106 protein-coding genes and 3 pseudogenes (1 of these 109 running past the window's edge) are annotated in these 114,212 nt (G+C 53.0%); 42 read left to right on the top strand and 67 right to left on the bottom strand.

The annotated features are described in order from the left end of the window. On the bottom strand, positions 1 to 169 hold the 5' end (the start) of the coding sequence (locus AC6I8E_RS19075) for a type 1 glutamine amidotransferase domain-containing protein (RefSeq protein WP_497824857.1). Its footprint begins 512 nt before the window's first position; the window shows 169 of its 681 coding nt (coding positions 1–169); its start codon is at positions 167 to 169; the stop codon falls past the left edge of the window. 161 nt (positions 170 to 330) lie between these two features. Here AC6I8E_RS19075 and AC6I8E_RS19070 point away from each other — a divergent pair, with 161 nt between their 5' ends. Further along, positions 331 to 1,248 carry a LysR family transcriptional regulator gene (locus AC6I8E_RS19070; protein WP_147788777.1) on the top strand — a complete coding sequence of 306 codons (918 nt, stop codon included), beginning with the start codon at positions 331 to 333 and terminating at the stop codon, positions 1,246 to 1,248. A 110-nt stretch (positions 1,249 to 1,358) separates the two neighbouring features. On the opposite strand, the pseudogene AC6I8E_RS19065 reads toward AC6I8E_RS19070, so the two are convergent. The 5 genes and pseudogenes from AC6I8E_RS19065 to AC6I8E_RS19045 form a co-directional block, all read right to left on the bottom strand. Beyond that, a pseudogene (locus AC6I8E_RS19065) lies at positions 1,359 to 1,905 on the bottom strand (Y-family DNA polymerase); the annotation flags it as partial. Further along, entirely contained in the window at positions 1,905 to 2,144 is a 240-nt protein-coding gene (locus AC6I8E_RS19060) for a DNA polymerase V (protein ID WP_497824856.1), read from the bottom strand. The gene AC6I8E_RS19060 and the pseudogene AC6I8E_RS19065, both read right to left, overlap by 1 nt. 931 nt (positions 2,145 to 3,075) lie before the next feature. Continuing rightward, positions 3,076 to 3,567 carry a flavin reductase gene (locus tag AC6I8E_RS19055; RefSeq protein WP_497824855.1) on the bottom strand — a complete coding sequence of 164 codons (492 nt, stop codon included), beginning with the start codon at positions 3,565 to 3,567 and terminating at the stop codon, positions 3,076 to 3,078. A 103-nt stretch (positions 3,568 to 3,670) separates the two neighbouring features. Next, positions 3,671 to 4,849, bottom strand: coding sequence for an acyl-CoA dehydrogenase family protein (locus tag AC6I8E_RS19050; RefSeq protein ID WP_147789017.1), 1,179 nt, complete (start codon positions 4,847 to 4,849; stop codon positions 3,671 to 3,673). A gap of 542 nt (positions 4,850 to 5,391) precedes the next feature. Beyond that, complete coding sequence (locus AC6I8E_RS19045; RefSeq protein WP_497824854.1) at positions 5,392 to 6,297, bottom strand: LysR family transcriptional regulator; 906 nt, start codon at positions 6,295 to 6,297, stop codon at positions 5,392 to 5,394. Between the two features lie 126 nt (positions 6,298 to 6,423). Here AC6I8E_RS19045 and AC6I8E_RS19040 point away from each other — a divergent pair, with 126 nt between their 5' ends. The 5 genes from AC6I8E_RS19040 to AC6I8E_RS19020 all read left to right on the top strand — a co-directional run bounded on the left by AC6I8E_RS19040 (position 6,424) and on the right by AC6I8E_RS19020 (position 12,759). Then, entirely contained in the window at positions 6,424 to 7,803 is a 1,380-nt protein-coding gene (locus AC6I8E_RS19040; RefSeq protein ID WP_147788774.1) for an MFS transporter, read from the top strand. Beyond that, positions 7,800 to 8,198 (top strand): DUF4440 domain-containing protein, encoded by a 399-nt coding sequence (locus tag AC6I8E_RS19035; protein WP_147788773.1) that lies wholly within the window; start codon positions 7,800 to 7,802, stop codon positions 8,196 to 8,198. The genes AC6I8E_RS19040 and AC6I8E_RS19035 overlap by 4 nt, the downstream gene beginning before the upstream one ends. 250 nt (positions 8,199 to 8,448) lie before the next feature. After that, positions 8,449 to 10,143 (top strand): NAD(P)/FAD-dependent oxidoreductase, encoded by a 1,695-nt coding sequence (locus AC6I8E_RS19030; RefSeq protein WP_497824853.1) that lies wholly within the window; start codon positions 8,449 to 8,451, stop codon positions 10,141 to 10,143. A 12-nt stretch (positions 10,144 to 10,155) separates the two neighbouring features. Next, positions 10,156 to 11,493 (top strand): amidase family protein, encoded by a 1,338-nt coding sequence (locus tag AC6I8E_RS19025; protein ID WP_201251399.1) that lies wholly within the window; start codon positions 10,156 to 10,158, stop codon positions 11,491 to 11,493. Positions 11,494 to 11,514: 21 nt separating this feature from the next. Next, positions 11,515 to 12,759, top strand: a complete 1,245-nt coding sequence (locus AC6I8E_RS19020) for an aromatic amino acid transporter (protein ID WP_147788770.1) — start codon at positions 11,515 to 11,517, stop codon at positions 12,757 to 12,759. A 652-nt stretch (positions 12,760 to 13,411) separates the two neighbouring features. Here the strand turns inward: AC6I8E_RS19020 and AC6I8E_RS19015 are convergent. Next, positions 13,412 to 13,561, bottom strand: a pseudogene (locus AC6I8E_RS19015) (Arm DNA-binding domain-containing protein); the annotation flags it as partial. A gap of 264 nt (positions 13,562 to 13,825) precedes the next feature. Between AC6I8E_RS19015 and AC6I8E_RS19010 the strand changes: the two are divergent. Further along, positions 13,826 to 14,041, top strand: a complete 216-nt coding sequence (locus AC6I8E_RS19010) for a YdgH/BhsA/McbA-like domain containing protein (RefSeq protein ID WP_147788769.1) — start codon at positions 13,826 to 13,828, stop codon at positions 14,039 to 14,041. Between the two features lie 63 nt (positions 14,042 to 14,104). Here AC6I8E_RS19010 and AC6I8E_RS19005 read toward each other — a convergent pair whose 3' ends face one another. The 4 genes from AC6I8E_RS19005 to pdxR all read right to left on the bottom strand — a co-directional run bounded on the left by AC6I8E_RS19005 (position 14,105) and on the right by pdxR (position 19,252). Further along, on the bottom strand, positions 14,105 to 15,307 hold the full coding sequence (locus AC6I8E_RS19005; protein ID WP_147788768.1) for an MFS transporter: 1,203 nt from the start codon (positions 15,305 to 15,307) through the stop codon (positions 14,105 to 14,107). A gap of 165 nt (positions 15,308 to 15,472) precedes the next feature. Continuing rightward, positions 15,473 to 16,213, bottom strand: coding sequence for a nitroreductase family protein (locus tag AC6I8E_RS19000; RefSeq protein WP_013196422.1), 741 nt, complete (start codon positions 16,211 to 16,213; stop codon positions 15,473 to 15,475). Positions 16,214 to 16,294: 81 nt separating this feature from the next. After that, positions 16,295 to 17,671 carry a glycoside hydrolase family 10-like protein gene (locus tag AC6I8E_RS18995; protein ID WP_179291202.1) on the bottom strand — a complete coding sequence of 459 codons (1,377 nt, stop codon included), beginning with the start codon at positions 17,669 to 17,671 and terminating at the stop codon, positions 16,295 to 16,297. Positions 17,672 to 17,761: 90 nt separating this feature from the next. Next, complete coding sequence (pdxR, locus tag AC6I8E_RS18990; protein WP_497824852.1) at positions 17,762 to 19,252, bottom strand: MocR-like pyridoxine biosynthesis transcription factor PdxR; 1,491 nt, start codon at positions 19,250 to 19,252, stop codon at positions 17,762 to 17,764. Between the two features lie 110 nt (positions 19,253 to 19,362). Between pdxR and gabT the strand changes: the two genes are divergently transcribed. Together gabT and gabP are read left to right on the top strand one after the other, a co-directional pair. After that, the gene (gene gabT, locus AC6I8E_RS18985; protein ID WP_497824851.1) at positions 19,363 to 20,649 is read left to right on the top strand and encodes a 4-aminobutyrate--2-oxoglutarate transaminase; all 1,287 of its coding nucleotides are present in this window, start codon (positions 19,363 to 19,365) and stop codon (positions 20,647 to 20,649) included. Between the two features lie 76 nt (positions 20,650 to 20,725). Then, positions 20,726 to 22,144 carry a GABA permease gene (gene gabP, locus AC6I8E_RS18980; protein ID WP_013196426.1) on the top strand — a complete coding sequence of 473 codons (1,419 nt, stop codon included), beginning with the start codon at positions 20,726 to 20,728 and terminating at the stop codon, positions 22,142 to 22,144. A gap of 198 nt (positions 22,145 to 22,342) precedes the next feature. On the opposite strand, the gene AC6I8E_RS18975 is transcribed toward gabP, so the two are convergent. The 3 genes from AC6I8E_RS18975 to AC6I8E_RS18965 all read right to left on the bottom strand — a co-directional run bounded on the left by AC6I8E_RS18975 (position 22,343) and on the right by AC6I8E_RS18965 (position 24,446). After that, positions 22,343 to 22,645, bottom strand: coding sequence for a YmdA family protein (locus tag AC6I8E_RS18975; RefSeq protein ID WP_013196427.1), 303 nt, complete (start codon positions 22,643 to 22,645; stop codon positions 22,343 to 22,345). Positions 22,646 to 23,109: 464 nt separating this feature from the next. After that, a complete protein-coding gene (locus tag AC6I8E_RS18970) occupies positions 23,110 to 23,529 on the bottom strand; it encodes a bleomycin resistance protein (protein ID WP_312216069.1) in 420 nt (139 codons plus the stop codon). 20 nt (positions 23,530 to 23,549) lie between these two features. Beyond that, positions 23,550 to 24,446, bottom strand: coding sequence for a LysR family transcriptional regulator (locus AC6I8E_RS18965; protein ID WP_110332142.1), 897 nt, complete (start codon positions 24,444 to 24,446; stop codon positions 23,550 to 23,552). Positions 24,447 to 24,592: 146 nt separating this feature from the next. Between AC6I8E_RS18965 and AC6I8E_RS18960 the strand changes: the two genes are divergently transcribed. Next, positions 24,593 to 25,444, top strand: coding sequence for a Vmh family MBL fold metallo-hydrolase (locus AC6I8E_RS18960; protein WP_497824850.1), 852 nt, complete (start codon positions 24,593 to 24,595; stop codon positions 25,442 to 25,444). A gap of 91 nt (positions 25,445 to 25,535) precedes the next feature. Here the strand turns inward: AC6I8E_RS18960 and AC6I8E_RS18955 are convergent, their stop codons facing one another. Next, a complete protein-coding gene (locus AC6I8E_RS18955) occupies positions 25,536 to 26,207 on the bottom strand; it encodes a hypothetical protein (RefSeq protein ID WP_013196431.1) in 672 nt (223 codons plus the stop codon). 214 nt (positions 26,208 to 26,421) lie between these two features. After that, positions 26,422 to 26,736, bottom strand: coding sequence for a helix-turn-helix domain-containing protein (locus AC6I8E_RS18950; RefSeq protein ID WP_013196432.1), 315 nt, complete (start codon positions 26,734 to 26,736; stop codon positions 26,422 to 26,424). On the opposite strand from AC6I8E_RS18950, the gene AC6I8E_RS18945 reads away from it, so the two are divergent. Continuing rightward, positions 26,735 to 26,920, top strand: coding sequence for a hypothetical protein (locus AC6I8E_RS18945; protein ID WP_041456533.1), 186 nt, complete (start codon positions 26,735 to 26,737; stop codon positions 26,918 to 26,920). The two genes, AC6I8E_RS18950 and AC6I8E_RS18945, sit on opposite strands and share 2 nt — an antisense overlap. Here AC6I8E_RS18945 and AC6I8E_RS18940 read toward each other — a convergent pair. Beyond that, a complete protein-coding gene (locus tag AC6I8E_RS18940; RefSeq protein ID WP_013196433.1) occupies positions 26,913 to 27,818 on the bottom strand; it encodes a LysR family transcriptional regulator in 906 nt (301 codons plus the stop codon). The genes AC6I8E_RS18945 and AC6I8E_RS18940 overlap by 8 nt on opposite strands. Positions 27,819 to 27,915: 97 nt before the next feature. Between AC6I8E_RS18940 and AC6I8E_RS18935 the strand changes: the two genes are divergently transcribed. Then, entirely contained in the window at positions 27,916 to 28,974 is a 1,059-nt protein-coding gene (locus tag AC6I8E_RS18935; RefSeq protein WP_497824849.1) for an SDR family oxidoreductase, read from the top strand. 54 nt (positions 28,975 to 29,028) lie between these two features. Here AC6I8E_RS18935 and rluF read toward each other — a convergent pair whose 3' ends face one another. Both rluF and AC6I8E_RS18925 read right to left on the bottom strand, forming a co-directional pair. Next, positions 29,029 to 29,907: a 23S rRNA pseudouridine(2604) synthase RluF gene (gene rluF, locus AC6I8E_RS18930; protein ID WP_013196435.1), complete on the bottom strand. Its 879-nt coding sequence runs from the start codon at positions 29,905 to 29,907 to the stop codon at positions 29,029 to 29,031. A 103-nt stretch (positions 29,908 to 30,010) separates the two neighbouring features. Then, positions 30,011 to 30,481 carry a GNAT family N-acetyltransferase gene (locus AC6I8E_RS18925; protein ID WP_013196436.1) on the bottom strand — a complete coding sequence of 157 codons (471 nt, stop codon included), beginning with the start codon at positions 30,479 to 30,481 and terminating at the stop codon, positions 30,011 to 30,013. A gap of 322 nt (positions 30,482 to 30,803) precedes the next feature. On the opposite strand from AC6I8E_RS18925, the gene sfnG reads away from it, so the two are divergent. Then, positions 30,804 to 31,892, top strand: a complete 1,089-nt coding sequence (sfnG, locus tag AC6I8E_RS18920) for a dimethylsulfone monooxygenase SfnG (RefSeq protein WP_497824848.1) — start codon at positions 30,804 to 30,806, stop codon at positions 31,890 to 31,892. 129 nt (positions 31,893 to 32,021) lie between these two features. Here the strand turns inward: sfnG and AC6I8E_RS18915 are convergent, their stop codons facing one another. Continuing rightward, a complete protein-coding gene (locus tag AC6I8E_RS18915; RefSeq protein WP_497824847.1) occupies positions 32,022 to 33,995 on the bottom strand; it encodes an autotransporter outer membrane beta-barrel domain-containing protein in 1,974 nt (657 codons plus the stop codon). A gap of 194 nt (positions 33,996 to 34,189) precedes the next feature. Beyond that, positions 34,190 to 35,080 (bottom strand): MurR/RpiR family transcriptional regulator, encoded by an 891-nt coding sequence (locus tag AC6I8E_RS18910; protein ID WP_497824846.1) that lies wholly within the window; start codon positions 35,078 to 35,080, stop codon positions 34,190 to 34,192. Positions 35,081 to 35,496: 416 nt separating this feature from the next. Here AC6I8E_RS18910 and AC6I8E_RS18905 point away from each other — a divergent pair, with 416 nt between their 5' ends. Both AC6I8E_RS18905 and AC6I8E_RS18900 read left to right on the top strand, forming a co-directional pair. Beyond that, positions 35,497 to 37,617: a TonB-dependent siderophore receptor gene (locus AC6I8E_RS18905; RefSeq protein WP_497824845.1), complete on the top strand. Its 2,121-nt coding sequence runs from the start codon at positions 35,497 to 35,499 to the stop codon at positions 37,615 to 37,617. A 34-nt stretch (positions 37,618 to 37,651) separates the two neighbouring features. Further along, positions 37,652 to 38,746: an ABC transporter substrate-binding protein gene (locus AC6I8E_RS18900; protein ID WP_497824913.1), complete on the top strand. Its 1,095-nt coding sequence runs from the start codon at positions 37,652 to 37,654 to the stop codon at positions 38,744 to 38,746. On the opposite strand, the gene AC6I8E_RS18895 is transcribed toward AC6I8E_RS18900, so the two are convergent. The 12 genes from AC6I8E_RS18895 to AC6I8E_RS18840 form a co-directional block, all read right to left on the bottom strand. After that, positions 38,735 to 39,718 carry an XdhC family protein gene (locus tag AC6I8E_RS18895; RefSeq protein ID WP_497824844.1) on the bottom strand — a complete coding sequence of 328 codons (984 nt, stop codon included), beginning with the start codon at positions 39,716 to 39,718 and terminating at the stop codon, positions 38,735 to 38,737. The two genes, AC6I8E_RS18900 and AC6I8E_RS18895, sit on opposite strands and share 12 nt — an antisense overlap. Next, entirely contained in the window at positions 39,715 to 40,281 is a 567-nt protein-coding gene (locus AC6I8E_RS18890) for a nucleotidyltransferase family protein (RefSeq protein ID WP_497824843.1), read from the bottom strand. The genes AC6I8E_RS18895 and AC6I8E_RS18890 overlap by 4 nt, the downstream gene beginning before the upstream one ends. Positions 40,282 to 40,375: 94 nt before the next feature. Further along, a complete protein-coding gene (locus tag AC6I8E_RS18885) occupies positions 40,376 to 42,652 on the bottom strand; it encodes a xanthine dehydrogenase family protein molybdopterin-binding subunit (RefSeq protein ID WP_497824912.1) in 2,277 nt (758 codons plus the stop codon). A gap of 29 nt (positions 42,653 to 42,681) precedes the next feature. Next, positions 42,682 to 43,674 carry an FAD binding domain-containing protein gene (locus tag AC6I8E_RS18880; protein WP_497824842.1) on the bottom strand — a complete coding sequence of 331 codons (993 nt, stop codon included), beginning with the start codon at positions 43,672 to 43,674 and terminating at the stop codon, positions 42,682 to 42,684. After that, on the bottom strand, positions 43,671 to 44,159 hold the full coding sequence (locus tag AC6I8E_RS18875; RefSeq protein WP_236262775.1) for a (2Fe-2S)-binding protein: 489 nt from the start codon (positions 44,157 to 44,159) through the stop codon (positions 43,671 to 43,673). Before AC6I8E_RS18875 ends, AC6I8E_RS18880 begins: the two co-directional genes overlap by 4 nt. Before the next feature lie 633 nt (positions 44,160 to 44,792). Then, the gene (locus tag AC6I8E_RS18870; protein WP_312216062.1) at positions 44,793 to 45,356 is read right to left on the bottom strand and encodes a hypothetical protein; all 564 of its coding nucleotides are present in this window, start codon (positions 45,354 to 45,356) and stop codon (positions 44,793 to 44,795) included. 263 nt (positions 45,357 to 45,619) lie between these two features. Then, positions 45,620 to 46,558, bottom strand: a complete 939-nt coding sequence (locus tag AC6I8E_RS18865) for an omptin family outer membrane protease (protein ID WP_497824841.1) — start codon at positions 46,556 to 46,558, stop codon at positions 45,620 to 45,622. Between the two features lie 902 nt (positions 46,559 to 47,460). Further along, positions 47,461 to 49,005, bottom strand: coding sequence for a methyl-accepting chemotaxis protein (locus AC6I8E_RS18860; RefSeq protein ID WP_497824840.1), 1,545 nt, complete (start codon positions 49,003 to 49,005; stop codon positions 47,461 to 47,463). 559 nt (positions 49,006 to 49,564) lie between these two features. Then, positions 49,565 to 50,434 carry a metal ABC transporter permease gene (locus tag AC6I8E_RS18855; RefSeq protein WP_147788660.1) on the bottom strand — a complete coding sequence of 290 codons (870 nt, stop codon included), beginning with the start codon at positions 50,432 to 50,434 and terminating at the stop codon, positions 49,565 to 49,567. Next, positions 50,434 to 51,294 (bottom strand): iron/manganese ABC transporter permease subunit SitC, encoded by an 861-nt coding sequence (gene sitC / locus AC6I8E_RS18850; RefSeq protein WP_147788659.1) that lies wholly within the window; start codon positions 51,292 to 51,294, stop codon positions 50,434 to 50,436. Before sitC ends, AC6I8E_RS18855 begins: the two co-directional genes overlap by 1 nt. 2 nt (positions 51,295 to 51,296) lie before the next feature. Beyond that, positions 51,297 to 52,112 (bottom strand): manganese/iron ABC transporter ATP-binding protein, encoded by an 816-nt coding sequence (locus tag AC6I8E_RS18845; protein ID WP_497824839.1) that lies wholly within the window; start codon positions 52,110 to 52,112, stop codon positions 51,297 to 51,299. Next, positions 52,109 to 53,023, bottom strand: coding sequence for a metal ABC transporter substrate-binding protein (locus AC6I8E_RS18840; RefSeq protein ID WP_147788658.1), 915 nt, complete (start codon positions 53,021 to 53,023; stop codon positions 52,109 to 52,111). Before AC6I8E_RS18840 ends, AC6I8E_RS18845 begins: the two co-directional genes overlap by 4 nt. A gap of 413 nt (positions 53,024 to 53,436) precedes the next feature. Between AC6I8E_RS18840 and AC6I8E_RS18835 the strand changes: the two genes are divergently transcribed. From AC6I8E_RS18835 to AC6I8E_RS18820, 4 genes are all read left to right on the top strand, one after another. Further along, positions 53,437 to 53,775: a hypothetical protein gene (locus tag AC6I8E_RS18835; protein WP_236262776.1), complete on the top strand. Its 339-nt coding sequence runs from the start codon at positions 53,437 to 53,439 to the stop codon at positions 53,773 to 53,775. Positions 53,776 to 54,022: 247 nt separating this feature from the next. Next, a complete protein-coding gene (gene ycgZ / locus AC6I8E_RS18830; RefSeq protein ID WP_013196457.1) occupies positions 54,023 to 54,268 on the top strand; it encodes a regulatory protein YcgZ in 246 nt (81 codons plus the stop codon). A gap of 177 nt (positions 54,269 to 54,445) precedes the next feature. Continuing rightward, positions 54,446 to 54,739, top strand: coding sequence for a hypothetical protein (locus AC6I8E_RS18825; protein WP_095707913.1), 294 nt, complete (start codon positions 54,446 to 54,448; stop codon positions 54,737 to 54,739). A 162-nt stretch (positions 54,740 to 54,901) separates the two neighbouring features. After that, positions 54,902 to 55,156, top strand: a complete 255-nt coding sequence (locus tag AC6I8E_RS18820; RefSeq protein WP_013196459.1) for a biofilm/acid-resistance regulator YmgB/AriR — start codon at positions 54,902 to 54,904, stop codon at positions 55,154 to 55,156. A 287-nt stretch (positions 55,157 to 55,443) separates the two neighbouring features. Here the strand turns inward: AC6I8E_RS18820 and AC6I8E_RS18815 are convergent, their stop codons facing one another. Further along, a complete protein-coding gene (locus AC6I8E_RS18815; protein ID WP_201251418.1) occupies positions 55,444 to 56,364 on the bottom strand; it encodes an AraC family transcriptional regulator in 921 nt (306 codons plus the stop codon). Positions 56,365 to 56,468: 104 nt separating this feature from the next. Between AC6I8E_RS18815 and AC6I8E_RS18810 the strand changes: the two genes are divergently transcribed. After that, the gene (locus tag AC6I8E_RS18810; protein WP_312216055.1) at positions 56,469 to 57,302 is read left to right on the top strand and encodes an oxidoreductase; all 834 of its coding nucleotides are present in this window, start codon (positions 56,469 to 56,471) and stop codon (positions 57,300 to 57,302) included. 669 nt (positions 57,303 to 57,971) lie between these two features. On the opposite strand, the gene AC6I8E_RS18805 is transcribed toward AC6I8E_RS18810, so the two are convergent. Continuing rightward, positions 57,972 to 58,166: a hypothetical protein gene (locus tag AC6I8E_RS18805; protein WP_033735335.1), complete on the bottom strand. Its 195-nt coding sequence runs from the start codon at positions 58,164 to 58,166 to the stop codon at positions 57,972 to 57,974. A 411-nt stretch (positions 58,167 to 58,577) separates the two neighbouring features. Between AC6I8E_RS18805 and AC6I8E_RS18800 the strand changes: the two genes are divergently transcribed. Beyond that, the gene (locus AC6I8E_RS18800; protein WP_497823391.1) at positions 58,578 to 59,594 is read left to right on the top strand and encodes a substrate-binding domain-containing protein; all 1,017 of its coding nucleotides are present in this window, start codon (positions 58,578 to 58,580) and stop codon (positions 59,592 to 59,594) included. A gap of 136 nt (positions 59,595 to 59,730) precedes the next feature. Here AC6I8E_RS18800 and AC6I8E_RS18795 read toward each other — a convergent pair whose 3' ends face one another. Next, complete coding sequence (locus AC6I8E_RS18795; RefSeq protein WP_110332121.1) at positions 59,731 to 60,615, bottom strand: LysR family transcriptional regulator; 885 nt, start codon at positions 60,613 to 60,615, stop codon at positions 59,731 to 59,733. A 99-nt stretch (positions 60,616 to 60,714) separates the two neighbouring features. On the opposite strand from AC6I8E_RS18795, the gene AC6I8E_RS18790 reads away from it, so the two are divergent. After that, entirely contained in the window at positions 60,715 to 61,440 is a 726-nt protein-coding gene (locus AC6I8E_RS18790) for an SDR family oxidoreductase (protein WP_033784852.1), read from the top strand. Between the two features lie 39 nt (positions 61,441 to 61,479). On the opposite strand, the gene AC6I8E_RS18785 is transcribed toward AC6I8E_RS18790, so the two are convergent. From AC6I8E_RS18785 to AC6I8E_RS18770, 4 genes are all read right to left on the bottom strand, one after another. Further along, positions 61,480 to 62,220, bottom strand: a complete 741-nt coding sequence (locus tag AC6I8E_RS18785; protein WP_013196467.1) for a YoaK family protein — start codon at positions 62,218 to 62,220, stop codon at positions 61,480 to 61,482. A 211-nt stretch (positions 62,221 to 62,431) separates the two neighbouring features. Further along, positions 62,432 to 62,761: a DHCW motif cupin fold protein gene (locus tag AC6I8E_RS18780; protein ID WP_013196468.1), complete on the bottom strand. Its 330-nt coding sequence runs from the start codon at positions 62,759 to 62,761 to the stop codon at positions 62,432 to 62,434. 25 nt (positions 62,762 to 62,786) lie between these two features. Next, positions 62,787 to 63,479 (bottom strand): aspartate/glutamate racemase family protein, encoded by a 693-nt coding sequence (locus AC6I8E_RS18775; protein ID WP_312216051.1) that lies wholly within the window; start codon positions 63,477 to 63,479, stop codon positions 62,787 to 62,789. Between the two features lie 67 nt (positions 63,480 to 63,546). Next, positions 63,547 to 64,698 (bottom strand): MFS transporter, encoded by a 1,152-nt coding sequence (locus AC6I8E_RS18770; RefSeq protein ID WP_418163240.1) that lies wholly within the window; start codon positions 64,696 to 64,698, stop codon positions 63,547 to 63,549. A 133-nt stretch (positions 64,699 to 64,831) separates the two neighbouring features. Here AC6I8E_RS18770 and AC6I8E_RS18765 point away from each other — a divergent pair, with 133 nt between their 5' ends. Next, positions 64,832 to 65,335 (top strand): MarR family winged helix-turn-helix transcriptional regulator, encoded by a 504-nt coding sequence (locus tag AC6I8E_RS18765; protein ID WP_013196471.1) that lies wholly within the window; start codon positions 64,832 to 64,834, stop codon positions 65,333 to 65,335. An 8-nt stretch (positions 65,336 to 65,343) separates the two neighbouring features. On the opposite strand, the gene AC6I8E_RS18760 is transcribed toward AC6I8E_RS18765, so the two are convergent. Continuing rightward, positions 65,344 to 65,946, bottom strand: coding sequence for a helix-turn-helix domain-containing protein (locus AC6I8E_RS18760; RefSeq protein ID WP_313680094.1), 603 nt, complete (start codon positions 65,944 to 65,946; stop codon positions 65,344 to 65,346). A gap of 43 nt (positions 65,947 to 65,989) precedes the next feature. Between AC6I8E_RS18760 and AC6I8E_RS18755 the strand changes: the two genes are divergently transcribed. The 6 genes from AC6I8E_RS18755 (at position 65,990) to AC6I8E_RS18730 (ending at position 68,971) form a co-directional block, all read left to right on the top strand. Continuing rightward, positions 65,990 to 66,685, top strand: coding sequence for a B3/B4 domain-containing protein (locus AC6I8E_RS18755; protein ID WP_370425464.1), 696 nt, complete (start codon positions 65,990 to 65,992; stop codon positions 66,683 to 66,685). 99 nt (positions 66,686 to 66,784) lie between these two features. After that, complete coding sequence (locus AC6I8E_RS18750) at positions 66,785 to 67,105, top strand: hypothetical protein (RefSeq protein WP_497824838.1); 321 nt, start codon at positions 66,785 to 66,787, stop codon at positions 67,103 to 67,105. 374 nt (positions 67,106 to 67,479) lie between these two features. Beyond that, a complete protein-coding gene (locus AC6I8E_RS18745) occupies positions 67,480 to 67,770 on the top strand; it encodes a hypothetical protein (RefSeq protein WP_236262781.1) in 291 nt (96 codons plus the stop codon). A 41-nt stretch (positions 67,771 to 67,811) separates the two neighbouring features. Beyond that, the gene (locus tag AC6I8E_RS18740) at positions 67,812 to 68,078 is read left to right on the top strand and encodes a DUF1173 domain-containing protein (protein ID WP_257010029.1); all 267 of its coding nucleotides are present in this window, start codon (positions 67,812 to 67,814) and stop codon (positions 68,076 to 68,078) included. Between the two features lie 147 nt (positions 68,079 to 68,225). Then, entirely contained in the window at positions 68,226 to 68,684 is a 459-nt protein-coding gene (locus AC6I8E_RS18735) for an STM2901 family protein (RefSeq protein ID WP_346436476.1), read from the top strand. Continuing rightward, positions 68,678 to 68,971 (top strand): DUF1493 family protein, encoded by a 294-nt coding sequence (locus tag AC6I8E_RS18730; protein ID WP_095707926.1) that lies wholly within the window; start codon positions 68,678 to 68,680, stop codon positions 68,969 to 68,971. Before AC6I8E_RS18735 ends, AC6I8E_RS18730 begins: the two co-directional genes overlap by 7 nt. A 118-nt stretch (positions 68,972 to 69,089) precedes the next feature. Here AC6I8E_RS18730 and AC6I8E_RS18725 read toward each other — a convergent pair whose 3' ends face one another. The 10 genes from AC6I8E_RS18725 to AC6I8E_RS18680 form a co-directional block, all read right to left on the bottom strand. After that, positions 69,090 to 71,501 (bottom strand): hypothetical protein, encoded by a 2,412-nt coding sequence (locus AC6I8E_RS18725; RefSeq protein WP_497824837.1) that lies wholly within the window; start codon positions 71,499 to 71,501, stop codon positions 69,090 to 69,092. A gap of 43 nt (positions 71,502 to 71,544) precedes the next feature. After that, positions 71,545 to 73,206, bottom strand: a complete 1,662-nt coding sequence (locus AC6I8E_RS18720; protein WP_497824836.1) for an alpha/beta fold hydrolase — start codon at positions 73,204 to 73,206, stop codon at positions 71,545 to 71,547. A gap of 533 nt (positions 73,207 to 73,739) precedes the next feature. Beyond that, positions 73,740 to 75,038 (bottom strand): NtaA/DmoA family FMN-dependent monooxygenase, encoded by a 1,299-nt coding sequence (locus AC6I8E_RS18715; RefSeq protein ID WP_497824835.1) that lies wholly within the window; start codon positions 75,036 to 75,038, stop codon positions 73,740 to 73,742. Continuing rightward, positions 75,016 to 76,251: an aminotransferase class I/II-fold pyridoxal phosphate-dependent enzyme gene (locus AC6I8E_RS18710; RefSeq protein ID WP_095707931.1), complete on the bottom strand. Its 1,236-nt coding sequence runs from the start codon at positions 76,249 to 76,251 to the stop codon at positions 75,016 to 75,018. Before AC6I8E_RS18710 ends, AC6I8E_RS18715 begins: the two co-directional genes overlap by 23 nt. A 149-nt stretch (positions 76,252 to 76,400) precedes the next feature. Next, positions 76,401 to 77,525, bottom strand: coding sequence for an ATP-grasp domain-containing protein (locus AC6I8E_RS18705; protein ID WP_095707932.1), 1,125 nt, complete (start codon positions 77,523 to 77,525; stop codon positions 76,401 to 76,403). Between the two features lie 112 nt (positions 77,526 to 77,637). Beyond that, positions 77,638 to 78,903 (bottom strand): ATP-grasp domain-containing protein, encoded by a 1,266-nt coding sequence (locus AC6I8E_RS18700; RefSeq protein WP_095707933.1) that lies wholly within the window; start codon positions 78,901 to 78,903, stop codon positions 77,638 to 77,640. After that, positions 78,904 to 80,061 (bottom strand): ATP-grasp domain-containing protein, encoded by a 1,158-nt coding sequence (locus AC6I8E_RS18695; protein ID WP_095707934.1) that lies wholly within the window; start codon positions 80,059 to 80,061, stop codon positions 78,904 to 78,906. Between the two features lie 27 nt (positions 80,062 to 80,088). Then, on the bottom strand, positions 80,089 to 81,474 hold the full coding sequence (locus tag AC6I8E_RS18690) for an MFS transporter (protein WP_095707935.1): 1,386 nt from the start codon (positions 81,472 to 81,474) through the stop codon (positions 80,089 to 80,091). Positions 81,475 to 81,606: 132 nt separating this feature from the next. Continuing rightward, positions 81,607 to 82,680, bottom strand: coding sequence for a TauD/TfdA family dioxygenase (locus tag AC6I8E_RS18685; protein WP_095707936.1), 1,074 nt, complete (start codon positions 82,678 to 82,680; stop codon positions 81,607 to 81,609). Between the two features lie 456 nt (positions 82,681 to 83,136). Next, positions 83,137 to 83,751, bottom strand: a complete 615-nt coding sequence (locus tag AC6I8E_RS18680) for a TetR/AcrR family transcriptional regulator (RefSeq protein WP_095707938.1) — start codon at positions 83,749 to 83,751, stop codon at positions 83,137 to 83,139. A gap of 857 nt (positions 83,752 to 84,608) precedes the next feature. Here AC6I8E_RS18680 and AC6I8E_RS18675 point away from each other — a divergent pair. The 3 genes and pseudogenes from AC6I8E_RS18675 to AC6I8E_RS18665 all read left to right on the top strand — a co-directional run bounded on the left by AC6I8E_RS18675 (position 84,609) and on the right by AC6I8E_RS18665 (position 85,883). Further along, entirely contained in the window at positions 84,609 to 84,737 is a 129-nt protein-coding gene (locus AC6I8E_RS18675; protein ID WP_261985051.1) for a hypothetical protein, read from the top strand. A gap of 420 nt (positions 84,738 to 85,157) precedes the next feature. Beyond that, positions 85,158 to 85,456 (top strand): annotated as a pseudogene (locus AC6I8E_RS18670) (hypothetical protein). Positions 85,457 to 85,505: 49 nt separating this feature from the next. After that, positions 85,506 to 85,883, top strand: coding sequence for a RidA family protein (locus tag AC6I8E_RS18665; protein WP_095707939.1), 378 nt, complete (start codon positions 85,506 to 85,508; stop codon positions 85,881 to 85,883). 25 nt (positions 85,884 to 85,908) lie between these two features. Here AC6I8E_RS18665 and AC6I8E_RS18660 read toward each other — a convergent pair whose 3' ends face one another. The 3 genes from AC6I8E_RS18660 to AC6I8E_RS18650 are packed head-to-tail and all read right to left on the bottom strand — an operon-like array spanning position 85,909 to position 87,127. After that, positions 85,909 to 86,436, bottom strand: a complete 528-nt coding sequence (locus AC6I8E_RS18660; RefSeq protein ID WP_107320239.1) for a DUF4865 family protein — start codon at positions 86,434 to 86,436, stop codon at positions 85,909 to 85,911. After that, the gene (locus tag AC6I8E_RS18655; RefSeq protein WP_497824834.1) at positions 86,433 to 86,822 is read right to left on the bottom strand and encodes a tautomerase family protein; all 390 of its coding nucleotides are present in this window, start codon (positions 86,820 to 86,822) and stop codon (positions 86,433 to 86,435) included. Before AC6I8E_RS18655 ends, AC6I8E_RS18660 begins: the two co-directional genes overlap by 4 nt. Then, positions 86,822 to 87,127, bottom strand: coding sequence for a carboxymuconolactone decarboxylase family protein (locus AC6I8E_RS18650; protein ID WP_497824833.1), 306 nt, complete (start codon positions 87,125 to 87,127; stop codon positions 86,822 to 86,824). Before AC6I8E_RS18650 ends, AC6I8E_RS18655 begins: the two co-directional genes overlap by 1 nt. 96 nt (positions 87,128 to 87,223) lie before the next feature. Here AC6I8E_RS18650 and AC6I8E_RS18645 point away from each other — a divergent pair, with 96 nt between their 5' ends. After that, entirely contained in the window at positions 87,224 to 88,105 is an 882-nt protein-coding gene (locus AC6I8E_RS18645) for a LysR substrate-binding domain-containing protein (RefSeq protein WP_201251519.1), read from the top strand. Between the two features lies 1 nt (position 88,106). On the opposite strand, the gene AC6I8E_RS18640 is transcribed toward AC6I8E_RS18645, so the two are convergent. Both AC6I8E_RS18640 and AC6I8E_RS18635 read right to left on the bottom strand, forming a co-directional pair. Then, positions 88,107 to 88,652, bottom strand: a complete 546-nt coding sequence (locus tag AC6I8E_RS18640) for a TetR/AcrR family transcriptional regulator (RefSeq protein ID WP_377798371.1) — start codon at positions 88,650 to 88,652, stop codon at positions 88,107 to 88,109. 395 nt (positions 88,653 to 89,047) lie between these two features. Further along, on the bottom strand, positions 89,048 to 89,596 hold the full coding sequence (locus AC6I8E_RS18635) for a GNAT family N-acetyltransferase (RefSeq protein WP_377798369.1): 549 nt from the start codon (positions 89,594 to 89,596) through the stop codon (positions 89,048 to 89,050). Positions 89,597 to 89,869: 273 nt separating this feature from the next. On the opposite strand from AC6I8E_RS18635, the gene AC6I8E_RS18630 reads away from it, so the two are divergent. After that, complete coding sequence (locus AC6I8E_RS18630) at positions 89,870 to 90,487, top strand: pyridoxamine 5'-phosphate oxidase family protein (RefSeq protein WP_312216020.1); 618 nt, start codon at positions 89,870 to 89,872, stop codon at positions 90,485 to 90,487. A gap of 158 nt (positions 90,488 to 90,645) precedes the next feature. On the opposite strand, the gene AC6I8E_RS18625 is transcribed toward AC6I8E_RS18630, so the two are convergent. Together AC6I8E_RS18625 and AC6I8E_RS18620 are read right to left on the bottom strand one after the other, a co-directional pair. Continuing rightward, entirely contained in the window at positions 90,646 to 91,011 is a 366-nt protein-coding gene (locus tag AC6I8E_RS18625; RefSeq protein ID WP_033735363.1) for a type II toxin-antitoxin system PemK/MazF family toxin, read from the bottom strand. Next, positions 91,011 to 91,283, bottom strand: coding sequence for an AbrB/MazE/SpoVT family DNA-binding domain-containing protein (locus AC6I8E_RS18620; protein WP_033784864.1), 273 nt, complete (start codon positions 91,281 to 91,283; stop codon positions 91,011 to 91,013). Before AC6I8E_RS18620 ends, AC6I8E_RS18625 begins: the two co-directional genes overlap by 1 nt. A gap of 152 nt (positions 91,284 to 91,435) precedes the next feature. Here AC6I8E_RS18620 and AC6I8E_RS18615 point away from each other — a divergent pair, with 152 nt between their 5' ends. Together AC6I8E_RS18615 and AC6I8E_RS18610 are read left to right on the top strand one after the other, a co-directional pair. Beyond that, entirely contained in the window at positions 91,436 to 92,629 is a 1,194-nt protein-coding gene (locus AC6I8E_RS18615) for an MFS transporter (RefSeq protein ID WP_201251443.1), read from the top strand. 109 nt (positions 92,630 to 92,738) lie between these two features. Further along, positions 92,739 to 97,250, top strand: a complete 4,512-nt coding sequence (locus tag AC6I8E_RS18610) for an ATP-dependent helicase (protein ID WP_497824911.1) — start codon at positions 92,739 to 92,741, stop codon at positions 97,248 to 97,250. Here the strand turns inward: AC6I8E_RS18610 and AC6I8E_RS18605 are convergent. After that, complete coding sequence (locus AC6I8E_RS18605) at positions 97,234 to 98,163, bottom strand: LysR family transcriptional regulator (protein WP_147789005.1); 930 nt, start codon at positions 98,161 to 98,163, stop codon at positions 97,234 to 97,236. The genes AC6I8E_RS18610 and AC6I8E_RS18605 overlap by 17 nt on opposite strands. A gap of 95 nt (positions 98,164 to 98,258) precedes the next feature. Between AC6I8E_RS18605 and AC6I8E_RS18600 the strand changes: the two genes are divergently transcribed. Next, on the top strand, positions 98,259 to 99,113 hold the full coding sequence (locus AC6I8E_RS18600; protein WP_147789004.1) for an aldo/keto reductase family oxidoreductase: 855 nt from the start codon (positions 98,259 to 98,261) through the stop codon (positions 99,111 to 99,113). A 39-nt stretch (positions 99,114 to 99,152) separates the two neighbouring features. Here the strand turns inward: AC6I8E_RS18600 and AC6I8E_RS18595 are convergent, their stop codons facing one another. The 4 genes from AC6I8E_RS18595 to AC6I8E_RS18580 form a co-directional block, all read right to left on the bottom strand. Continuing rightward, on the bottom strand, positions 99,153 to 100,652 hold the full coding sequence (locus AC6I8E_RS18595) for an alpha/beta hydrolase (RefSeq protein WP_147789003.1): 1,500 nt from the start codon (positions 100,650 to 100,652) through the stop codon (positions 99,153 to 99,155). A gap of 18 nt (positions 100,653 to 100,670) precedes the next feature. Further along, positions 100,671 to 101,231, bottom strand: a complete 561-nt coding sequence (gene pagP / locus AC6I8E_RS18590; RefSeq protein ID WP_013196491.1) for a lipid IV(A) palmitoyltransferase PagP — start codon at positions 101,229 to 101,231, stop codon at positions 100,671 to 100,673. 302 nt (positions 101,232 to 101,533) lie between these two features. Next, entirely contained in the window at positions 101,534 to 102,985 is a 1,452-nt protein-coding gene (locus tag AC6I8E_RS18585; RefSeq protein WP_013196492.1) for a sugar porter family MFS transporter, read from the bottom strand. 199 nt (positions 102,986 to 103,184) lie between these two features. After that, positions 103,185 to 104,087 (bottom strand): LysR substrate-binding domain-containing protein, encoded by a 903-nt coding sequence (locus AC6I8E_RS18580; RefSeq protein WP_013196493.1) that lies wholly within the window; start codon positions 104,085 to 104,087, stop codon positions 103,185 to 103,187. A 197-nt stretch (positions 104,088 to 104,284) separates the two neighbouring features. Here AC6I8E_RS18580 and AC6I8E_RS18575 point away from each other — a divergent pair, with 197 nt between their 5' ends. The 5 genes from AC6I8E_RS18575 (at position 104,285) to AC6I8E_RS18555 (ending at position 108,638) form a co-directional block, all read left to right on the top strand. After that, entirely contained in the window at positions 104,285 to 105,034 is a 750-nt protein-coding gene (locus AC6I8E_RS18575) for an SDR family NAD(P)-dependent oxidoreductase (protein WP_013196494.1), read from the top strand. A gap of 54 nt (positions 105,035 to 105,088) precedes the next feature. Beyond that, positions 105,089 to 106,387: an MFS transporter gene (locus tag AC6I8E_RS18570; protein ID WP_497824832.1), complete on the top strand. Its 1,299-nt coding sequence runs from the start codon at positions 105,089 to 105,091 to the stop codon at positions 106,385 to 106,387. Between the two features lie 12 nt (positions 106,388 to 106,399). Further along, complete coding sequence (locus AC6I8E_RS18565; RefSeq protein WP_095707957.1) at positions 106,400 to 107,242, top strand: transketolase; 843 nt, start codon at positions 106,400 to 106,402, stop codon at positions 107,240 to 107,242. Position 107,243: 1 nt separating this feature from the next. Beyond that, the gene (locus tag AC6I8E_RS18560; protein ID WP_370425475.1) at positions 107,244 to 108,254 is read left to right on the top strand and encodes a transketolase family protein; all 1,011 of its coding nucleotides are present in this window, start codon (positions 107,244 to 107,246) and stop codon (positions 108,252 to 108,254) included. Positions 108,255 to 108,353: 99 nt separating this feature from the next. Then, the gene (locus AC6I8E_RS18555) at positions 108,354 to 108,638 is read left to right on the top strand and encodes a hypothetical protein (RefSeq protein ID WP_370425476.1); all 285 of its coding nucleotides are present in this window, start codon (positions 108,354 to 108,356) and stop codon (positions 108,636 to 108,638) included. 229 nt (positions 108,639 to 108,867) lie between these two features. Here AC6I8E_RS18555 and AC6I8E_RS18550 read toward each other — a convergent pair whose 3' ends face one another. The 4 genes from AC6I8E_RS18550 to AC6I8E_RS18535 all read right to left on the bottom strand — a co-directional run bounded on the left by AC6I8E_RS18550 (position 108,868) and on the right by AC6I8E_RS18535 (position 114,012). Further along, on the bottom strand, positions 108,868 to 109,089 hold the full coding sequence (locus AC6I8E_RS18550; RefSeq protein ID WP_497824831.1) for a hypothetical protein: 222 nt from the start codon (positions 109,087 to 109,089) through the stop codon (positions 108,868 to 108,870). A gap of 259 nt (positions 109,090 to 109,348) precedes the next feature. After that, a complete protein-coding gene (locus AC6I8E_RS18545) occupies positions 109,349 to 110,320 on the bottom strand; it encodes a ParB family protein (RefSeq protein WP_013196499.1) in 972 nt (323 codons plus the stop codon). Between the two features lie 7 nt (positions 110,321 to 110,327). Further along, positions 110,328 to 111,527, bottom strand: coding sequence for an AAA family ATPase (locus tag AC6I8E_RS18540; protein WP_013196500.1), 1,200 nt, complete (start codon positions 111,525 to 111,527; stop codon positions 110,328 to 110,330). Positions 111,528 to 113,082: 1,555 nt separating this feature from the next. After that, the gene (locus AC6I8E_RS18535) at positions 113,083 to 114,012 is read right to left on the bottom strand and encodes a RepB family plasmid replication initiator protein (protein WP_003855845.1); all 930 of its coding nucleotides are present in this window, start codon (positions 114,010 to 114,012) and stop codon (positions 113,083 to 113,085) included. Positions 114,013 to 114,212: the final 200 nt, after the last annotated feature.

Below are 114,212 nucleotides of genomic sequence, written 5' to 3'. Positions count from 1 at the left end.
TTTTTGGATCGAGTGGCGGCTGTCCACCCTTCGGTGAAGCCAGAGTAATCTCAGCGCCCGCATCCAGAAATGCATAGTAAGGTGCGGCAAGCTCTTCAAGCCAGAAACCCGTCTTCTTGCCGGTGGTGCCCAACTCATCATGCGAGGTCAAAACCATTAAAATTTTCATTTCCGCTCCTTATAAGAGTCAGTCAGTTTCAGGTGTAAGGATAGTCAGAACCCGCGATTTAGCCGCCCTGTTCTGCGTTGACTCATTAATCATGGCGCGCATATAAATATTTATGAAATTTATTTCTTCAATTTAAGCTATTCATACAGCATTATAGCTACATGAAATACGACCTGAATTTACTCCCGGTTTTGCTGGTTATGATGGAAGAGCGCAACGTCACCCGCGCAGCGGAACGGCTTGGTATTACCCAGCCGGCTCTTTCAAATGCCTTAAACCGGCTGCGCGAAACGCTCAACGATCCGCTGTTTATCCGCGAGCGCTACGGTATGCGCCCGACACCGAAAGCAGAACAGCTGGCCCAGGTAGTCAGTGCTGCCCTGTCATCCATTGATAAGGTGATCCTTGGTCAGCAGGACTTTGATCCGCTGCACGCCACCCGGTTGTTTACCCTCGCCCCTAACAGCTATGTTGAATTCATCATGATGCCTGCCATTGTGGCGCGTCTTCGTGACTGCGCGCCCGGTATCAGGCTTCGCCTCACGCCGTTTGGCAACGACGTAACGGAAACGGGTGTGATTTCAGGAAACACCGATATGGTGCTGGGGCGTATCGTTGAGCCTCCTGATAATCTGGTTGTGCAGCACCTGATGAATGAAGGTCTGGCGTGTGTGATACGCGCAGATCATCCGCTGGTGGGCGAAAACCTTAGCGCAGAACAGTATGAGCAGCTCAAACACGTTAATGTCCTGCCGCCTGGTCGTATGCGCGCGGGTTTATATCAGGCACTTGAAAAGCGCGGCCTGCGCCGTCAGGTTGCCGTGTCGGTGACACATTTTCTGGCCGTCCCAGAGATGATTGCGGTCACGGACTACTGCGCGACCCTGCCTCGCCTGATCTGCCAGCATCTTTCCAGAGATCAGCGGCTCAGAATTGTTCCCGCGCCGGTTGATCTCGGCACTTTTCCGGTTGAAATGGGCTGGCATGCGCGCTATCGCGACGATCCTGCACATCGCTGGTTCAGGAGTTTAGTAGCAGAAACAGCCCACGCGCTGGCCGACCCTCAAATAAACAGTTAGCACAACCATCAATGCCGAGCTAATAGTTAGTATTGATATGGTAACCTGAGTTAGCATTATTCCCATCGGAGTCCAGTATCCTCCTCATTTATGCGACGGCCGACACCTCAGACATCCTCAACCGGCGCCAGCGCAATTAGTTTCTCTTGACGCTCAATGTTAGACAGGTCAAGTACGCCGCCCGTCTTAGACCACTTTTTTGCAGTGTGGCTGGCAAGTTTGGCCAGCGTTTCAGTTGGCGCGATGCCAACACCTGCGGTGAGATGCGTATTGCGTCTAATCGTCTCCCTCCCCTCCCGTCCAAAGTTTTCCAATACCATGCAGTTGCGTACACCGGTCAGTTCCAGGAAAGCTTCATCAATCGAATAGACCTCCACGCTGGGTGCCATCTGTTCTAACGTCGTCATTACCCGGTTACTCGTCCGCATACAGCGCATAATTGCTGCTGAATACATCGATCCTGTGCCGCCTGATGCCGTCCCTGAGTTTAAAATAGGGAGCCCACATAGGAATGGCCAGCGCTTTGGCTTCTGCACTCCGGGCAATGTCACAGCCATCGTTGTTACTCAGCACCAGCACCGGTTTACCACGCAGATCGGGACGAAATACTGTCTCGCTGCTGACATAGAATGAGTTAACATCCACCAGCGCAAACATCACAGGCCGCCATTCGGGTTAAAGACCTGAAAGATGCGATCCTCACCTTCGGATGCTGAGATATCCCGGAAATCTGACTTGCGCACTTCTATCCACCTGTTCGCTTCCCTGGCGGTAAACTGCCAGTTCAGCTGCTGGAGTTGGTGAACAAAGTCGAGTGTGCTGACGATGTAACGTCCGCGCGCGTCCCGCTTAATGGCCAGCCGGAAAGAGGCTTTGATTTCGTTCTCGCGTGGCATGATAGACTCACCCTGAGATGCTGTGTATATAAACAGCAGTTGCAATCAGTGGATTTGATGAAGATGGCAGGGGCTGAAAATTTTATAAAACCATCGCGGAACACATCGACTCGGTTATCATGGATTTTTATCGTGAGGTAAAACATATAATCAACTTATTATGCTATCGAAATGTAATCATCAATCACATATTCCATAGAGGTACTTTCGAATAAGACCTTTTAACTGTCTTTCAGCCGCGAGATTGAGAATCTGTATTTATGGATTGATGGCTTACTCGCGAAGAAGCATGCGTACCTGCTTACCACGGTAAATAACATACTGCTGACACTGGAACCCAAAATGCTCAGCCAGGTCATTTGACCGTTTACTATCCTCATAAATGATAAAGATGCTCATCAGCAGTGAAGCGCATGTGGGTTGTGCCGATACCGACAGTCATACTTTCGGGCTGCTTTTATTGAGTAAAACCATATGAGTGAGGGGGGTGAATCTGCATCAATTTCTGCTGCATTTTTGCATAATGCCTGAGCTCATCATCATAAGATCAGGGTGTATGTAGCACAAAGACCCGATATGATAGTTTAAATAACTGACTCTGATTACAATTCATTCAGAGGTCGCCTACTAAGAACTGCGTTTATATTCTCCATTATTCACATAAGCGGGGAGCTTCAAAATTTAAATTAATCAATTAGTTTAATTAAGGAGTCTACTTTTTTAGCAAGCGATTTCTATATATCTGAAAGCTGCATTACACGTCAGTTAAACCCATTAATAACCTCAATTGAATGTCAGAATTGCATGAAGAGTGTCAATAGCCACAAACGATTTTACTCATATAGTCGTTGTTAATGTGCTTATTAACACTCCCTGCCATGCCCTGCCTACCCCTGAATCAGATTTCATCTATTTATTCAGAAAAAAAAGATCACAACGTGTTTTCAGGTATGCCGTGATAGTTTCTGTTGAAATAAATTAAACCTGATGAAGGTTGGCCCATACGAATTTCCCTGATTTTTGCGAACATAACGCTATGAGAACCATTCTCGATGACTTCATTGATTTCACAATCAAAATTCACCAGGGCATCATCTAATGCGGGTGCCCCGGTATGAAGTTTTGACCACCTATGGGAATTAAACCGGTCAGCCATTGATAATAATTTATTGGCAAAGGAAGATGATAAATCCTCATGTGAGGAAGAGAGTATGTTCACACAAAGTACGCCGCTGGAGATAAAAAAATCATGTGACCATGCTTTACGGTTAATACATACCAGTAACGTTGGCGGGGTGTCGGTCACACTACACACTGCGGAAACAGTCATTCCATACTTATTATTTTCATGGGCGGTGGTGACAATAGAAACGGCGCTACCAAGCATTGACATGCCATTGCGAAAATCATTAGTGTCTATCATTTTTGTTACCAACTCGATCGAAGTGAAATTTATTCGACAGGTTCAATAATGCGTATTTGCCATTATACAAATGAACCAGATAATTCATTTATTTGTAAAATAATTATAGATAACCTGGCGTGGGCAACTGCCCACACAGCATCGTGCCTGCATTTAAATATGTCATTTCACCCATAAAAGCATGTTGGGTTATTACCATAGTGTCATTAACACATCTGGCTACAGGATGATTTTTCGAAACGCCAGTCATGCCTGATAATAATTGCATGTTGCGGCAAATTTTTGATGCTTCGTGAACTGCGTTGGTGCTGGAAAGACGCAACATGTTTATCTGATCATCGTATAATTCTTCTCCCTTTGAAATGCCAGCCCATACTTTTTCCAGTGATTGATAAAAGAAAGAGCGCATTGAATGAAAACGCGCTTCAGCTTTTGCGATTTCAATTTTAGCCGTAGGTTTTTGTATCGTTGCAGGTGCGCCCGTGACCGACAGATTTAAACCTGATGCATTTCGAACTTCATTGATTGCCCGCCGCGCAATGCCAATCGCAACCACAGATAGCACCTGTGCTGCCAGTGAAAGGGTAGGATATTTGAACAGATTTTCCTCAAGATTTGCTTCGCCTCCCCGGATAAAAGTCCACTCTTCAGGCACGAAAATATCTTTTACCACCAGATCATGGCTGCCAGTGCCCATTAAACCCACCATATTCCATGTCTGATCAATCATGACGTCTGAGACGGGCAGCACAGCCACCCGGGGAAGTCCTTTGCCCCCCGCTGATTCCATCTGAATCCCCACCCCAACAACATCTGCCCCCATACAGCCACTTGAATACCGCCAGCGGCCCGTGACTCTTACCCCTCCCTTAACCGGAGATGCCGTTTGCGTAGGGAAAATTCCTCCGGCAAAAATGATATCGGCTCCTTTATCGGTATTGTAAAGCGCTTCAAGTGTCTTTAAAGGTAGCGCTGAAAGGTAAAATGGACTCATCCCAAAACTCGCAACCCATCCAGCTGAGCCGTCAGCCTCCGCCAGGCATTCAATGAGCTGACAAAAATCAAAAGGGTTAGACTCTTTCCCGCCAAATCGTAGAGGCACCAGTGCCCTATAAACCCCGGCCGTCCTGAAACACTCAATGATGTCCTGAGAGATATGTTTACGATCATCAAATTCACCTGTGAGTGCCCGTTCTCTGATATCACTCAACAGTGCCTCAAATTCCGGGGGTGCCAAATCCAAGATGCCCGACTGCATGACTGACGACGATAAACCGATCATTTTTAACATTCTCCCTGAGTGATCCGGATACTTAGAAGGCCAAAACACAAGCAATACTCATGTTTTTTTGCTGAAGTTAATTTACAAATCGGCGATAAGAGACAATATATTCCCTTTCACTGTCAACTAATTTCTGAAATAACCCCCTTCTTTTTCCTTGTAAACTTTTCTATCCAAAAATCCTCTCTGGGCCTGCTTAGTGTTTAATTTACAGGCAGGTAAGTTAAATTTCCCATCGCATCAGCACGCTCAGAAAAAATCGGTAAGACAATAATTTAATTAGTAATTATATATTAATCTCACATGAAATATTTCAGGTCTTATTTTATGCAGCTCAGGAAAAGTATTTAAGCGGTTAAGTTGCATAAAATTTAACCAATAAAAATGGCAAAAATTTAAGCGGCGAAACCCTGTAATCCTCGTGTATTACGGGTCTTTAATCGCAATGAATATAAAAATTTGAGAGGATCTAACCTTAGCCGGATAAAACTTTATATCAACGCATATAATCAGTTTTTTGAATGTAATTCGTTGCTTCAGGCTCAGGTTGTTGCAACTAAGCGATCGCGCAGGAAATCAATGAATGTCCGCACTTTTTCCGGCACATGGCGCGTATTGGGATAAAGCGCGTAGATACCCTGTGGGGGAAAAAGATGATCGGGCAGAAGATGTATTAACCTTCCCTTCACTATCTCATCCTGTACCAGCCAGGCCGGCAGAATGGCAACGCCAGCTCCGGCTAAAGCAAACGCCAGCAAAGAAGACGCGCTGTCAGCCATGACCATTGCTGGAGAGCTGGCGTTCAAGAATACAGTCACCCCGCCCGGGTTGATCACCTGCCAGCTAAGTGGCGTTGATAAACGGCTATGCGCAATCCATTTTGCAGAGGCAAGCTGTTTAAGGTTCTGGACAGACCGGGTGTGGAGGGTGTTCAGATAAAGCGGCGCAGCGACCGCCAGAATATCAAACTGATCAATGAGACGGGCATGATGGCTGGAATCGGCCAGATGACCAAGCCGAATAGCCACATCAAAGCGACCGGCAATGAGATCGTCATTTTTGGATGAAGAAACGTGCTGGATACGTAACTGCGGGTGTTTCGCAGTAAAATCCGTGAGTGCTGGCACAATCACCCTGGCCCCATACTCCGGGGTTGTGGTGATCCTCAGTAACCCGCTTAATCCGGCATGATCGCTGCGGACATCCTCCAGGGCGCTTTCGGCATCCTCAAGAAGCTTGAGACAGCGATGATAAAATCGTTCTCCGGCATCCGTCGTCGAAACGCGTCGGGTACTTCTTGTCAGGAGTGAAACACCAAGCTCTTCTTCAAGATGTTTGATATTAAAACTGACTACTGCTTTGGTAAGTCCCAGCGTCTGAGCGGCACCGGTAAAACTGCCCGCCTCTGCTACCGCAACAAACATAGCCAGACGTTGCATATTGATCATCACATCTCCTCTTCCGCACTCAAATTGTCAAAATAATTTTGACAGTGTAGCAAGAGAAAAGCAATTTATCCGGCCTGTCGTCGGTCTTATACTGCGCGCCCTAAGCTGTCCAGTCTGAGAAAACAAATGTCTTATCGTGTGCGTGTTGCCAGTGTGTATCTGCTGGGTTTTTTTATCGATCTGGTAAATATGTTTATCGCCAACGTGGCTTATCCGGATATCGGCCGGCACTTTGACGCACCCGTTAGCAAGCTGGCGTGGATAAGTAATGGATACATTTTGGGGCTGACACTGGTCATCCCTCTGAGTAGCTGGCTGGCAAGGCGGATGGGGGCGAAACGTCTTTTCATGCTGTCATTAATGATTTTTATTTTGGGTACCTGCGGAGTGGGTGCGTCAGCATCGGTTACACAACTCATTACATGGCGCTGGATTCAGGGCATTGGCGGCGGATTGCTGATCCCCATAGGACAGACAATGACTTACGCCCTGTATCAAAGTAATGAGCGCGCAAAATTATCCTCCGTTGTCATGCTGGTCGCTCTGCTCGCACCCGCACTCTCGCCAGCCATTGGCGGAATGCTGGTCGAGCATCTCAGCTGGCGCTGGGTATTTCTGTTCAGTCTTCCCCTGGCCGTGGTGACGCTAATCATGGCAGGTTTATGGCTCAATCCGGCTCGTCCGGAAAAGACCGCCGAACCGTTAGATCTGGTGGGATTAGTCAGTGGCTGTGTTGGGCTCACGCTGATTCTGCTGGGGCTGACCTATGTGGGTGAAGCCGGAGAGTTCAATAAAGGCGTACTGATGCTGCTGGCAGGTGTTGTTACGCTGGCTGGCTATGTCAGCAACGCGATTAAGAAACGTCACCCGCTCATCAACCTGCATCTGGTCAAAGACCCGCTTTTACATACCGCAATGCTGATTTATCAGTTTATCCCCGGTGTGTTTACTGGCGTCAGTATGATCACCATGCTCTATCTGCAAAATCAGTTGGGGATGCATGCCAGCTTCGTGGGTTTGCTAATGCTTCCGTGGTCAATAGCCTCTTTTGCCGCTATCAGCCTGACCGGCAAAAGATTTAACCGCTGGGGCCCCCGTCCGCTCTTTATCACAGGCTGCCTGGTTCAGGCATTAGGTATCGGGATGCTGGCGCTAACAGGGCATAGCACAGACACTATTATTTGCATACTCGCTTTCGCTTTTATGGGATTTGGCGGCAGCTTGTGCAGCAGCACGGCGCAGAGTTCTGCTTTTATTCAAATGGCTGATCATGAACTGGCCGATGCAAGCGCCCTGTGGAATATCAATCGTCAGCTTAGTTTTTGTCTTGGCGTAACGCTGGTCAGCCTGCTGTTCAATCTGATAGCGAACACGGGGATGCCTGTAAAGCAGTCCTATCGTCTTTGCTTTGTCATAGCGGCATGCAGCGCTGTCATCCCTGTCCTGTGCTCCCTCCGCATTGCTAATCACAAAGTCGTACTTACGCTTAATAAGGAACAAAAATGAACCTTTTCCTGAAGGAAGTCCTGGATGCCCATGAATTGATCAAAGAGTGGCTGGGCAATGAAACTGCAAAAGATGAGGTTTGTGAAGATCTCCTGGCACGTTTCAGTCCTGCATACTCTATGGTAACGACCGGTGGCGGGTTGCTGGACTTCACAACATTAAACTCCTTTTTTCGGACTCAGCGCGGCGCACGCCCCGGTTTAGCGATCGAAATCAGCGACATGCGAGTGATTGCTGAGAGCGACACTGGTGCAACGGTTGTCTATAAAGAATTACAGCAACTTCCTGATCAAAGCCCCACTCTGCGTTTTTCGACTGTCGTATTCGAATCAAAGCCGAATGGCAAAATCATCTGGCATCATCTGCAGGAGACAGCGTTGCCTCAGCCTTCATAGCATTGATGACCTGCCCCGCCGATGTGCGGGGTTTCTTTACCTGCACAAAAAATAAAGATGCCAGAACCTGCGTTTATCATGGAAATAACTCTTCAGATTGACTGACTGTTTTTATGCAATTGCATTGAGAATTTTAATTCCTGAACAGTCCACAATGTGGATGTTTAAAAACAGGCCCCTTCTTCTCTAAAGAGTTTAACTAATAGCGCATCCTCATCTTTGAATTAACATGCATTCTGCTGGATAGATAATGAAGACTAAAGCAAGTCGTGTCGGTGAGGGTAATACCTTTCCCTTTATTGATACACTCTTTGATTACGGAACTTTTCTTGCCCACGCCAAATCAGCGGGCGGCATTGGCCATGTTGATAACGATTGTCCAGCAAGCGTGGCAATTATCGGGGCAGGCCTGAGCGGAATGATTGCGGCGCGGGAGCTTCTGAATGCGGGTGTCACGCATGTCACGCTCTTCGAAGCAAACGCTGCAAGATCCGGTGGGCGACTGTTGAGCCAGCAATTTGATGACGGTATGCCGGAATATATCGCTGAAATGGGAGCAATGCGCTTCCCGCCTTCAGAAACAGGCTTGTTCCATTATCTGACTGAATTCAATATTGATACAGCCTCTGAGTTTCCGGACCCTGGCATTGTTGATACCGAAATTCATTTTCAGGGTGTGCCGCACAAATGGACTGCAGGAACCCCACCCCCGGAACTGTTCTCGCGGGTTGATCGCGGCTGGCGATGCTTTTTACAGGAAGGCGTCCTTATTGAAGGAAAGCAGCTTCAGGCGCCTGCTTCAATCACACTGGCGTTAAAAGAAGGCCGGCTTGCGGATGCCAAAGAAGCGTGGCAGCAGTACCTGGAGATTTTCGGTGATAACTGTTTCTACTCTGCGCTTGTCAGGATCTTCACTGGCACTAATCCGCCGGGAGGTGAGCAGTGGCACAAACCCGATGATTTTGCTTTGTTTGGCTCGCTGGGTATTGGTTCTGGCGGCTTTCAGCCAGTATATCGAGCGGCGTTTATTGAAATCATGCGGCTGGTGGTAAACGGTCTGGAAGACGATCAGCGTATGGTCCCAGCAGGCATTGAAACGCTAACGGCAAAAATGGGCAGTGAAATCCTGCAGGGCCGCACGTTAAGCGATCGTATCCTTTACCAGAAAGTCGAAGAAGTCGCCCGACTTGAAAGTGGGCAGTTTGTGGTTTCAACATGCACAGGCAACCGTCAGGTTTTTGACAGAGTGATTGTCACCACCTCTACCCGCGCAATGCAGGTATGCCTGGATCTGTCGAGACACAATACGCTTTTTCCGGCTGATGTCTGCCGGGCAGTGAATGAAACCCACCTTATCGGTTCGTCAAAGCTCTTCCTGTTGACCCGGGAAAAGTTCTGGCTGAAAGAGGGATTGCCCCATACCATTCTTACGGACACGCTTGCACGAGGTATTTACTGCCTCGATTATCAGCCGGATGATCCGGAAGGACATGGTGTCGTGCTAATCAGTTACACATGGGAAGATGATTCTCATAAATTAGTTACCCTGAAAGATAAACGTGAAAGGCTAGAGCGACTGGTTAAAGAACTGGCGATATCTGCCCCTGCGTTCGCTAAACACCTTCGCCCTATGAATAACGATCCCAAATATATTCTTGAATATGACTGGCTGACCGATCCTCTGGCAATGGGTGCCTTTAAACTCAACTATCCTGGTGACGATCGCTATTCTGAAACGCTGTTTTATCAGTTTCAGTCAGCTAAAGATAATAATCCCGACCAGGGAATCTATCTGGCCGGATGCAGTTGCTCATTTACTGGTGGCTGGGCGGAGGGTGCGGTACAGACGGGCATTAATGCAGCCTGCGCTGTGATTTACAGCATCGGGGGTCAGCTCCGTGAAAATAATCCGCTTCAAAATATGCACCGTCATTATCATTACTGAGCCTTATTAAACATGGAAAAAAGAACACCACTTTTGCTGAAGGATGAGCAGGGCCTGAACAAGCGTCCAGCGGAACTCAAAGCCAGCAACCATGTCCGGCTGCACAATTATCACGCCAGCAAAGATTTGAATGCATTTATTGCATTCGATGAAGAGTTATTCTCTTCAGACAAGATAAATACGTCAGAGACCGGATTGCCCTTATCAGGGTTACCCTTTTCATGCAAAGACAATATAAATGTAAAAGGGTTTGCGACAACTGCCGGTACGCCGGGATTAATCGACTTTTATCCGATGGACGATGCGCCAGTAATTAGCCGGCTTAAGGCACTCGGTGCTGTCATGTGTGGCAAAACCAATATGCATGAGCTTTCTTTTGGTGTGACCTCTCTGTCTGGTCAGTGGGGTAGCGTTGGCAATCCAGCGCACCCTGGCCATATCGCCGGAGGCAGTAGCGGCGGAAGTGCCGCAGCGGTAGCGGCCGGTATCAGCGCATTTTCAGTCGGTACCGATACCGGAGGGTCAGTACGTATACCTGCTGCACTGTGTGGAGTTGCAGGTTTTCGACCCAGCACGGGACGTTACCCAACCAGAGGCATTGTTCCTGTTTCCCGCACCAAAGATACCCCTGGATTTATTGCCCCGACAGTCAGCGACCTGGCGCTGCTCGACGCAGTAATGATGGATGAACCCGCTATTACCCCTCGTCTGCCTTCACGAATAGGGCTGCCGGCTGAGTTTATGTGGAGCAACCTGGATACTACCGTACGGGAAACCTGCATGAAGGTGGTCAGGCAGATGGCGCGGGCAGGCGTTGAGATCGTGACGTTCGATGACAGCGTATTCGGTAAGCTGAATAAAGAAATCCAGTTCCCTGTACCGTTTTTTGAATTTTTTATCGACTTCCCCGCTTTCTTACTGGAGCAGCACTTCGTCGCTGATTTTGACACAATCATCAGTCAAATTTCCGACCCAGCCGTCGCGTCTATTTTGCAGAGGCAGAATGCGCAGGAACAGGTCAGCTGGAAGGAGTATATGCATGGCCTTAAATCAATCGGTCAACTTCGCGCTTACTGGGACCAGATTTACAGCAAATTAAAGCTGGATGCCATCCTATATCCCACACTGTGTTGTGAAGTGCCACGGATTGAGAATGCCGCTCAACCTGATATTTTCAATAAACTCATTCGTAACACCGACATTGCCAGCAGCGTGGGTGCGCCCAGCGTGACAATGCCGGTTGCTGACCGGGGAAATTTGTCTGTTGGATTATCGTTAGATGGGTTGCCGAAAGAAGATCGTCAATTAATTAGTCATGCCCTTGCTATAGAGGCTATTCTCCAGCGTTAAATTTTTTCTTCAGGAAACCTTATGTCTGATATGGCAATTCCAACGCGTTCTCCTTCGATGTTTTGGGGAGCAACCATCATTTGCGGCACCGTGGTGGGTGCAGGGATGTTCGTCCTGCCGGTCGTGATGGCCGGAGCATGGTTTGGCTGGGCATTACTGATACTGACTTTTAGCTGGATCTGTATGTTAATCAGTGGCCTGATGTTTCACCGTGTGAGCCAGCATTACCCTTTGGAAACCGGCTATGACAAAATTGTCCGAGATGTTTTAGGTCGTAACTGGGCTGAAATAAATGGCCTGAGCCTGGTTTTCGTGCTGGGCATTCTGACATACGCCTATATTTCAGCGGTCGGGCCTGTTTATGATCACTCACTGAGCATATTGACCGGCAAAACGGTCTCATCATCCGAAGCCAAAATTATGTTAAGCCTGACCGTAGCTGCCATCGTCTGGTTAGGCACCAGCAGCATTGGCCGGATGATGTCTGTTCTGCTCATCACCAAAATTGTTCTGTTACTTATCCTGTTTGGTGGATTATTTACCACCGTAAATGTCGACTACCTGCTGGACAATCAGAATCCTGCGGCATCGTACTGGCCCTATATGCTCGGCATCGTACCATTCTGCCTTGCCTCATTCGGCTATCATGGAAACATTTCCGGCCTGATTAGCTATTACAATGGCGATCATCGTCGTGTGAAAAGATGCCTGTGCACAGGTACTGCCGTGGCGCTGGTTATCTATCTTTTCTGGATAATCTGCACTATGGGTAACCTTCCCCGCTCAGCCTTTCCGGAAATTGCCGCCCAGGGCGGCGACATTGCCGCGCTGATGCACGCATTTAGTCTGCGCGGTTATTCTGCCGGGATGTCGCTGTTGTTTTCGACGTTCTCACATTTTGCCGTTATCTGTTCGTTCGTGGGAGTGACGGCGGGCCTTGTGGATTATATCAGCGACCGCTTCAATTTCCCCGCGACCAGAACGGGTCGCCTCAAAGCCACTGCGATCACTTTCCTGCCGCCATTGAGTTTATCTCTGCTTTTTCCGGATGGGTTTGTCACGGCAATTGGTTATGCCGGGCTAATCGCGACAATATGGGCAGTGATTGTTCCGGGGTTGCTTCATCTGAAAATGCGCTCCCGGCAAGACTCAGGCTATCGGCGCGGCCAGTGGGACGGGCTTCAGTTGAGCATGATTATAGTATTCGCCGCCCTGAACATCCTTTCATGGGCGCTGAGTGAATTTGATTTATTGCCAGTATATTAACGTCATCAGAAAGCTTTGTCGGCCTCATCATTTTTTCAAACCAGCCTGTAATTACATGAATAAGCCGGTCAGGAAGCGTGCAACTTACATACTTCCTGACCGGTTGGTTAACAACACACAATACGGCCAGGAAAATCGCAAGCAAAATCCCGTACTCAAATATTCACCCCGCCACCAGCTTTTCAATAGCTTATAGAGACGAAATTAGCAGTTCTGATTCATGCCCCTTATCCTTAAATCAGAATGGTTTCTGTAAAATAACCTCCTGCATTAACAGGCAGATATGGCATAACATCACCGGTACGCCGCAGTCGTCTGACGTTTCGCACCTGCGACATCATGCGGTATCACGAAGATTGCGCCCGCACCGAAACATAATCCTCGCCATAAACCCATGCCGTAACACGCGCCCACCACAACGAATAGGCACGTCGCAGTTCATCGACGTAGCTCTAACGCTCAGACACCTGGCAATTATGCCAGAGCATTATTTCCGCAACGTGCGGTTCAGTGAGAGATCCGAAAAATTGGTGCGGGCCGTCCGGCACAAATCATACAGTGTCCAGTGTTCTATTTCAGTGCTCAAATGACGGCGTACTGATTGCCTGATTCTGGGTGGAATATCGATCAGGGATGAGCGGGCCTGGGGAGCGTCACGTGCTTCTTTTAAACTGGTAGCCGGGTATGTACCGATATCAACGCGTTCGCCCTTCACGTTCCAGCGGTAACGGTGCTGAAACGTGATCTTACCCAGGCAGGATACGCGGGCAGAAAGCCCGTCACGATCGGTCTTAACCTGCACTTTTTCGTATTCTTAGCCCAGCATCGCACGGAGGGCAGCATCTGATAGCGCCATAAATCTTCTGAAGTGGAAAATTATGTACACCAGTATGTCCACAAAAAAGTGGGTAATAAAGGGAAAACTCGTGGATGCAGAGGAACATTATAAACAGCCAATGACCGATTTTTTCCAATTATTCCCGGCAGATACATGGATTCAGGTAAACAGTCAGTAATGAGCAGACACTGTCAGGAATAGTTGCTGGCATATCTCAGGAATATGACCATGAAAAATGTAAAAGCACTCTCAATTGCCGCCCTCGCCGCTCTTTCACTGATCTCATTTGGCAGCTTTGCCGAAAGCATTTCTGTCACCTCCTCTACACTGGATGGCGCAGAATCGAAAATCGCCGCTCAGGCGCAGGAACAGGGCACGCAGTACAAAATTACGGAAGCGAACACCAATAACCGTGTTCACATGACCGCAGAACTGTATAAATAACGGATGGTCGCAAACGGATTTGCCAGACGAGGCTGCCCAATGGGCAGCCTTTTTTGTGCCTGATCAGGCAAGACGGGTGGCAGGCGAGCTACCGGTACGCCACCATAAAATCAGCGCCGCCAGGGCTATCGCCCCGAGAACCGCAAAGGCAGTGCTGTAAGAATAACGTGCGGCGATTGCTCCGGTCATGGCCGGACTCAGCGCAGCACCTGCGCCCTGCATCAGCATAATGACGCTCTGTCCGGCATTAACATGGCCGGTACCCCGCATCAGAGACACAATGTAACCCGGCACCGCCACGCCCAGGATCCCTGCCGCAATACCATCCAGAACCTGAACCGGAATAACAAAGAGCGGCTCCGCAAAGCCTGCCGCAATAACCGCGCGCAGCGGTAAAATCATCAGGGCGACCATAATAAACAGGCGATAGCCGTGCGTTTCCACCCGTTTAGAGACCCACAGCGCGACCGGGATCATCACCAGCTGGGAAATCACCACCGTTGCCGCAGCGTACAGACCCGGACTGACCGCCGCCTGTCCGCCTGCTGAGGCGACGCGCATGCTCAGCATCGGTAACAGCGCGGCATTGGCAAGATGAAACAGCAACAGCGTTACGCCTGCAATCATCAGCGCTGGCTTACGCATCAGCATCGCCAGGCTCAGCGCTGGCTGCCGCTCTTCATTCTGTTCATAGCCTCGCGCCACCTCGTTATCAATCTCATCACCGCGAATCGCTAGGGTGGCGAAGGCAGCAAAAATCGCCATTACCGTCATCAGAATAAAGACGGCACCCATGCCCCAGTACCAGGCTGAAAAACCCGCCAGCAACGCCGCAATAGTGTTACCGCCATGATTGAAGGCCTCATTGCGTCCCATCTGATGGTTGAAGCCGCGCTGACCGGTCAGCCCCAGGGTGATACCCGCCACGGTCGGTCCGATAAACGCCGCAGCAATTCCCGCTACAATTTGCGAGACCATCGCGGTCCAGGTCTGATTGCTGTACCACAGTAGCAGCGTAGCAACGGTGATCACCAGACAACCCAGCAGCACAATCATTTTTTTATGGCGGGTCGCATCGGCAGCTATGCCTGCAGGCAGCGTGGCAAGGAGTCCGGCTATGCCGCCGCAGGTCATCACCAGACCGATTTCGTCGGGACGCCAGTGCCGTTCCGTCAGAAATATGCCCAGAAAAGGCCCCAGACCGTCGCGGACATCGGCCAGAAAAAAGCTCATTAAACAGAGCGCATAGAGTGAACGCTGAGACATGTTATTTCCCTGGAAGGTAAGTGTTAAAGGCAGTAGCGCTTCGGTTAACAGGGAAATTATGTGTTACAAAGAAGAAAGTCACACTTCGTTATAGTAACAAAATGAAAAAGGCCACCCATCACGCTGTACGGATGGCCTGTTACTTTTCACTTCGCGCAGGATAGGTTATTTATCCGTGCCGAAACCCTGTTTCAGCAGGGCGGGCAGTACAGCCGGGAAGTAGATGTTTTTATAGTAACCGCTGACGCTTTCGCTCCAGCTCTCACCGTCGTGACGACCGATGTTTTTCCAGTGCTGAACCATTTCATCGTTGTAGGCCGCAATCTGCTGCTCCAGCCCCTGCGTCTGATAGGTCTCATCATGGCGGAAGGTAGCCAGTGGCAGACGCGGTTTCTGATGAGCGGGTTCATCAACGTGACCGATGACCACACCCGCAACCGGGAAGGTCATTGGCGGCAGTTCAAGGAGTGAAATCATCGCCTGTGGATCGCGACGGATTCCGCCAATCGGCACAATGCCCAGACCTTCTGCCCGCGCAGCAGCCATGACCGAGCCAAGCGCAATACCGATATCGGTAGAACCCGACACGATGCTCTCAATGCTCTGATGCGCGATCTGCTGCTGATCGACAGCGGCCATTCCCACCGCTGATTTATGCATGTCCAGCACGAAGGTGATGAAGACCGGTGCTTTGGCAATCCACGGCTGACCGCCTGCAATGGCGGCGATCTCTGCCCGACGTCCGGCATCACGCGTGATCACCACAGAAACCTGTTGTGAGTTTACTGATGTCGGTGCGCGGTAAGCGGTACTGATAATACGATCCAGTACCGCTTCATCGACAGGTTGCTCAGTGAAACTGCGTTCACTTTTATGACTTGTAAAAATATTAATCAGTTCGCTCATGGTTCCTCCCATATAAAGCGCAAGAATAGCAGTAAGTCACAGGGAAAAACTTAACCGCACTGGTCATGCTGCCGGGGCATTTCAGCCTCCCCAGCGGCTTTTAAGATAGCTCACCGCCTGCTGAGTCTGCGGCTGATTCAGATAGTTCTCTCTGAACAGAATGGTGCCATCAATATTGGGGTTAGATTCATTCAGGTCGAGCTGCTTTTTCAGTTCAGGCACGCCACCCTGAAGCGTCCAGTCAGGTTCAATTTTTGATGGCTCGCCGACTTTGTAGAGCGCAAGACCGATGTAGAGACGGGTTTTTGTCGGTTTCACCACCTCTGCCCACCAGTTTGCCAGCACGTCATAACGGGCAGCCTGACGGGAAAAAGGCCAGTAAAGCTGGGGCGCGATGTAATCCAGCAGGCCCTGTTGCACCCAGCGACGGGTATCCGCAAAGGCTTCGTCGTACGCCGCCGCGCCGCGGGTATCGGAACCAGCAGGATCGTGCGACAGATTGCGCCAGACGCCCGCCGGACTGACACCAAATTCAACCTCAGGCTTCAGCTGTTTGATAGTCCGTGACACCTGCTCAATCAGCTGCTGAGTATTGTGACGTCGCCAGTCCGCTTTACCGGCAAAACCCTGTCCGTAGCGACTGAAGGTCTGATTATCGTTGAGCAGTGAACCTGCCGATTCTGCATAGAAGTAGTCATCAAACTGCACACCGTCGATGGGATAACGCGCCACCACCTCGGCCACAATGCTGGTGATCCAGTCACGCGCCTCAGGAATGCCCGGATCGAGCACATAGCGATCCCCTGCGGTGCGGATCCAGTCGCGGTGCAGCACAAAAACGCTGGCCGGATGCAGTGACAGCGTGCGGTTCAGTTCGCTGACGGTAGAGGGTTTGGTATTCACCGATACCCGGTAGGGATTAAACCAGGCGTGAACTTTGATACCGCGCTTGTGCGCCTCATCCAGCATAAACTGCAGCGGATCATATCCTGGATCTTCACCGATTTTGCCGGTCAGCATATCGGACCAGGGGAGGATTTTTGAGGGCCAGAGCGCTGTGGCATCCGGTTTCACCTGGAAAAACACCGTGTTAATTCCCAGGCTTTTCAGCTTATCCAGTTTGTCGGTCAGGGATTGCTGCTGCAGGCGGATACGCTGCGCCGGACTGGTGCCATTCACCGACGCGACAGGTGGCCAGTCAAGACGTGACACCGTGGCTAACCAGACGCCCCGCATCGGTTGATTAGCCTGAGGCTGGGCAGGTTTGCCGGGCACAGGTAATGGCTGTTTCGTTACCGGCGGAAAAGGGGTCACCAGCGATTTAGGGGGTTCGGATGCGCAACTGACCAGCAATAATGCCGCAGCCAGCGCAGCGCCTCGCTTAATAGCCGCTCTGGCCTGCGCAGAAAAGGGATTAAGGGCGATGATAAACTCCAGTATTTTCTGGTCGGAACGCAAAGAGCTGTATTCTCGGTGACGCTGATGAAATGTCAATGCGTTAACTCAGCTCCAGCCCTGAAACTGCTGCCTTTTAAAACCCATGAACCGCTAACGCGGCGGACAAAAGACCATCCCTGCAGACATAAGACAGGCTTTGAGTGTGCCAAAGGCGTCCTGACATTGCCGCTCATTGACGCAGGCATATCCCAGCAGCAATCCACGCGCCTCCTGCGGATGCATATAGTATTGCGAAAGCGGCCGCACTTTAACTCCGCGCTTCAGTGCTTCAGCGGCTATCGCCACGTCATCCACACCCGCAGGCAGCGGCATCACCAGATGCAGTCCCGCGTCATGGTTGAATGCCGGCAAAAAGGCCGGCCCCAGATAGCGTTCAATCAGCTTGCAGAGGAACTGTCGCCGCTGACGATAAAGCAGGCGCATCCGGCGGATATGCTCCATGTAATGACCCAGCCGGATGAACTCCGCCAGCGCCCGCTGAATCAGCAGATGTCCACCGCGATAGAGTTCCGCCGCCGCAATGCGCAACGGCTGTGCCAGCGGTTTCGGCACCACCATGTAGCCAATACGCAGGGCGGGATAGAGTGTTTTACTGAATGTTCCCATGTAGATGACCGGTGCATCAGCTTCCAGTCCCTGCAGTGAGGGATGAGGCTGACCGGAAAAGCGAAATTCGCTGTCGTAGTCATCTTCAACAATCCAGCTCTGATGACGGCGAGCCAGGGCGATCAAGGCCTGACGACGCGCCAGGCTCAGGTGCACCCCCAGCGGATACTGATGAGAAGGCGTTACAAACACCATTTTAGGGGCCGGACCGCTGTCCGGTACCAGGCCCTGCTCATCCACCGGCATCGCGCGAATCTTCAGACCATTCATGCGCAGCAGATTACGTGTTCCCCAGTAGCCCGGCTCCTCCATCCAGACCCGATCGCCGGGATCACATAACACCCGCGTCACCAGATCAACCGCCTGATGGACCCCTTCGGTAATCAGGATCTGGTCAGCATCGGCTCTGACTGAGCGAGCTACCCGCAGATAGTCCACCAGCGCATGGCGAAGGTCGGGACAGCCGCCGCCGCTGCTGTAGACCAGGCGATGTACGTCAGGTTCACGGTTCAGCCGCGCCTGAATCTGGCTGAACAGCTTGTGAGGAAATTCGGTGACATCGGGCGCGCCGGGCACAAATGCGCCCCACTGCCAGGGCGAGGCGGTGGCATGGCCCAGCAAACTGGCACCCCGCTTCGACAGCGTCGCCGGTCGTTGCGCCTTCACCGCCTGCAAATCGGCAATCGCATCACTTTGCAGAGAATTCTCCGGCAACGTTTCGGCAATCCAGGTGCCGCTGCCGGTGCGTGCGGTAACATACCCCTGTGCCATCAGACTTTCATAGACATGCATTACCGTGTTTCGCGACACGCCGAGTTCGCGCGCCAGATCGCGGGTCGGCGGCAAACGGCTTCCGCGCGGAAACACCTCTTCAGCGATTGCGGCTTGCATACAATTCAGCAGCCGCTGGTGTAATGAGCCGGTTCTTAAAAACTGCAACCGTGCTAATAGATGATCTGCGTACAAGAGTCGCAATTGGCTCCACCTTTCCTCTGACAATTGGCTCTGGCAACTCACCACGCCTCAGGCATAAATAAACGTGTTTGTCGGGAATTGTAAACACGCATATTAACGAGGTGGATGAAATGAGCGAAAATAATAACCTGATGCAGCAGCGCAAAGCACAGGCTCTCCCTAAAGGCATCGGTACGCTGTGCGACTGGTACGTTGCCCGGGCAGAAAACGCCACCTTATGGGATCAGGCCGGTAACAGCTGGATCGATTTCGCTGGCGGCATCGCGGTGCTGAACACCGGCCACCGTCATCCACGTATCGAACAGGCCATTGCCGATCAGTTAACAAAGTTTACCCATACTGCCTTCCAGATCACCCCCTACGAAAGCTACATCGCCCTGGCTGAGCGCATTAATCAGCGGGTGCCCATCGCCGGTCCGGCCAAAACGGCCTTCTTCACGACCGGCGCGGAAGCAGTGGAAAATGCGGTCAAAGTGGCGCGTGCCTATACCCGCCGTCACGGCATCATCACCTTTGGTAACGCGTTCCATGGCCGCACCTTTATGACGATGGCAATGACCGGCAAAGTGGCACCTTACAAGCGGGATTTCGGCCCGATGCCGCCGTCAGTTTTCCATGCACGTTATCCCAGCGCAGTTCAGGGCATCAGCGTTGAAGCCGCTCTGACCAGCCTTGACGAGATTTTCACTCAGGACATTGCACCGCATGATGTTGCCGCAATCGTGCTGGAGCCGGTACAGGGTGAAGGCGGATTCCATGCTGCACCCGCAGAATTTATGGTGCAGCTACGTGAGCTGGCTGACCGCCACGGCATTCTGTTGATTGCGGATGAGGTCCAGAGCGGATTTGCCCGTACTGGCAAGCTGTTCGCCATGGAGCACTATCCGGTGAAGGCCGATATCATCACTATGGCGAAAAGCCTGGCAGGCGGAATGCCGCTCTCTGCGGTCGCCAGCCGCGCTGAGGTGATGGATGCCCCGGCACCGGGTGGTCTGGGCGGAACCTACGCGGGCAACCCGCTGGCTATTGCCTCGGCTCATGCGGTGCTGGATGTGATTGAAGAGGAACAACTCTGCCAGCGCGCGGTTGATCTCGGTGCCCGGCTTGAGGCAGAACTGCAGGAGCATCAGCGCAAGCATCCGGACATTGCCGACGTGCGTGCGCTGGGTTCGATGGTGGCGATGGAGTTCTATCAGGCCAGCACCGCGCAGGCGGTTCAGAAGATGGCGATGGAACAGGGTCTGCTGCTGCTGACCTGCGGCGCCAAAGGCAACGTTATCCGCTTCCTCTACCCGCTCACTATTCCTGATGCCCAGTTCAGCCAGGCGCTGACCATTCTCTCCACGGTGATCGATCACTGTGTCGCATCTGTCGGAAACCCCGTCGTCCCAGCCTGATTTCGCTGGCGCGTTAACCCAAGTTAATCCCCGTTCGTCCGGCCACACAGGCCGGACGCCGCCTGGAGACGTTTACATGACGATGACTCAGAGTGCGAATAATGAAGATTCGCTGGCTCAAAACCTGAAACCGCGCCACGTGCGCATGCTCTCAATTGCGGGTGTGATTGGCGCAGGGCTGTTTGTCGGCTCCGGCCACGCGATTTCTGAAGCCGGTCCTGCGGTGCTGATCTCTTATGCGGCTGCCGGTGCGCTGGTCGTGCTGATTATGCGGATGCTGGCCGAGATGGCCGTCGCTTCACCCGATTCTGGCTCATTCTCAACCTATGCGGATAAAGCGCTGGGCCGCTGGGCCGGTTTTACCATCGGCTGGCTCTACTGGTGGTTCTGGGTGCTGGTGATCCCACTGGAAGCCAATGCAGCAGGCACTATTCTGCACGCCTGGTTCCCTGAGGTCGCCATCTGGCAATATACCTTTGCCATCACGTTACTGCTGACCATTACCAACCTGCTCAGCGTTAAAAATTATGGTGAATTTGAGTTCTGGTTTGCGCTGATCAAGGTCGTGGCCATCATCCTGTTCCTGGGTGTGGCGGGTGCGGCAGTATTGGGTCTGCTGCCTGACAGCAACACCAGTGGCCTGTCGCATCTTTATGACACGCACGGGTTTATGCCGAACGGGATGGGTGCGGTTGTTGCGGCCATCCTGACCACGATGTTCTCTTTTATGGGTACCGAAATCGTCACCATTGCCGCTGCCGAGTCCAAAAACCCTGGCAAGCAGATTACCCAGGCAACTAACTCGGTCATCTGGCGCATTGCACTGTTTTATCTGCTGTCGATTTTCTTTGTGGTGGCGCTGGTGCCGTGGAATACACCAGGCCTGGTCGAACAGGGCTCATGGCAGACGGTGCTGACGGCGATGAACATCCCGCATGCCCGGCTGATTGTCGACCTGGTGGTGCTGATGGCGGTGTGCAGCTGTCTTAACTCTGCACTCTATACCTCATCGCGCATGCTCTACTCCCTGTCACGCCGTAAAGATGCGCCTGCTTCGGCTTCACGCACTAATCGCAGCGGCACACCGTGGGTTGCAGTGCTGCTTTCTACAGCGGCTGCGTTTCTGGCGGTGATCGCCAACTATCTTGCGCCAAGCGTGGTGTTTGAATTTTTACTGGCGACCTCGGGGGCGATTGCGCTGCTGGTCTATCTGGTGATTGCCGTATCGCATCTGGTGCTGCGTAAGAAGCGTGAAAAGGCGGGTGAAGTCCTGAATTACCGGATGTGGTTATTCCCTGGCCTGACGTGGGTGACGATTCTGTTTATTACGACCGTACTGATCATCATGTTGTTTGATGCGAAACATCAGGCTGAATTACTGGCAACCGGCGGTTTAACGCTGCTGATTATTACCACCAGTCTGGTTCTGCGTCGTAAAAAGGAGAAGCGTCAGAGCACGAAGTACTTTACTCAGCGCTCTTCTGACCCTTCGTGATTCTCTGATACATTCCATAAACTCAAAAAGCCCACCCTCAGTAATAAAGGTGGGCTTTCTGTTTATCTGTCCGCTGACCGATACAGGAGTTAACAACCCCCTTTAAGATATGGATTTATAATTTACTTTCAGCATAATCGTTACTAACCAAAGATTGCGCTTACGTTATCAGGTCAACAGTAAAATCAGTGGTGAGTATTACAGATAGCTGACTTCAATAATCCCTTTGCTTTTCTCAGGATTAAACCAGTGCATCTTTACTACCATGGGCAAGCCGTTCAATGACTGGGGGTTCATCATGTCAGCAGTAGTAACAACAGACTTGCCACGGGCGGGATCAAAGCAGTCAAAAACGACAGGATTCTGACCGATATTCATATTGCATGAACCATTGGTGATGGCTCCACTGAAGGAGATCGTGCCTGAATTTGAATCTGCGCTCGCTGGACCGGCCAGGGTAATCAGCAGCGTGGTAAAGCAGGTAATTAAAAGTGATTTCATTTTTCGTCCTCCAGAGTATGTATCTCCTGTTATCGGCTCACAGACTCAAAGATTAAGTACTTAATGAGAGAATGAATGTAAATATTCAGCCGTCTGGCCCAATGAAATCCATTAAGAAGGTGCTGTTAAGAATTATCCCAATCCTGCCAGTTAAAATGAGTGTAGTGTAATGCGTGCTTTTCACTTAATTTTTTCAGTGTTCTGATCACATCGATAAAAAATCACGAAACCGGTAAGCCAGCGGTATCACAAGTCTCTCTTTCTTTTCGTGTGAGATTCATCCTGGCGACTCATCAAGTATTACGGAAACCATTAATGCAGAAGGGGTGGCAGCCTTTTTAAAAGACCTCATACTTATTATTTTTAAAGAATTTTTTTCGACCAGATAAAATAAAAAAGGACTGTTAAGTTAATTTATTAACGTCAGCCCCGGAATTGTAAATTTTTACAAACAACTATTCAGTTTATTCCAGATACTGACTAAAGCGCAGCAGATAGCCGTCCGGATCCTGTACCAGAAACTCCCGCTGGCAGGCGGTTGTCCCGCCAGTGTCGTAATGGTTATCCCGTAGCGCCCGATAGAGCGGAACGGCGTGCTGCTGTAAGCGCGCCAGCACCGGTTCGATGTCGTCGACCTCAATCTGGAAATTAATGCCCCGCCCCAGCGGCCAGCGCAGATCGGCGGTATTCCAGCCCTGCGGATGGAACTGCTCAATCATCAATTGCGCCTGGCCATAGCAGAGGTAAGCAAAGTCAGGCTGCTGACGCTGGATCCTCACCTCAAAGCCCAGCACCACCGTGTAAAAACGCAGCGACGCGGCAAAGTCAGTGACGGTAAGTTCTGGCACCATGCTATTCCAGTACAGGTTTTGATTCTCATCCATAAAGCGTCCATTTTTGTCAGTTACGATCGCGGCTCATCTCCGGCTCGCATACTGTTCTGCAGCTCATCCAGCATCAGACGCAGCGCAGCAGACTGATGCTCGCGCGACAGGTAAAGCCCCCAGATGCCAATGCGCTGCGGCTCATAATCAGGCAATAATTCCACCAGCTTTCCCGCTTTAAGCGCATGGCGTGCCTCCCGTTCAGGCACCATCGCTATCCCGCAATCTGCAATCGCTGCGTCACATAGCAGTGACGAGATGCCCGCACTGAAATTTCCTTTAACGGCGACAGCGATTTTGCCGCCATCAGCCGCCGTGAAATGCCAGCTCTGTCCGGCAAAACGACTGTAGTAGAGGCAGTTGTGCTGCGCCAGATCGCCAGGCGTTTGCGGGATGCCTCGCTTCTGCAGATAGCCGGGTGAGGCGCAGAGTACCGAGTGACATTCACCGAGACGGCGTGCGATTGCCCCCGGCTCTGGCGCATCGGTGATACGGATGGCGAGATCGATGCGCTCGCTGATCAGGCTTACCGGCTGATTGTTAATATCCAGTTCAATGCGCAGTGCCGGATAACGGGCAAGAAAATCGGGCACGACCGGGCCGACAAGATGAAGCGCCGTAAAATGGGCACAGGCGATGCGTAACGTTCCGGCCGGAACACCCTGGGTGGTTTCCTGCTGGATCGCATCTGACAGCAGGGCCAGCTGGCGGGTCTTTTGCAGAATCGCCTCACCGGCAGGCGTCAGGGTCAGCCGGCGCGACGAGCGATGCAGCAGACGCGTTCCCGCCCACTTTTCCATCTCTTCCAGATAACGGCTGACCATCGGCCGTGAGATCCCCAGCGCACGAGAAGCAGCACTCAGGCTGCCCAGCTCACATATCCGGTTAAAAACGGCAGCTGCCGTCACTCTGTCCATCCCGCTCACCTGTTCGGATTATGAAACTCAGCATCTCTGATTGCGGGAATTCTAACAGATAGCCAGATGGGTAGAATAGCGCTACTGATTCTGAACATCGCCCGATACACCTGCCTGAGTCGGGCATTTATCTCTGAGGAATATTCATGAAAACGATTCTGTTACCTGTGATGCTCGTTCTGGCTTCGGCCTCTGCCAGCGCGGCCACGCTGCAACTGGAAACCTATAATCCGCAGGAAAAGGGGATTTTTGCCGTCTCCTCAACCCTGGTCTCCGGGCCAACCGAAGCGATTCTGTTTGATGCCCAGTTCAGCACCCAGGATGGTGAGAAACTGGTGGAGATGATAAAAAAGAGCGGTAAAAAGCTGAAAGAGATTGTGATCACTTCTGGCGATCCCGATTTCTACTTCGGTCTGGAGCCGATTGTTAAAGCCTGGCCGGACGTCAAGGTCGTTGCCGCACCTGCCGTAGTGAAGCATATCCAGCAGACACATGACGCCAAGCTGAAATACTGGGGCCCTCAGATGAAACAGGACGCACCGGATAAGGTCTTTGTGCCAGAAGTTACGCATCAGACCCGCTTCAGCGTGGATGGCGAGGCGCTGGAACTGCGTCATCCTGATCAATATGCTGCATACATCTGGATCCCCTCAGTGAGCACCATTCTGGGCGGTACGGCTCTTTCCTCTGGCATCCACGTCTGGACGGCTGACACTCAGACCGTTAAGAGCCGCAGTGAGTGGCGTCATATCCTCACAGAGATGCAGTCGCTCAACGCGAAAAACGTTATTCCGGGCCACTATCTGGGTGCGCGTCCAGCCGGTTCGCAGGCTGTGGATTTCACCCTGAATTATCTGAAGAGTTTTGAAGCGGCGCTGTCAGAACACAAAACCTCAGCAGCGGTGATTGCTGCCATGAACACCGCCTGGCCAAAACTGGCTGAACCAGCTTCACTGGAACTCAGCGCGAAAGTGAATACCGGCGAGATGAAGTGGTAAACCTGCAGAGAGGTCCGCTAACGGCACGGTGAGCTGGGTTCAGCGATCATTCTGTGCGGATGCCAGTGACTGAGAGCAAAATGACCGGGCGCTATCTTTTCGCCAGATAGCGCCTGTCGTCACGCGCCTGCAACCGAGCCTCTGCCGGTGTGGGAAAGATATAGTGAAACAGGTCGCGGTAAAAACTCAGGTGCTTCATTAATCCATCCTGAATGGATTTACGGATGTCTTTAATCAGGAATTCCTGAGTGGTATTAAAGTTAGCCATACTGAAAAAGGTTTTGTCGTAGACGTTGACCACCCCTTCCCATTTCATCACCTGCTCTTCCGGAGACACGCCTTCCGAGGCGACAAACATCCCCTTATGGGATTTCACTCCCTGTTTACTGACATAGGTGGTTAAGGCGTCATAGCCGCGCTTGTTGCGCCAGCGACAGAATTCATAGGGCACATCGTAATGCGGTAGTACAAAGTCCGGGCTGCGAAAATGTTCATCGCCGATCAATCCATCCAGGGTGACCGTGAAATGAAGGAAGTCCTGCAGGAAGTCGAACTGACGGGTTTTGGTCAGCGTGACATTAATGGTGTAGTGACCAGCCTGCACATACCAGTAATTGGTAAAGCCGGTCACCAGAATACAGAACGCCTGCCAGTCACTGAGTCTTCTGTCGCCCGCCAGCCCTCTGAAACGGCTGATCATCATCCGTGATTTGGGATGCTGATACGCTTTCAGCAGCGGATCGTTCATACCTTTCAGTAACATCAGGCACACTCCTTGATAGATTGCGCTTATCCTGCCACGCCCTTATCAGGGTGAAAAGTGTCGTTGTTCTGAATGTGAGCCTTTTAAAATCTCGATTGAGGCGGGAAATGCACTGTCTGATTAGGCGAAAAAGAGGGCTATGTTAACCTGCCGGGGTAACGGATGTCGGGCGCAGCCGTAAAAGAATGTGCTGCCCGCCATCCGGACGGGCATATCAGAGCTGCGCGAGCGTCTTTAGCGTTTCAGGGTTCTGCTGCACCATGCGAATTAATAATACAGCCTGGGCGTTAGGTCTGGCTCTGCCCTGCTCCCAGTTCTGCCAGGTCGTCTCGCCAGTGTGGAGATAATGGGCGAAAACGGCCTGAGAGAGGTTGAGTTTTTCGCGTACGTCGCGCAACTCCTGTGGCGCAATAGTGACAGGAGCACGCTTAGTAACCTTATGCCGTTTAAGTGTGATTTTGCCCTCCTGATGATCCTTAAGCTCCTGCATACCCGTCATCAGTTCACTGAAAATATCGCATTCAGTCATGTCTCAACCCTTTTTTGATCACATTCAGCGCGGTCGCCAGGGCATCACGCTGCTGCTTCGTAAGATCGTCGCGTTGGTCTTTATCGTAGATGGTAAACAGGATGAATTGGCCTTGTTCGTCCGTCCAGTAATAGATAATCCTGATGCCACCTCTGGCACCCTTGTGTCGGCGCTCATCAACTGATATTTCTCCTGGTTCCCTGCTCCACCACCTCACTCAACCGCCCGACCAGCTTACGGACCTTATCAGGAATAAAACGGGCATCCGGGAACACGGCATAGAGATAACGATCGGGCAGTCGCCAGTCAGGTAACACCCGCACCAGTCGGCCGGAGGCCAGCGCGTCTGCGCCAGGCAGCGTCTGTAAGCCGCCAATGCCGAGGCCTGCTTCAAGAGCCTGCATCAAGGCATCGCTGTTATTAGACCGAAACACACTTTCCACCGGAACAGAAATCCTCATGCTCTCAGAGACCAGCTGCAGCGGCGCATCAGTCGCTATACCGCTAAAACGTATATGTGGATGGCGCATAAGGTCATCGGGTGTCTGCAGTGTGCCGTTGCGCGCTATCCACTCAGGGGAAGCCACCAGCACGGTTTCAACCGTGGCGAGTGAACGGGCAGCCAGCATGGCGGGTGGCGACTCGCTGAGACGGATCGCCACATCAACGCCCTCCGCAACGAGGTCAGACAGGCGATCCTCCAGCGCAATATTCAGACGCAGCGCGGGATGCGCCTGCTGGAAGGCGATCAGATGCGGCATCAGCCGCTGCCCGATGCCGGTCGGCAACTGAACATGCAGTCTGCCGTGAAGCGGCTGCGAGCCGGGCCGTAATTGCTGCTCCAGTTCCTCCATCGCACCAAGCACTTGCCTGACCTGCTGCAGATAATGGAGCCCCTGCGCCGTCAGCGCCATTTTTCGCGTGGTGCGGTGCAGCAGTACCACGCCCAGCACCTCCTCCAGCGCGGCAATCTGCTGGCTCACCGCGGACTGCTTCATGCCGTTTTGCCGGGCCGCCGCCGAAAACGATCCCGCTTCCGCGACCCGGATGAAGGTCTGAATCGCAGTCAGTTTGTTCTGCATTTATTGATTTTCCTGATAAGTGATATCCGGTTCCGGGGATTTAATCAGAATTTAACGCAGGTGAGAATGCGGCTTCTTTCTTAACCGGATAGCGATCATGAAAACAACACAGGGCAAAAAAGTTGCGCTGGTAGCGGGTGCCAGTGGAATTGTGGGTCAGCAACTGACTCAGGCGCTGGTCGCAGACCAGTGGCAGGTAATCGCGCTGACCCATAGCTCAGGTTCTGCTACAGACGGCACAGAGGCTGTTGCGGTCGATCTGCGCGATCGGCTGCAGAGCCAGCAACGGCTGGCATCACTCACCGACGTTACGCATATCTTCTACAGCGCCTGGCTCAATGCTGCTGACTGGACGGCGATGGTCGGACCCAATCTCACCATGTTGCAGAATCTGGTTCAGGTCATGGAGGATGTCGCCCCGCTTGAGCATGTCAGTCTGATGCAGGGATACAAGGTGTATGGCGCACATCTGGGCCGATTCAAAACCCCGGCGCGGGAAAGCGATCCTGGCGTGCCGGGGGCCGAGTTCAACGCCGCACAGCTGAACTGGCTGAGCGCACACCAGCAGGGTAAAGCCTGGCACTGGAGTGCGCCGCGCCCTGGCGTCGTTGGCAGTGATCGGCATGGCAACAGCATGAATCTGGCGCTGAGTCTGGCGCTCTATGCATCGATCTGTCGCGCGGCGCGGCTCCCTCTGCGCTTCCCGGGTTCGCCGGAAACCTGGCACAGCATGGTCGATTTTACCGATGCTGAACTGCTGGCCGATGCCACCCTCTGGACTTCGCGCAGCGCTAACGCGCGTAATCAGGCGTTCAATATTAACAATGGTGACCTCTGGCGCTGGAGTGAGCTGTGGCCGGTGATTGCAGCGTGGTTTGAACTGGAGATTGCCCCGCCGGTTTCGCTGTCATTCCGGCAGATGTTTCAGGATTATCGTGCGCTGTGGCGGCAAATCGCCGAGGAGCATGCCTTAATTGAAGCGGATATTCTGGCACTCAGTGACGGTGCTTTCGCTGATTTTATTTTCGGCTGGAATTACGACATGTTTGGCGACGGCAGCAAACTGCGGCGGGCAGGCTTTCACGGTTATCGCGCGACGGATGAGATGTTCTGCGATCTGTTTGCCCGCTTTCGGGCGGCACGCGTTATTCCGTGATGCGTCCGTGAAAGCGCAGAGAGCGAGAATATCGCTCTCTGCATCGGGCTGGGTTTAGCGCCCTTTCTTCTTCCGTCCAGGCTGGACAAAGCGCTTGCGCGAGGCGCCAGCCGCATCTGCTTTCTCAGCCGGTTTCGCGGCACTTTTCTGCGGTTTCTTAGCGGCAACTGCTTTAGCCGGAGCTTTGGCTTTCTTCGCGGGTTTATCTTCTGAAGAGGAGTTCTCGAGCAGTTTAAACAGCTCAACGAGTTCGTCGTCGGTGAGGTCGCGCCATTCGCCCAGCGGCAAACCCTTAAGATTGACGTTCATGATGCGGGTGCGCTCAAGCTTCGTCACTTCAAAGCCGAAATGCTTACACATGCGACGGATCTGGCGATTCAGACCCTGAACCAGCGTAATACGGAAGACAAATGGCGCTTCCTTTTTCACTTTGCACTTTTTGGTCACCGTGCCCAGCATCGGCACGCCTGCGCTCATCCCGGCAATAAATTCATCGGTGATAGGCTTGTCGACGGTAACAACATACTCTTTTTCATGATTGTTACCGGCGCGCAGGATTTTGTTGACCAGGTCGCCGTGGTTGGTCAGGAAAATCAGGCCCTGAGAGTCTTTATCAAGGCGGCCAATCGGAAAGACGCGCTTGCTGTGATTGACGAAGTCGCTGATGTTATCGCGCTCGCCCTCTTCCATGGTGGTGATGATCCCCACCGGCTTATTCAGGGCAATCAGCACCAGGTCGTCTTCATCGCGCGGTTCAATCAGCTGACCATTCACCTTCACCACATCACCTGCAAATACCTGCGCGCCCACAGAGGCGCGTTTGCCGTTAATGAAAACGTTGCCCTGCTCGATGTAACGATCGGCGTCACGACGGGAGCAGATACCGCTCTCGCTGATGTATTTATTAAGACGTGTTGATGAGCCAGTCAGCATGATTCCTCCAAAAAACGCGGACTATACCTTACCGGCGGGGGCTTGCGAAGTCTTTGCACGGTAAACTTTCGCCCCATTTCGCCAGCCTTGCGGCAGCGGGCATTCATAGCCCAATCGCCATCTCAATACAGCGCAACGCGCAGCCCGCCAGCTTTGACGGATAGAGACTTTCTCCCAGCGCGCGGAAGCCATGCTGCTCATAGAAGCTCACGGCGTTCGGCGTCGATGCAAGGGTCAACTGACGGTAGCCACGCTGCCGTGCCTCCGCTTTAATGGTATCAATGATCAGGCCAGCCATTCCCTGTCCGGTGAAATCGGGCAGCGTAAAAATGGCTTCGACACTGGCGGCGGCGAGATCCAGCGATCCGGTAGCGACCGGCACACCGGCCGGGCCATCAATCACGAAAAAAGGATTAACGCGGATCATCGCGGGAAAGCTGGCAGGCATACGGTCTGGCGTCCAGGCGGCAATCACATCGGGTGGATAGACCTGCTCACAGCCGTGACGAATGGCCTGATTTCGGATGTTCCATAAAGTATGCGCCTCTTCAGGCGATGCCTGTCTGACTATCATGCTCCCCTCCGGCTGTGATCGCGTCGCGCGTCGCTACGTTATCACAGCACGTCCCGCATAACTGACATTCTCGCCCTGTTGCCGTCAATAGCGTGATGGCAGGCATTCAACGTTCACCGATCCGTTCAGGCATCGCTGCTGCATTGGCAACCCGTTTGTCTCAGCCGTGCCGCATTTGCAACACATCTGGCTCGCCTCAAACTATTTACTCTTTTAAAAACAGTTTCTTATTTTATGGCACGGTTACTGCTTAGTTTCCCTTTATATCGGAAAGTTTGGAAAAAATGAGCGCCCCATTAATTCAGCTATATAAGGAGAGACTATGTCCGCTTCACAGCCTTTACAGTTCGCCTACTGGGTTCCGAATGTTTCAGGCGGATTGGTGATCAGTCAGATAGAGCAGCGAACCCGCTGGGATGCTGGCTACAACCGTAAACTGGCGCAGATCGCCGAACAGGCGGGTTTTGATTATGCGCTGACGCAGATCCGGTTTACTGCCGGGTATGGCGCAGACAATCAGCATGAATCCGTCACCTTCTCACAGGATCTGCTCAGTCACACCTCGAAGTTAAAAGTGATCGCCGCGCTGCTGCCTGGCCCGTGGAATCCGGTATTAGCGGCAAAGCAGATCGCTACCATCAGCCATCTCTATGGGCCACGTATCGCCGTTAACATCGTCAGCGGCTGGTTCCGGGGTGAATTCAAAGCGATTGGTGAACCCTGGCTCGATCATGAAGAGCGCTATCTGCGTTCTGAAGAGTTTATTCGCTGCCTGCAAGGCATCTGGCGCGAAGAGAATTTTACTTTTGCGGGTGATTTTTATCGCTTTCGCGATTACGCCATGAAACCCAAGCCGTTGTCTCCATTACCGGAAATTTTTCAGGGCGGCAGCTCACGTGCGGCGCGCGACATGGCTTCCCGGGTGTCAGACTGGTATTTCACTAATGGGAATACGCCGGACGGCGTCCGTCTGCAGATCGCGGATATCCGTGAAAAAGCGACACGCAATCAGCATCAGGTCAGAATCGGACTGAATGGATTTGTGATTGCGCGGGAGAGTGAACAGCAGGCGCAGGCGGTGCTTCAGGAGATCATCAGCAAAGCCAACCCGGATGCGGTGAAAGGCTTCCAGCATGAGGTCAAAAATGCAGGCAGTGCTTCACCCGAAGGTGAAGGCAACTGGGCGAAATCGTCGTTTGAGGATCTGGTGCAGTACAACGACGGCTTCAAAACCAATCTGATTGGCACACCCCAGCAGATTGCTGAACGGATCATCGAACTTAAGCAGGCCGGTGTCAATCTGCTGCTGCTGGCGTTTCTGCACTTTCACGAAGAGGTGGAATTCTTTGGCCGCGAAGTGATACCGCGCGTTCGTGAGCTGGAGGCGCAGGCGGCACTGATCGAAGCGTGAAAACCGTACGCCAGGGCGAGTTTAACGCTCTGCCGCCCCGGCGTAATGAATAACACGCAGTGTCGTCTGCCGCAATGTTTCAGACAGCGGCAGACGATCTCTGCACGGCCTTTTGATACCGCTTAACATTTAAAAACGGGCGTTAAGCCCGACGTTCCATGTCACCCGGTGATAGTCGCTGTTACCTGTCACCGCTGAAACGCCGGCAAACGCGTTCACCGATGTGCCAATGGGCACGCTTGCGCCCAGAGCCATATTGATCCAGCTATCATCCCGTGACCCGCTGCTGCGGGTAAAGGCGGTGCGGGTCGATTTCAGTCCGGCGGTAACAGCAGAGTCGCTGTCGCCGAACTGATGGTTGTAACTGACCTGCGCCCAGGGATTGATCACTAAATCTTTGCTGTCGATACGCCAGCCCACCGAGCCGATTTGCGAATGCAGTGTCTGGTCGCCAAAGCGCATCGAGGTACTGCTGTTACCCTCTTCTCTGTAGCCATCAACCTGGGTGTAGTCGAGTGCGTAGCTGGCCATCGGGCCGGTGGAGACATAGCGGCCCAGCGGTAGATCCCAGCCGGTCTGCACCCGCATTCCCAGCACCTTGCCGTCGCTACTGCTCTTCTCCGTGCGGGTCGCCGGTCCCAGTCTGACCTTACGCTCAATATCATCAAAGTTAAGATCGGCGTAATGGGCATCTGCATTAATCCATCCCCGATCCAGATAATTTAACTGGCTCCACAGCGCCACCAGATTGCCGCGTAAACGGTAATCAAAGCGCGACGAGGGATCCTGTCGTTGCGAGGTGGTGGAGAGCATGGCGCCGGCCTGCCAGTGATCGGTCAGCTGATAGCCCACACCCACGGTGCCGGTGGCGCTGGTGGCATCACCGTCCAGCAGGCTGTCGCCGCGGAAATCTCGCTGCTGTCCGGCATAGCCGCCGAAAACCGTAAACTCTCCGGCACTGGCGGGCTGCTGACGCTGCTGTTGCAGATGGCCATCCAGCGTATTCTGCACATCACCCACCAGCATCGACGGTGCCTGACTCAGTGCGGCCACCTGCAGCGGCGCATTCAGTACTGACTGAATATAATCGGCGATCAGCGCATGCACTGCCGGGCTGGGATGCAGCCGGTCGGCGAACAGATATTGCTGTGACTGCGAAAATCCTGGCGTCGAGGAGGTGCAGTCCATGGATGAGACGCCGGGCGGACAGGCCATGCCCGCCGTGTTGCTGAGTCCATACAGGCGCGGGTTATCAATCACCTCATTAAACAGGCCATTAATATCCACCCGCGCGATGTTACCGCGTGCCGCCACCAGGCCCTGTTCCTCCGCCTGGTTGTAACGATCGGTGAGCGCCGCCGCCTCCTGACTCAGCAACTGCCAGGCGGCAATCAGCTGTTGAGCAAGGGCATCGCGGATCAGCGGAATCGAAGAGACCTGACCAGCGGCCTCGTTAAGCGCGGTTTCAATCGCCTGTTCTCTGGCGGCACGATCTGGCGTGGTGGTGGCGCTCAGCGACTGAAACAGCGCCGCCGTGGCAGGCTGCGCGGCCGGACCCAGCACCTGCAGAATCGCCTGAAGCAGCGCGGGCGTCGCCCCGACATTCGGCACCGTCGGCACAATCACCGTGCCGGCCCCGGCATCCAGCAACCGGCTGACCTGTGAGGCCGCGGCACTGGCACTATTATCCACGATCTGCTGCGCAGCGAGCGGTGCAAGGGCTGCCGCCGCTAAGTCATTGCCGCCAATCCAGTGAATATAGAGTCCGTCCGGATCGGCGCGTCCGTCGCGCGCCGCAAGGTAACGATCAAGCTGATCCTGGGTATTAAATAACGGATTGATCGCGGGCACTGCGACGGCACCGCCCTCGGCATAGTTGTTACCGCCCTGGGATGAGGGGCGCAGAATGTCACCCAGCGACTGCGCCAGGATCTCGTCATAGAGCGGATGGGTCGCACCATCATAGGTAAAACGTCCTACGTTTCCGCCATCGCTCAGACTGTCACCAAAGACGGTAAGGTCACTCCATGCCATTGCAGGCAGCGGCGACAGCAGGCTCAGGGTGGCACAGCAGAAAAGGTATTGCGCGTGAAGGGGTTTCATCAGCAGCTCCGCACAAAACAAAGTAAAGGGAAAAAAAGTAAAGCCGCACCCGGAGGCGCAGCACGCTGTAAGCGTAGTCGTCCTGGTAAACGGGCTGATGAAAAGAGGCGATCGCGCTCGCAAAGCGGAAAAATTTGACGTAAAGCAGAGCCGGTTTTTACCGGGAAACTCCGGTCACGGCTCAATCCTGCAGATTACTTTTTGCTGGCGGGTTTCAGCCCGCGATAGAGATCCTGCAGTCGTTTCATGGTCTTAACGGTACGCTGCGGCAGCGTCGACGCCACCGACAGGATTAGCATCTCAAGACAGACCATAATCGTGCCGTGCAGCGGAATGCGCCCCTTCTCACCCCCACGGGGCACATTGATCACCACATCTGCCTCACGCGCGAAAAACGAGTCGGTGGCGTTAGTCAGCAGGATAATCGGGATATCCAGCCGTTTCGCTTCACGCACCACGGTAGTTCCCTCCCGGTGCGCCGACTGCTGCGCCATCATTATCAGCACGTCGCCACGCTGCAGCGACAGCATCTGTTCTGCCAGCGCAATGCCGGCGCGATTAAGCGAAAAGGCGGGCAGGCCGATGCGGTTCAGCAGCCGCACGCTGTAATCCGCCAGAATACCCGAGGCGTTAATGCCAAAAATAGCCACTTCCCGCGCTTCACTCAGCAACGCCACGGCATCTGCTACTACCACCCGGTTCTGCGGCTGCGCCAGCACCTCACAGGCGTGCCGGTGACCCGCAAGTACGAAGTCGATGGCGCTGTTCACATCACTGGTCACCTCACTGACCGTGGTGATCATCTTATCTTCCGAGGTCAGTGAGGGACCAAACCAGGCCCTGAGCGTCTGTTTGAGATCGCGCAGTCCGCTAAATCCCAGCGCCTGAATGGCACGGATCACGGTGGCGTCAGAGGTCGCATTCGCTACGGCGATCTCCATCGCCGTACTTTCAAGCACCGTTTCACGCTGTTGATCGATATAGCGCGCCACCGCCAGCAGACGAGGCGAGAGCTGCTTTTCGCGGGCGCGCAGACGCTCTGCCACCACATCCACCCTGTTTTTAACTGGCCGGCTCTGTTTCATGCTGCTCCTGCTGCTGGGTTAAACGTTGAAAAAATGTAGTGAATGGCTGAATCCGTTTTCTTTTTCACCTGCAAAAGATGGGGATTTATGCCTCAAATAGTATTTGGCATGGAAATAAATTCAATTTATTCATTTACCTGAATCACACACGCATCTGATTATCGGTAAAGGTACATTTAGCCATAATTGTAGTGATTTATGTACAAATTATGTTTACTACTACATTACCGGATGTTTGAATGATTCTCAATTACAGATGAGAAGCATTGTCGTCCGGGTGCCGTAATGATCGCCGAGCCCTGATGCTGATCGCCTCTGTTTAAACCGCTGCATCTTGCAGAACACCTTCAGGGAAGCCCGGCGTAGTCGTCAGCCATCGGGCCTTATTAGCTTCAGAAACAGATACGAAAAGAAGAATGAAAAACAGAGACTCGCGATATCCGGCCCGGCACCCCGCTCTGGTCGTGGCGATCTGTGGCAGCATGCTGTTGCCGCAGGTCAGTGTAGCAACCGACAGCGCATCAGATATGACCGTGACCGCCGATGCCAGCTCAGAGGGAAATTACAGCGCCAGCGAAACCAGCGTTGCCAGTAAAATGCCAACCGCGCGGCTCGATGAAGCACAATCGGTCAGCGTGGTGACGCAGGAGCAGCTGGAAGATTTCCAGGCCAGCTCCCTGGCGGATGCAATGCGCTTTGTCAGCGGCGTCACCGAGGCCAATACGCTGGGCGGCACCGAAGATGGCTTTGTACGACGCGGTTTTGGCAGTAATGCCGATGGGTCGGTTTATCGCGATGGTATCCGCAGCAGTCAGGGACTCAATTTTGATGCCACGACCGAACGGGTCGAGGTGCTGAAAGGCTCCTCCTCGCTGCTGTATGGCATTCAGAATCCGGGCGGCATTATCAATGTGGTCAGCAAAAAGCCACAATACAGCTGGCACTCCAGCGTTACCGGGCGTTACGCCAGTGAAGGTGGCGGTGCGGGTACGCTGGATGTCACCGGCCCGCTGGGCAATGGCTTTGCTTTCCGGCTCATCGCCGAAAAGCAGAATCAGGATTACTGGCGCAACTTCGGCAGCGAAGAGCACACGCTGCTGGCACCCTCTCTGCAATGGTTTGGCGAGCAGGCCAGCTTTCTGATCAGCTATGCCGACTACCGTTATGATATTCCCTACGATCGCGGCACCGCCTTTATCGACGGCAGGCCGATCAATATCGGCTATAAAGATCGTCTGGATGACAAAGCCAATCACGCATGGGGCCATAACAAAACGCTGAATGCCCACTATGACTGGCAGTTTAATGATGAGTGGCGCACCCGGTTTACCCTGGGCTGGAATCAGCGGCGCTATGATAACAATGAGGTGCGCGTAACGGCGGTGAATGCCAGCACGGGCGTGGTTACTCGTCGCGCCGATGCCAACCGCGGGTTTAACCACAAAACCAAATATGTGAGCTGGGATCTGCTGGGCAACCCGGAAATTCTGGGCATGCAACATTCGCTGGTGGTGGGCACCGACTATGAGATGAACCAGACTTATCGCGCCCATCAATATCTGGGCAAGGTCAATCGCCAGTTCAGTTATTTCAATCCCGACTATGACATCCTGTCACCGGTTACAGATGACAGCACGGAAAATACCACCGGCGCGAATAACCTGAACCGTATTCATAGTCGTTCGCTTTACGCCAAAGACAGTATTTCACTCACTCAGGACTGGATTCTGGTGCTGGGCGGCCGTTATCAGCATTATGAACAGCGCGCTTCCCGCGGCGTTAATCCCCAGTCAGAAATCCTGAACGATGAGGGCAATAAGTTTCTGCCACAGGCGGGGGTGATCTACAAACTCACGCCTGACCTCTCTTTCTACACCAGCGTCAGCAAATCGTTTACGCCATCTACCGATGTGGATGATAACGGTAATGTCGGCAAGCCTGAACAGGGCACGAGCTGGGAAGTCGGCAGCAAATGGCAGCTTTCGCCGAAACTGCTGGCAACAGTGGCGCTTTACCGGATTGATGAAAAGGCGATGTCGCTGAACATCAATGGCAGCACGCGGGCCATCGATAAAGCACGCTCGACCGGCGCTGAATTTGAGCTCAACGGCGAAATCGCGCCCGGCTGGGATTTAAGTGCCAACTACAGCTATGATCAGGCAGAGATCGTCAGCGATCGGGTGAATCCGGAAAACAACGGTAATCGCCTGCAGAATGCGCCGCGTCATGCCGGTGCGCTCTATCTGAGTCATGAGATGCTGATCACCAGCCTGCCCGGCGCGTTCAGGCTCGGCGGTGGCGCGCGCTACGTCGGCACCCGTGCGGGCGATCCAGATAACAGTTTCACCCTGCCCGACTATGTCGTGGCAGACAGCTTCGTGGCGTGGAACAACCGCCTGTTTGGTGAAAAAACCCAGCTGCGTCTGAATATCAATAATCTGTTTAACCAGCACTACTACAGTTCAAGCGGCGGCAACCTGCGCGTCCGTGAAGGCGAAACCCGTAATCTGATGGTACAGGCCCGTGTGGAATTTTAACTCGCTACGTTCGGTGCTGCTGACGATCACTGTGATGCTGGTCAGCGCGGGTGCACATGCCCGTACGCTGACCGATATCACCGGTCGCCAGGTCACGATTCCCGACCATCCGCAGCGCATTGTGCTGGGTGAAAGCCGGATGCTCTACAGCGTCGCACTGCTGACGCCCGGTAATCCGCTGCAGCATATTGCCGGCTGGCCGCAGGATCTGAAAAAGTACGATCCTCAGACCTGGCAGGTTTTTGCCCGCCAGTTTCCCCGGATGGAGACAATTCCGGTAGTGGGGCTGGATGGCGTTAACGATATGAATCCCGAACAGGTGATCGCGCTTAAGCCCGATGTGGTGATCCTGCCGCAGCTGGCGCGTGACAGTGAAAACGGCGCCGTGCTGGAGAAGATGCTCGCTGCGGCGCATATTCCGGTGGTGAAGATCGATCTGCGGGTTAATCTGCTGAAAAACACTGAGCGCAGCATCACTTTGCTGGGTGAGGTGCTGAATCAGCCGCAGCGTGCGGCTGAGTTTAATCACTTCTACCGCAGCCACATGCAGCGCATTGCCGATCGGCTGGCGAGTTATCACGGCCCTAAACCGTCCGTTCTGCTGCAGCTGCATCTTGGACGGCGCAGCGAATGCTGCGTCACCTCGGTGAATGGCAATCTGGGTGAGCTGCTGACATTTGCCGGTGGTAATAACATCGCAAGCCAGCAGATTAAAGGCGTGTTCGGGCGGCTGAGTGAAGAGCGCGTGATTGCTGCCCAGCCGGAGTACTACTTTGCCACCGGCAGCGGCAGCGCCGATGAGGCGGGCGCGCTGAAGCTTGGCCCCGCCGTCACCACGCTGCAGACCCGGCAGAGCCTGCTGGCACTGACCGGTCAGCAGAACGCACTGAAACAGCTGACCGCGCTACGTGAGGGTCATACCGGAGCCCTCTGGCACAATTTTTATCTCAGCCCGTGGCACGTCGTAGCGACCGAGTTCTTTGCTACCACGCTCTACCCGCAGCTGTTCCGCGACGTCGATCCCGAACAAACGTTACAGCAGCTGTTTCGTGATTTCCTGCCCATCCCTTATTCGGGCAGCTATCTTTATCGGCTGGCACCTGAGAAGACGGCGGGATCAGGCGGCTGAAGGCTCACTATTCTTCACGCGGACGATATCGGCCATGACCGACAGCGCAATCTCCGCCGGGGTTTTGCTGCCGATGGGCAAGCCGATGGGCGCATGGATGCGGTCCAGTTCGGCCCGATCCATCCCCGCGATCTGTTGCAGACGCGCCCGTCGTTTCTCGCTGTTTTTCGCCGAACCCATGATGCCGATGTAGAACGCGGGGGTTGCAATCGCCTCCATCATCGTCAGGTCATCAATGCGCGGATCGTGAGTCAGTGCCACAATCGCCACCGCGGCGTGCGCGCCATTCAGTTCCAGCCAGCGCGCCGGATGCTGTGATACGAGCGTCACGTTGTCCGCGTCGCTGAAATGGCTCTCCAGCTCCGTCCGCATTTCGGGTCGATGCTCACAGACCCGTACGTGAAACCCCAGCATCTGACCCAGCCGGATGCACTCATGTGCCACGCTGGAGTAGCCTGCGATCAGCAGTTCCGGTATCGCGCCAACCGGCAATAACATCTGCTGCTCGCTGGCATCCAGTGCGGGCAGTCTCCTGTCGGCGGCAATCGCCTCCCACTGCGCGCGCTCGCCCGGCCGTATCATTTTTACCAGCGGCTGTTGCCCGCTCAGCGCGCGCTGCATCGCCGTCAGCAGCGCCAGCGTGACGTCATCAGGCGGCAGAAACTCGATGACGATTTCCAGACTGCCGCCACACGGCAGGCTGACGTCAGGACGCATCCCGCCCTCGCCGTAGCGTACCCGCTGACTGCTGGCGCGATACGCCCCCGCCGCGAGCTGCGCCAGAAAATCCTCTTCGATGCAGCCGCCTGACAGCGATCCGCAGTATGCGCCGGCTTCGTTAACCGTCATGAGGGTCCCGGGTGCGCGCGGCGAAGAGCCATAGGTGTACAGCACCGTACAGAGCCAGACCTGCTGGCCCGCCTGGCAACTGCTCAGTGCCGCATTAATCACGCGTTGATCCAGCGTTATCATGAAAATTCCTTTATCAGCTGCAGATCGGCAGGAAAATCGATATCACAGAGGCAGCCGCGATCGTGAAGCGGCAGCCGGACAGCCTGTGACTTCACCATCGCCTGGGGTCCGGCATCGCCCTGTAACGTGCTCAGCACTGGAAAATAGTGATTCTGAAAGCCCACCGGATGGCCCGGCTTGCCCTCAATGACTGGCCTGACAATCGGCGAATCTGCCAGCGCGACACTGACGGCGCGGTAACTTTCAGGCGTCACAAACGGCATATCGCCCAGCGCAATCAGCCAGCCGTCGTAGTCATGGCTGGCGTTAACGCCCGCTGCGATGGACTCGCCCAGCCCGCCGCTGTCGCACAGCACGACCGTCGCCCGCGAGCAGAGCGACTGGATTGCCAGGGCGTCGGGACGGATCACCACGAACAGGTCAAGCCCACTGGCAGCGGCCTGATCCAGCGTGCGCTGCAATACCGCTTTGCCTTCAAGATCAGCCAGCAGCTTATGCCCGCCCGCCTGCTGGCGAAAACGTTGACTCAGCCCGGCGGCCAGTACAATCAGCGCAATCTTCACTCTCTTTCTCCGCTTGGCGTGAAAAACGGGCGCTGGCTTAGCCCGCGCCCGCATAACTACCGTCCGGCCTGCTGGCAGCAGGTCAGGAACCGGTTCAGATAAGCTTGTCGAGCGTAATCGGCAGATCGCGTACGCGCTTGCCGGTGGCATGGAAGACTGCATTACTGATCGCTGCCGCAACACCGACGATACCCAGTTCACCCACCGGTTTACCGCCCATGGTGGTCGCCTCAAAATCGGGCTCGCCTACGTTGATGGTAGTAATGCTCGGGATGTCGCCATTCACCGGCACTAAGTAATCTGCGAGGTTATTGTTGATTACCCGACCGTTACGCGGATCGATGATGCCCTCCTCCATCAGCGCCTGACCCACACCCATGATCATGCCGCCAATCCACTGGCTGCGCGCCAGCTTCGGGTTATAGAGACGACCGCTGTCGAGCGCAGCCACCATCCGTTTAACCCGGATGGTACCGAAGTCTTCATCGACCCGGACCTCAATAAACTGCGCACTCCAGCTGTGGGCAGAGAATTTTTCGGGGCGGGTACCGTCATTAAGATTACGCACCATCTTGTCGCGTTCGCTTTCTGACATATCTTCCGGGAAGGTGCCGCCTTTCACCGTCAGACTCTCTGCCGGGGCCAGCGTCGCCAGCTGAGCAAAGGAAACGGCGAGATCGCTGCGCTGATTGTGCTGCACCCCGTCGCCTTTCAGCGTGAGCTGAGACGCAGGCGTGCCTTTCAGTGGCGACTGTGGCAGTTCGCTGACCAGCTTCAGCAGCTGGTCGCGCATCCGTTTAGCCGTGTCGTTCACCGCCGCGGTCACGTTGCCTGCCAGCTGCGATCCACCCGCTACACCCGCGCGCGGCAGCGCGGTATCACCCAGCTGCACCTCAATGGTGGTAGAGGCGACGCCCAGAATATCGGCAGCGGTCTGCGCCAGAATGGTATAGGTTCCGGTGCCGATATCCGCACCGCCGCACTGCACCACAAATTTGCCCTGCGGCGTCAGGATAATTTTCGCTTCGGCAGGGAGTTTGTTGACCGGATAGGTGCCGGAGGCCATGCCCCAGCCAATCAGTTCACGCCCTTCGCGCATTGAGCGCGGCGTCATGATGCGCTTGTCCCAGCCAAAGGCTTCTGCGCCTTTCTGATAGGCTTCTTTCAGACGGCGAGAACTCCACGGCAGGTCGAGCTGATAATCTTTATCTGCCCAGTTGCGCAGACGCAGCTCCAGCGGATCGATGTTCAGGGCATAAGCCATCTCATCCATCGCCACTTCCAGTCCAAAGGCGCTGGGGTTTTCACCTGGCGCGCGCATCCACCCTGGCGTCACCGTATTAATCGGCCTGACCTGATGCTGCGCGGAAACGTTGCCTACCGCATACATGCGGGCGGTGACTTTGCTGCAGTTCTCGGCGAAGACATCAATGAGTGACGTTTCACTGAAGCTGCGCTGGATAATTGCCTGAATTTTGCCGTCGCGGGATGCGCCCAGCTCCAGCTGCTGCGAGGTCGCCGGACGCCCGCCAAGACCGGTAAAAGTCTGCGGACGTGTCAGCGACACTTTGACCGGGCGCTTCAGCGCACGCGATGCCGCCGTCGCCAGCGCAACATGGGTGTAAGGCACCGGCTTAGAGCCAAATCCACCGCCGACATACGGCGAGATGATCCGCACGTCTTCAACCTCAATGCCCATCCACTCGGCAATCTCTACCTGCGCGCCGGCTACCCACTGGCTCGGCTCCCAGACGGTAATGCGCCCATCCTGCCACTCCGCCACACAGGCGTGCGGCTCCATTGGCATGTTGTATTCACGCGGGGTGGTGTAACGCTGGCTCAGGCGCACCTCGGCCTGCTGCATCGCCGACTGGGCATCGCCCATATCGATATCCTGCTTTGGGAGCGGTTTTGGCTCGACGCCCTCATCGGTGGCAAAAATCAGTGCATCAGACGTTTCATACTCAATCTCCACCAGCGAGGCAGCATAGGTCGCCTGCTCAAACGTCTCAGCCACCACCAGACCGATGTTCTGACCGTTATGAATAATCACATCGTCCTGAATCGGGGTGTAGGTTGACTGCGCCGCGCCGCCATCGGCAATCGCCGTGGGCTTGTTGATCTTCAGCGTGTTGAGATGGGTATAGACCGCCAGCACGCCTGTGGCCTGCTGCGCTTTTTCCGTCGCCATGCGGCTGATGCGGCCGCTGGCAATCACAGACTGGATCACCACGCCGTAAAGTGGATTTTCCGGCTGATGTTCTAACGCATAACGGGCCTCACCGGTGACTTTCACTTTACCATCGCCACGCGAGCGGGATGCGCCCAGACCTTCAATCCGGGTGTCTGCCGCTGAGTTCGCGTTGATCATATCGGGACGCGCTTTGTCGTTTACTTCACTCATGCGGTTTCTCCTGCTGCCATCAGCGCGCGTGCAATCACTCGCGGCGCCAGTTTTACTTTATAGGCGTTGTGGGTCAGCGCCTGCGTCTCCTGTGTAATCCGTTCTGCCGCCAGGAACACCGTCTCTTCCTTAAACGGCTGGCCTTCCAGCGCCTGCTCGACAGATCGGACACGCCAGGGTTTAGTGGCGACGCCGCCCAGGGCAATATGCACGTCACGCATCACGCCGTTTTCCAGCGTGAAGCCTGCGGCCGCGCTGGCTGCTGCAAACTCATAGGAGCTGCGGTCGCGGACTTTGAGGTAGTGTGAGTGCCGGAGTGACTCAGTTTGCGGCACTTCAATAGCCACAATGATCTCGTCATCTCGCAGATCGTGCTCACAATCAGGCGTATCACCCGGCAGCAGGAAGAAGTCATCAATTGCGATGCGACGGGTTTCGCCCTGCTGATTTTTCAGAACGACGATGGCGTCAAACGCCACCAGCGCAACCGCCAGATCGCCGGGATAGACGGCAATGCAGCTGTCGCTGGCACCCAGAATCGCGTGATTGCTGTTGACGCCATCCAGGGCGGCACAGCCGGAACCAGGATTGCGTTTGTTGCAGGCCGGGAACGTTGCCGGGTCACGGTAGTAGTTACAACGGGTGCGCTGACGTAAATTTCCACCCAGCGACGCCATATTACGAATCTGCGGTGAGGCAGCCTGCCACAGGCTGCCATAGATGGCAGGCGCGCTCTGCTGGCAGGCGGGATGATCGGCCAGCTGGCTCATGGTGACCAGTGCACCAGCGGTGATCTTATCGTCATCAAACTGCAGGTTTTTCAGCGCCGTTAAGCCGCTGATGCCAATTAACTGTGGTGGCGTGAAGACACCACACTTCATCAGATCGAGCTGCGTCGTGCCGCCCGCCAGCAACTGACTGCCCGACTGCTGTTTCAGAGTGGCAGCCTCTTCAGGTGACTGCGCAACTTTCCAGCTGAATTCATTCATGCGGACTCCTTCGCCATCTCAGCAGCGGCCTGTTTAATCGCATCGACGATATGCGGATAAGCCCCGCAACGGCAGAGATTGCCGCTCATGTATTCACGGATCTCATCGTCTGAACCGGCATGACCCTCTTTGATGCAGGCTACGGCGGACATAATCTGACCCGGCGTGCAGTAGCCACACTGGAAGGCATCATTCTCCATAAAGCAGCGCTGTACCGGATGCAGTTCACCCTCGGTGGAGGCCAGCCCTTCAATGCTGGTGACGTCAGCGCCATCCGCCTGGGCCGCCAGCGTCAGGCAGCTCAGCACCCGCTGACCATTTATCAGCACGGTGCAGGCACCGCATTGTCCCTGATCGCACCCTTTTTTGGTGCCGGTCAGGTTAAGATGCTCACGCAGCGCATCCAGCAGAGTGACTCGCGGATCGACCTGCATCTGCTGCGACTGACCATTGACCTGCATTGTTAGCGATATTTTTTCCGACATTGTCTGCTTCCCATTGTTGGGGGCTAAAAGATGAAATTTTTATAGGTTTAGTTCTGACGGGAGTTAAATCGGGGAAAATCGTGATAACCCTAATCTTTACGCGCGTATCTCTGTCTTAAGGTTTAGCAGCTTTTTGGCAATCTGGCGGGCATGTCGGGAAAAAGTCAGCGTTATCTGGGGGAAAAAAGCAATGTAAAACGCTATATATTATATAATATAACGATTTCATATTATTGTTTTTATTTGATATATTCCTGGATCTTTCCAGCCAGTATCACTTAGAGGATTGATGCAGCCGCCTCACTAATTTTTTCACAAATTGCAGCCCAGACATCATCTGCCAGTCGCAGTGGCAAGGCTGATACAGGCGGAGTGAAAAGGCTGGTCACCTGTTAACGCCCACCCTGGCACAAGAACAGGCGCGTTCAGGCGTGTTTAATCAGACACGCTTCAGATGAGGAGTCTGGCCAATAATGTGGTCTTTGGCGAAGTCATACACCGGGATTTTCAGGGGCTATCCACATCCTCTGCGAAAGTGGCAGAAATGCTTAATCCCTTCCGGTGTCAATGATACTGGCCGATTGCTTATCATTCCTTCACTGTGACGCTGCTACAGCGACAGGTGAATCGTGATTAGCTGCCGCCTATAAGATGCTGACAACGATTTCTGGCGTCCCAGTTATCCCGGGGAAGCGTTTTAAAATCAGACGCAATTCTGGCAGGGTCTGAATAAACAGTAATGGCATAATCCGACGAAATCTCCCGAGCACCATATTTAGTATCAATAAAGTAGCGTTTACCCGCTTGTGGAATAAATGGAACCCACTGCGAGAGTAAATAGCTTTCCGGGAATCTCGTTTTTTTTCCTTGTGTGTCGTAATCGCTCATTATCGTGTTGAGCTGCTGAAAAGCCATGAGCCTGCCAGGCTGTACCTTTGCTGTCATAACGCGCCCAGCGGAGGGGATAAGATTTGACTCCAGCTGATAACGATCAACCCTGTCATAACAGGTGCCTTTCTTCTCATAGACCGAAAGATAAAATGTACCCACAAATCCCTCTGGATTGATGGCCACCACCGTCGCTGCATCCTTACCTTCGTAATCTGTGTAATTAAGGGGTAAAAGCGTGGAACAGCCAGTGAGGAAAATAACGGGGAAAAACGCAGCAATTCTCATGATTTTCGGGATGACATACATTTATTTTCTCTTCCTAAGATGCGTTATGCTGGACGCTATCAGCAAACGGGAATGACATTTAATGATATTTATCGATTAGATAAGATTTACAATTACTAAAAAAAGCGGCAGAACTGCCGGGCTGAAAGTTCATTTAAACAAATCATCTTATTGATTCTGTTGTGAATTAAATAAGCACTTAATATTTTCATTTTTTTTGAAAAAAATTAAAAAGCCCCAAAGGGGGCTTTACGTTACATTATCATCTGGCGTACAGAATCGAATCAGAACCGGTATTGCAGACCAGCTGTAATGGTATAGTTTTTATTTGATATACCAGCCGCATCTCCACCAGTTGATGCTGATTCGCCAGAGAATCTGTCAATAATCTGCGTGCTGCCTTTGCCTTCTTCATATTTGCTGTAGGTGAACTCGGCAAACACTTTGGCATTTGGCGTGACATAATAGCCGGCATCTACTGATGTTCCGTAGTACCGCGAATTAGTCGCTTTCTCACGGAAGGTAAGATCGCGCATGTAATGCTCGTCATTATCGTGTGCGCGCACCCAGTCACTGAATTTAAATAAGGCATTAAATTCAAAGTCGTTAATACGATACTGGCCTGCAAGGCCAATATACGGCATGGAAAAACGCTGGCTATAGCCAATACCGCGCTCGCCTCTTGGGAAATCACCGACAGAAGCGCCGTTATCGTAATTGTATGAACCGCCAAAAGCTGTCCAGCTTAAACGGGTTTCCTGATAACCAGCAGTCAGACCGGCCTTATAGTTATCGCCCTGTAACGCCCAGCCCTTAACATTGAGATCGTATTCATTGGCGTAATTAACATCTGTGCGGGGATGAGATGAATGATCCGTCCAGTCAGACTGGTTGTCATCGAGCCAGTCATAATCATCCATATGACCCGAACCAGAAGCCAGGGAAGTCCAGCCTCGCGCATTCAGCGTCAGAAATGAGTATGCATCCCAGGATAACTCGCCTTTGAGAATAGCAACATTCTTTATTTTCCAGTCCAGCTGACTGACTTTGCGACCTCTTTCGGTGTCGTAAACCAACTCATGAGATTTGCCACTCAGCATCCCGGCTGACGTCGACACACTAAAGCTTTCCGGAGAAAAATTCGGTGAAAATCGACCTGCATCTGCACAGGCTCCGCCTGACAGAGTCGCCATCATCATCACTGCAACGGTGCTTTTTTTCATTTCAGTTCCATATCCATAAAGGTAATCCCTGTACAGCAGCGCCGTTCTTTGCGTAGCACGGCTGCTGCGTTTCTATACTCACCTGCGGGGTACAAGCCCCGGTGCCCTTGCGAAAGCCTGCGCGACGGCTCATGCGAAGCCGCGGGTTTCTTACCCCTTTTTGCTCGCAGCTTTGAACCGTTAAGGCAAATTCCTTAATCGGCCGCTTTCAGAAAAACATTAATTATTTTTGTTATTTCGCAGTGCGTCACTCATCAACCCCTTTTTTGCCCGGCCAGAAAATTGTTTCAGGTGAGCAACTGCTGCGGCTGGCAAATATCCGCCTTACGGGAAAAAGACAAATGAGACGATGACGACAATAAGGAGAGATGTTTTCTGAAGTGAGGTTTGTAACACCACGCCGCACAGGGCACATCACAGGTGCTGTTTTGCATTCTGCAAGGTCTGCGGCTGGTCGAAGCTTCTGTACGCAATAGCTCAAATGGCCGTGTCGTGAGATACAGGCAGGTTTGCTCAGGCCTTACCAATGAACGCATCATTCACAATGCTGTCATCTACCCTTCCACCCGAAGAGTGATCAAAATGGTCTGCGCGGTGGCTGGATTTATCAGCGGTCCAGCTCAGGCTGCGGCACTCTTATTCAGTTCGAGCCTGGCCGTAACGCGCATTAAACCTGTATGGCTGACTTTGCGCGTGATCAGGCGTCAACAGGGCTATCTTTACTCCCCCCTGTTCCCTTTCATGTTCTTTTTTCTGTGGTCAGAAAGTGAAAACGAATGATGTCTGAGCGCTGGGTGACAAACAGGTGCCTGTCACCCATCCTCATCTGCCGGAAAAGCAGACCTTCGGAGGTGTGAATACTGGCGGCACCTCGAGCAAGTGAACGCCGCCACCAGAGGTCATCACACCTGAAACGCGGCCACCATGCCCCGCAGCGCGTGCGCCTGTTCAGAGAGCGACTGAGAAGCAGAAGACGACTCTTCCACCAGCGCGGCGTTATTCTGCGTCACGCTGTCCATTTGCGTCACGGCGACACTGACCTGAGATATGCCCTGCATCTGCTCTGAAGAGGCAAGGGAAATCGTATCCATCGACACAGCCAGTTCATTCACCATGCCAACAATTTTCATAATGCTGTCGCCGGTTGACGAGGCGACCGTGACGCCGCTTTCCACCTGGGTTACCGCTTCTTCGATAAGCAGTTTTATATCGCGGGCCGCAGAGGCACTGCGCTGCGCCAGTGTCCTGACCTCACCCGCCACAACAGCAAAGCCGCGTCCTTCTTCTCCTGCTCGTGCCGCCTCAACCGCTGCGTTCAGCGCCAGAATGTTAGTCTGAAACGCAATACTTTCAATCACAGAAGTAATGTCCCGGACTTTAGTCGCGCTCATTGATATGGCTTGCATCGTCTCTGCCATACGCTTGACATCCGTTTCCCCGGCGTGGGTAAGGCGCGCAGTTTCACGGGCCGAGTTGGCGGTCTCATGTGCCCCGCTTGCATTGCTTTTTACGGTAGCGGTGAGCTGTTCCATGCTTGCCGCCGTTTCCTGCAGGGCAGCGGCCTGCTGTTCGGTTCGGGAGGAGAGTTCTGTATTACCCTGCGAGATTTCATCTGCGGCCAGTGCAACGGATGCAGAGGTATCTCTGATATTTGCCACCATGCTGCGCAGGTTGGCCTGCATAACATCCAGCGAAGCCAGCAGGCTGGAAGTATCGTTATGCCGTAACAGGACAGGCGATGTCAGGTTACCCGATGCAATCGCCGCAGCCAGCGCCTGTGCCTGTGCGGGCTCTCCGCCCAGCTGACGCATAAGCGTCCGGATGATGGAATAACAGGCTGCGATAGCGATGAGGAAAGAAATTAATACCATCACCGACATCAGCGTAGCCGTTTGCGAAGCTGCTGCCCTTGCATCCAGAACGGTTTTCCTGCTTACCTGCATCTGAATAGTCGAAAGCCGATCGAGGGCATTCAGCATTGTTCGCTGTCCTGGCCTTACGGTTTTTAGCAGGTAATCAACGGTTTCAGACTGAGGTGCCTCCATCGCTTTCCTGCCCGCCGTCATGAGCAGACTCAGTGCTGATTCATCCGTGGAGGTCAGATTTTCCAGCGCACTTTTGCCTTCCGCTGAGACGTTTTGCGACATACTGGCCGTCAGCTTGTCCCTGTTCTGGATGTAGATGGCTTTCTGAGCGACTATTCTGTCCCATTCAGGCTGTCTGTCATTCTGTTCATTCAGTAATGCAATATTCCTGACTGCGACCGCCATGTCTCTGGCCGCATTTCGCATGTTCTGAATCAGCTCATAGCGGTAAATTTTATTATTTACAGCGTTTTCCATATCGTCCCTGGCCTGCCAGAGTGCATGAAGTGCCGTCCCGGTGCAGAGAAGAAAAAGGATGATCAGCAGGCTATACCCTGCGACAAGACGCGTGGCTATTTTCATATTATTTTCCGTTATATTTTTGAGATTGCTATGTTGCTCTGGTGTTAAGAAATGAGGTTGAATAAAAAACCATGAAAAATTTTCTCTGGTAGCGTCATCAATAACGGCGCGACAGAAAATATATATAGACGATGGAAGAGGAAACTAAGAAATCAGAAAGAGAGGAACACGCCTGAAAAAATACAACCCATTGATAGTTATCAATTAAAATAATAGTAATCAGCAAATTAATTAGTGTTAAAAAACATTTCACGCTACAAATCATTTCTAAGCGTATTTTTTTCAACCCGGCTGCACGCATTGCCGGAATCATAAATTTCTAAGGGAGTGCGCCATTTTTGTTTGTTTCACATAACAATCCTGAAGCTGTGCTGATACCCACATCAATCATTACTGAGAGATTAAATTATCCGCTCCGTTCACAGGAGCGGATATCACTACCAGAACCGACATGATGCGTCATTCGCTGTTTAAAAGCCTCAACTTTCAGGCTTGAGAATAAGTCTGTTTAGACGCTATCTGCTCTGAAATCCGAATTTTACCGCGCCTTATAATTGCTTCAGGATGGTTTATCACCACAGACGCTCTTTTCGCCAGACCGATGTTTCAGCCGTTCCCGCTGCCGTGTTTTCCCTCCCGCAATGACCATCGCTACGACAAACACCACAGCAAACAACACTACGATCGTCGGCGCAGGCGCACTGTCGATAAAGAACGAGAGATAAACGCCGCTCAGCGATACCAGCACCGACACCATAACCGCCACCAGCAGCGCATGTGAAAAACGACGGGTGAGCAGCACCGCAATAGCGCCGGGCGCGATCAGCAGGGAGATCGACAGGATGACCCCCACCGCTTTCAGCGTCGCCACAATGGTCAGCGAGACCATGCAGAGCAGCCCGTAATGCAGCAGACGGGCGGGTAAGCCAGAGACCTGTGCCTGCTGAGGGTCGAAGCTGAATAGCATAAAATCACGCCACTTCACCACAATCACCATAACGATGATCAACGCGATAATCGCTGTCTGAACGATATCTGCGCCGGTGATGCCAAGCATGTCCCCAAACAGAATATGATCCAGGTGTACTTCAGGTTTCACGGCGATGTAGAGGATTAGCCCCACCGCGAACATACCGGAGAAGACAATGCCCAGCACGGTGTCCTGCTTAATGCGGCTGTTGTCCTGCAGGAAACCACTGGCGACGGCACAGAACAGTCCTGCAACAAACGCACCCACCGCCAGCGGCAGTCCTGCCATCCACGCGAGCACGATGCCAGGGAATACCGCATGGCTCATGGCATCGCCCATCAGCGCCCAGCCTTTTAGCACCAGAAACACCGACAGCAGCGCACAAGGGATTGCCACGACCAGCGCGATAAGCAATGCGCTATTCATAAATGCAAACCGGAAAGGGTCAAGGATCCACATCAGCCAGGCTCCTTTTCAGGGTGATGGCGGCCACGACGCCGGTTAGCCAGCAGGCCATGTTTTGGTGCAAAAACAAACGCCAGCAGGAACAACAGCGTCTGCGCGACCACGATGATGCCGCCCGTTGCGCCATCCAGGTAGTAACTCGCCCAGGCACCCAGAAAACTGGTGATGCTGCCGATCGCGACAGCAATCATCAGCAGACGCGGAAAGCGATCGGTGAGCAGCCAGGCGGTTGCGCCGGGCGTCACCACCAGACAGATCACCAGAAAGGCACCGACAGTTTGCAGCGCCGCCACGGTAGAGACCGCCAGCAGCGTAAAGAAGAGAACTTTCAGCCGTTCAGGGCGGAGTCCGATGGCGCGCGCGTGATTCTCATCAAAGAAGGTGACCATCAGATCTTTCCACTTAAACAGCAGAATGATGATCGACAGCCCGCCAATCAGCGCCAGCTGGAGTACATCGGCTGGCGCAATCGCCAGTATGTTGCCCAGCACAATGGTCTGTATGTTCACGGCAGTCGGATTAAGCGACACCATAAACAGGCCCAGACCAAAAAAAGAGGAAAAGATCAGGCCAATGATCGCATCTTCTTTTAAGCGGGTGCGCTGATTGAGTAACAGCATGCTGCCCGCTGCCAGCCCGCCGGAAAGAAACGCCCCCAGCGCAAATGGCAGTCCCAGCATATAAGCGCCCGCGACGCCTGGTACAATAGAGTGTGAAAGCGCGTCACCTATCAGCGACCAGCCCTTCAGCATCAGATAGCAGGAGAGAAACGCGCAGAGTCCACCCACCATCGCGGAGACCCACATCGCGTTAAGCATGTAGTGATAACCAAAAGGTTCCAGTAAAAGCGCCATGCTTAGCTCCCCTCTTCCCGTGCGGCATGAGGTGCAATAAAGGGACGTTCATCATCGGTGATGATCTGATCGTCCAGCCCCTTCACCATCACATGACGCAATACCCCGCTGAACGCGCGCTCAAGATTAGCGGCGGTAAACGTAGTCCGGGTCGGGCCGCTGGCCAGAACGGTGCCTTTTACCATCACGGTGTAATCACAGAACTCCGTAACCGAGCCCAGATTATGGGTGGAAACCAGCATGGTTTTACCTTCATCGCGCAATTCCCTCAGCAGGCTGATGATTCTGGCCTCGGTCTGAACATCCACGCCGGTAAACGGCTCGTCCAGCAGGATCACGCTGCCCTGCTGCGCAATCGCACGCGCCAGAAACACCCTTTTCTTCTGCCCGCCAGAGAGTTCGCCGATCTGACGATGGCGATAATCCAGCATATCGACCCGCGCCAGCGCCTCACTGACAATCTGCTGGTCATGCGACTTTGGCCGGCGCAGCAGACCCATGTGCCCGTAGCGCCCCATCATCACCACATCTTCCACCAGCACCGGAAACGACCAGTCCACCTCTTCCGACTGCGGCACGTAGGCGACCAGACTCTGGCGCAGCGCCTGGCGGGTCGGCATCCCCAGCACCGAGATGCTGCCGCTGGCGAGCCGCACAAATCCCATCAGCGCTTTGAACAGGGTTGACTTGCCGGAGCCATTAACGCCCACCAGCGCGGCGATCGATCCGCCTGGCACGCTGAAGCTGGCATCATGCAGCGCGGTATGTCCGTTGCGCCAGGTTACCGTAACGCCTGAAACCACAATGGTGTCTGTCATTGCGCTTTCTCTCCCGCTTTAATGCCCTGTACCAGTGTCTCCGTGGTGACTTTGAGCAGATCAAGATAGGTTGGTACCGGTCCCTCCGCGCTACTCAGAGAGTCGACGTAAAGCACACCACCGTAATGGGCACCGGTTTCCCGCGCGACCTGGCGGGCGGGCTTATCTGACACGGTGCTTTCACTGAACACCGCCGGAATGGCATTTTTCTTCACCTGGTCAATCACGCGTCTCACCTGCTGCGGCGTACCCTGCTGGTCAGCATTGATCGGCCACAGGTAAAGCTCTTTCATGCCCAGGTCACGCGCCAGATAGGAGAACGCGCCTTCACTGGTCACCATCCAGCGTTTCTGCTCAGGAATAGCGGCAATCTGCTGGCGCAGCGGATCCAGTGCCGCGGTAATTTTTTGCTTATAGGCGGCAGCGTTCTGACGATAAGTCTCTGCGTTGACCGGGTCATATTTCACCAGCGCATCGCGGATGTTATCGACATAGATCAGCGCATTGTCCGGTGACATCCAGGCGTGCGGATTCGGTTTACCATTATAGGGCCCTTCGCCAATCCCCATCGGCGTTACACCAGCGGAGACCACCACTTCCGGGACGCCGTCCAGATGCTGATAAAAGCGCTGAAACCAGCGTTCCAGATTAAGCCCGTTCGCCATAATTAACTGCGCACCCTGCGCCCGCCGGATGTCACCGGGCGTGGGCTGATATTCGTGTATTTCAGCACCGGGCTTAGTAATAGAGGTGACCTCCGCGGCATCTCCAGCCACGTTCTCAGCCATGTCAGCTATCACCGTAAACGTTGTCACTATCTTAAATTTTTCTGCTGCATAGCTGCTGCTCGCCATCAGGTTTATGAGCAGTGCGCTCAGTAACAGCGTGGTGAACTTTTTTATCGGGACCATTAGGCGGGCTCCAGAGGTGATTAAAAACAGAACATAGTTAGCAGAGGCTATTTTTTATAGCACAGGCTATATCTTTCGAACAGCAGGGAGATGTGAAGTTTCTTCAGCATTCAGGTTCAGGCGTCAGCTTTTGTAAATATGCTCAGTTAGCGCCTGATATTAATAGGAATATTTATGATGATGCGTGGCGTTCAACACGCTTATGGCTTCGCGACAGGCAGGTTTTTCTCGTGCCTGATTCAGTAAAACAATATGAGAAAAGAGGTAATGGCATAAAAATAGCGTTCGACTACGCTTTGCCATCCACAAAAGGAGGTTGCATTACCGGATGACACTCTCGCAACAGATGCAGCAATTTCACAATTAAAACAATCTTATTGATAGGACGAATTAATTAAGCCTGATGAATTTTTTTGCTACAGTTAATGTTACTTGCCGCAATCACCCAGGAGGATATTTTGTATTTTTCCAGCGACGAAAAAGCGAATGTCATCATTGGCGAAGCCGCAATGAACCTGTTTAATGCTGGTCAGGAAGTGAACGTTGAACTGCTGATTAAAGAGCTACAGGTTATGGCTGCCTCTGAAGTGAATGAGTATCGCCTTGAGCAGATGCAAACTGCACGTCAATGGCTGACGGGATTCAAAACAATTGGTTCACGCACTACTGGTCCGGCAAACTGGCTATCCAGAAATGCGGGCATCGAACCGGCTATCAGCGCCTCTGCTGATGATATTTTCTTCAAGCACTAATAAAACTGCTTAACCCCTGCCGGCCTGAATAATCAGGTCGGAACACCGGAGGGCTTGTTGTTGTACAGGAATATGGTACAATTTCCCCCTCGTCACTACTTCCTCGTAACGCCCTGTTTTAAAAGATATAGCACTTTTTGCACAAAAAAAATTACTCCAAAAATCCAAAATTCTGTACAAGTTTTGAAAAGATGTATAACTTGCGCATCAGGAATGCTATACATTTTCACCATCTGAGGAAAACACCATGCGTCAGAACGGACAAGCCCCGGAAACGATCAGCGATATTGCCCGTTACTTCAATCAGGCCAGCTCACCTTCCCAGCAGGAAACACTGGGCTCGGTAGTGGTCGAAATTCTGCGCGCAGGTCATAGCCTTAGCCGTAAAGCAATTTGCAGTAAACTGTTGCGCCGCCTTGAACTGGCTGCAACGCCAGAAGAAGAGAGCCATCTGCATGAATTGATTGCGATGCTTTTTCGTCGCGAAGATTAATGCCCGCTAACGGCGTCAGCTAATATTCACGATACCTGCTCTTAACCACCACTCAGGAAGATTTACTCACAGGAACGAAGCCCAGTACTGCTTTGCCGTATCTGGTGCACTAAGTTGCACCCGCTGACATATACGGACCCGCAGCATGGCCATTGATTCGTAATCAGAGAAGCCAGTATGTACAGAAGTGAAGATGAGAAACTGACAGATGTCATGATCGGCGAAGCCGTTTTGATATTACTCAAGTCAGACAAACCGGTGTCGAGTAATGCCTTAATCGCACAGCTTGAACTCATGGCTGCTAATGCCGATGAAGACACAAAAGTGTCTGTGATTCGCAAAGCCATCACTGAAGTTCGAAACGGCATGGCCGCTGCGCGTAAACGTGTGCACGGCGACGGTGCTGAACGTGATAAGACGACGCACCGTATGAACAGCGATGGCCCACCTGATGGGTCTAAAAAGCACTGATAGAGGGTATTGCGTGTCTGTCAGACATGGCTGGCAATAAGCGAAGCGGCAGCCTTTACGCGAAATTTTATTGGCTGGCTGGGCAAAACGAAAACAGCGTCTACACTCGTTTTTGACTTCACCCATTGCGTATAACGAATTTTCCTCAGAGAAAGAAAAATCATGCAACACTCTTCATCAGATTTATCCATTATTGATTATTTTCGTAGTGAAGGCGATTTGCTGGCACCGGAAACCGAACTGCTGGGCGCAGTAATTCGTGACATCGTGGCTGATCAGGGACGTGTGACCAACAAAGCGATAATTCTTTATCTGATCGCCGAACTGGAATGCACTTCCGACGTGATAAGACTGGATGTGTTGCGCAGAACGCTGGAAATTGTCGTTGGCCGCACACCTGACGATAGTGATATCTGATTACCTCTCCTGCGTTATCGGTGATAACGCAGGCTCAGTGAGATGAGTGCTCTGCTTTCAGGTAATTTTTGACGAAGAGCTATACCCCATCTGGTGAGTACTAAACGCCCAACCGTAGTTGCAAGGTATATAGCTGGCCGCAACGGCCATAAACAGCCCTGGCGCAGCCATTATTTCCCGAGCAAAATCCCCCTCTCAGCCTCCCCAGGACGCTCGTATCACCCTGCTGGGCAATAATCCGCGCGAATGTTATTTATTTGCTGGTAACAGATCACACTCTCTCCTTACTAATGCGATGATACAAATACCGGCATTTGCTGCACGGGCGGAACAGAGAAGTGACGCTGCATGCGTTTTATCTCCTCTGCCGGGGGCAGACCAAACAGACGTTTAAATTCACGATTAAACTGCGACGCGCTTTCATAACCCACAGCGTAGCCTGCCGCGGCAGCGGTCATTTGCTGGCGTACCATCAGCATGCGCGCCTGGTGCAGGCGTACCGATTTCACATACTGCATCGGCGGCATCCTGATAATAGCTTTAAAGTGAAGATGAAAGGTCGGGATGCTCATGCCCGCTTCCCCTGCCAGTTGCGTCAGGGTTAACGGCTCTGCATACGTGGCGTGGATATGCTTTACCACTTTCCCTATTTTGCTGAACTGCCCCTGCATAGCCAGCGCGGCACGCATGGCGTTGCCCTGTTCGCCCGTGAGTACTCGGAAGTAGAGTTCACGCAGTCGTGCATGTCCGAGTATCGCGGTTTCTAGCGGACTGTTCAGGGCTTCAAGCAGACCCAATACGGCGCCCTTAACCGTGTCGTCCATCTGACTCGACATCATACTTTGCGGCGCGGCGGGAGGATGTGAAGCATCATGCTGGTCGATCTGCAGGATAAGTTCAGCCGCGAGCTGAAAATCCAGATGCAGGTAAATAGCCAGCAGAGGATGCTCTGCTGACGCGTCGGTTTCCATGGTAAACGGCACAGGAACCGAGACCGCCAGGTAGTGCTGCTCATCATATAAATAGGTCTGCTGGCCAAAGTAACCCCGCTTGCTGCCCTGGCAGACAATCACAATGCCCGGATCATATAGTACGGGTGTTCTGGCAAGAGGACGGTCGGCGCGCAGAATTCGCACACCAGGCAAGGCCGTCAGGTTATACCCTTCATGCCGTGCAAGGGTTTTAATCAGGGCAATCATTCCAGACATCACGGCACCTCATAAGATCAGGCAAGAAAACGAGAAGATACGGCCTGAAAATGCATCAGCAGTGAGAATACCATGCAATCTCAACGGTTCATGGGAGTTCTTGTATGTCATCTTTAAAAACAATCTTAATTACTGGCGTCAGCAGTGGCTTTGGTCTGGCACTGGCGCGCGAAGCCCTCCATGCAGGGTATCGGGTCATTGGTACCGTGCGTAACCGCGAAGCACTGCAAACTTTTGAGGCGCTTGATGCACAGCGTGCCGCGGGCCGCCTGCTGGATGTCACGGACTTCGCGCGTATTGATGAAGTTGTCAGGGAGGTTGAGTCCACAGTCGGTCAGATAGATGTACTGGTGAATAATGCTGGTTACGGCCATGAAGGCATTATGGAAGAATCCTCCCTGGCAGAAATGCGTCACCAGTTTGACGTGAATGTTTTTGGCGCAGTGGCAATGACCAAAGCGGTCCTGCCGGGTATGCGTGAGCGCCGTCGCGGGCACATCATCAATATTACCTCGATGGGTGGTTTTATTACTCTGCCCGGCATCAGCTACTACTGCGGCAGCAAGTTTGCGCTAGAGGGAATTTCAGAAACGCTGGGCAAAGAACTGGCTCCGTTCGGCATACACGTCACCGCCGTGGCACCCGGCTCATTCCGCACCGACTGGGCGGGACGTTCAATGGTACGCAGCGCCCGCACTATTCCGGACTATGACACCCTGTTCGGGCCCATTCGTCAGGCCCGGGAGGAAAAAAGCGGCAAACAACCCGGCAATCCCGTAAAGGCTGCTCAGGCTATACTGGCATTGCTGGAAAGCCCGAACCCACCCGCGCATCTGTTGTTAGGCAGTGATGCCCTGAGTCTGGTACGTCAAAAGCTTGCGGCAATGCGTCAGGAAATCGATCGGTGGGAGAATCTCACGCTTTCAACCGATGACTGAGCCGTTGCTGAAACAGAGCGTAATGCCCTGAACGATGATGGCCGGTGACACTAACGGCCATCATTTCTGGCGTTCCGCACTGGATAAGGTAACCGATTCAGGTGCAGAGTCTGTGCGCCGCCTGAGCGTACATTAACGGATTCTCAGCTGGCTGCGACATCCCCTGGAATGTCGCAGCCAGCTGATCTCGTTGTGTTACCCGTGTGAGATGGGGTGATGAAGCTGGCAGAAGCGATGGTAAATTCCGTGCTGGCACTGGAACGTCGTCTGCCCGGCAACGCAGGATATTCTCCCGGTCATAATCATTTTTCAAATCAAACATACTCAGAACAGTACAAGTAACAACTGAAGCAGAAGAAAACGCTGCCTCAGCACGCTGATATTGCAGGCGTTCCCATTAATATCTTAGATTAAAATCTCAGGAAGCATTTATTCTGAATAAAGATTCAGGCCGATGCAGTTAATTACTGCGTTGTCATTTCAGGCTAAAAAAAGCTAATTCTGACTAAATTTAAAAAACAGAAATATAACCGATCTGAAATTAGAACTCTTCAGCTGGAATATTTTTAAACTCTGCTTACTGCGTCTTATTCTCAGTTAAGGCGGCACTGCGGAATGATGGCTGGAGAGGAAGGTTCTGGATGGCGCCCGCCATTGGCGCCATCAACCTTAATGCATTTTGCGGGTAAAAAAGCCAATTGCTTCCTGACACAATGCTTTCAGTTTGCTGTCACGCGTCTCTTCGCTCAGGCGAAACAGAGCGTCCGTAATGTCGTGAAAATGAACCGGCTCTCCCGCCTTGATCAAATCACTGACGACCGCGCCAACCAGTGCACGGATCTCGTTATCGTTGTCGTACTTCACACGACCTCCCGATGGTGTATGCATATACAGTCTAACATTATCGGGTGTCAAAAAACAAAAAAGCCGTCTTAATGGAAATATAAGCGAAGCGGCAACCTGACTATAAATTATCCAGCCCAGGATTTGAACTGACGTTATTTAAGTCAGCACCCTGTGCTTGCCAGTAAATAGTCAAAAGAGTGTTATCACTGCCAGAATCTGACCTTGCTAATACCCGAAGTGAGCCGATCATTTATATCGTTTAACGGAGTCCTGAGTTTGGGGTTTATAAAATCCGTTATTCCTGTCCCCGGTGCCGCATTTTCACGCTGACAGCCAGCGATGCTTTGAACAACGTGTTTCAGTTGAAGCTAAGCTGTTAGCCAGTATTATGATAAAACTCTGGTTATCCTCTGCTGTCGCGAGTCCTGCATGGCTAAATTCACCCTCAAACAGATCGCTGCCCAATCGGGGCTTAGCCTTGCCACTATCGATCGTGCCCTGCATCAGCGCGGCAACGTTCACGCGCGCACTCAGCATCGGATTCAGCAGGCGATAGCGGACCTGGAACTGATGCAAAAAGCCGGGCTCGCCAAAGGCAGAACGATTTACTTCGACGTCATCATGCATACCCCTGACCGCTTTCAGCCTCTGATACGTGAAGCGCTCAGCAGTCAGATCGCCAGCTTTGCTGCTTTCAGACTTCAGTTGCGTTTCCACTTTGGCGCGAATCTCACAGCGGAGGCCATTAATGCGCTGCTGAACAAAAAAGCGCTTCACAGTCACGGTGTCATTCTGAAAGCGGCCTGTTCCGATGAGCTGAATCCCACTATTGAATCGCTCCTGAAACAACGCGTTCCGGTGGTCACCATGATGAGCGATTTACCCGGCAGTGCGCGCCTGCGCTATATCGGCATGGATAACTTTGATGCCGGTAAGGTGGCGGCTTTTCTGATGTCAAAATGGCTGCGGGTCAGCCGTTCGCATATTGTGGCGGTGACCGGCAGTCGCGATTTCATCGGTGAACAGGAGAGAATCCAGGGTTTTCAGCGTGCGATGCAGCAGTTTGCACCTCAGCATCAGGTGAGCGTGGTGGCGGGTGGTTATGGCATTGACGCGCGGATGCATCAGTCGGTGACGCAGTTTCTGCAGAGCCATCCGGACACGGATGCGGTCTATACTGTCGGCGGCGGTAATCCCGGTATCCTGCGCGCGTTTGCCGAACAAAAGCGGCATGTGAACGCCTGTATTGGTCACGATCTCGATCAGGAGAATTGCGCGCTGCTGCAGGCGGGTAAGATTGATGCGCTGATCGAGCACAATTTACAACTCGACGCATTGCACGCTTTCAGAACACTGCTGGAGTTTCATGGCTTTCTGCCCGCCTCCGAACCGCCTGCGCCCTACTCTAAAATCAATATCATCACCCGATACAACATGACAGCCTGAAGCACTGACACCCCGTAACCCCGCATGACACTATGACGTAGATTGCGATTGCGGAGCCTCTGAATGGCTCTCCGGTTGACCGGCTCAGGTTGGTCAGCGATCACCACTATCCGCGCTGACTAACCGGAGGCCTTTCTCACAGCCTGACGTGATCGATCAACGCCCTGAGTTTAGGGGCCAGATTTTTACGGCTGGGAAAATAGAGATAAAACCCGGCAAAGCTGGGTAACCACTCATCCAGCACTGTCACCAGTTCGCCGCGATCAATGTAGGGCTGAAAAGTCTCTTGCATGCCAAAGCTGATGCCGCCCCCGGCGCAGGCGGTGTGGATCATCACCCCCATGTCGTTGGTAGTCAGCTGCGGATTGACGGCAACATCAAACTCCCGTCCCTGCTCAGCAAACTCCCAGCGATAAGGCGCCAGGCCTGGCCCTTTCCGCCAGCCGATGCAGCGATGAGTGACCAGCTCTTCAGGATGCTGTGGCGTGCCTGCACGCGCCAGATAAGAGGGTGAGGCTACCGCCACCTGACGCTGCGCAGTGGAGACCGGCACCGCAATCATATCCTGCGCGATCACCTCGCCCAGCCGCACGCCTGCGTCATAGCCCTGCCCGACAATATCAAACTCGTCATCGGTCACGGTGATATCCAGCTCTACCTGCGGGTAGGCGGTAATAAAGCTCGCCAGCAGTTCGCCTCCCAGCATCCGCTCAGCAATCGAGGAGATCGCCAGCCGCAACTGACCACGCGGCTCGGCCGCCAGCTCGGCAATATCGGTGACGGCGCGGTTAAGCTGGTTGATGGCCGGAGCCACTTCCGCATAGAGCCGCTGTCCGGCTTCTGTCAGCTGAACCGAGCGCGTGGTGCGCTGCATCAGTGAGATGTTAAGCCGGTCTTCCAGACGCCGCAGGCTCTGGCTGATCGCCGGTCGGGTCACGCCAAGCTGTTCCGCTGCCAGACGGAAATTTCGGGTCTGCGCCACAATCACAAAAACTTCGAGAGCATTCTTGTCCGCATTCATTGGTCAGATTTTGTTACCAGTCCGTAAAGTATCAGGTGGATTATCTTTATAATCCAGCCGCCGTATGATCGCCAGTGACAACCTGACTTGAGAGACAAAATGACGCAGAAAGTGATTTTAATTACCGGTGCCTCAAGCGGTATCGGTGCAGGCATCGCACGTGAACTGGCAAAAACCGATGCCATTCTATTACTGGGCGCACGGCGCGAAAGCCGTCTGGCCGCGCTGGCTGAGGAGCTGCGGTTTAATGGCGCTGAGGTGGCGATCAAAGCGCTGGACGTTACGCACCGCGAAGATGTGGCGCAGTTTGTGGCATTTGCGCTGGAGAAGTGGGGACGGGTTGATGTGATGATCAACAATGCCGGGATTATGCCCCTGTCACCCATGGCCTCACTCAGGGTCGAAGAGTGGGATCAGATGATCGATGTAAACATCAAAGGCGTGCTGTATGGCATTGCGGGGGTTCTGCCGACCATGCTAGCCCACCAGCGCGGACACATCATCAATATCGCATCAATCGGTGCGCTGGCCGTGTCGCCCACGGCGGCAGTTTACTGTGCCACCAAGTTTGCGGTGCGGGCGATTTCTGACGGTTTACGGCAGGAGAACAGTCAGCTGCGTGTGACCTGTGTCCATCCCGGTGTGGTCGAGAGCGAGCTGGCCTCAACCATTACCGACCCGACAGCTGCCGAGGCGATGCAACATTATCGCGCTATCGCGCTGCAACCGGATGCCATTGGCCGCGCCGTGCGCTATGCGATTGAGCAGCCTGAAGAGGTGGATGTAAACGAGATTGTCGTGCGGCCAACCCGCACACAGCAGTAAGCGACCGGCCCGCTGTGCGATGTGCAGCGGGCCGGAATATCAGTAAAGACTTCTGCGGGTTCGCTGCACGGTAACGGCAATGGCCGTCAGAGCTACCAGCATCAGAAACACGCCCAGGCCAACCATCGCGTTAAACCCATAGGTTTTAAACAGCAGCAGCCCGGCGATACAACCGCTCAGGAAGGAGAATACCGTGGTCAGATGGGTGTGAAGAACCTTCTGGAAGAAGCGACGATCGTCGGTTTCCAGATGCACAGCATGAGACGTATGCGCAAAAATCCACGACCCCAGCGCTATGCCCGCATCGGTCAGCGTGCCGGTAATATGGGTCGATCTGACGCGGCCATTGGAGAGCTGCGTCGAGGTCGCATTGTGAATACCCATCAAAAAGCCCAGCATTATCAGAACTTCCCCGTTAAAGCTTGGCCGGTAGAACACGATCTCAAAGATCGATGCTGCCGTCAGCGCCGCACCTTCTGCCAGAATAATCAGACAGAAAATGGTGCGTAACTTATGCCTGATTCCCACCACTACCGCCAGCCGGGCTACGGTACAGCCCAGTACAAAGGCAACAATCAGCGCCATCAAAAACAGCATAGTGTGAAGATCGCTGGTGGTGACTTCCTGAGATATCTGCGAGGTGTTACCGGTCATATGCGACGGGAAAAATCCGAACGCGCCCAGCGCCATGGCATTAAGGATGCCAGCGGTGGTCGCCAGCACCAGCGCCAGCAGTCGGTCTTCGGTATGTGAACGAACTTTCTTCTTTTTTATCAGCACAGGCTTCCCCACATCAGGTGAATGCAAAACGTTCTTATAAGGCTTCAAGCATACAACCTGATGGGAATTATTCCTGTCAGAACCAGATAACTCTGATGAAATAAGCCATTAATTTTGCTGATTTTTATAAAGCAGATTCAGTTTACTTTTAAAAGTGTCAACGACGCGATGATCCACCACCGGGCGAGCCCTGCTAAAGCAGATAACAAATTCAGTCGACGATAAAGAGTTGCGCACCTGTCGTTGTAAAAGAACGATGCGGTTCAGCCTCATCCGCAACCTGATAGCTCACGCCCGGAGTCAGCACGAAACGGCGGCCATCTGCCAGTTCAGTGTGCAACTCGCCCGCCATGCAGAGCAGAATATGACCCTTGGTGCACCAGTGGTCGGCGACATAGCCTGGCGAGTAGTCGACCATGCGAACCCGGATGTCGTTAAATTTCATGGTTCGCCAGGTCGCCTGCCCTTGTTCGCCGGGATGAATCGTCTCTGCAACCTGATCCCACTGCGTCAGGCCAAACGGCAGATTGTCTATTTTCATGCGATTCCCCTGTTGAGGATGAATGTTAATTCAGCGCCTGGATAACGGCCTCTTGCGCGTGGATCAGCGTAGTATCAAACAGCGGCACGCTGGCATCGGTAGCATCAACCAGCAGAGTGATTTCAGTGCAGCCCAGAATAATGGCCTCAGCCCCCTGCGCCACCAGAGACTGCATAATCTCCCTGTAGCGACGACGCGACGCGGGATTGATTTCGCCCAGACAAAGCTCGTGGTAGATCACCTCATGCACAAACAGACGATCCGCTTCATCGGGCGTCATCACTTCAAGACCGAACTGCTGCTGAAGACGCCCGCGATAAAAATCCTGCTCCATAGTGAAGCGCGTCGCCAGTAATCCGACCTTACGTATCCCGGCCTGCTGAATGCGCCGTCCGGTGGCATCGGCAATATGCAGCAGCGGTATGCCTGTTGCAGCGCTGATTTGCGCCGCCACTTTATGCATGGTGTTGGTACAGAGCACGATGAACTGCGCGCCAGCCCGTTCCAGATTGCGTGCCGCATCAGCCAGGATCTCGCCCGCCCGCTGCCATTCGCCCGCAGCCTGAAGCTGCTCTATGCGCTGGAAGTCGACGCTCCAGAGCACCAGCTCCGCTGAGTGCAGGCCACCCAGTTGCTGTTTAACCTGCTGATTGAGAATGCGGTAATAGAGCGCGGTAGATTCCCAAGACATGCCGCCTAACAGACCAATAACTTTCACACTGCACTCCGGTTCGAGGGGGTTTATTCCAGCATGCCAGATCGCCATTGAACGGCAACGGCTTTGTTCAGGCTGCCCTGTTTTGCGCTCTGAAGCGGCAGGCCATCGCCATCAGCAACACGACGTCAGCGCTCATGATCAGCCAGGCCTGATTAAGAGACGAGCCGCTGTCACGCACCCAGCCCGCGACCAGCGGCATCAGCGCCGCAATCAGGTATCCGCCACCCTGCACCCTGGACAGCAGAACCGCCGCTTCCCGGGCGCTGCGCGCATGATCCAGCGTGACAATCAACGACAGCGGAAACAGTGCGCCGATGCCCGTACCCAGCAACAGCGCAGAGAGCAGCGGCATCGTATTCGGGTAAAACACAAGGCTTAGCAGCCCTGCCAGTAACAGGACCAGCACGCCGAGCAGCAGCGGACGGCGATCGGGAAAGCGATGTAAGGTTGCTGTGACGATGAAGCCTGCCACCACTTCGGTTAACGTCAACGCGGCGAGAAGATAGCCACTGTGGCGCGCACTCCAGCCCAGCTGAATATAAAATGGCGGCAGCCACGCCAGAACCAGCGTGTAAGCCCCGGTGCCAATGCCGAAAAAGAGCGTCAGCAGCAATGTTCGCGGCGCTGGCAGCGTCATTGCCTCAGACGCCAGGCTCACCTGCGGCGATCGCCTGACTGCACTCAGCCAGATTAACAGCGCTATCAGCGTTAACCCGCCGGAGAGCGCCAGCGCGGGTTGCAGACCCAGCATTGAAAACAGCGGTTCGGCACTGGCTGCCGTCAGCGCTGCGCCCGCCATAATCCCGGTGCTGAACAGCGCCATCAGCGTCGCCGCTGCGTCAGCAAAACGTTGCCGGATCAGCGCGGGCATCATTGCCTGGATTACGCCAATGCCTGCGCCACCGGCCAGCGCGGTAAGCATCAGCTGAGCGGAGGTCAGGTTAAGGCCGCGCCACAGGCAGGCCACGGTCAGACAGAGCAACCCGATGGCAATGCCGGTTACCGGCCCGAAGCGGGCGATCAGCCACGGCCCGAAGAGTGCCGCCAGCCCCATCATCGCCACCGGCAGTGCGGTCAGCAGACTGAACGCCGTCGCCGACAACCCGGTTTGCTGTTGCAACACCGGAAACAGCGGGCCGATAATAGCCAGCATTGGCCGCAGATTGAGTCCGACCAGAAAAACGATCGCGGCAAACAGAGTGGGGAAAATTTTCATCATGCAGGCTCAGCCAGAAATTGACGATGACAGCACCGTGCTGTCACTATTTATCTTAACGTTAAGATAAATTTCGTCCACTGTTAAGAGGCTGAGCACAACCCGACAACATAACCCCGACATTTGCAGGTGATTTATGCATGACCATATTGATTTCGTTGTCAGCCAGTGGGACAACGCGATGCCCGACCTGGACACCGCTTCCATGCGTATCTTCGGCAGGATGCTGCGGCTGATGAAACATCTTGCAAAAGCACGCAGTGAGGCACTGGCGCCGTTTGGTTTTCAGGAGGGTGAATTTGATGTGCTGGCGACTCTGCGACGGGCGGGATCTCCTTATCGGCTGTCACCCACGCAGCTCTACCAGTCGCTGCTGGTGACCTCCGGCGCAATGACAAATCGCCTGAACCGGCTGGAGCAGCAGCACCTGATTGAACGTGTTGCCGCACCAGATGATAAGCGCAGTATGCTGGTGGGGCTGACGCCGCACGGTCAGCAGCAGATTGAGCAGGCACTTCGTGCACATACCGCCATTCAGGAAGCGGTGCTGGCACCGCTGGCCGCATCAGAGCGCGCCGAACTGGAAGGGTTACTGAAAACGCTGCTGCTGGCCTTTCCCGGCGAAGCGACAGCCGATTAAAAACGCCGTCAGCGCTGCAGTTCCGCCACCGTCATGGTGAAGATAACGGGCTGGTCATTGGCACTGGCATAGGCATGGGGCATATCGGTACGGGCCACCGCTGCACAGCCCTGCTGAATCACTAGCGTCTGCTCACCCACGGTTAATGCCAGTGTGCCCTGCTCGACGTGCAGCAGTTCCAGCGTACCCGACGAGTGGCCGGTGGAACTGAACGCCTCGCCTGCAAACATCTGCCAGCGCCATAGCTCGATCATATCCGGCCCACGGGTGCCGGCCAGCAGCTGCGCACTCCCACCCTGCTCACCCTGCCACAGTACGGGCATTTCGCTGTTTTCAATCAGCCAGGCGTCAGGTGCATGTGAGATGCTAACGATATCCGCTACCGAGACGCCCAGTGCGGCAGCTATCTTGCAGAGAATAGCGATGCTGGGATTGGCAGCGCCCTTTTCGATTTCAACCAGCATCCCTTTACTGACGCCTGCCCGGCGGGATAACTCATCCAGCGAGAGTTTCTGGCTTTTGCGCCAGCTTTTTATGCGGTCTGAAACAGCCTGACTGACAGTGGCGACATCAGCACCTGCATCGGTCGCTATATTGACTTTTTTGGTCATCGGTCATTACTATGAAATAAATTAGTCACTGAGAGAGTATCCGATGTTATTCGTTCATCCGTCAATCGATCCGGCCATTTTCACACTCGCCCCCGGCTTTCGTGCCATGAGCATTGCGGTGGAAGCCACATACATTACCCGACCAGAAGTCGCCAGCGACGCACTGAAAAGCGCATGCCAGCAGGTCATACAGGATGATGTTGTCTGGGCAGATGCGCACCTTGCGGCCTGGGCCGAGGTATTCAGGGCGTTTGGTGCCAAAGCGAAGCGAACGCCCTGTTCTGCTGAAGCATTGCGTAAACGGGTGCTGCGGGATGGCACACTGCCTGCTATTGATCCGGTTGTCGATCTCTACAATGCCATCAGCATCCGTTACGCCCTGCCGGTCGGTGGTGAGAATATTGCGGCTTACAAAGGCGCGCCACGTCTGGTGATTGCTGACGGCAGTGAACGTTTCGATACCGTCAAAGAGGGCGAAGTCGTTTATGAATCGCCGGAACCGGGCGAAGTGATCTGGCGCGACGATCAGGGCGTAACCTGCCGCCGCTGGAACTGGCGTCAGGGCGTGCGTACCCGACTGGATGCCAGTGCGCATCAGATGTGGTTTATACTGGAAAGCCTGCCCGCTATGCCGCTCTCCGCGCTGCAACAGGCCAGCGACGAGCTGGTCTCGGGATTGCAACAGATGATGCCAGGTGCACAGATTGGCAAGACGCTGATCGAAGCGCCCGCAGGCTAAACAGGGACGGGGTTAACGCTGAGCGGAATCTGTGGCAGGATACGCGCCCTGCGTCTGGCCATACCCGGCTGACTTAACTGACCACACCCGGTGACCATAATGGCCAAAGTAAAATTCATCCTTCCCCTGCTGCTGATCCTGGCCCTCACGGCCTGGTGGTTTATCCCGCACGACAGTGAGGAAGACAAAGCGTATTACGTCGCGGTGTTCTGCGCGATTGATCACCACGGTCAGCAGCCGTTCGACCAGCAGATGCGAAATGTTATTGAAGGCGGCAATTCTGACTATGCGCTGCAGAAAATAGCCTATAAACCGCGGCTTGGACGTAGCGTGATTGGCCGCTGGGAGCAACTGAAATCCGATGAGCAACAGCGTGCCGCGCAGGATGACCATGCCTGCCAGCAATTGCTGAAACGCTAATTTCTGGTGAGCGTGTTTATCTTATTATTCGAATAATTTCGCGCTGGTCATCATTATTGCTGCGCCCGTCTTGCCTTATTCCTCAGCACCTGAAATCAGCGTGGGTTTACCGTTTACGGCTGAAAGAGATGCATTAAAAATAGTGTCAGAACCTATTGATGGTGCTGAAAGCAGTCTCATTATGACAGCATACAGTTTCACCAATGAGCCGACTGCGGCGGCACTGGCTGGGTGAGCAGGCGCCTGCAGCAGACGGCTGCCCGGATTCGCATTGGTCGCGTTCAGCTGGAAGAATCTCTGCTGCTCATGGTCATGAAAGATACGCCGCAGGTTATCGCTAACCGGGAACACCTGAGAGCGGCCGGAAAGAACAAATGGCGACGTATCATCGTTTCTGTGCAGGCTGGAGTGAAGCCGGTGAAGCACGACGGAAGACTATACTGCCGCTGGGACTGTTTTCTGGTTTTCCTGACCTGGTTCTGCCTGAAGACGTTCGTCACCGCCTGGAGCAGAGCTTCAGCCGCGAGCTCAGTGACTGGCGCAGGGGAATGAAAGTCATGATTATCGCTGAAACGGAACCGCCTGAAACATCGTTCAGGTATGCACACGGGCGTAACCGGCCGATCAGCTGCAGTACCGTGACCGATATGGCGCTGAGACGGTAAGTCCACGCTTTGTTCCTGTGGATTCCGGTTATGAGGCGGCTGTGGAAGAAAAACTGTGGCAGGAAAAACGCGCCTTCATTAAGCCTCTGCGCTACGACGGTGAGGAAGATGTGTTTCCGGATTTTGTGCTCAAGGACGTTCCTGGCATGGATGCGCTGCCGATGGAAGTGTTTGGCATGAACTCGCCAGAGTACCTGCTGCGCAGGGAGGTAAAAACCGCTTACTACGAGGCGGAATATGGGCCCGGGCGTTGGTGGTACTGGAATGCTGCTGAGAAGTCTGGCATGCCTGCATTTCCCTGCGTCTGACACGGGAGTCTTTCAACTGCAGGGGGATAGGGTTGAAGTACCGTCTCTGTTTATCCTGTACCTGACAGGTTGTCAGGCCTGAACGCTCAAGGTATTGTTTAAGAAGCGTCAGGACGATAAATGAAGCTGAACCTGCAGGAGCTGGCAGTGGACACGACTGAAGAACTCAATAACACCTATTTCTACGCAGGCAGACCCAACCTCACCGCTGGTGAACTCTTTTTCATAATTTTCTGTGAAGAAGTTGCTGAACAGCTGGGGGTTGATGACTTCGGCGCGATCGTGGCCATCCTGTCCGGACGTAATGTCCTGACTACCCGCACCAAACCGCGCGATGCTCTCAAGGGAACCTCCTATGCCTCACGGGCAGCGCGCAGAGTATTTCCGAAAGCCAAATTTCCCTTCGGCATAAAGCTCCCCACCATCGTAGGGGGATACCCGCCCCGCACCGCGCGTATTCTTTTTACGCATAAGCTCAGCACCTTTGTCGGACGGGCGATACCCGTCGTAGGCTGGGTGATGCTGGCCAGAGACGTTGCCAGTATCAGTTTCAATTCGGTCAGACTGTACAATGCCATCGCCCGCGGGGAGGATAAGATATGGTAGATGACACCCAGGCACGCGTAATGGCACTCATTGAGCCGTGGAACGGCCGCTCCCTGCTGACGTTCCGGAAAAAAACACTCACGCCAGAGATGTCGCTCAATCTGGACATGAAGCTGGACCCGGAGGACGCAGCGGAATGCCTTCAGAACGTCTTTGATGCGTTTGGGATGGATTCTGACCAGGTGACATTCAGCCTCTACTATCCAAAAAACCCGCGCGAGGCCATCCCTCTTACTATCGGGATGCTGATTGAGTCAGCACGTGCCAGGCGATGGTGCTATGACTGATACGTAAGGCGTCAGATACTATAATCAGTGTTAAGGTCTGAAACTCATAGTCCTGCTCACAAGTACTGACACGAATCTATCTACGCACAATCTGCTATGAAAAGACTTGATGAGAGATTTATTCAAAACGATCATCCATGGCACTGAACTCCCGACGTTCGCGTTCTTTTTCATACTGAATGTCTTTGTCAAACTGAACCAGTAATCGGGTGGCTGCGGAGGAAATATCGGCCCGTTCAGAAGACTGCAGTTCTGTAAGAAGAGCGCGTTGTTCTTCCATCTTTGCTGACCATCCGCCTGATGTGACTCTGGGCCTGAATTTTTGCACCATTTCTGCCAGAACAGTCTCAACGTTATTGCATCTTAACAGTATTGATTTGGCCAGTTCAGTCCAGATATAAACACCTTCAACCTGAGAAATGGGCGATAAAAGTTGTACAAGATAACCGAACCGAGTGTCAGGGTCCTTCTCGCCCCAGGCTAAAACATCTTCGGATTTTATTTCGGTTTCTTCCAGAGGATTGGTGCACAGCATAAAAGACAAAGCCCGCACAATCTCCTCGTTTAAAACCCCCTTTTCAGGAGAAAGTAGGTTGAGTACGAGCGTAAGGTTCACCCTGAGCACTATTCGGAGTATTTTATGCAGGTCAAATAAATAAATATGCTGACTGGAGCAGAAAAAAATCGCCTCAGTTAATTCGTAGAGTTTCTCGTCGGAAGCGTTTTCAAAAACTCTTTTAGCTAGATTTTCGAAGTTATAAGATAGTTCGTATTTGTTTTCATTCGGAAAATGACGCAGCATAGAGCAAATGAAATCCTGAGCATAGCTGACTATATTATCAGAGGGTACATAATCAGGTATGAACTTGTAAGCTATTCTCATGGCGAGTATGTCAAGTACGACGCTATATCCGTTTTTAAGAGGGTGTAACGCAGTTAATAAATCAATAAGCGTAACGTCACTTAGCAGGGAATGCCGTTGTCCATGAGCTATTCCTGCATAATCTGATGCATTGACTCCATCTTGAGATAAATGTAACTTGATTCTTTTCACAGCAACATCATCTAAAGCAACAGATAACTGGAGTGCAGGGTAGAGAGTTAGAAAATGTGGATTCTCAACACATCCATCAAGTAATTCATCTACTTTGGACCTGTTTTCAAGATAAAGTCCGGAAATTGCTCCGCTGATAAATGCCTGATTCAGATAGCTGACATTTGATCTAGAAAGGATATCATTTAATTTTTGTAGAATATAACACCGGTAATCAGCTTTACTTCCCACCCTAAATGCAAATGCACCTATATGTGAATTGTTTCCTATTTCAGTCAAGCATCTTTCTATAATTTCATCAATCATGTATCTGGGCTTGTTTAATAGCTCATCCGCAATGTATGCGGCTCTTTCGAGTGCAATCTCGAAGCCAGTCTTTATCATAGCATCCTGGGTTTTTTCGTCATCAAGAACGAAATGATATAGCCCATTAGAGAATAATAATAATTCAACATTCTTTTCAATAGTATTTGGTCTTGCAGCAATCTCCAGTTCTATGAGTTTATCTTTATCTCTAAGAAGGTTTTTCTTGCTGTCGAAATTCAGAATCATAGACACAGCACTCCACACATCAGCAGATGTTCTGTTATCCATGTTTTTTATTATTATATCGTATAAAGCATGTCTCACAGAGGAAATGCGAATTTTCCATAAGCCATTTAGGTGACTTGTCAGTATTTTAACCATTTCAGATTGCCAATAAGGACGTCTCCCGGCCGTTTCATTAATAAAGTTCAAGACGCCAAGGTACCATTTCTCGTGTTCATCATAACTTTCTGGATAATAGCCATAATCTCTGACCGAGGAACCGAAATCAAAGCCAAGGTGAGACACAAAGTTGTCAGTCTTAAGCAAGCTTTTAATCAGCTTTATGTTGATATCCCGTCGCGGGTTTTCAATGTTTTCCTTTATGAAACTTATCCTTTGATCGACGGTAGCATGGGTCCCGGAGAGATGCGCAGAAAAAAGGCTGCAGAGAATGTGCAGTACAGAATTATTGTTATCACCCTTGCTCTCGCTTAACGAGAAAAGATAAAGCATTGAAGCGCAGTCGTTGAAATATCTGCTTTCATAAGCCAGTGAACGAAGCAGACGCGTGATAGTAATAAATGCAGGATTATCACGTGTGCAGAATATCGAGTCTCTTTCATACATGCGTTTGAGGAATTGTATGGTTTCTGACGGGGCTATGGGAGCTATATTGGAAATAAATATAAAGCAGTTGTTGTATGCTGGATTTTTTGTAATCGGTAAATCTGCAATATATTTTTCAAATTCGCCATCAGGTGCCAGCATCGAATTTGCGTATGAATGAGCTTCCGCTGAGCGGCTTAAATAACCCAGGCGACGCGTTAACGAACTGAACAGGCGCGGCGTCAGCCGTGGATTAATATGTTCCGAGATTTTCGCGTGTGACATATTTTCTAAAGCCAACTGGGCCAGCCCGTTCGCGATAGGGTGCGGAAGTACAGCCATCCATACGCTTCGGGTCTGCGCAAGCCCTCTGCGTTCAAGTTCTTTAGCACTGCGCAGCAGATCTGATGTCGGAAAGCCGGCTCAGACAGTCGAGCTCCTCACTATTACCTTTCTCGGCTTTAAGCTGGAAGGAGTAAACCAGCGAAAAAACTTCTGCACTTTTCTTGTCATCCTCACTGACTGCTTCACTCTGGTTAAGCAGTCTGCTGAAAAGCTCCCTATCTTTTAATCTTGATATGTCGTCATCCCGGCCAACCGCCGACGCAAGGGCTATTGCAACCCGTGCGTTTCCTCCTGAAAAATCGGCAATTTTATGAATACTATTTAATCCGATATCCGGATAATTCCTTTTTATTAATTCTGTGATGAGTTCTTCTGAACCTGCCTCCATCACAATTAAGTCAGTGTTTTCCGGGAGATCTTCCCGGATATCATACTCAATGGTCAGCAGGCTGACATGACCGGTCGCCTTGCCTAATTGTTCCGTAAGCGTTCTGTGCAGGGGCGATCCACAGTTATCAACTATCAGGACTGCCCTGAAGCCGCTGGATACGAGCTTTTCAAGCAAAGCCGCAGGAACCGGGTCAGGGTTGAGCGCTGTGTCGGTATAGAACACCGACTTCTGTGAAAGCGGTTTAATCCCTGTTTCGGACTCAAACAGAGCCTGCGCAAACCGGGTTTTACCTACACCGGAAAGCCCAACCAGCCTTACTGATGCGCCAGGTTCTCTGAGACGATTACGTACAGAGTCAATGATCCCGGCGGCGTCAATCTTTGTTTCTGAGTTTGAGCTGGCATCAGAAAACTTTACTTTTTCATCAATTATGTAGCCGGCTTCTTTGTTCAGACCGGTCCAGTTACCGTACCCAGACCAGCCGCTATAGTGCTTTCCCGCATGTTCCCTCAGCCATAAAGTCTGACGGTCAGCTTTTTCCTTAAATATAAAGTTTTCAATCAGCTGATAGACCTGGTCTTCACGATCGTCAGGCTTGCAGATGCTGCTGTGATTTTTATCAACCAGTATTAAATGTTCATTAAAACCTGCATCTGCGCTATCAGGTTTTACTATCCAGCCCAAAACACCTGTATTTTTGCTTTCGCCCAGGCTAAGAGTTGGAATTTTATACTGACGCAACCAGTCACGGGACCATACATTCAGCTCTCTCAGGTCAGGGTTGTTTCTGTACAAATAGAGTGTAGCGGCAGAAGGGCTCAGCTTAATTAAGCTCATTGCTAATCTGACAGGCAGCATATTGCCGATTGTAGACAGATCTGAGCCCGTATGGGGGGTTCCGATAAATGCTGTTCCTGTTATTCTGGATATCAGTTTATTTGCTTCCTCACTTATATCTTTCCTGTCATGAGCTATTCTCATTATCTGCTTTATTATCAGTCCGCCCATACTGTGACCAATTAGAATTATCTCTCCTTCTTTTAGCTCTTTTTTTATGAAGAGACTTTCCGCAATATTTGCCGCACGGTCTTTGAACGCCATCGTATCGTTAATGAAATAAGCCGCTTTTGACTCATACTCCACTGACCAGACGCATACATCAGAAGCTTTATCTGTCAGCCACTCTGGCCAGAAAAGATGTTTATCCCTGCCGCAGGACCATGTGTCTCTGTAATGTCCTCCCAGCCCGTGGATAAATATGACGTGCTTTCCGGCCTCTCTGTCACCGGACATATATTTGATCTTTGACATGCAGTTCCCTCTTGTCTGACGGATTTGGTTTATCAGGCTGGCCGTATGTGTGCCGGCCATGCAACGCAGCATGGGATGCACAATTCAGCGCAGAATTCTGCGGTGGTTTTGTCCCGCCCGTGCGCACGGTGACGGAAGAGTGTCATAAACACGCTTTGAGACATCTTCTCTTGTTCCGGAATTTATTCCATGCTAACGCGTTGCAGTGAGTTTCTCATTGTTTTTCAGCAGATCCGAAAAAAGGGAGAACCGGATCCAGATATTGTTTGCTGAGGGCTGTTTTAGTGAACCTGAAGGCAACTTCAAGGAGGGTACTTTGTCAGAAAGACATGTATAACCAACACAACCCCGGATATGGAGATGCTCACTGTGCAGGGGGACATAATCAGGACAGGAAAAGCCGCATAAGCGGCATTTTTATTGTTCTATCTTCTGAGTCTGTTGTCAGGATGAGGCCCGCAAATGCTCTGGCTCAGAAGAGAACTGCCAGTTGTTGAATTTAAAACATTAACTTGATGAATTTTCGATGTTTTTTACGAGCTAAATATTTTTTCCCTATATGTTCCTTCTGAATAGTCAGTTTTGTACACGCCTCTGGTCTTCAGTTCCGGGATCAAATAGCCTATAAAATCCTCATAAGTTCCGGAGTTCACTATGCTGGGCATGTTAAACCCGTCCGCGCCGTTTTGCTGTAAAGTAACAATCTTATCAGCCAGCTCTGAAGGACCGCCCACCATAACGCACCCCAGTCCCCCGACAGCCGCACGCCGGATCAGCTCGCCGACAGTTTCGGGACATTTACTGTGACCTGATACTGTAAACTGCTCAGCAAATGACTGAATGGCTTCTGACTGGAAGGAAGCCAGCGGCCGGAGTGGATCCTGGTCGGTCAGATCAATACCCAGCCAGCCAGAAGCTAAAATCTCCGCACCCTTTATATCTGCAAAATGCAGCATATGTTCATACTTCTGCTGAGCGACTCTGTTATTTTCTGCCGTGATAAAAGTTACCTGAGGGATGATACGGTAGGACGTGCGCGGCCTCCGCCGTTCTGAGAACTTACGCATAATTCCGGACATGAGATGGTTAGTATTTTCTACCGACTTACCGGCCAGAAAAACGCACTCTGCATTTTTAGCAGCAAAAGCGAGTCCTGTATCAGATGCTCCGGCCTGGTAGAGAACGGGGTAGCCCTGCGGAGAGTACGCAGTCAGACCATATCCGGAGAATTTTATATAATCTCCCTCAAATCTCACTTTTTTTGCAGATGAAAAGAAAGTGTCATCCGGAATGGTGTTCATCCGGGGGGCGGCGGCCCACATTTCCATGCACAGCGAGACGTACTCCTCTGCATAAAGATACCTTTCTTTATGATTCAGAGGTGCGATGAACCCCATTGCCTGCATGGCCGATGGCAGATAAGACGTGACGATGTTCCAGGCCATTCTGCCCCGGGTGAGATGATCCAGCGTACTCATCTTTCTGGTAAACAGATACGGTGTGTCAGCAAAAACTGACGAGGTCATGCCGAAACATAAGTTACGCGTCACGGATGCCATAAGCGCGACCGCCGGGGTAGGATCGTGAAGAGGGAACTGAATGCCCCTGGACATGCAATATTCTGACTCATCGTCTTTCTGAGTATGGAGGCCTAAAACATCAGCAAAAAAAACCCCATCGAACAGAGCATCCTCAAGCGTGGTGGCCAGCTTTTTCCAGTAATCCGGATTCATAAAACCGGCACACTGATTGTCCGGATTTTTCCACTGGCCCGGATTAAGATGGGTAAGGGAGTTAAGAACAAAGGCGTTAAAAATTAACGGGCTTTTCATTAAGCACCTCTCTTTCTGCCATCAAAGAGTTCAGCTTTACCTGAAAGGCGCTGATCTGTTCCTTCTTCATATCAGCCCTTAAGGTGATCCGTATTGCCGGGCTAGATTTTGGTACAACGGGGAAAAATACCGGAGAGGTAAGGAAGCCCTCCTCTGCCAGCTTTGTGCTGAGCCAGATGCATTCCTCTGCACTCGAACACCGTATTAACCTTACAGGACTCGGGCTCGAATCATCTCTTGTGCCGCGGAGTTGATCAAAATGATGGATGTTATCAGACAGCTTTTTTTGCAGCCGGGGCAGCAATGCCGAGTGGTGTATCGCCAGTGAAGCCATTCCTGCACCTATACCGGCCGCATTCAAGCTCTGGGACCAGTTAACCGGGCCGCCGTACTGCTCAATCACCGGGGTGATCTTTTTATCTCCGTACAGTATCACGCCCCCCGAAGCGCCAAATGCTTTGGCCAGAGAAGCTACAATAAACGTGTTTTCAGGGAGTTCAGTAAAGAAAGAGCGGGCATAACCGGTACCGCAGGCGCCAGAAATGCTCATGGCATGTGAATCATCGTAGAACAGACCAAGCCCGTACTTATTCTGAAGGCTCACGATTTCATTGATGGGCGATATACCACCCATGCTGTAAAAGGAATCCGCGACGTAAATAACGTGCTGATTAGTCTTACAGATGTCCTCTAAAGCGGTGACGTCGTTATGGCCGACAGTCATTACAGACGTTTCTTCTGCGCACAATGCTTTGAGATGGTTCATTGAATAATGCGCGAACCGGTCGAACACCATTAACGGTTTTATACCGCCATTAAAAACACCTGATGCCAGTAAAGGTAACATTGCTGCTGATGCACTGCTGCAGGAAAGCGTTACCAGAGCCTGCGCGTTGAAATGATCGCTGAGCGCATTCTGATAGTTATCCAGCAGAGCGAGACGGCAGCGATTCCTTGAGCAGGCTATCCGCAGCGTTGCCTGTTCCTGGATAGCCTCAATGGCACCTCGCTGAATTTCCTGCGCGTAGTCCAGGCCAAGATAGGACGTAGTGCAGAAGTGGATAAAATCACGTCCATACTGATCCGTCAGGCTGTTATCTCCGTTTACCGTGACGCTCAGTTGACTAGTTCTGGAGCGACGTGCTGTATTCCAGTGAGGGGATGAAGTTTCATGAACCTTGCTGATGTTCGAGTGTGTCTTAACATTATTCATCAATGTTTTCCTTACTTATGCTGAATATATGGCGCAATAATATTCAGACGCAAAGACCCGTGAATGGCCGCACCATATGGAGTGATCGCATTTTAAAAAAAGGCCTCAGCCGTTCTGCAGTTACCGCCCAGAAGCATCCGGAAAATAACTTAACGCACGGTCAGGTACAGGTAAGACCGTCGTTCCCTGCCGGTTAAAATCTGTGGGGAGAATGACAGCCTGACATCCTCGGCAGACAGAAAGCCGGTTTCTTTGAATTTCAGTATTTCAGGATCGGAGTCCAGGAAAAAAATAACCTGAGCAAATCCTGAAGGTTCTGCTCTCTCTGGTAAGAAAACATCTGAACCATTCAGTTTATTAAGTAGCGCGTTAACCATATCGAAACCCCATGCATCACGGATAATATCCGTAATGAAACTTCCTGCAATGCGGGGGTTAACTTCAATAATATGAAAATTATCGGATTCAGTAATGCAGTCAATATGAACAGGTCCCCAGCAGAGATTCATTGTGGCTACGACGTGCTCACAAAGCGCAGCAATATTCCTGATGGCCTTTACACTAAGGTCGGTTTCAGAGGTGTACCCCCGCTCAATAAATAAATCACCGGCCTTTTTTTTCTTCATCATAATACCTGCGAACTGGCCATCGAATATTTCAACGCAGTATTCGGGGCCGTTTATAAAGCTCTCTATCATTATATCTCCGGAGGGTATAATTTCAGGCAGAGCTTTATACATTTTCCTGAGAAATTGCATGTGGTCTGAAACTTCAGCCGGGGTGTGACACTTTCTTATTCCATGACTCGCCGACCCTTCAACCGGCTTTACTACAACGGGAAAGGTAAAATGTTCAAACCGGGACTGATATAACTTATCGTCAAGGTTGTACTGGCGTGATGCACCCAGCCTGCAGCCCAGGCTGTTCAGAATTACGTCCTGATTTTTTTTTGAAACACATCGAGAGACAGCCTCAGCATCCGGTCCCGGAATGCCCAGGCGATTCGAAACCTGTGCCGCCACCGAAGCATACATATCATGTGCTGTTGTAACCCGGATATACTCGCTGTCTTTACGGATGACATTCTGAATATAGCCAGCGACATTATCTGCCGTTACAGTCAGAGTAACGACATTCACTTCTTCTTTAAAAACATGGGTCAGGTCATCATGTTCAGCAGTGATCACCGTTACGTGCAGCCCCCTGGCCAGCGCCTGGTCCACAAGATTCAGGCTGGTCCCCGTATTCCTGGCACCGATAATAACAAGATGCATAAGTTCCTCGTTTTCCCGGATAGCTCATCGCCCGTATGCAGGAAAGAGCACGGACAGATGATACTGGCTGTCAGCTGTGGGTAAGGCCGCCTGTGCGGCCTTTTCAGATCTCTTATGCGGGCTCGGCTGACGCCTGAGGAACCATAAAGTATTCATTTTCGATTGCCCTGATCGTTTTCCAGTCCCTGTTCAGCTGTTCAGAATTTTCATGAAACAACCCGACCATACCAATAGCCGTCTGCAGGCCCGTAGTGACCTGGAGCTGACCGCCCGGTTTCACCCACCGCTTTACGCTTACAAATGAAGGGAGGCTTTCAATTCTGTCCCAAGGGAAATTCTGTAACTGACGGCCCGAAACCGGAGAAACCAGCAGGACATGTCCGCAGTAGCCGCTGAATCCGGGGGCCTTACCGATGCTGTCAATAAAGTGCGCATTATTAACAAACGCGTTGACGGTAGCGGACACATGATTTTCCCCCGTCACCGCCGTCGTCAGTAAGGGATCGAGGCTTCCATGCAGACGGGAATTCAGCTCAACGATTACTGGCCCGTCGCCGGTTAGCATCACTTCCATATGGGACGGTCCGAATTTAAGGCCGACTGCATCCAGTACTTTTTTGGCGTAATCAATCAGTGCCGAGAATCTGTGCTGGGTATGGTCAACCACCATCATTTTTTCAAGGCGCGGTGATTCCCGGCGATCGCGGTCCACTTCCCATACGCTGACAACTTTGTGATGGCCATCGAAAGAAACAATATCAACAATGTACTCCTGCCCCTGCGTGCAGGACTGAACCAGGATTTCGTTCTGATCTTCATCATAATAAGATTTTGAATTGAGAATATTGTCTGCTGCTTCCCTGACCTGAGAAAGGGTGTGGCACACTTTCACGCCACTCACACCAGCTCCCCGGGTAGGCTTCACCACAACCGGCAGGGTAAGATGAGCCTGCGTCCATTCAACGATCTCGTCTGCCTGTTCTGACTGATACTGCCTGGGCGTGAGAAGTCCGCTACGGCTCAGGACTTCTATCTGCTCAAACTTATGGCGGCGTGCCTTGGCAAGATGGACGGGGTTTTTGTAAGGAACATCAAGCGCTTCGGCAAGCTCGGCCGCAAGCTCGATACCGCTTCCTCCGCCCGGCAATACCACGTCAATCTGCAGATCCTTCAGGTTCTCTGCCAGCACGCGGATATCACCCTGATATACGAGGCTGCGTATAAAGTCAGAATGATTGATCTGCGCCCTGAGGCGTTCCGGCAGTGTCTCACTGCTGAGAACGTGAACACACTGAACCCCATAAGAACGGAATGCCGGCGCCAGATACGCGCTGGTTGATGCACCATCCACAATCACGACAGTACTGATTAGTTTCATTTAGTTAGTCTCCGGCTGGAAATTCTGTATAAGGTTTCTGACGTAAACGAACGCCCTGCGCCTGCGGTTACTCAGGTGCTGTGGACCGTAGCTGATGTGCATAAAGGGGTTACTGAGTTCACCCTTTTCAGTAAATGACCAGGGTAACGGGTCGCTTTCGAGGAAAAAATTAACGCAGGCGTAAGCGGCAGGCAGGAAGCCTGCAGGCACCGTGACCTTTTTGCCCTGAAGCTTATCAACGAGGTGTTCAACCATATCAAAGCCATAGGCATCCCGGACAATATCGCAGATAAAGCTGCCGGCAATCCTGGGATTTAATTCAATGATGCTGGCGAAACCATTATGAACGATGCAGTCAACATGTACCGGCCCCCAATCGAGCCCCGCCGCCTGTACTGCCCGGGCGCCTGTTCCGATAAGGTTACGAAAGGTCTTTTCATCTATATCCAGTTCTGACGTATAGCCGCGTTCCAGAAATTCGGCGCCGTACCGTTTGGACTTGCGCATGGCGCCAACATAATGCCCGTCGAAATACTCAACGCAGTATTCTGTTCCGGGCAGATATTCTTCCAGCAGTACAGTATCGCTGGGGACCAGGTCCGGCCGCTGTTCTTTCTGATTAACCAGATAGTCGAGATGGCTGATTACCTCGGAATGCTGACAGCAGAGTTTCACGCCATTACTCGCAGTTCCTTCTGAGGGTTTTATTACTACCGGCAGCTGCAGCCTGTGGAGCGCTTCCCCCCGGGCTTTATGATCTGAAAGGCGGAATTCCGAATAGCCGGATGTCGGGATATTGTTATCGGTGAGTATCCTTTTCTGCTGTAATTTTGATACCGCACGGGTAACGGCTGAGGCATCGGGTCCCGGAAGGTCAAGTGCCGAATTGACCTGTGCAGCAACGCTCGCGTACACATCATTAATCGTGGTGATCCTCAGGTCATGTTCCGGCCTGAGGTATTCTTTTTTAATCCATCCGGAAATGATGCTGACCTCTGCAGGCAGATATTTTATTTCAACTTCCGGAGGGAAAACCCCCTCCAGTCTGTCTTCAGGGTTGCTGACAATTGTGACGGCCATTCCTCTTTTCAGTGCGGTGCTGACCAGTGCCAGGCTTGTGCCTGTTTTCCGGGTGCCTATAATTACAAGCCTCATCATGCTCCCCTTTCCTGACAATATATTTATTTAAAGAAATAACGCGGCCAGGATGACTCCGGCCACCCGGAGTACCACTGAGATATCAAAGGCAAGCCTTGCGCCAGCGGTCATGTTCTCAGCAGCACCCACTATCAGTGCGCCCAGCAGCGCGACGCCCAGGGCGCTGCCAACCTGCCGGGATACGTTAAAAATGGCTGATGCAGTCGCAGAACGCGTTGACGGCACGTTGCCGAGAATGGCTGATGTGAGAGCCGGGGTGCTTATTCCGGAACCGATCGCCAGGAAAATCATGCTCACCATGACAACGTAATACGGCGTATCCCTGTCGAGGTCATGTAACAGCAGAAAGCTCAGTACACATAAAATTCCGCCGCCAGCAACTGTGATACGGGGCGTGAAATATCGGGTAAGGCGGCTGCTTGCCACATTGGCAATCATAATCACTGTAAATGGCAGCAGGGCCAGCCCCGTCTGCGTTGGGGAGTACCCTTTTACACTCTGGAAGAAAATGCTCAGAATGAATATCAGAGCATAGAAGGTCAGATTGGAAAGCAGTCCCAGAAGAACGGCAATGGTCAGCACGGAGTTCCGGAACAGCGATAACGGAATCATCGGCTCTGCTGCCCGCGCCTCACGGGCCACAAACAGCAGGGCAGCAGCCAGAGCCAGAGCCAGTCCGGTCCATATTTCTGGTGATAGCCATCCCTCTGCTCCTGCCTCAATCACGGAATACGTGAGCAGGAACAGAAACAGTATGGCCAGGACCTGACCGGGCATATCAAAGCTTTTACTCTTCTCCGCCGGCGTTTCCGCCACAAACCGGTAAGTTGCCCACAGGCTGAGCAGGCACACGGGAAGATTGACGAGGAAAATGGCGCGCCATCCGAAGGCTGTCGTAAGAAGACCACCGGCGACCGGCCCCATAGCGCTTACTGCTCCCCCGATGGCACTCCACCATCCTATGACATGGCTTCGCACTACCGGATCGCCCGCGCAGGCATGGGACAGCAGCGCCAGTGACGTCGGGAGGATCAGCGCCGCGCCGGCACCCTGAATGCATCGGGCCGCGATCAGGACATCCACGGAATGCGTAAGGGCACACGTCAGGGAAGCCAGGCAGAAAAGAAAAAGTCCGCTATTAAAAACCCGGCGGCAGCCAAAGCGGTCTCCGGCTGCGCCCGCCGTCAGTAACAGAGCGGCAAAGGACAGTGTATAAGCGTCAACCACCCACTGAAGTCCTGAAACCCCTGTTTCAAGGCTGCTGCCAATTTCCGGAAGCGCAACATTCACGATAGTCACGTCCAGCTGAACCACAATAAAGCCAAAGCTGGTTGCAAGCAGGGTTCCCGTCACGGTATTGCCCTGGCCTCCCGTCATGGCTGATCGATGAGATGTCCGGCTGGCTGGGTTCATAATGTTCCTTTCTGGCATGGCAACTGACAGTAAGTCAGCTGACTCTGTTGCGCCTGCTTCGCCTTTGACGTACGGAGGCCTGGCGGGCTTGTCAAGGCCACCGGACAGCAGGCTGCCGGTGGCGGTGTGGCTTCAGGCAGCCGACGGCGTTTTCTCGCGCCCCGGTATTTCCGATGCTGCGGTTTTCACGTTGGGATCAAACACGCGGTCTTTAACGGGTACGAACGACCTGAAGTTCCAGAGGTTGCGGGCTACAAAAATGCGCTGTACCCAGCGGAGCGCACGATCGTTTTCATCAAAAGCGGGCTTGAAGCTGTCACGGGAATGCAAAGTAAAACTGTTATTAATGAGGATCAGCCTGCCGGGACTGATCTGAACGCCGAATGAAACTTCGCGTACTGCCTGATAAAGATTTTCCAGAGCCTGTTTTGCACGCGGATTCACGGCCAGTACCATATCCGGATAGAAGGCTACGGTCACACGCGGGGCAGAGATAGGGCCTGACAGAATCGGACTCAGGTCAGTATTATCACGTGGTTCAGCAGACGCGCCGCGCCAGCGGTAAGGCACGCGGATAATGAAATTTTTGCCGTACAGATGCTTGATATCCTCTTCTGAAAGTTTTTCCAGCGCCCGGCGGCAGTCGGAAATGCGGGTCTGCGGCCCGCCAAGCGGTTCCCCTCTGACGCCCAGTAATATGAGTGCAAGCGGTGACGTATCGCCTTCCGGCATATATGCCTGCGCAGCATTTTCAATATGAAAATCGAGCTCAACTTCAGACCCGAGACCGGTAAACTCTTTGGCTGCCTCTTTATGCGGCGTAAGATTATTTACCAGCTCATGGCCTTCATGAGCAATGGAATAGGGTTCACCCGTAAGCACACCCATTGTCACCAGTATATTTTCAGTCAATACGCCACTTTTGAATGCGCTGCCTGATTCATTATGACGTGGACTGCCGGTGACTGACTTATCTACCGGCAGATTATCAATCTGCAATGAACCGAGCGCGCTCGCTGAAAAGCCTTTAACCTTATTGATCGCCGTGATCACCCTTTCAGGAAATACCGTATAGGCAACCTTTCTGATTTTATTTAAATAAACGTCTGAGCCTGACGGGTCATAGTCAATTTTTTCAAGAACTGATCGGATATATTCTGATTCTTCCGTGCTGAGAACAATATTCTGGTCTACATTCGGCTTCATTTATAAATCCTCATCCAGTGTGATACAGGGGGGTCTTTACAAAACTATATAAAAACTACTCCCTGAAACTATCTGAGTCAAACCTGTTTGATGAATTATTAGTGACAATTATTCATAAGCAATGAAAGATAGGATCAATAGATTTTCCGCGTATGAATCATGTTTTCACTGTCAACAGGTGTAAAACAGTTTCATTTTTATTGATGGCATGAGAATACCCTGAGGAAACGAGCTCAGTGTTTATAAGTAAGGGTTAATAATTACATTACTGTAATTATTGAAGGTGATGGTGTAAATATAATCAGTGTGCTTTCATCAAATGTTCTTTTATAGAACCTTCCTTTTTCGCTCCAGCCGCAGATAACGTTTTTACCTGACGAATGCAGAACAGTCAGGAGCCTGTTCCTTTTTTTTCTCCGGACGGTCATTCCTGCCATCAGCATCACGTTATCCCGTTCACTTATCGTTACTGACAGGCAATGCGAGAACAGAATTGATAAAAAACTCATTCGATCTTCGCAGATTTTCAATTTTTGGTTTTACTTTCCCGTATAACCTCATACCTTCCAGCATCATAAAAAGACCTTCAGCCATAACGCCGGCATCATAGTCATTCCGGAATACGCCTTTCTTCTGGCCCTTTTGCAGAATGCGTGTCAGCCGGGAAATCAGGCCTGAAAACATATATTCAATTAGCTCCCGGACAGCCTCATCACCAGGAAGCAGTTCACTGGCCGCCGCAATGGAAAAGCATCCCCGTGCTCCATCAGGACCGGCGGTGAGCTGTGCAAAAAAATCGAGCGTCTGGGTCAGGGCTGTTTCGGGTTCAAGTTCGGTTTCACGCTGCGTGAGGCGCCGCAGGCCGCCATCCATATACTGACGAAGCGCAGCAAGGAAGATGGCATGTTTGTCGGGATAAAGTTTATAGATGCTTGCGCTGGCCAGCCCCGATTTTTCTCTGAGATCGGCGAGAGATGTCGCCCTGTAGCCCTTCTCCCAGAACAGTGCCTGAGCAACGTTCAGAAAGTCAGTAGGGTTAAATTCTCTTGGTCTGCCAGCGTTTCTTTTCATGGATCATGAACCTTTATTGTGGATTACTTAATCTACAATCAGGTTAATGCTTTCGTAAAGCGTTTTTAACTAAAATTTTACTTTTGGTGATGGTGAGGTAAAGAGGATAAGGCGGGACGGTATGGAACGTTGTGGTGCGGGCCGGTCTGATCCTGTCTTCTGAATGATGTTGCCTCTCAGACACTCAGGCTGAGCAAATTTTACTCATAACGCAGCTTTTAATCTTATAAGCAATAATTTCCACTTTCAGTCAATAATTCAGCATAAGTTCTATTTTATATCAGATGCGCCATTCTGGCTGCCTATTCACTTTATGCTGCTCACGCCGCTTTCTCCTGATTCAGAATATCCGAAAAAGGCCAGAACCGGACCTTCCCCTCTCAGCGGCGCTTTTCTGCGCAGGGCACTATATTTAGTGGTTCAGTCAGCTGGTCTGACTACCAGATGTACGGTACTGGCTGCAGAGGGCTCTGACAAAGCGAGCTTTGCCCCGACCCGCCGCAGTGCTTTTCTTCCGGTTACTGCCGTAAATGGAAAAAGTCGGATCATACCGGTAAAGGCGCCCGGTAATTTCGAGTGGTTTATTTAAGCAAACTATTGGTAACCAAGGATAAAATAAGCACACTCATATTATCTTTGATTAATTTTTACATATTGAGTAAATCAGCCCTTCTGTAAGAACGCTATGAATCCTCCGGAAAACTGTTACGTTCGAATCCATGAAAGCCCATGATGATTTCAGCTAAGCCTTCGAGAAAATCCGGTACGGAATTACTTCCTCTGAAAAGAGAGACGCAGACTTCGCGAACGGAACCGCGCTGAAAATATTCAGCAGAAAATATGCGGAGTTCCGTCAGGTGCTGAGCGACGCAGGTGAACTCGGTGACCACGAGTACGATCTGGACACGTTTGCGCATGGCATTGACGTTCTGCAGGGCTATTTCGATGGCACTCCCGGCGGCCTGACCGAGCGCCTGCCGGTATAGTATTGCATCGTCTGATTCCGCTGTCCGACCCGCAGTACGTGGCCCAGCAAGAGCTGATGGTCTCCACACCGAAATTTTTGCTTAGACGCTGTCATGCTGAGACCGACCGTACCGAGAAAAGTCAGGCTCTGGGCCGTGACAGACATCGCAGTGTGCATCTGGCTGAACGAGGCTGGACGGGATTACATTTTCATTACTTTTCAGCGGTAGCTACGCCATGCATATGCTCTATGCGGACATTCCAATGAGAATGCTGCAGAGCATGATGTGACACAAAAGCGTTAATTCGACAAAGGTCTATAAGAAAGTATTTGCGTTGGCGGCAGGGTGCAGGGTGCAGGGTCAGATACTATCGCCATACTGAAAAGGGTATGAGGCTGTTAATCATACGAAAACCAGTGTTATAAATGGTTAAAATATATTCTTCCGCTGCTGCTTATCCTCGCCCTGGCTGGCTTTTAATCCCGCACGACAGCGAGGAAGACAAAGCGTATTACGTCGCGGTGTTCTGCGCGATTGATCACCACAGTCAGCAGCCGTTCGACCAGCAGATGCGAAATGTTATTGAAGGCGGCAATTCTGACTATGCGCTGCAAAAAATAGCCTATAAACCGCGGCTGGGACGCAGCGTGATTGGCCGCTGGGAACAACTGAAAGCCGATGAGCAGCAGCGCGCCGCGCAGGATAATGTTGTCTGCCAGCAACTCCTGAAGCGCTAAGGGGTGGCGCGGAGTAATATCTGATGATTCACATGATGAAGGAGAAAATATGACCCTGTCAGAACGTAAAAATTATCCGCAATTGGGCGAAGTCAACGCGCCTTATGTCCATGCCGTTAAACATGGCACGACGCTGTATGTCTCAGGACTTACCGCCTTTGGCACGGCCGCTCAGCAGGGTAATATGGCTGAACAGGCTGAAGCCATCTTTGAACAACTCAGAGCCGTTGCTGCTGCTGAAAAGACGTCGCTTGCCGCGCTGCTGAAAGTCACGATATTCATCACCTCTTTCACAGAAATCGCCGAGCTGCGGGACGTGCTCTATCGTAATTATGGCGAACATCTGCCTGCCAGCTCGCTGGTCCAGGTCAGCGGCCTGTTCTCCACTGACCTGCGCATTGAGATTGAGGCTATATTTGCCCTCTGAATGGCAATCCGCATCAAGACCGCTGCTACAGCCGCAGATCTGAAGCGGCAGCGCCTCGCGCCAGATAACCGATGCGATAGACCTCCGGGCCGGACGCCGGTCGATGCTGTGATGCGTTAACCGTTAATCCCTGCCAGCGGGTCACATCCCAGGCGCTGAAGCCTGTTGGTATAGGCAGTGTGGCAAGGTTCGCATGCGGAGGAATCGTCCAGCGGTTCAGCGTCATAAAACGGGCTTCAGCCAGATCGGTGATGAGAGTCTGTTCCTCAAACGCCAGCCAGCTTTCGATGATCGGCCAGCCAAAATCCCTCACCAGCGCCGCAAAACCCGGGCTTTGCAGGAATCGCTGCATGCCACTCGCCTCCCGCCAGAAATAGAGCGGTGCATAGCGATGTTCATTGATTCCCCCATCCTCGCGGCAGGCGTAAAGATATGCTTTTGCCACCAGCCCCGGAAAGCCATCCAGCCGGGCACCGTTCAGTCGGATACGCTGTTCAATGATGCCCATGTCGTAGTCCCCAGGCAGCGTAAAGCGATAATGCATGATAATCATAACGCCGCCTGTGCCAGCATCTGGCCGCCGCTAAAGCTCCACTCGTCTCGGCTGTTAAACTGAATGATGATCATCACATCATCAGGATCGATTGCCATCTCTGTCTGAAGCGCCGCGCAAAGTGCGTGATAGAAGCGTTGCTTCTGTTGCCGGGAACGCGGGCGGCCTGCCGTTATCTGAAACAGCACGAAATTTTCGCTGCGTCCGCCGCTGAGATAATGGCGATCAAACACACGCTGAGGGACAGGCAGCATCTCAAAGATCTGAAAACAGTCCTGCTCGGGCACATCAAATTCTGCGACCAGCGCCTGCTGAAGCAGCGTGGAGAGCAGATGCAGATCCGCATCGCTGTAACCTTGCCGCAAGGTGATCCGGGTGAAGGGCATCAGTGATTATCCTCCAGATAGCTCAGCGCAGCCACGGCAGCGGGCCAGCCTGCATAAAACGCCAGATGCGTGAAGCTCTCCACCAGTTCATCCTGCGTCAGTCCATTTTGCCGGGCGTAATTAATGTGCCATGGCAGCTGCTGGACACGCCCCAGCGCAGTTAAGGTTGCCAGCGTCAGCAGGCTGCGCTCACGCGGTGACAGCAGATCGCGCTGCCAGATATCATCAAACAGCACCTGCTGCGTCAGTTCCGCCAGTTTTGGCGCGCGCTGCGCCAGTGTTTCCCGGTCCAGTGATTTTTTCATTGCACACTCCTCGTTGGTCAGAGAGAGTGTCACTCAGCACGTTAATCCTGAAAATCAAATTAATCAGCATCCACTATCCGAATTTTAAGGACAATAATGAACAAAGTACCGGAATCGCTCGACATGGATGCGCTGCGCAGTTTCGTGGCGGGCATTGATGCGGGCAGCTTTGCTCTTGCGGCACAGCACCTCTGCCGATCAACCTCAGCCGTCAGTGCGCAGCTTAAAAAACTGGAGCAGCAATGCGGTACCGCGCTGGTGATGAAAAAAGGGCGGCATCTGCAATTGACCCGCAGTGGCGAGCAGTTGATGAGTTACGCCAGACGTCTGCTGTCACTGAACGATGAGACTTTGCGGGCAGTAAAAGGCGAAGCGTTGCAGGGCGAAATTCGTATTGGCATGCAGGAGGATTTTGGCGAGGCGCTGATGCCTGCCATTCTCGGCGCGTTTAACCGGCAACATCCGGACGTGATGCTGACCGCTCGCGTTGACCGAAATCTGGCGCTATTAACGGCACTGGCGCGTCATGAGCTGGATTTAGCGCTGCTGTGGCAGGCAGAACAGCAGGCTGGCACGCTGCTAATTGGACAATGCCCGTTAGTCTGGATACAGCATCCGTCGTTTGATCTGGCGGGATTTCTGCAGCGTGGCGAGCCGCTGCCGCTGGTGGCGTTTGATGCGCCTTGTGTGATGAGATCCCTCGCCACCGGCGCGCTGGATAAGGCGGGCATTCCGTGGCGCGTGGTGTTTACCAGCCACAGTCTGAGTGGCATCTGGGCCGCGCTACAGGCCGGGCTGGGGATCACCCTGCGCACCCGCGCGGGATTGCCGGAGGGGCTGGTGGCAGAATCACAGCGACTGCCGCAGCCGGGCCATCTGGGTATTGTGCTGGCCCGATCAGACCAGAGTGATGATCCCGCGCGTACGCTGTTGCAGCACCTGATCACCGAAGCTGCCCTGCCCTATGTTCAGTGCTGAATTAAAATGCCTGCTTAATCAGTAACGAACAGTATTCCGCTGAAACGTCGCGATCGCCAAACAATATGTGGAACATCACGGGCGCGACAGCGACATCCACGAGACGATCAACGTCAAAACCCGCTTCCCCGCGCGCGATGGCCCGGTTGTTCAGGGTTTCAAGATGCTGATAAGTGAATACACAGCATTTATGGCTGGCCTCTTCAGCATGACTGCCAATCACATCGGCAAGCAACTCACGGCCCACTTTTGAAGACATCTCTTCAGCATACTGCTGAATGAACGCGGTAAGATCGCCGATCATCGAGCCGGTATCTTCCGGATCGGCAATTGGACGCATCTTCGCTACTGCCACATCCGCCAGCAACTGGGCCAGATCGCCCCAGCGTCGATAAATCGTGGACGGCGTTACGCCTGCCTGTTCGGCAATCATCGGTACGGTAATGGCGGAACGATCCAGCGTTTCCAGCAGCCGGTTAACGGTGTCATGCACTTCCGCCTGAATACGGGCGCTGCGCCCGCCCTGACGAATCATCTCCCTTGCCATCTCGTTCTCCTGCTTTTATCCGCGTCAACGTTTTGGTTAACGCAATGATGTTGCGTTAACAGATAGCGGCAGTGTACCGCATCTCAGGCTGAGCAGGCGCTAAAGTGTGCGATCGGGCGTGTGACTATCAGGGCTGAAGTTTACTCAGGCCCGCTTTGACCGGTTCTCCGCTGAAATGAGACGAACGGTTATCTGATGCGCCTATCCACAACAAACTGACTGCCATTACCGCTGAAATAAAAATTGTACGAATATCCATAAATCCTCCCCTGAGTAAGGCGGGTAAGGTAATCCACTCAGCAGGGAATTAATCGCGGGATAAGAGAGGGTTTCTCAGAGGTTTAAGACTGTAAGAGGACGCAGACAACGCTGCGCCCGACTCGCAAAGTGGAAAATCAGACGTTAATCGCGTTGCCAGCGTCAAGCCATTCCCGGCGGCTCAGGGCATACATCAGGCTGGGAGGCAGCCCTTCGAGATCGTTGACCTTTTTCAAAAACGTTAAGCCTGCTTTTTCCAGCACCCGGCGCGACGCCAGATGGTTTTCACGCACCACGCCTGTGATGACGCTGAGTCCGGCCTCCTCAAATCCGTAGCGAATAGCCCTGCGTGAAAGCTCAGTGGCATATCCTTTTCCCCACGCATCTGGCTCAAACCGGTAGCCGAGATTATTGGTCTGACGGCCGTCAAACTGGCTTCTGAAGACGCCACCAAAGCCGATAATTTTTTCCGGATGAGCTTTCTCGAATATTGTCCAGTCGCCGAACCCCTGATCCCGGTAACTATCCTGTATACGCTCCATTGCCTGAACAGCATATTCCCTGTCAGGCCACGGGCCGCGCGGGTTAAATTTATGCGTTTCCGGGTCGCCATAAATTCTGAAAAGGTCGTCAAGATCCTCACGAAGGGTAAATCTGTAGAGCAACCGCTCTGATTCCCAAACCATCCTTTTGCTCCTTATGGGTACTGAACAGGTTAATCATTTATATCAGCAGGTTGTTCTGATACCAACACCTGGGTTTTACAGACCGGGCCTGGTAATCCCTTCCTGTTTAACCGGGATTCACAGATCATAGTGAATAGTGATCACAAAGGACGGTGCAGTGTCTCTGACTCTGCAGCTATTGGTGTTAGAGTCCTGCTTAAACCTGCGCGTCGGTTCTGTGGCGTCTTGCCGTCAGCGCCCTGAGGATCTGATCAATGAAAGGAAAGTGCAAACATGGCTGAACAGAGCAGCATAGTGACGGAACTGACCGAACTTGAACGTCTTTATGGCACTGTCGCCCGGCCTTCTGTGGCTAAGGTGACCGATCATATTCATCCCGCCTATCGTCCGTTTATAGCCGCCTCGCCTTTTGTAGCGCTGGCAACATCGGGACCGGAGGGACTGGATGTTTCACCGCGCGGCGATCCGGCGGGATTTATCGAAATTGAAGATGATAAAACCCTGCTGCTGCCCGACAGACGCGGCAATAATCGCATCGACAGCCTGCGCAACATTCTGCAGGACAATCGGGTCGCGCTGCTTTTTCTCATTCCTGGCATTGGCGAGACGCTACGCGTTAACGGTACGGCGGCGATCAGCAGCGACCCGGCGCTGCTTGAACGCTTTGCTGTCAATAATCAGCTGCCGAAAACCGTGCTCTGTATCCACGTGGAGAGCGTTTTCTTTCAGTGCAGCCGGGCGATTATCCGCTCCGGGCTATGGAACGCTGAAACGCAGATTGCGCGGCAGTCGCTGCCCAGCACCGGCTCGATTCTGAAACAGATTGCGGAAATCGATGGCGATGCCTACGACAAAGCGCTGCCGGAGCGATTAAAGAACTCGCTTTACTAAGCTCCTGCGAGTTGCACTTCAGGCAGCGTGCTGAAGAGGGAAGTGCTTATACTTTCGGGCCGCAGATGATCATGCACCTGCGGTCGGAGCCTTGCGAGAGTGTTACGCCTTCCCGGAATTAATAAATTTGTAATTTATAACTGGCAGCCAGCTTTTATTTATCGCGGGTCGATAAGGTCTACAACCAGAGACAATATTTCATCCATAACATGTGGCTCTACCCTGGCAGCATAGCTTGCCTTGCGCGCTGTCAGGTCAAGCGAACGCACCTGATAGCACAGCGCCACCCCAGTCACCTTGCCGGTATCTGTGCTGTTACCGTCCAGAAACACAGTCACTCCCTGTGAGCGCGACGCGACGCCGCCGCTTGTCACCGGTACACAAACTGCCGTCCCCAGAGCCGCAACTAACTCGCGCTGAGAGATAACAAGATAATAATGCGGCCCTTTAAACTCACGCCCTTCAACCGGATCACCATTAACGTGCCAGATTTCGCCCTTCTGCGGCACCCTCCTTGAAACCATCAGATATGCTCCCTGCCCTGCGGCGCGTCATTCAGTCCGTCGACGGCCTCGTCGTTATAACTCTGGATTTCCAGCTGATCAATACCGGCCAGCAACTGAGCAACTGTCCGGCGACCGCGTGGTACACGCGTAACCGGCACAATGTTCACGGTTTCGCCCTCAGCGGTCACGTCCAGCTCAATGCCCACGGTCCAGCCTGCTCTGGCAGCAATCTCACTGGGAATAGTCAGCACGACAGCGCCGCCCTGCTGACGAAGTTTTGTTGATGCCATGAGTCCTCCGGTGTGTAACTTAGTAACACATAGTTTAGCATAAGGTGACACTAAGTCACACCGCAATAAACGTTAAAGCAAAGATATTGCATTAAGCTCAGAATCACCGTATACCTTATTAAAAGCTAATCCTTTGCATTAAGGTGACTCCCATGAACCCTACCCTGACACCGCAGGCGGCTACCCGCACCACGCTTTTTAGCTTTACCGGTGCGGCGCTGATCTCAGCCACCAGCAGCGCGCCAACGCCGCTCTACCCGCTCTATCACAGCCTGTTTCATCTGACGCCGACCATGCTGACGCTGATCTTTGGTGCCTATGCTTTCGCGTTGCTGGCCGCGCTGCTGACGGTGGGTAAAGTGTCGGACTATACCGGCCGCCGTCCGCTGATGCTGCTGGCACTGGCGATTAACGTGGTCGCGCTGGTAATCTTTATGGTGGCCAGTTCGGCTTCGACCTTGATTGCCGCCCGACTGGTACAGGGCTTTGCTACGGGTATTGCACTGCCGACCTTCGGTGCCAGCCTGATTGACGCCAGTAAAACGCGTGGACCCCTGCTAAATTCGTTCACCGCGTTTCTCGGGATGACGCTTGGCACGCTGACAGGTGGCTTTCTGGTCAGCTTTGCGCCGTTTCCTACGGTCACGATTTACGCACTGCTGATGGTGCTGATGATAGTCGCGATGGCGCTTCTGCCCCTGATACCTGAAACGATTGCACCTCAGCCGGGTGTACTGGCCGCGCTGCGGCCTCAGGTGAGCATTCCGCGCCGCGCACTCGGCCCGTTACTGAAGGTGACGCCGGTAAACATCGCAACATGGATGCTGGGCGGATTTTATCTGTCACTGATGCCCACGATGGTGGCAAATGCAACCGGCCTGACGTCGCCGTTTATCGCCGGCTCGATTGTGGCAACGCTGATGCTAAGTGCAACGGCAGCCGTATTACTCTTTCGTCCGTTGCCCCCCGCGCGGGCGTTGGTTATTGGTACGCTGATGCTGATGGCGGGTGTCAGCGTCACACTGACAGGCCTTTCTATGCACAGCGTGGCCCTGCTCTATCTCGGCACCGCCATTGCGGGTCAGGGATTTGGATCGATTTTCTCCAGCGTGCTGAAGATCATCATGCCGTTAGCGGAGAGTCATGAGCGCGCCGGGTTGTTCTCCGCCTTTTTGATCAAAAGCTATCTCGCCTTTGCCCTGCCCGCGATTGCGGCCGGTATTGCCGCACCCCATATCGGGCTGACCCAGACCGCCTGGTTCTATGGCATGACCCTTATTGTGCTGGCGCTGGTGTCACTCCTGGCGGTCAGAGGTCGCGCGTTAGCCGGCACGGCCTGCTCATAAACGTCACTGGCGCGGCCAGATATCGGCCGCGTCATCCATAAACGGCAATTTTCACTTACACTCAACGGATTAATTTCAGGCGCAATCTCTGCGTGATGCCGTGAGTATGATGTTGAAATCCCAATCTGATACGGTCTTAGCCCGGTTTTCACCCGCCACCCGACGCTGGTTTTCTGCCGCCTTTGCTGCACCGACGCCGGTGCAAAAGGCGGCCTGGCAGGTGATTGCCAGTGGAGAGCATGCGCTGGTGATTGCGCCTACCGGTTCCGGCAAAACGCTGGCGGCCTTTCTCACCGCCATCGACACGTTGTTTCAGGTCAGAACTGACCAGCCTTCTCCCACAAGCGAAACGACCACCCACATTCTCTATATTTCACCCGTTAAAGCGCTGGCAGCTGACGTGCAGCGCAACCTGAATCTGCCGCTGGCAGGCGTTTACGCTGAGCGGCAGGCGCTGAATGAGCCAGAAATCACTCTGAATATCGGGATGCGATCCGGTGATACCCCCAGCGCGGAGCGCGCCAGGCTGTTGCGCCGTCCGCCCGATATCCTGATTACCACGCCTGAATCGCTGTTTCTGATGCTGACCTCCAAAGCACGCACCACGCTACAGGGCGTCACCACGGTTATTGTTGATGAGGTGCATGCGGTGGCGGGTTCAAAGCGCGGTTCACAGCTGGCGCTGAGCCTGGAGCGGCTGGATGCGCTGCTGCCACAGCCCGCCCAGCGCATCGGGCTTTCCGCCACGGTGCGACCGGTTGAACGGGTAGCGGCCTTTCTCGGCGGCTGTCAGCCGGTTCAGGTGGTAAATCCGGCCGCCGATCGCACACTGCACCTGACGATCGAAGTGCCGGTTGAGGATATGACCGATATTGCCAGCGCCGATGACCTGACAGGTGAAGCGAGCACTGCAAGCGGATCGATCTGGCCACATATCGAGGCGCGCATTCTGCAGCAGGTAATGGCCCATCGCGCCACGCTGGTGTTTGTGAATTCGCGTGGTCTGGCAGAAAAGCTGACGGCGCGGCTCAATGCGCGTTATCTGGCGCAGCAGATCCCTGCTGAAAATCAGGATGAAGAGCGCGCCGACGATCTGATTGCCCGCTCCCACCACGGTTCCGTTTCGAAAGAACAGCGCGGTGAGATCGAAGCTGCCCTGAAGCAGGGCAGTCTGCGCTGCGTGGTGGCGACCTCCAGTCTGGAACTGGGCATTGATATGGGGCCGGTGGATCTGGTGATCCAGGTGGGCACTCCGCTGTCAGTCGCCAGCGCCCTGCAGCGTGTGGGTCGCGCCGGACATCAGGTCGGCGGCATCTCCACTGGCATCCTGTATCCCCGCACCCGGCGCGATCTGCTGGATTCGGCCGTGATATTACAATCGATGCGGGCGGGTCACCTCGATGCGCTGGCTCCGCCCCGTAACCCGCTCGATATTCTGGCGCAGCAGACGCTGGCCGCCGTGGCAATGGATCCTCTGCAGGCTGACGACTGGTATGCACAGGTCTGCCGGGCCGATCCATTCCGCACTCTCTCGCGTCGGCTGTTTGATGCCACACTTGATATGCTGGCGGGTAAGTTTCCGTCAGATGATTTTGCTCAGCTGCGGCCACAGCTGGTATGGGATCGCCAGAGCGGACTGCTGACGGCGCGACCCGGCGCTCAGAATCTGGCCGTGACCAGCGGCGGCACCATTCCCGATCGCGGCATGTTCAGCGTCATCCTGCCCGAAGGCGAAGAGCAGGCGGGCTCTCGTCGGGTCGGCGAACTGGATGAAGAGATGGTCTATGAATCGCGGGTCAACGACATCATTACTCTGGGTGCAACGTCGTGGCGCATTCAGCAGATCACGCACGATCAGGTGCTGGTGGTGCCCGCGCCTGGCCGTCCGGCTCGTCTGCCCTTCTGGCGCGGTGAGGGCGTTGGCCGTTCTGCCGATTCAGGTGCCAGCCTCGGGCTGTTTCTGCGTAACCTGAACAGTGCTTCACCGGATGATGCGCAACAACAGCTGCACGCGTTGGGGCTGGATACCCATGCCGTGACAAATCTGCTGGCTTTACTGGCTGAACAGCGTGTCGCGACTGGCGTACTACCGGACGATCGCACATTGCTGATTGAACGCTGCCGGGACGAAACTGGCGACTGGCGGGTAATCCTGCACTCGCCATGGGGAAAACGGGTTAATGCGCCCTGGGCACTGGCGATTTCTGCCCGGATCCAGCACCGCATGGGGATTGATGCTTCCGTCGCAGCCAGCGATGACGGCATCGTAGCCCGCTTTCCCGCCAGCGAAGGGCATCTGCCCGGCGCTGACCTGTTTATGTTCGACGCCGACCAGCTCACTCAGGACGTTACGGAGAGTGTCGGACAATCGGCACTGTTCGCCGCCCGCTTCCGGGAGTGCGCCTCACGCGCGCTGCTGCTGCCGAGGCGCAATCCAGGTAAGCGCTCACCACTCTGGCAGCAGCGGCTGCGCGCCGGTCAGTTGCTGGACGTCGCCCGGCAGTATGATGATTTCCCCATCCTGATCGAAACCGCACGCGAATGCCTGCAGGATGTCTACGATCTTCCTGCTCTGCACCAGCTGATGGAACAGCTGGCACAGGGAAACGTAAAGCTGGTCGAGGTGACGACCGAACAGCCCTCGCCTTTCGCCGCCCCGCTGTTGTTTGGCTATATCGCAGAATTTATCTACGCCAGCGATGCCCCACAGGCTGAACGAAACGCCTCACTGCTGGCGCTCGACAGCAATCTGCTGGGTGAACTGATCGGCCAGACCAGCAAGCGTGATTTGCTGGCACCTGACGTGGTTGAGCAGGTCGGCCAGGAACTGCAGCGCATTGATTCCCGCTATCAGGCACAACACACCGAAGGCATCATCGATCTGCTGCGTGACCTCGGCCCGCTCTCCGTTGCCGGTATTTCGGCGCGGTTCAGTGGCAATGACCCGCAAATCGCAGAAGCCGTCGCGTTATTTTCTCATGCCCGGCGAATAATTCCGGTGAAGCTCGCGGGCGAAGATCGCTGGGCAGTTGTTGAAGATGCGTCTCGCCTCCGCGATGCGCTGGGCACTGAGCTGCCTGACGATCTGCCCGACACATTTCTGGAGCCGCAGACCGATCCACTACGCGATCTGGTGAACCGCTACGTCCGCACCCATACGCTATTCACCGCCCGACAGCTGGCGACCCATTTCGGTCTGGGCGTGGCCGTCGTGAATGCGGTGCTGCTATCCCTGTATCAACAGGGCAGCCTGCTGAACACAGGTGCGGCAGCGGGCACATCGGAAACGGAGTGGGTTTCCTCAGAGATCTTCAAACGCTTGCGCTTACGTTCACTGCAATCAGCGCGCGAAGCAACCCGGCCGGTTTCACCCGCCGCCTGGGTCAGCCTGCTGCTGGCGCGGCACGGCCTGCTTAACCACGCGCATCAGGGTGTCAGCGGGCTGGTGCGGGTGATAGAGCAACTGGCGGGCGTGCCGTTACCCGCCTCGCTGTGGGAGTCACAAATCCTGCGCGCCAGGATTGCCGACTATCAGCCTGCAATGCTCGATGAATTGTTAGCCAGTGGCGAGGTGATCTGGTGCGGACATAAAGCGCTGGGACAGAATGATGGTCTGATCTCGCTTCACCTGGCAGAATTCGCCGCTGAGACGCTGCCGGAGGCTGACGCCACCCCTCTTACGCCGATCCAGCAGGCGACACTTGATGCACTGAGCCGCGGCGGCGCGTGGTTTGTTCATGAGATTATGGCGCAAATGGAGCAGCCGGAGGCACAACCCACCGACATCCATGACGCCCTGTGGCAACTGGTGTGGCGGGGCTTTGTCACTGCGGATAGCTGGATTGCGGTACGTGGGCTGCTGAGCACGCCAGGCGTGACCCGTTCACGTCCGGCACGCACTCTGCGCACCCGCTTTGGACAGCGCTTTACGCCTGGCGCATTGCCCGCACGCCGTCCAGCGGTCAACACGCTGGCCGGGCGCTGGTCACAGATTAACCGGCAGGAAATTGCGCCTGCACGACTGGCTCTTTCGCTGGCAGAAAATCTGCTCGACCGATATGGAGTGATCACGCGAGGCAGTGCAGTTTCAGAGCAGATCCCCGGTGGATTTCCGGCGTTACAGCCCGTATTGCGCAGCATGGAAGATGCCGGGCGGCTGCTGCGCGGACAGTTTGTCGCCGGGTCCGGCGGTGCGCAGTTTGCTGACCATCAGACCATTGAGCAGCTGCGGGCGCTGGCCGAAGCGCCAACCGATGCCACTGAAGCGGTGACGCTGGCTGCACTCGATCCCGCGAATCCGTTTGGCGCGATGCTGAGCTGGCCGGTTCATGCCAGCGGCATACGCCCGACGCGTCGTCAGGGCGCGCGGGTCGTGATTGCTGGCGGCATGCTGATGCTCTTTCTGACGCCGGGAGGCAAAGAGTTGCTGACGTTCAGCGATGACCCTGAACAGCTTGAGACCGCAGTCGCGGCGCTGGGCGTGGCGCTGAAACGTGAAAAGCCCGCGAGTTTTACGCTGGAGACGGTAGATGGTGAAGCGGTGTCGCAGTCACCGCTGCTTAACGCATTGCGACACGCCGGTTTTTCACGGGTGCCGCAGGGATTCAGCTGGTATAGCTGACAGGTTTTTCGCGCGCATTTATTTCGCGCACAAAATCGATAAACGCCTGAAGCGGAGCCGGAATCAGACGGCGATCGTTGTAGTAAAGCCACGGGCCGGAAAAGGTCAGCCACCAGGGTTGCAGCAGCGGTTCCAGTTTGCCACTGTCCAGGGCCGGTCTGAGCCACTCATCAAACAGATAGATCACCCCGCTTCCGGCAATCGCGGCATCTACAGCCAGATCCATTGCCCCGCCGACGGTCACTACCAGCGGCCCGCCGGTTTCAACGCTGATCTCTTCTCCGTCGCAGCTGAATGTCCAGTCAGCCATGATGCCGCTGGCATAACGGCCACGCAGACAGCGATGATGGATCAGATCGCGCGGGTGATCGGGTCGGCCATGTTCCGCAAGATAAGCCGGAGACGCGGCCAGCGCGAACCGCTGCTGCCGGGGGCCAATGGGCATCGCCACCATATCCTGCTCCAGCCGCTCATCATACCGAATTCCGGCGTCGCAGCCGTCACGAAAGACATCCTGCACGCTGCTCTCAGCCACGATTTCCAGCCGGATATCAGGATAGCGCCGCAGAAATTCCGGCACCAGCCCGGGCAATACCAGCCGGGTGGCACTGACCGGAACATTCAGCCGCAGCGTGCCGCCTGGCGTGTTGCGATAGCGATTAACCGCATCCAGCGCGCCATTAACTTCATTCATGGCGGGCAACAGACGTTCCATCAGCGCCCTGCCCGCTTCAGTCAGTACTACCGTGCGTGTCGTCCGGTGAAACAGTCGGATACCCAGTTGCTGTTCTGCCCGCCGCACCGCATCGCTCAGGCGTGACGCGTTGCTGCCTGTAATACGCGCGGCTTCCCGGAATCCTCCCGCTTTCGCCACTGCCACGATAGCATCCAGCAGCGCCATATCGATCGCCATTGTGCATCACCCCGTACAGTTTGTCCTGATTTCACCGGATAGTTGCACAGCTGAATCACCGTTACAATTAATCTACATTTACGCAGGAGGTTTTCATGTCAGATATCACCATGACTTATCCGTTAGGCGATCGTGAAGTTAACCGCCTCGGCTACGGCGCAATGCAGCTGGCCGGGCCAGGCGTATTCGGGCCGGTAAAAGATAAAGCCCGGGCAATTCAGGTTTTGCGCGACGCCATCGCGGCAGGCGTCAATCATATCGACACCAGCGACTTTTATGGCCCGCACGAAACCAATCAGTTAATCAAAAAGGCGCTCCATCCCTATCCACAGGATCTGACAATTGTGACCAAGGTGGGTGCCCGCCGCGATGCAAAAGGCGGCTGGCTGGCGGCGATGGAACCTGAAGCGCTGACTCAGGCGGTGGAAGATAACCTGCGCAATCTGGGGCTGGACGTGATTGAAGTGGTGAACCTGCGCAGTATGCTGCATCCGGCGAAGCCGAAAGAGGGCTCTCTGGCACCCCAGATGGAGGCGCTGCTGTCATTACAGGCGCGCGGCCTGATTCGGCATATTGGCCTGAGCAACGTCACCGCCACGCAGATTGCCGAAGCCCAGGCGATGACGCCCATTGTCTGCGTACAGAATATGTATAACCTGGCGCATCGACAGGATGACGGGCTGGTGGATCAGCTGGCGCAGCAGGGCATCGCTTACGTGCCGTTTTTCCCGCTCGGCGGCTTCTCCCCATTACAGTCGGATCAGCTCAATGATGTTGCTGCGTCCCTGAATGCGACGCCGATGCAGGTGGCGCTGGCCTGGCTGCTGAGGCGCTCGCCCAATATTCTGTTGATTCCCGGCACGTCCTCACCGGAACACCTCAAAGAGAATCTGGCCAGTGGCGGCCTGCAACTGTCGAATGAGGTAATGGAAAAGCTGAACGCGATATAAACCCAGGCCCGTATCATGCGGGCCTGTGGTTTAATTGATTCAGAAACTGCTGAGGCAGGTGGCCAGTTGCGGCTTGTCACTGCAACCGATGTGGTGATCGATTCGGTGAATCATGTAAGGGTAAAACGGGTTAGAGGTTGCGCGCATAATCGAGTCCAGTCCCACAATCAGCACTGAACTCTCGCCGCGCAGTGACAACGTACCAAAACTGATACCAAATTCATTCTTCTTCGCAGGTGCACTGCCGTAGAGACCATCCTCAGCCGGGAACGGGATCGCCACATGCGACAGCGAGTAAAGCCCGGCCGGATAGTTGATGGCCAGTGGCTGGATTCGCTCCTTAATCTCACCGGCAGGCACGCTTTTGGTCACCATTTCCAGCGACGTGGCGGCAGCATTGGTGATCACCGTGGAAGAATAATGCCGACGGGCAGCGGGTAAGAGCTGATTCACTGCCGTGTATGAGGAGTGACGGAATAACGGGCTGACGCTGACGGCCTGATTGATATCGAACAGCACCAGCTCACTGCCGTTTTCTGGCAGATAATTGTATAACGAGCGAATCACCGACGGCGTGCTGACAGTAGAGTCCATGACCGACTGAAAGGTCAGTACTGGCGGGAAGCCGGACAACTGCTGATTACGCGCGTAGTGCTGGATCTCTTTCTGTAGCGCCTGCGTCAGCAGATAGGTCTGCCGGGCAGCGTGCACCGGAAAAGAGTTGTATTTAAACGGATTAAACTCCGGCACGATGTTCAGCCAGGCTGTTTTCGAGAAGGCCGGGAAAACAGAGGGCAGTCCCGCAAGCCCGGCAAACCGCGCAAAACGAGTGACACCGATCATCGGTGATAACAGAATCAGCTGCTGCGGACGACGCAACGTGGCGTCGCCCAGGCTGTCGAGCGCATATTTTACCGCCAGCGCCCCGCCGTTAGAGAATCCTACCAGATGCAGCGGCGTCTGGGTGCCCGCCAGACGGGTTGCTTCGCGCACCGCCAGGCGTGTAGCCGCCATCCAGTCCTGCCAGTCCACATCGGTCAGGCCCGCAGGTACCGTGCCGTGACCCGGTAACCTGATTGCTACGGCCACATAACCCTGCTGGCGATAGGTTTCTGCGATATGACGCAGGCTGTAAGGACTGTCGGTCAGACCATGCAGTAAAACGACTGCACCACGCGGCGTGCCCGCCGGACGCAGAATATAGGAACGGTTCCAGTCCTGTGCAAAATGACCCGGATAGATCAGACTGCCGGAAAAATATCGGTTGAGCGGGGTTTTCTCATCCGCATCCAGTTTGTCAGTGACCTGCTGCTTCATCTCATAAAAAAGATGATTTTCAGCATTAAGATAATCGGTGTAACCCGCTTTATCGAGCTGTTCAACTGTCAGCTCATGCGGAATCCAGGTGTGCCAGCGATGTAATTCCGGGCCACGTTCCGCCTCATAGATGCGAATGATCAGTAGCAGCAATAATACTAAACCCACAACAAGCGTTGAATGCCAGAGTCTGCGCGTAACAGTTTTCAACTTCCGGGTCATAAATCCTTTCCTGAAAAATTAAAAGGCATAGCGAAACCACGCGAACAGCACGTTGCCATTATTGTAAGTGCCGGGGATGTAAGTGAACTGGACATTCACCGCTTTATAACCGGCAGAGAACAGCGGCAATATAATCGGCAGCGGAATATAGTTGCCAAAGTCTTCACGCGCGGTGATACCCGCTGTTAATCCGGCACCAAGCCGGAAATCCTGACCAGAGCCCGGATACCATCCCTTCTCCCAGCCATAACCGACAATGGGCTGCCACTCATTGTGCGAATCTTTAAACGCCATCGCATAAAGCGCACTCCAGTTGCCGCTGTCGCTGTAGCGGGAAACACCCAGACCGCCGCCCCAGGGATTCTCGTTATAGTTATCGGTTTTTTCTTTGTCATACATAAAGCGGGCGTGCCAGCTAATAAACGGCAGATAGAGATCGGTGTGCTGAGGCGCGTTCCAGGTTTGTGCAACATCGTCAGTGAAATCATTCCACCAGGATGAAACCGGCGCATTTTCAGCATGCAGTGGCGTGGCAATCAGCAGTGCAGCAGCCACTGCCACAGAGTTTGATATATTCATGGTGCATCCCGGTCAGCATGCGGAGCAGATGAAAAGTGAGTATAGCGCAGAGCCAGCTCCAATCTTTGTCAGCGGTCATGCTTCGCTTAAACGGCGGTTTCAACCGTCAGCGGCATATGAGGGTTACGCCGGATTCTGGCGATTTCAGCCTGAAATCGCCAGGCATGGCCGGAAACCTTTCCGCAAAATCGAGCTGATTACAGTGAATGAAACGGCTTAACTGACAGAAAGGGATACGACGCAAGGGGGCAGAGAAGTGAGAGAAACCGGATTCAGCCGGCGGGCCGAATCCGGTAGGGACGTTAGCAGGCTTCAGCCTCCTTGGGCTTTTCACCAAACTTTTCTTTCATGTGTGACTCAATCTCTTCCAGACTTTTGCCCCGCGTCTCGGGCACCATCGTCATCACGAAGATCAGCGAGCCGACGTTAATCGCAGCAAAGATAAAGAAGGTCGTGCTGCCGGCATACGCCATGATCGGTGGAAAACCGAACGCGACCACAGCATTGAAAATCCACTGTAGTGAGACAGCGCCACCGGTTAAAACGCCACGCAGCTGCATCGGGAACAGCTCTGACATCATCAGCCAGTAGACCGGCGAGATGCACATCTGCATACAGAACAGGAACAGCAGAATACAGCCAAGAGCGAGGTAGCTCTGCATCAGGCCTGAGCTCATAAAGGTCATCACGCTGCCCAGCAGAATCTGTGCGGTAATCACCAGACATAAACCGGTGATGAGCATAGTACGACGCGGGAAGCGGCTGATCGCCCAGATACCGACAAAGGTCGCCAGAACAGACACCACGCCGTTACCAATGGTCGCGGCAATCGACGCGCTGGTGCCAAGTCCGGTCTGTTTAAGGATGATCGGCGTGTAATACATGAAGCCATTAACGCCGGTAAACTGCGCAACAAAGCCGAGTCCGACACCAATAATCATCAGGCGGATAACCCACTTCTCACGAATCAGGGTTTTCGCATCCGGCCCGCGTTCCGCTGCCCTCGCCTGCTTCTTCATCTGTGCCATCTCATGACGCACCTCACGCGGTGTTTCACGCAGATACTTAAGAATCTTCTTCGCCTCTTTCAGACGCCCTTCCGCCACCAGCCAGTGTGGTGAAGCCGGAACGAAGAAGGTGCCGATAAACAGCAGGAAACCGGGCACCATCGCAATCGCCAGCATGTAGCGCCACAGGTGCTCATCATGCAGCAGATAGCTCAGTAGCGTACTGGCGACATAGGCAATGAGCTGGCCGGTAACGATCATCAGTTCATTGCGGCTCACCAGCGGCGCACGCAAACGTGGCCCGGCAATTTCGGCAATAAACACCGGCACGGTTGAAGAGCCACCGCCGACAGCAATTCCCAGCAGGAAGCGCATGGCCACCATCACATTGACGGAAGGCGCCAGTGCCGTACCAAGCGAACCCAGTACAAAAATGACCGCCAGGGTGCGAAGGGTAATGCGACGGCCAAAACGGTCCGAGAAGAAACCACTGAGGAAAGAGCCGATAGCGGCACCAAACACCAGCGAAGAGGCGACGAGCCCTTCCGTGAATGAGTTCAGTCCCAAACCACCCTGATCGGGTGGCGAAGTCATGTAAGGTAATGCACCCGAGATAATCCCGGTGTCATAGCCAAAAGCCAGCGCGCCCATAGTGGCAACCAGCACCACTAAAAAAATGCGCTGGCGTACCGTATCCGCAGGCGCGTGATCGCCCGCTTCCCCAGCGTCTGGTGTATTTGTACTCATAATATTCCTGCCATTAATAAGTTAAACATCCGTTTGATTAAATTTCATACGGAATAGAAAGGGAACATATTTATCGATTGGGTAAAGAAGTGTAGACGGTATTTAAAAGTTAGCTTTGGCAATGCGACTTTTATGGAGTGAATAATTACCAGCAGAAATAAACCCGCGTCATAGTGACGCGACGGAAGTTATTTTAACATTATATTAACGTTCTGAGTTCTTCCTGTATCCAGCTCAGGAAATGTGCAACTCGGGGGTACTGGGCAAATCCACGCGGAAAGACCAGATGGTGCGCGCTGACGGGCAGGCTATGCTGCTCAGTCAATACCCTGACCAGTTTCCCGCTGCGAAGATAATCCTCCGCCAGCAATTCGCTTTCAAAAATAAGACCGTGGCCTAACATTGCCGCTTCAAGACTCATATAAGAGCGGTCAAAACGAAATAACCACTCTTTATCCGGCTGAGGTAATTGCTGCGCCGCAAACCACTGCGGCCATTGAATAAGCGGCGACTCCGATAATATCAGCGCGTGATGGATTAAATCCGCGGCCTGACTGACAGGATGCTGTTTCAGATAGTCTGGCGAGGCCAGCACCGACATTTTTTCGTGGCGGATAGTTTTAATCTCAAATGCGTTCCAGTCCGGGAAGCCGTGACGTATTGCTATATCAATATTGTCGCGGCTGAAGGAGAGATTTTCATAAGAGCAGGAGAGCGTAAGCTGAAACTCTGGATAGCTGTCGCGAAATTTATGGATACGCGGCAACAGCCAGAGCAGACCGAAGCTGGGTGCGCAGTGGATCCTGAGGTTACTGCGTGCTTTCTCGTTACTGATGCGCGCCGTGGCCTGCGCCAGGCACAGCAGTATCGGGCCGATCTCCCTGAGGTAATGTTCCCCCGACAGCGTGAGCGTTACGCCTTTTGCCGAACGATTAAACAGAATACAGCCCAGTTCCCGCTCCAGTTTGGCCAGCTGATGACTGGCTGCGGATGGCGTAATACTTAATTCCTCAGCCGCCCGCGCGACATTACCAAAATGGGCCACCTGTTCAAAAACCCGCAGTGATTTAATTGAAGGTAAGTGCTCCGACTGCTTTTCCATCCGCCTCTCCACACAGACATTATGTGATGTGTGCCCATTTTTAAATCGCAGATTTGTTAACTGCATCAAATCAACAAATTCATTCAGCATCAAATGAATTTTTCTGCATTGCCAATATTAGGCGCTTTATCAATTCTGATCGTGACCCTGCCGGTAGCGATACCGAACCACTAATAATTATTCTTCTGGAGTGGACAATGTTACTTGAAAATAAAGTTGTGATTATTACTGGTGCCGCATCTCAGCGCGGCATTGGACGAGCCACAGCGGCCTGCTTTGCTCAGCATGGCGCGCGCGTGGTGGTGCTTGATTTAGATCTGCAGGCAGCTCAGGCCAGCGCGCTGTCGTGTGGCGACGGGCATCTCGGCCTGGCCACCGATGTCACCGATCCTCTTTCTATTCATCGTGCTATCGATCAGGTACTTGAGCACTACGGCCGTATTGACGTGCTGGTCAACAATGCCGGGATCACTCAGCCGGTTAAAACACTGGAAATCGGCATCGAAGATTACAACCGCATTCTTGATGTCAATCTGCGCGGTACGCTGCTGATGTCTCAGGCGGTTATCCCGACGATGCAGCGGCAAAAAAGCGGCAGCATTGTCTGTCTGTCATCCGTATCGGCTCAGCGTGGCGGCGGCATTTTCGGCGGCCCGCACTACAGTGCGGCGAAAGCAGGCGTGCTTGGCCTGACAAAAGCCATGGCGCGCGAATTCGGCCCGGACCAGATTCGTATCAATGCCCTGACGCCCGGTCTTATCCAGACCGATATCACCGGTGGCCTGTTACAGGATGAACGCCGCCATGCCATTCTCGACAGCATACCTCTTGGCCGCCTGGGAACTGCCAGCGACGTCGCTAATGCGGCGCTGTTCCTCGCCAGCGATCTCTCCGGTTATCTCACCGGCATCACGCTGGATGTGAATGGCGGCATGCTGATCCATTAAATAGCGCCCTGCCCTGCCCGCACGCCTTGCGGGCTAACTTCGGGAGTGAATACCATGACCACGCTTAATCTGAGCGCAGCCTCTGCTGCGCGCGATATCACCTATCGCAAAATTGCCTGGCGGCTGATGCCCTGGCTGATGCTCTGTTACCTCTGTGCCTATCTTGATCGTGTAAACGTTGGCTTCGCGAAATTACAGATGATGGATGATTTGTCACTCAGCGAAACGGTGTACGGGCTGGGTGCCGGGATCTTTTTCCTCGGTTACTTCTTCTTTGAAGTGCCGAGCAACCTGATCCTGCATCGGGTCGGTGCACGCCGCTGGATTGCCCGCATTATGATTACCTGGGGTGTAATCTCGGCCCTGTTCGCCTTTGTTGAAACCGCATGGCAGTTCTACCTGCTGCGCTTTCTGCTTGGTGTGGCAGAGGCCGGACTTGCACCCGGTTTACTGCTCTATCTGACCTACTGGTTCCCCTCTCACCGTCGCGCTCGCATGACAGTTCTCTGGTTTGTCGCGATTCCACTTTCCGGAATGATTGGTGGCCCACTCTCTGGCTGGATCATGGCGACCTTCGCAGGCTTTCACGGATGGGCGGGCTGGCAATGGATGTTTATGCTGGAGGCTATCCCTACCCTTGTTATGGGATTCGTAGTGCTGCTGGTTCTGAAGGATCGGGTGGAGCAGGCAGAGTGGCTGGATGAGGATGAGAAGCGCCGGGTGCGTGCCGATCTCGACGAAGACAATCAGCAGAAAGCCTGTCATGGCACGGTGAAAGCCTTTGTTGCTGACCGTCGCCTGTGGCTGCTGGCGCTGATCTACTTTTGCGTGGTGATGGGACAGTATGCGTTAACATTCTGGCTACCGACGCTGGTAAGAAATTCAGGCGTCAGTGAACCTCTGCATATCGGATTACTGACCAGTCTGCCGTACCTGTGCGCCATTATCTTTATGCTACTGGCCGGACGCAGTGGCGATCGTCATCGTGAACGTCGCTGGCACCTGATTGTTCCGATGCTGATCGGCCTCTCCGGACTGACGCTGGCGACGCTACTCAGCCATAACGTCTCCCTGTCACTGTTTGCCCTCTGTATTGCCGCTGCGGGCATTCTTTCCGCTTCATCACTGTTCTGGATGCTGCCGACCAACCTGCTGGGTGGCGTCTCTGCTGCCGCAGGCATCGCTGCGGTGAACTGCATTGCCAATCTGGCCGGTTTTTTCTCGCCGTGGCTGATTGGCTCAATCACCACCGCAACCGGCTCCCCCGCGTCGGGAATTTATTTTATTGCTGCCGTTCTGCTGGGTGGTGCGCTATGCGTACTGCGCATTCGGGCTGCGGATGTTAATCGTTAATCAGGAGGTTATATGACTGACCCTCGTCACAGTTCACACACGCTTTCATTGCCGCAGCGTGCCAGGAATATTCGCCGTCATGCCTTGTTAATGGGGCAGATACAGGGACAGGGCTATATCGGTCAGGCATTGGGTGCAGCCGATTTGCTCGCTGTCAGCTATTTTCACGCCATGAATTACCGTCCAGATGAGCCTGAGTGGGAAGAGCGCGATCGTTTCTACCTGTCGATTGGGCACTACGCCATCGCGCTTTACGCCGCGCTACTGGAAGCGGGCGTCATACCAGAAGAAGAACGGGAAACCTATGGTACCGATGAGAGCCGCCTGCCCATGTCCGGCATGGCCGCCTATACCCCAGGCATGGAGATCACCGGCGGTTCATTAGGTCATGGATTAGGAATAGCCGTGGGTGCCTGTCTGGGACTGAAGCAGAAAGGCTCACAGGCGCGAATCTATAACCTGCTTTCTGATGGCGAGCTGAATGAAGGCTCAACGTGGGAAGCGGCCATGTCAGCCTCACACTGGCAGCTTGATAACCTGATCGCCATTATAGACGTCAACAATCAGCAGGCTGACGGTCACAGCAGCGAGATTCTCGCGTTCGAACCGATAGTGGAGCGCTGGCAGGCTTTTGGCTGGTATACCCAGCGCGTTGATGGCAATGATATTGCTGCTTTGCAGCATGCCTTTGACGCAGCCCGCAGCTGGCCTGAACCTCAGCCGCGCGTCATCATCTGCGATACCCGAATGGGAAAAGGTGTGCCGTTTCTTGAAAGCCGGGAGAAAACCCACTTCATCCGTGTTGATGCTGATGAGTGGGACACAGCCCTGACTGCACTTGAGCAAGGAGTCTGATATGCGTTCACAACCGCAAAAAAAACGGCTGACCACTTCCGCCATGATCGCCTCGATTGCTGCAGAGGGTCAGCCCACGGTTTCGGCTCCGTTCGGGCATGCGCTGGTGTCACTGGCAGAGCAGCGATCGGATGTGGTCGGTATGACGGCAGATTTGAGTAAATACACCGACCTGCATCTGTTCGCGGACGCTTTTCCGCAGCGCTTTTACCAGATGGGAATGGCGGAACAGTTACTGATGAGTGCCGCAGCAGGAATGGCGCGCGAGGGCTTTATGCCTTTTGTCACCACCTATGCCGTGTTTGCTTCCCGCCGCGCCTATGATTTTATCTGCATGGCCATCGCCGAAGAGAATCTGAACGTCAAAATCGCCTGTGCGCTGCCGGGCCTGACCACCGGTTATGGGCCAAGCCATCAGGCGACTGACGATCTGGCAATTTTTCGGGGTATGCCAAACCTGACAATCATCGATCCCTGCGATGCGCTGGAGATTAGCCAGGTCATCCCGGCGATTGCCGAACATCAGGGTCCGGTTTACCTGCGCCTGCTGCGCGGTAAGGTTCCGCTGGTGCTGGATAAATATGATTATCGCTATCAGCACGGCAAGGCCCAGCGTCTGCGAACGGGCAAAGATGCGGTTATCATCAGTAGCGGATTGATGACCATGCGGGCACTTGAAGCCGCTGAGGTGCTGGAAAAGCAGGGCATTGAGATTGGGGTGGTCCACTCTCCTGTGATTAAGCCTCTGGATGAAGAGACAATCCTGCGAGAGGCAGGGGAAGCGCTGCATCATAACCAGCTGGTTATCACAGCAGAGAATCATTCAATCACGGGCGGGTTAGGCGAGGCGATTGCGGGGTTGCTGATGCGGAACCATGTGACGCCTCGCTTTAAGCAGATTGCCCTGCCGGATGCATTCCTGGCAGCAGGCGCTTTACCGACGTTGCATGACCGTTATGGCATCTCTGCCGATGCGATGGTCAGGCAAATAACAGCCTGGCTCGAAGCCTGATTTATAACAAAACCGGGCCAGACCCGGTTTTGTATCGTTGTTTGCCGCATCAGATAACGATTCTGTTATCGCCTCCATCATACGCACTCCTCAGGAAATATGACGATTGCCGTGCTCAACGCTGGCTGCGCATCAACAGATTCTGATGAGCCCGCCAGCCGATTGTCTGTGCTGCTTAACCTCTTTAGCTCCGCATTCACTGTAAACAGTTTTACGGTCAGTCATGTCCCTTTCCTGAGCAGCCGGTTCTCGTTTTCTGCTGTTGAGCACATCCTTTCATCTGCTTTACTCAATACAGTGAATCTGTCTGAAGTAGCCGATTTCAGATCACTGGCACTTTTTCTGTCCAATCCAGCTCATGTCGTTCGCATCAACAGAAAATAATTTTAGCCGGATGAGAAAGTTATCCACTTTTTCTGTGGATAAGTGAGGGATATTTTCTGAGTATCTTTTTTCACTCTGAGACGATGCCTTTGCTGTTAGGTGGTTACGCTGCAATTATGATCTCAACGAAGCTTTTATATCCGCTAATCAGGACGATTTTCAGCAGGAAGCGTGGCGATTTCAGGCTGAAATTCACAGACATTTTCAATTAAAAACAGTCTCTTAAGTGTTAAATTTCGCTGGCGGCCAGCATACCGGTAAAAAGACTTGCAGAGAAAGCATCAGTCGGTATGAAGCAGTTGTGCAGGAACTGAGGTCTGGTGAGAAGTAACTGGTCACTAATAAACCAGCTTCCGAAAATCTTTACTTGCAATTCGCGACCGCTGAATGTGGAAAGGCAGCATTTGAACCCTTCGGAGGTAACATCAGATTTTGAATCCGCTTTTTCCATTACAGACAATTCAGGGACTCAAAGGCAGTCAGGAACGCAGGTGAAATGTTCAGGAGGAATGGCGATTTCACAGGAATCAGATTGAAAAATCTTATAAATAATATCAATCAATTCAGTTATTTATCCAGGTTATCATCATTGAAAACCTGGCGATTTCAGCCTGAAATTCGGGTTTTCATGCATCGTCGAAGTATCTTTCGGGGTAACAAGGCAATAAAAAAGCCAGCGTCAGGCGCTGGCTGATTTGGATGTATATAAATTAACGATTGAGATATTTCTTCAGGGTCTCGGCAATGACTTTATCCAGCTCCTCCTGCAACTCTTTCGACTGCCGGTTAAATTCATAGCTGAACATCCGGCCGCGTACCTTTTTACGCGCAAAGCGATCTTTATCAGCAAAAGACCAGAGTGCAGTCGCCTGTGTTTTATCTTTCTCAGGCTCTTTCATCAATGTCTGGCTGCCCTGGCGGATCAGACGCAGAATGTGATTTTTCAGCTCATCCTCGGCAAGCCCTTCTCGCGCGCAAACCACATCTATTTCCCGCGAGATAGAATTAATCAGAGCTTCAACGCTTTGCCCGGATTCACTCAATTTGTCAGCCGCCTGCAACAGCGCTTTGTAATCAGGATAAGTCAGCTCAGCGTGATTAGGGAAAAGTGAGATCAAATCGGACGGAACGCTGGCCGCCTGAAGAGCACGCGTGACCTTCGCCTGAGATAATCCCTGATTCTCAGCGATCTCTTTTTGCGACAGTCCACCCTCTTTTAACGCCAGCAGGCGCATTCCCACTTCCCGCAGGTTATGTTCGCGGGCCGTCTGGATATCCTGCGCCAGTCTGCGTGCTTCATCGGCGCTAATAGCGGCATCAGTGACCAGTACGTCCAGCCCGGTTTTACAGTAAAGCGCAGCTGCACGCCGACGTGAGCCGTCAAGAATCTCAATGCGGTCATCGCGCATTACGCCAATGGCCGGAAAGAACTGCTGAAGCTTAATGGTGCGGATAATGTCGCGCAGTGAATCAGGTGTCAGTCCCGCCTGATCGCGGCCATTGGTTTCCATCGTCACGAATGTTTTGTTTTCAACATCACTGGCGGCAATACGTTCAAAGCGAAACAGGGCGCGCTTGCCCGTAGCCAGAACGAATGTCTGGTTGTGCTGGCTATCCGGCGTCTCATTTTCCAATGGAGTCTGGCTGAAGGTTCTGCCAATCGTAATTCTTTTTGCGCTCATACAAACCTCAGTTCAGGCGAATAAATTCGATACGGTCAAAGACGGCTTTTGCAAAGTCCTCTGCGGCGGATCTTGCATTTTTCAACGCTTCACTGCTGCCGACGTATGTCGAAGGATTTGCGGAGATGACCGTATCAAAGGATTCGCCGCAACGTTCGAAACCATCAAGGCGGGGAAGAGCAGCATCAAGCATGTCACCCCCAAAAATCTCTTTTGCCAGGCTATGACAGAGCTTGTGGTCGGCTTTATTCGAGAGCTTAGACATGAAGCCAATGTTGCCCTGCAGGCGACAGGTAGCGCCGGAATCCTCAATAATCGCAATCAGTTCAGGCAGACGCGTCAGGTATTTAAGCGTGGAATGAAAGTCGACCTGAGCCGGTGGTACCGGCGTCATCAGCAGATCAGAGGCCGCAATGGCGTTCTTCAGGAAAGCATCAAGATGCGGGCCGCTGTCGATAAAGATAAAGTCATAATCTTTCTTCAGTTTGGCAATGACGTTGTCATACAGCACGGCATGAACATTCTGCTGTGGCAGATGCTCAGCGCAAAGCTGGTCCCAGCTTGAGGCGATAAAGGCGTCATCAATGGAGGCAGGCAGCACATCCACACCCGGAATAATCGACGGAACGATAAATTCGTTCACCAGCTCATCACGGGTAACATTCTGCAGCATTGCCTGTGCCGCTGTCGCTTCCACCAGACCGACTGAACGTTCATGATTCAAAAACATGGTTGCTGAGGACTGCGGATCAAGGTCAATCACCAGAATACGCAAATCTTCAAAAAGCAGATGAGGATGGGCACGAAGTGCATGAGCCAGTGAGACGGTAGAAACCGTTTTTGAGACACCGCCCTTCAGATTACCTACAAAAATGGTATAGGCCTCACTGTGGCGATCGCGATATTTCGGCACACCCCGATGATGATAGATATCGATTATGTTCTGAATCGACATTGCATATTTAACGGAAGAACCGGCCGCACGTTTATCAAACTGATAACCGCTCTCTTCCATCTCATTTACAGCGTAATCGACACTGGCTCGTGTCAGTTTGGGCAACTTTGCTAACGCCGCTTTGGCATAAACCTGATAGTACGTATTTTCATGCAGTTCCTGCTTTTGCGCCTGAATCTGGTCGGTGAGGCTCAGCAGCATGCGTTCAGAACGCTGTGCAACCTTCATCACCTGCTTGTCATCGTTAGCCATAGTTGCTCCAAACATGTAGGATTTATGACTTTATACAGAAATCCTGCACGTGAGGCAATAAATTATCCTTTCAACATAATCTTCGTTTTTATGTAACACCATGGGTTTTGGTGAGGTTCATCACATTATTATTTCTGGCCTGTCAATTTAAGACGTTCAAATGCGAGCAGCGTTCACTGTAATCAGCAGAACATTCACTGTAATCAGTAGAAATCGATCCGCAGTAAGAGAGCAGGGGGGAGTGGATTGTACTAAGCGGGTTGATGAGTCTGTACGTTCACTGTAATCAGTAAAGTCAGTTCTGTATCAGATAACTTACACCGGAGGAATTTAACGTGGTGGTGCAGAAGACAAACCGCATTCAGAAAGCCCACGCGATAAAGCCTGACTGATGCCTGGCACTGAACGAGCCAAACGTTCACTGTAATCAGTAATGTCATTGCAGATACCCAGGCAGCAATCACGTTCACTGTAATCAGTAATCTCGCTGATCAGCTAGCAGGACAGAAAGCCGAACTGAGTAAACGTTCACTGTAGTCAGTAGTAAGAAGAGAAGAAATCCTGTCTGGTTCATAAAAGCATCGGAAGCTGATGAGATAACAGGCAACTACTGTTTGGGAGCCAGAATGGATCGGCAGGCATGAACAAGACAGTCCGATAACGTTCACTGTAATCAGTAACGAGGAGATATCGAACGTTCACTGTAGTCAGTAAAAGAAGAGCCTTGCTGACCAGACATTCACTGTAATCAGCAGAAGCGTCAGTTCAGTTCGACTGGAATAGCGGACAGTAGGGTTACGATACGCAGATATCACTTCGATTCTGGCAACGCTCAGGCCAGCAGACATAAACGCCTGATCATGAGTTATGTCACCACACCTTTCCCGCGACTGTTCACTATAAACAGTAAAGCGGCAAAGCGTTGCGTCAAATTTCAGCTATCATTCACTATATTCAGCAGAGCATTCACTGTAATCAGCAAAGCAGCATTCCTGAGGATCACCGTGGTGAAGACAGCTCCGCGCTACAACGTTCACTGTAATCAGTAACCGACAGGGGAATCCGCTGCACGCCGGAGCTCTGATGATGCCAATCGGCAAACATTCACTGTAATCAGTAACAGTGTCACGCTGGCAATACTGATAAGTTTAAGCGCCTCAATACAGGACGCACGCCGGCCGTGTTGAACGTGAATGCAGTCATTCACTGTAATCAGTAAAGTGCTCAACGGGAATCAGCAGAAAGAGACGCTGTCCTGCCTGAACCAGAACGTTCACTATAATCAGCAAAGCCGATCCTGGAAGGGGCTAACCAGTTAGTAAGTAAGCACGCACTTACTTCATAAGCTTTATGGTATATAACGACAGGAAAAGAGGGGAGAAGAGTATGATTCTAAAACATGCCCCGTCTACTGATTACAGTGAACGTTACTGATTGCAGTGAATAAAGGTGGAATACTGATTACAGTGAATATGAGAGGAAGGGCGCAATATCACTTTCAACGGTAAAAGTGACACTGCCACGCAGAAATGCTGATTACAGTGAACGTCAGGAGTTAATCCTCAAACTCGATCTCGTCCAGCGAATCGATGCTCTCGAGGTTACCGATGCCATCAAGCTTAGGTGTGCGGCTATGGATAATGAAAAAGACTGAGCGGCCACGCTTCACTTCTGAATAATCCAGATAACCAATTTCCTTCAGTTGCTCCATTGCACGCCGCACCACATGGTTCTGCGTGGTGGTCTTAGAGCCGAGATTAAGGCGCATACGCAGGCGTGCCAGTGATATCGGTGCCGGATTGGTCGGCAGGCTCTCAAGGAAAGTATAGAGCGCCTGTGCAGACTCTTTACGCTTAAGGCGGGATATTGCACGAAGCTGAAGCAGCACCTTGTGATCGAAGTTGTAGAGTTCAAACAGTTTGGGATCTGCCTGAATCCGCACAATATCTTTTTCGCGGTCGTAATAGGCTGACTGGACAAGGTGGGTATGATACGCCTTGCCGTTGCCTTCAAAAGAGAGCGTGTTAGTTGCAATGCGGCGCAGAGAGGCATCAAGACGCTTACGCAGTGCGGCAGACGAGTTGGCAGAGGGAATGCCGCACATCTTCACAAAATCGATAAACGGCAGTGTGACGGTATCGCCTTTAGTCGGATAGCGCGAAAAGGACTGAATAATACCTGCCCAGGTTTTGAAATCGTTATCCATATCCAGCCGTGCGCCGGTAATGGTAATCTTTTCGTAGCCTTCCGCCTTTACCAACGTAAGATTCTTCAGCTCTTTCGTCGCATCCGTTGATGCCATTGCACCGGATTTACCCCGTGCGGTTGATTTCAGCGTCGGAACGAACAGTCCAAGACGCATCAGTGCCACCGGCTGAACGGTATTATTCTTGTTGGGATGAAGCTGAATAACTTCACCACTGTTTTTGGTCACTGACAGAAAAGGTTCAAGTAACGCTTTGTTTTCGTTGTCTTTATCTGCCATGGCATAGGATCTTCATTCTGTGGATGAAAGGGATCGTTTTCTGACTACAGTGAACATTAGCACTGTTTACAGTGAACATTCTACCTGGTACAGTGAATAAAGTACTGATTACAGTGAACACTTTACTGATTATAGTGAACGCGATCACCCTTTCAGCCCTTGCGGGGTGCGGCCTGCGACGATCGGGGATCTCTTAGGAT

Source organism: Pantoea sp. X-Soil-YNGN-785 (genome assembly GCF_059730585.1).
Note: the sequence above shows the minus strand (reverse complement) of the source record. Positions and strands in the feature narration are given on the sequence as shown.

What these genes read in the sequence shown, in the direction of transcription:
- AC6I8E_RS18935 (WP_497824849.1), top strand. Translation starts at nt 27,916, where the DNA reads ATGAAAACAACACAGGGCAAAAAAGTTGCGCTGGTAGCGGGTGCCAGT.
- AC6I8E_RS19005 (WP_147788768.1), bottom strand. Translation starts at nt 15,307, where the DNA reads ATGTCTCAGCGTTCACTCTATGCGCTCTGTTTAATGAGCTTTTTTCTG.
- AC6I8E_RS18660 (WP_107320239.1), bottom strand. Translation starts at nt 86,436, where the DNA reads ATGATTATCATGCATTATCGCTTTACGCTGCCTGGGGACTACGACATG.
- AC6I8E_RS18650 (WP_497824833.1), bottom strand. Translation starts at nt 87,127, where the DNA reads ATGAAAAAATCACTGGACCGGGAAACACTGGCGCAGCGCGCGCCAAAA.
- AC6I8E_RS18535 (WP_003855845.1), bottom strand. Translation starts at nt 114,012, where the DNA reads ATGGCAGATAAAGACAACGAAAACAAAGCGTTACTTGAACCTTTTCTG.
- AC6I8E_RS18745 (WP_236262781.1), top strand. Translation starts at nt 67,480, where the DNA reads ATGGCGACGTATCATCGTTTCTGTGCAGGCTGGAGTGAAGCCGGTGAA.
- AC6I8E_RS19045 (WP_497824854.1), bottom strand. Translation starts at nt 6,297, where the DNA reads ATGATCAATATGCAACGTCTGGCTATGTTTGTTGCGGTAGCAGAGGCG.
- sfnG (WP_497824848.1), top strand. Translation starts at nt 30,804, where the DNA reads ATGTCCGCTTCACAGCCTTTACAGTTCGCCTACTGGGTTCCGAATGTT.
- AC6I8E_RS19020 (WP_147788770.1), top strand. Translation starts at nt 11,515, where the DNA reads ATGTCTGATATGGCAATTCCAACGCGTTCTCCTTCGATGTTTTGGGGA.
- AC6I8E_RS18605 (WP_147789005.1), bottom strand. Translation starts at nt 98,163, where the DNA reads ATGGCGATCGATATGGCGCTGCTGGATGCTATCGTGGCAGTGGCGAAA.
- AC6I8E_RS18620 (WP_033784864.1), bottom strand. Translation starts at nt 91,283, where the DNA reads ATGGCATCAACAAAACTTCGTCAGCAGGGCGGCGCTGTCGTGCTGACT.
- AC6I8E_RS19040 (WP_147788774.1), top strand. Translation starts at nt 6,424, where the DNA reads ATGTCTTATCGTGTGCGTGTTGCCAGTGTGTATCTGCTGGGTTTTTTT.
- AC6I8E_RS18770 (WP_418163240.1), bottom strand. Translation starts at nt 64,698, where the DNA reads ATGATGAAAATTTTCCCCACTCTGTTTGCCGCGATCGTTTTTCTGGTC.
- AC6I8E_RS18870 (WP_312216062.1), bottom strand. Translation starts at nt 45,356, where the DNA reads ATGTATGTCATCCCGAAAATCATGAGAATTGCTGCGTTTTTCCCCGTT.
- AC6I8E_RS18970 (WP_312216069.1), bottom strand. Translation starts at nt 23,529, where the DNA reads ATGGATGAGAATCAAAACCTGTACTGGAATAGCATGGTGCCAGAACTT.
- rluF (WP_013196435.1), bottom strand. Translation starts at nt 29,907, where the DNA reads ATGCTGACTGGCTCATCAACACGTCTTAATAAATACATCAGCGAGAGC.
- AC6I8E_RS18720 (WP_497824836.1), bottom strand. Translation starts at nt 73,206, where the DNA reads ATGTCAAAGATCAAATATATGTCCGGTGACAGAGAGGCCGGAAAGCAC.
- AC6I8E_RS18555 (WP_370425476.1), top strand. Translation starts at nt 108,354, where the DNA reads ATGACGATTGCCGTGCTCAACGCTGGCTGCGCATCAACAGATTCTGAT.
- AC6I8E_RS18630 (WP_312216020.1), top strand. Translation starts at nt 89,870, where the DNA reads ATGGCTGAACAGAGCAGCATAGTGACGGAACTGACCGAACTTGAACGT.
- AC6I8E_RS18685 (WP_095707936.1), bottom strand. Translation starts at nt 82,680, where the DNA reads ATGAAGCCGAATGTAGACCAGAATATTGTTCTCAGCACGGAAGAATCA.
- AC6I8E_RS18695 (WP_095707934.1), bottom strand. Translation starts at nt 80,061, where the DNA reads ATGATGAGGCTTGTAATTATAGGCACCCGGAAAACAGGCACAAGCCTG.
- AC6I8E_RS18545 (WP_013196499.1), bottom strand. Translation starts at nt 110,320, where the DNA reads ATGAGCGCAAAAAGAATTACGATTGGCAGAACCTTCAGCCAGACTCCA.
- AC6I8E_RS18865 (WP_497824841.1), bottom strand. Translation starts at nt 46,558, where the DNA reads ATGAAAAAAAGCACCGTTGCAGTGATGATGATGGCGACTCTGTCAGGC.
- AC6I8E_RS18655 (WP_497824834.1), bottom strand. Translation starts at nt 86,822, where the DNA reads ATGCCCTTCACCCGGATCACCTTGCGGCAAGGTTACAGCGATGCGGAT.
- AC6I8E_RS19030 (WP_497824853.1), top strand. Translation starts at nt 8,449, where the DNA reads ATGAAGACTAAAGCAAGTCGTGTCGGTGAGGGTAATACCTTTCCCTTT.
- AC6I8E_RS18965 (WP_110332142.1), bottom strand. Translation starts at nt 24,446, where the DNA reads ATGGACAGAGTGACGGCAGCTGCCGTTTTTAACCGGATATGTGAGCTG.
- AC6I8E_RS18880 (WP_497824842.1), bottom strand. Translation starts at nt 43,674, where the DNA reads ATGAATGAATTCAGCTGGAAAGTTGCGCAGTCACCTGAAGAGGCTGCC.
- AC6I8E_RS18820 (WP_013196459.1), top strand. Translation starts at nt 54,902, where the DNA reads ATGCAACACTCTTCATCAGATTTATCCATTATTGATTATTTTCGTAGT.
- AC6I8E_RS18645 (WP_201251519.1), top strand. Translation starts at nt 87,224, where the DNA reads ATGAACAAAGTACCGGAATCGCTCGACATGGATGCGCTGCGCAGTTTC.
- AC6I8E_RS18565 (WP_095707957.1), top strand. Translation starts at nt 106,400, where the DNA reads ATGACTGACCCTCGTCACAGTTCACACACGCTTTCATTGCCGCAGCGT.
- AC6I8E_RS18825 (WP_095707913.1), top strand. Translation starts at nt 54,446, where the DNA reads ATGTACAGAAGTGAAGATGAGAAACTGACAGATGTCATGATCGGCGAA.
- AC6I8E_RS18640 (WP_377798371.1), bottom strand. Translation starts at nt 88,652, where the DNA reads ATGGCAAGGGAGATGATTCGTCAGGGCGGGCGCAGCGCCCGTATTCAG.
- AC6I8E_RS19010 (WP_147788769.1), top strand. Translation starts at nt 13,826, where the DNA reads ATGAAAAATGTAAAAGCACTCTCAATTGCCGCCCTCGCCGCTCTTTCA.
- AC6I8E_RS18800 (WP_497823391.1), top strand. Translation starts at nt 58,578, where the DNA reads ATGGCTAAATTCACCCTCAAACAGATCGCTGCCCAATCGGGGCTTAGC.
- AC6I8E_RS18635 (WP_377798369.1), bottom strand. Translation starts at nt 89,596, where the DNA reads ATGGTTTGGGAATCAGAGCGGTTGCTCTACAGATTTACCCTTCGTGAG.
- AC6I8E_RS19055 (WP_497824855.1), bottom strand. Translation starts at nt 3,567, where the DNA reads ATGATAGACACTAATGATTTTCGCAATGGCATGTCAATGCTTGGTAGC.
- AC6I8E_RS18690 (WP_095707935.1), bottom strand. Translation starts at nt 81,474, where the DNA reads ATGAACCCAGCCAGCCGGACATCTCATCGATCAGCCATGACGGGAGGC.
- AC6I8E_RS18815 (WP_201251418.1), bottom strand. Translation starts at nt 56,364, where the DNA reads ATGTCTGGAATGATTGCCCTGATTAAAACCCTTGCACGGCATGAAGGG.
- AC6I8E_RS18950 (WP_013196432.1), bottom strand. Translation starts at nt 26,736, where the DNA reads ATGACTGAATGCGATATTTTCAGTGAACTGATGACGGGTATGCAGGAG.
- AC6I8E_RS18665 (WP_095707939.1), top strand. Translation starts at nt 85,506, where the DNA reads ATGACCCTGTCAGAACGTAAAAATTATCCGCAATTGGGCGAAGTCAAC.
- AC6I8E_RS18925 (WP_013196436.1), bottom strand. Translation starts at nt 30,481, where the DNA reads ATGATAGTCAGACAGGCATCGCCTGAAGAGGCGCATACTTTATGGAAC.
- AC6I8E_RS18900 (WP_497824913.1), top strand. Translation starts at nt 37,652, where the DNA reads ATGCTGGTCAGCGCGGGTGCACATGCCCGTACGCTGACCGATATCACC.
- AC6I8E_RS18750 (WP_497824838.1), top strand. Translation starts at nt 66,785, where the DNA reads ATGGCCAAAGTAAAATTCATCCTTCCCCTGCTGCTGATCCTGGCCCTC.
- AC6I8E_RS19070 (WP_147788777.1), top strand. Translation starts at nt 331, where the DNA reads ATGAAATACGACCTGAATTTACTCCCGGTTTTGCTGGTTATGATGGAA.
- AC6I8E_RS18975 (WP_013196427.1), bottom strand. Translation starts at nt 22,645, where the DNA reads ATGAAATCACTTTTAATTACCTGCTTTACCACGCTGCTGATTACCCTG.
- AC6I8E_RS18700 (WP_095707933.1), bottom strand. Translation starts at nt 78,903, where the DNA reads ATGAAACTAATCAGTACTGTCGTGATTGTGGATGGTGCATCAACCAGC.
- AC6I8E_RS19050 (WP_147789017.1), bottom strand. Translation starts at nt 4,849, where the DNA reads ATGATCGGTTTATCGTCGTCAGTCATGCAGTCGGGCATCTTGGATTTG.
- AC6I8E_RS18625 (WP_033735363.1), bottom strand. Translation starts at nt 91,011, where the DNA reads ATGGTTTCAAGGAGGGTGCCGCAGAAGGGCGAAATCTGGCACGTTAAT.
- AC6I8E_RS18910 (WP_497824846.1), bottom strand. Translation starts at nt 35,080, where the DNA reads ATGAAACAGAGCCGGCCAGTTAAAAACAGGGTGGATGTGGTGGCAGAG.
- AC6I8E_RS18595 (WP_147789003.1), bottom strand. Translation starts at nt 100,652, where the DNA reads ATGACCCGGAAGTTGAAAACTGTTACGCGCAGACTCTGGCATTCAACG.
- AC6I8E_RS18615 (WP_201251443.1), top strand. Translation starts at nt 91,436, where the DNA reads ATGAACCCTACCCTGACACCGCAGGCGGCTACCCGCACCACGCTTTTT.
- AC6I8E_RS18885 (WP_497824912.1), bottom strand. Translation starts at nt 42,652, where the DNA reads ATGATCAACGCGAACTCAGCGGCAGACACCCGGATTGAAGGTCTGGGC.
- AC6I8E_RS18580 (WP_013196493.1), bottom strand. Translation starts at nt 104,087, where the DNA reads ATGGAAAAGCAGTCGGAGCACTTACCTTCAATTAAATCACTGCGGGTT.
- AC6I8E_RS18905 (WP_497824845.1), top strand. Translation starts at nt 35,497, where the DNA reads ATGAAAAACAGAGACTCGCGATATCCGGCCCGGCACCCCGCTCTGGTC.
- AC6I8E_RS19000 (WP_013196422.1), bottom strand. Translation starts at nt 16,213, where the DNA reads ATGAGCGAACTGATTAATATTTTTACAAGTCATAAAAGTGAACGCAGT.
- AC6I8E_RS18550 (WP_497824831.1), bottom strand. Translation starts at nt 109,089, where the DNA reads ATGGAAAAAGCGGATTCAAAATCTGATGTTACCTCCGAAGGGTTCAAA.
- AC6I8E_RS18585 (WP_013196492.1), bottom strand. Translation starts at nt 102,985, where the DNA reads ATGAGTACAAATACACCAGACGCTGGGGAAGCGGGCGATCACGCGCCT.
- AC6I8E_RS19035 (WP_147788773.1), top strand. Translation starts at nt 7,800, where the DNA reads ATGAACCTTTTCCTGAAGGAAGTCCTGGATGCCCATGAATTGATCAAA.
- AC6I8E_RS18810 (WP_312216055.1), top strand. Translation starts at nt 56,469, where the DNA reads ATGTCATCTTTAAAAACAATCTTAATTACTGGCGTCAGCAGTGGCTTT.
- AC6I8E_RS18940 (WP_013196433.1), bottom strand. Translation starts at nt 27,818, where the DNA reads ATGCAGAACAAACTGACTGCGATTCAGACCTTCATCCGGGTCGCGGAA.
- AC6I8E_RS18755 (WP_370425464.1), top strand. Translation starts at nt 65,990, where the DNA reads ATGTTATTCGTTCATCCGTCAATCGATCCGGCCATTTTCACACTCGCC.
- AC6I8E_RS19060 (WP_497824856.1), bottom strand. Translation starts at nt 2,144, where the DNA reads ATGCCACGCGAGAACGAAATCAAAGCCTCTTTCCGGCTGGCCATTAAG.
- AC6I8E_RS18600 (WP_147789004.1), top strand. Translation starts at nt 98,259, where the DNA reads ATGTCAGATATCACCATGACTTATCCGTTAGGCGATCGTGAAGTTAAC.
- AC6I8E_RS18790 (WP_033784852.1), top strand. Translation starts at nt 60,715, where the DNA reads ATGACGCAGAAAGTGATTTTAATTACCGGTGCCTCAAGCGGTATCGGT.
- AC6I8E_RS18860 (WP_497824840.1), bottom strand. Translation starts at nt 49,005, where the DNA reads ATGAAAATAGCCACGCGTCTTGTCGCAGGGTATAGCCTGCTGATCATC.
- AC6I8E_RS18875 (WP_236262775.1), bottom strand. Translation starts at nt 44,159, where the DNA reads ATGTCGGAAAAAATATCGCTAACAATGCAGGTCAATGGTCAGTCGCAG.
- AC6I8E_RS18915 (WP_497824847.1), bottom strand. Translation starts at nt 33,995, where the DNA reads ATGAAACCCCTTCACGCGCAATACCTTTTCTGCTGTGCCACCCTGAGC.
- AC6I8E_RS18845 (WP_497824839.1), bottom strand. Translation starts at nt 52,112, where the DNA reads ATGACAGACACCATTGTGGTTTCAGGCGTTACGGTAACCTGGCGCAAC.
- AC6I8E_RS18575 (WP_013196494.1), top strand. Translation starts at nt 104,285, where the DNA reads ATGTTACTTGAAAATAAAGTTGTGATTATTACTGGTGCCGCATCTCAG.
- AC6I8E_RS18895 (WP_497824844.1), bottom strand. Translation starts at nt 39,718, where the DNA reads ATGATAACGCTGGATCAACGCGTGATTAATGCGGCACTGAGCAGTTGC.
- AC6I8E_RS18610 (WP_497824911.1), top strand. Translation starts at nt 92,739, where the DNA reads ATGTTGAAATCCCAATCTGATACGGTCTTAGCCCGGTTTTCACCCGCC.
- AC6I8E_RS18715 (WP_497824835.1), bottom strand. Translation starts at nt 75,038, where the DNA reads ATGAAAAGCCCGTTAATTTTTAACGCCTTTGTTCTTAACTCCCTTACC.
- AC6I8E_RS18710 (WP_095707931.1), bottom strand. Translation starts at nt 76,251, where the DNA reads ATGAATAATGTTAAGACACACTCGAACATCAGCAAGGTTCATGAAACT.
- AC6I8E_RS18570 (WP_497824832.1), top strand. Translation starts at nt 105,089, where the DNA reads ATGACCACGCTTAATCTGAGCGCAGCCTCTGCTGCGCGCGATATCACC.
- AC6I8E_RS18540 (WP_013196500.1), bottom strand. Translation starts at nt 111,527, where the DNA reads ATGGCTAACGATGACAAGCAGGTGATGAAGGTTGCACAGCGTTCTGAA.
- AC6I8E_RS18760 (WP_313680094.1), bottom strand. Translation starts at nt 65,946, where the DNA reads ATGACCAAAAAAGTCAATATAGCGACCGATGCAGGTGCTGATGTCGCC.
- AC6I8E_RS18855 (WP_147788660.1), bottom strand. Translation starts at nt 50,434, where the DNA reads ATGTGGATCCTTGACCCTTTCCGGTTTGCATTTATGAATAGCGCATTG.
- ycgZ (WP_013196457.1), top strand. Translation starts at nt 54,023, where the DNA reads ATGCGTCAGAACGGACAAGCCCCGGAAACGATCAGCGATATTGCCCGT.
- AC6I8E_RS18680 (WP_095707938.1), bottom strand. Translation starts at nt 83,751, where the DNA reads ATGAAAAGAAACGCTGGCAGACCAAGAGAATTTAACCCTACTGACTTT.
- gabP (WP_013196426.1), top strand. Translation starts at nt 20,726, where the DNA reads ATGACGATGACTCAGAGTGCGAATAATGAAGATTCGCTGGCTCAAAAC.
- AC6I8E_RS18945 (WP_041456533.1), top strand. Translation starts at nt 26,735, where the DNA reads ATGTCTCAACCCTTTTTTGATCACATTCAGCGCGGTCGCCAGGGCATC.
- AC6I8E_RS18765 (WP_013196471.1), top strand. Translation starts at nt 64,832, where the DNA reads ATGCATGACCATATTGATTTCGTTGTCAGCCAGTGGGACAACGCGATG.
- sitC (WP_147788659.1), bottom strand. Translation starts at nt 51,294, where the DNA reads ATGGCGCTTTTACTGGAACCTTTTGGTTATCACTACATGCTTAACGCG.
- AC6I8E_RS18960 (WP_497824850.1), top strand. Translation starts at nt 24,593, where the DNA reads ATGAAAACGATTCTGTTACCTGTGATGCTCGTTCTGGCTTCGGCCTCT.
- AC6I8E_RS18730 (WP_095707926.1), top strand. Translation starts at nt 68,678, where the DNA reads ATGGTAGATGACACCCAGGCACGCGTAATGGCACTCATTGAGCCGTGG.
- AC6I8E_RS18795 (WP_110332121.1), bottom strand. Translation starts at nt 60,615, where the DNA reads ATGAATGCGGACAAGAATGCTCTCGAAGTTTTTGTGATTGTGGCGCAG.
- AC6I8E_RS18840 (WP_147788658.1), bottom strand. Translation starts at nt 53,023, where the DNA reads ATGGTCCCGATAAAAAAGTTCACCACGCTGTTACTGAGCGCACTGCTC.
- AC6I8E_RS18725 (WP_497824837.1), bottom strand. Translation starts at nt 71,501, where the DNA reads ATGGCTGTACTTCCGCACCCTATCGCGAACGGGCTGGCCCAGTTGGCT.
- AC6I8E_RS18955 (WP_013196431.1), bottom strand. Translation starts at nt 26,207, where the DNA reads ATGTTACTGAAAGGTATGAACGATCCGCTGCTGAAAGCGTATCAGCAT.
- AC6I8E_RS18780 (WP_013196468.1), bottom strand. Translation starts at nt 62,761, where the DNA reads ATGAAAATAGACAATCTGCCGTTTGGCCTGACGCAGTGGGATCAGGTT.
- pagP (WP_013196491.1), bottom strand. Translation starts at nt 101,231, where the DNA reads ATGAATATATCAAACTCTGTGGCAGTGGCTGCTGCACTGCTGATTGCC.
- AC6I8E_RS19025 (WP_201251399.1), top strand. Translation starts at nt 10,156, where the DNA reads ATGGAAAAAAGAACACCACTTTTGCTGAAGGATGAGCAGGGCCTGAAC.
- AC6I8E_RS18705 (WP_095707932.1), bottom strand. Translation starts at nt 77,525, where the DNA reads ATGCATCTTGTTATTATCGGTGCCAGGAATACGGGGACCAGCCTGAAT.
- AC6I8E_RS18560 (WP_370425475.1), top strand. Translation starts at nt 107,244, where the DNA reads ATGCGTTCACAACCGCAAAAAAAACGGCTGACCACTTCCGCCATGATC.
- gabT (WP_497824851.1), top strand. Translation starts at nt 19,363, where the DNA reads ATGAGCGAAAATAATAACCTGATGCAGCAGCGCAAAGCACAGGCTCTC.